Source organism: Halomonas sp. M20 (assembly GCF_020622265.1).
Classification (GTDB): Bacteria; Pseudomonadota; Gammaproteobacteria; order Pseudomonadales; family Halomonadaceae; genus Modicisalibacter.
This window is the reverse complement of sequence record NZ_JACNMQ010000001.1, coordinates 1,033,744-1,149,086: the sequence shown is the minus strand read 5'-3', so window position 1 is coordinate 1,149,086 and position 115,343 is coordinate 1,033,744. Positions and strand designations below refer to the sequence as shown.

At 57.1% G+C, this 115,343-nt stretch carries 100 protein-coding genes and 1 pseudogene (1 of these 101 running past the window's edge); 25 read left to right on the top strand and 76 right to left on the bottom strand.

Annotation, left to right across the window (positions count from 1 at the left end):
- Nucleotides 1-67: 67 nt before the first annotated feature.
- From recO to rpoE, 12 genes are all read right to left on the bottom strand, one after another.
- On the bottom strand, nt 68-772 hold the full coding sequence (gene recO / locus H7850_RS05360) for a DNA repair protein RecO (RefSeq protein WP_227368430.1): 705 nt from the start codon (nt 770-772) through the stop codon (nt 68-70).
- Between the two features lie 70 nt (nt 773-842).
- Entirely contained in the window at nt 843-1,748 is a 906-nt protein-coding gene (gene era, locus H7850_RS05355; protein WP_227368428.1) for a GTPase Era, read from the bottom strand.
- The gene (gene rnc, locus H7850_RS05350; RefSeq protein ID WP_227368426.1) at nt 1,745-2,434 is read right to left on the bottom strand and encodes a ribonuclease III; all 690 of its coding nucleotides are present in this window, start codon (nt 2,432-2,434) and stop codon (nt 1,745-1,747) included. The genes era and rnc overlap by 4 nt, the downstream gene beginning before the upstream one ends.
- A 51-nt stretch (nt 2,435-2,485) precedes the next feature.
- Complete coding sequence (gene lepB / locus H7850_RS05345; RefSeq protein WP_227368425.1) at nt 2,486-3,289, bottom strand: signal peptidase I; 804 nt, start codon at nt 3,287-3,289, stop codon at nt 2,486-2,488.
- An 82-nt stretch (nt 3,290-3,371) separates the two neighbouring features.
- Nucleotides 3,372-5,189 carry a translation elongation factor 4 gene (gene lepA / locus H7850_RS05340; protein WP_227368424.1) on the bottom strand — a complete coding sequence of 606 codons (1,818 nt, stop codon included), beginning with the start codon at nt 5,187-5,189 and terminating at the stop codon, nt 3,372-3,374.
- Nucleotides 5,190-5,295: 106 nt separating this feature from the next.
- Nucleotides 5,296-6,780, bottom strand: coding sequence for a chemotaxis protein CheW (locus H7850_RS05335; RefSeq protein WP_227368423.1), 1,485 nt, complete (start codon nt 6,778-6,780; stop codon nt 5,296-5,298).
- Between the two features lie 28 nt (nt 6,781-6,808).
- Nucleotides 6,809-8,941 carry a methyl-accepting chemotaxis protein gene (locus tag H7850_RS05330; RefSeq protein WP_264477205.1) on the bottom strand — a complete coding sequence of 711 codons (2,133 nt, stop codon included), beginning with the start codon at nt 8,939-8,941 and terminating at the stop codon, nt 6,809-6,811.
- A 233-nt stretch (nt 8,942-9,174) separates the two neighbouring features.
- Complete coding sequence (locus H7850_RS05325; protein WP_227368420.1) at nt 9,175-10,599, bottom strand: DegQ family serine endoprotease; 1,425 nt, start codon at nt 10,597-10,599, stop codon at nt 9,175-9,177.
- A 150-nt stretch (nt 10,600-10,749) separates the two neighbouring features.
- A complete protein-coding gene (locus tag H7850_RS05320) occupies nt 10,750-11,208 on the bottom strand; it encodes a SoxR reducing system RseC family protein (RefSeq protein ID WP_227368419.1) in 459 nt (152 codons plus the stop codon).
- Entirely contained in the window at nt 11,205-12,125 is a 921-nt protein-coding gene (locus tag H7850_RS05315; protein WP_227368418.1) for a MucB/RseB C-terminal domain-containing protein, read from the bottom strand. The genes H7850_RS05320 and H7850_RS05315 overlap by 4 nt, the downstream gene beginning before the upstream one ends.
- A gap of 71 nt (nt 12,126-12,196) precedes the next feature.
- The gene (locus H7850_RS05310; RefSeq protein ID WP_227368416.1) at nt 12,197-12,937 is read right to left on the bottom strand and encodes a sigma-E factor negative regulatory protein; all 741 of its coding nucleotides are present in this window, start codon (nt 12,935-12,937) and stop codon (nt 12,197-12,199) included.
- A gap of 184 nt (nt 12,938-13,121) precedes the next feature.
- On the bottom strand, nt 13,122-13,727 hold the full coding sequence (gene rpoE / locus H7850_RS05305) for an RNA polymerase sigma factor RpoE (protein ID WP_227368414.1): 606 nt from the start codon (nt 13,725-13,727) through the stop codon (nt 13,122-13,124).
- Nucleotides 13,728-13,994: 267 nt separating this feature from the next.
- On the opposite strand from rpoE, the gene H7850_RS05300 reads away from it, so the two are divergent.
- Nucleotides 13,995-15,074 (top strand): 3-deoxy-7-phosphoheptulonate synthase, encoded by a 1,080-nt coding sequence (locus H7850_RS05300; RefSeq protein WP_227368413.1) that lies wholly within the window; start codon nt 13,995-13,997, stop codon nt 15,072-15,074.
- A 353-nt stretch (nt 15,075-15,427) separates the two neighbouring features.
- Here H7850_RS05300 and H7850_RS18230 read toward each other — a convergent pair whose 3' ends face one another.
- The 3 genes from H7850_RS18230 to rhlB form a co-directional block, all read right to left on the bottom strand.
- Entirely contained in the window at nt 15,428-16,180 is a 753-nt protein-coding gene (locus tag H7850_RS18230; protein ID WP_227368412.1) for a 7-cyano-7-deazaguanine synthase, read from the bottom strand.
- Between the two features lie 131 nt (nt 16,181-16,311).
- Nucleotides 16,312-18,450, bottom strand: a complete 2,139-nt coding sequence (gene dinG / locus H7850_RS05290; protein WP_227368410.1) for an ATP-dependent DNA helicase DinG — start codon at nt 18,448-18,450, stop codon at nt 16,312-16,314.
- 3 nt (nt 18,451-18,453) lie between these two features.
- Nucleotides 18,454-19,728: an ATP-dependent RNA helicase RhlB gene (rhlB, locus tag H7850_RS05285; protein WP_227368408.1), complete on the bottom strand. Its 1,275-nt coding sequence runs from the start codon at nt 19,726-19,728 to the stop codon at nt 18,454-18,456.
- Between the two features lie 179 nt (nt 19,729-19,907).
- On the opposite strand from rhlB, the gene H7850_RS05280 reads away from it, so the two are divergent.
- Both H7850_RS05280 and xthA read left to right on the top strand, forming a co-directional pair.
- Nucleotides 19,908-20,171, top strand: a complete 264-nt coding sequence (locus H7850_RS05280; RefSeq protein ID WP_227368406.1) for a hypothetical protein — start codon at nt 19,908-19,910, stop codon at nt 20,169-20,171.
- Entirely contained in the window at nt 20,171-20,986 is an 816-nt protein-coding gene (xthA, locus tag H7850_RS05275; RefSeq protein ID WP_227368404.1) for an exodeoxyribonuclease III, read from the top strand. Before H7850_RS05280 ends, xthA begins: the two co-directional genes overlap by 1 nt.
- Before the next feature lie 70 nt (nt 20,987-21,056).
- Here xthA and H7850_RS05270 read toward each other — a convergent pair whose 3' ends face one another.
- Entirely contained in the window at nt 21,057-21,995 is a 939-nt protein-coding gene (locus H7850_RS05270) for an electron transfer flavoprotein subunit alpha/FixB family protein (RefSeq protein WP_227368402.1), read from the bottom strand.
- Nucleotides 21,996-22,009: 14 nt separating this feature from the next.
- A complete protein-coding gene (locus tag H7850_RS05265; protein WP_227368400.1) occupies nt 22,010-22,759 on the bottom strand; it encodes an electron transfer flavoprotein subunit beta/FixA family protein in 750 nt (249 codons plus the stop codon).
- Between the two features lie 302 nt (nt 22,760-23,061).
- Here H7850_RS05265 and H7850_RS05260 point away from each other — a divergent pair, with 302 nt between their 5' ends.
- Nucleotides 23,062-24,711 carry an electron transfer flavoprotein-ubiquinone oxidoreductase gene (locus H7850_RS05260; RefSeq protein ID WP_227368547.1) on the top strand — a complete coding sequence of 550 codons (1,650 nt, stop codon included), beginning with the start codon at nt 23,062-23,064 and terminating at the stop codon, nt 24,709-24,711.
- Between the two features lie 212 nt (nt 24,712-24,923).
- Here the strand turns inward: H7850_RS05260 and H7850_RS05255 are convergent, their stop codons facing one another.
- The 16 genes from H7850_RS05255 to H7850_RS05180 form a co-directional block, all read right to left on the bottom strand.
- Nucleotides 24,924-25,760 carry a sulfurtransferase gene (locus tag H7850_RS05255; RefSeq protein WP_227368399.1) on the bottom strand — a complete coding sequence of 279 codons (837 nt, stop codon included), beginning with the start codon at nt 25,758-25,760 and terminating at the stop codon, nt 24,924-24,926.
- Nucleotides 25,757-27,940 carry an ATP-dependent helicase gene (locus H7850_RS05250; protein ID WP_227368397.1) on the bottom strand — a complete coding sequence of 728 codons (2,184 nt, stop codon included), beginning with the start codon at nt 27,938-27,940 and terminating at the stop codon, nt 25,757-25,759. Before H7850_RS05250 ends, H7850_RS05255 begins: the two co-directional genes overlap by 4 nt.
- Nucleotides 27,937-28,488: a DUF1285 domain-containing protein gene (locus H7850_RS05245; RefSeq protein ID WP_227368396.1), complete on the bottom strand. Its 552-nt coding sequence runs from the start codon at nt 28,486-28,488 to the stop codon at nt 27,937-27,939. Before H7850_RS05245 ends, H7850_RS05250 begins: the two co-directional genes overlap by 4 nt.
- A 36-nt stretch (nt 28,489-28,524) precedes the next feature.
- Entirely contained in the window at nt 28,525-29,352 is an 828-nt protein-coding gene (locus H7850_RS05240; RefSeq protein WP_227368395.1) for a TatD family hydrolase, read from the bottom strand.
- A gap of 47 nt (nt 29,353-29,399) precedes the next feature.
- Entirely contained in the window at nt 29,400-29,735 is a 336-nt protein-coding gene (locus H7850_RS05235; protein WP_227368393.1) for a PilZ domain-containing protein, read from the bottom strand.
- A 33-nt stretch (nt 29,736-29,768) separates the two neighbouring features.
- Nucleotides 29,769-30,752 carry a DNA polymerase III subunit delta' gene (locus H7850_RS05230; protein WP_227368392.1) on the bottom strand — a complete coding sequence of 328 codons (984 nt, stop codon included), beginning with the start codon at nt 30,750-30,752 and terminating at the stop codon, nt 29,769-29,771.
- Entirely contained in the window at nt 30,746-31,402 is a 657-nt protein-coding gene (tmk, locus tag H7850_RS05225) for a dTMP kinase (protein WP_227368390.1), read from the bottom strand. The genes H7850_RS05230 and tmk overlap by 7 nt, the downstream gene beginning before the upstream one ends.
- Before the next feature lie 12 nt (nt 31,403-31,414).
- The gene (mltG, locus tag H7850_RS05220; protein ID WP_227368388.1) at nt 31,415-32,416 is read right to left on the bottom strand and encodes an endolytic transglycosylase MltG; all 1,002 of its coding nucleotides are present in this window, start codon (nt 32,414-32,416) and stop codon (nt 31,415-31,417) included.
- Nucleotides 32,417-32,430: 14 nt separating this feature from the next.
- On the bottom strand, nt 32,431-33,258 hold the full coding sequence (pabC, locus tag H7850_RS05215) for an aminodeoxychorismate lyase (protein WP_227368387.1): 828 nt from the start codon (nt 33,256-33,258) through the stop codon (nt 32,431-32,433).
- Between the two features lie 6 nt (nt 33,259-33,264).
- Nucleotides 33,265-34,503 (bottom strand): beta-ketoacyl-ACP synthase II, encoded by a 1,239-nt coding sequence (gene fabF, locus H7850_RS05210; RefSeq protein WP_227368386.1) that lies wholly within the window; start codon nt 34,501-34,503, stop codon nt 33,265-33,267.
- A gap of 170 nt (nt 34,504-34,673) precedes the next feature.
- Nucleotides 34,674-34,907, bottom strand: a complete 234-nt coding sequence (acpP, locus tag H7850_RS05205; RefSeq protein WP_048306287.1) for an acyl carrier protein — start codon at nt 34,905-34,907, stop codon at nt 34,674-34,676.
- A gap of 98 nt (nt 34,908-35,005) precedes the next feature.
- Nucleotides 35,006-35,755: a 3-oxoacyl-ACP reductase FabG gene (gene fabG, locus H7850_RS05200; RefSeq protein WP_227368385.1), complete on the bottom strand. Its 750-nt coding sequence runs from the start codon at nt 35,753-35,755 to the stop codon at nt 35,006-35,008.
- Nucleotides 35,756-35,776: 21 nt separating this feature from the next.
- Nucleotides 35,777-36,730, bottom strand: coding sequence for an ACP S-malonyltransferase (fabD, locus tag H7850_RS05195; RefSeq protein ID WP_227368384.1), 954 nt, complete (start codon nt 36,728-36,730; stop codon nt 35,777-35,779).
- A gap of 11 nt (nt 36,731-36,741) precedes the next feature.
- On the bottom strand, nt 36,742-37,830 hold the full coding sequence (gene plsX / locus H7850_RS05190; RefSeq protein ID WP_227368382.1) for a phosphate acyltransferase PlsX: 1,089 nt from the start codon (nt 37,828-37,830) through the stop codon (nt 36,742-36,744).
- Between the two features lie 35 nt (nt 37,831-37,865).
- Nucleotides 37,866-38,036 (bottom strand): 50S ribosomal protein L32, encoded by a 171-nt coding sequence (gene rpmF, locus H7850_RS05185; RefSeq protein WP_227368381.1) that lies wholly within the window; start codon nt 38,034-38,036, stop codon nt 37,866-37,868.
- A gap of 31 nt (nt 38,037-38,067) precedes the next feature.
- Nucleotides 38,068-38,595, bottom strand: coding sequence for a YceD family protein (locus tag H7850_RS05180; protein WP_227368379.1), 528 nt, complete (start codon nt 38,593-38,595; stop codon nt 38,068-38,070).
- 120 nt (nt 38,596-38,715) lie between these two features.
- Between H7850_RS05180 and H7850_RS05175 the strand changes: the two genes are divergently transcribed.
- A complete protein-coding gene (locus tag H7850_RS05175) occupies nt 38,716-39,333 on the top strand; it encodes a Maf family protein (RefSeq protein WP_227368378.1) in 618 nt (205 codons plus the stop codon).
- Here H7850_RS05175 and sppA read toward each other — a convergent pair.
- From sppA to H7850_RS05160, 3 genes are read right to left on the bottom strand one after another with little or no spacing between them, the layout of a single operon-like run.
- Nucleotides 39,318-40,397: a signal peptide peptidase SppA gene (gene sppA / locus H7850_RS05170; protein ID WP_227368376.1), complete on the bottom strand. Its 1,080-nt coding sequence runs from the start codon at nt 40,395-40,397 to the stop codon at nt 39,318-39,320. The two genes, H7850_RS05175 and sppA, sit on opposite strands and share 16 nt — an antisense overlap.
- A gap of 25 nt (nt 40,398-40,422) precedes the next feature.
- On the bottom strand, nt 40,423-41,073 hold the full coding sequence (locus H7850_RS05165) for an HAD-IA family hydrolase (RefSeq protein ID WP_227368374.1): 651 nt from the start codon (nt 41,071-41,073) through the stop codon (nt 40,423-40,425).
- Nucleotides 41,074-41,108: 35 nt separating this feature from the next.
- Entirely contained in the window at nt 41,109-42,050 is a 942-nt protein-coding gene (locus H7850_RS05160; RefSeq protein WP_227368372.1) for an RluA family pseudouridine synthase, read from the bottom strand.
- 700 nt (nt 42,051-42,750) lie between these two features.
- On the opposite strand from H7850_RS05160, the gene rne reads away from it, so the two are divergent.
- A complete protein-coding gene (gene rne / locus H7850_RS05155) occupies nt 42,751-45,939 on the top strand; it encodes a ribonuclease E (protein ID WP_227368370.1) in 3,189 nt (1,062 codons plus the stop codon).
- Between the two features lie 119 nt (nt 45,940-46,058).
- Here the strand turns inward: rne and H7850_RS05150 are convergent, their stop codons facing one another.
- A complete protein-coding gene (locus H7850_RS05150) occupies nt 46,059-47,360 on the bottom strand; it encodes a M18 family aminopeptidase (RefSeq protein ID WP_227368368.1) in 1,302 nt (433 codons plus the stop codon).
- 245 nt (nt 47,361-47,605) lie between these two features.
- On the opposite strand from H7850_RS05150, the gene H7850_RS05145 reads away from it, so the two are divergent.
- From H7850_RS05145 to H7850_RS05135, 3 genes are all read left to right on the top strand, one after another.
- Nucleotides 47,606-49,666 carry a carboxy terminal-processing peptidase gene (locus H7850_RS05145; protein WP_227368366.1) on the top strand — a complete coding sequence of 687 codons (2,061 nt, stop codon included), beginning with the start codon at nt 47,606-47,608 and terminating at the stop codon, nt 49,664-49,666.
- Nucleotides 49,667-49,751: 85 nt separating this feature from the next.
- Nucleotides 49,752-51,512: an NAD-dependent DNA ligase LigB gene (gene ligB / locus H7850_RS05140; protein WP_227368364.1), complete on the top strand. Its 1,761-nt coding sequence runs from the start codon at nt 49,752-49,754 to the stop codon at nt 51,510-51,512.
- 138 nt (nt 51,513-51,650) lie between these two features.
- Nucleotides 51,651-52,310, top strand: a complete 660-nt coding sequence (locus H7850_RS05135) for a L,D-transpeptidase family protein (protein ID WP_227368362.1) — start codon at nt 51,651-51,653, stop codon at nt 52,308-52,310.
- A gap of 217 nt (nt 52,311-52,527) precedes the next feature.
- Here H7850_RS05135 and H7850_RS05130 read toward each other — a convergent pair whose 3' ends face one another.
- On the bottom strand, nt 52,528-53,079 hold the full coding sequence (locus H7850_RS05130; RefSeq protein WP_227368360.1) for a DUF1439 domain-containing protein: 552 nt from the start codon (nt 53,077-53,079) through the stop codon (nt 52,528-52,530).
- 280 nt (nt 53,080-53,359) lie between these two features.
- Nucleotides 53,360-54,100, bottom strand: coding sequence for a GntR family transcriptional regulator (locus H7850_RS05125; RefSeq protein WP_227368358.1), 741 nt, complete (start codon nt 54,098-54,100; stop codon nt 53,360-53,362).
- Nucleotides 54,101-54,217: 117 nt separating this feature from the next.
- Here H7850_RS05125 and H7850_RS05120 point away from each other — a divergent pair, with 117 nt between their 5' ends.
- On the top strand, nt 54,218-54,553 hold the full coding sequence (locus H7850_RS05120; RefSeq protein ID WP_227368357.1) for a hypothetical protein: 336 nt from the start codon (nt 54,218-54,220) through the stop codon (nt 54,551-54,553).
- Here the strand turns inward: H7850_RS05120 and H7850_RS05115 are convergent.
- Nucleotides 54,537-55,217 (bottom strand): TetR/AcrR family transcriptional regulator, encoded by a 681-nt coding sequence (locus H7850_RS05115; protein WP_227368356.1) that lies wholly within the window; start codon nt 55,215-55,217, stop codon nt 54,537-54,539. The genes H7850_RS05120 and H7850_RS05115 overlap by 17 nt on opposite strands.
- A 138-nt stretch (nt 55,218-55,355) precedes the next feature.
- On the opposite strand from H7850_RS05115, the gene xdhA reads away from it, so the two are divergent.
- The 5 genes from xdhA to H7850_RS05090 all read left to right on the top strand — a co-directional run bounded on the left by xdhA (nt 55,356) and on the right by H7850_RS05090 (nt 62,107).
- A complete protein-coding gene (gene xdhA, locus H7850_RS05110; RefSeq protein WP_227368355.1) occupies nt 55,356-56,843 on the top strand; it encodes a xanthine dehydrogenase small subunit in 1,488 nt (495 codons plus the stop codon).
- Nucleotides 56,827-59,295, top strand: coding sequence for a xanthine dehydrogenase molybdopterin binding subunit (xdhB, locus tag H7850_RS05105; protein WP_227368353.1), 2,469 nt, complete (start codon nt 56,827-56,829; stop codon nt 59,293-59,295). Before xdhA ends, xdhB begins: the two co-directional genes overlap by 17 nt.
- Nucleotides 59,282-60,187 (top strand): xanthine dehydrogenase accessory protein XdhC, encoded by a 906-nt coding sequence (xdhC, locus tag H7850_RS05100; RefSeq protein WP_227368352.1) that lies wholly within the window; start codon nt 59,282-59,284, stop codon nt 60,185-60,187. The genes xdhB and xdhC overlap by 14 nt, the downstream gene beginning before the upstream one ends.
- Nucleotides 60,187-61,506 carry a guanine deaminase gene (guaD, locus tag H7850_RS05095; RefSeq protein ID WP_227368351.1) on the top strand — a complete coding sequence of 440 codons (1,320 nt, stop codon included), beginning with the start codon at nt 60,187-60,189 and terminating at the stop codon, nt 61,504-61,506. Before xdhC ends, guaD begins: the two co-directional genes overlap by 1 nt.
- Before the next feature lie 232 nt (nt 61,507-61,738).
- Complete coding sequence (locus tag H7850_RS05090) at nt 61,739-62,107, top strand: cupin domain-containing protein (protein WP_227368350.1); 369 nt, start codon at nt 61,739-61,741, stop codon at nt 62,105-62,107.
- 4 nt (nt 62,108-62,111) lie between these two features.
- On the opposite strand, the gene H7850_RS05085 is transcribed toward H7850_RS05090, so the two are convergent.
- From H7850_RS05085 to H7850_RS05060, 6 genes are all read right to left on the bottom strand, one after another.
- Nucleotides 62,112-63,107 (bottom strand): adenosine deaminase, encoded by a 996-nt coding sequence (locus H7850_RS05085; RefSeq protein ID WP_227368546.1) that lies wholly within the window; start codon nt 63,105-63,107, stop codon nt 62,112-62,114.
- Nucleotides 63,108-63,167: 60 nt separating this feature from the next.
- Nucleotides 63,168-64,928 carry a thiol reductant ABC exporter subunit CydC gene (gene cydC, locus H7850_RS05080; RefSeq protein ID WP_227368349.1) on the bottom strand — a complete coding sequence of 587 codons (1,761 nt, stop codon included), beginning with the start codon at nt 64,926-64,928 and terminating at the stop codon, nt 63,168-63,170.
- The gene (cydD, locus tag H7850_RS05075) at nt 64,915-66,642 is read right to left on the bottom strand and encodes a thiol reductant ABC exporter subunit CydD (RefSeq protein WP_227368347.1); all 1,728 of its coding nucleotides are present in this window, start codon (nt 66,640-66,642) and stop codon (nt 64,915-64,917) included. Before cydD ends, cydC begins: the two co-directional genes overlap by 14 nt.
- Nucleotides 66,643-66,693: 51 nt before the next feature.
- Nucleotides 66,694-67,701 carry a cytochrome d ubiquinol oxidase subunit II gene (gene cydB, locus H7850_RS05070; RefSeq protein ID WP_227368346.1) on the bottom strand — a complete coding sequence of 336 codons (1,008 nt, stop codon included), beginning with the start codon at nt 67,699-67,701 and terminating at the stop codon, nt 66,694-66,696.
- A 3-nt stretch (nt 67,702-67,704) separates the two neighbouring features.
- The gene (locus H7850_RS05065) at nt 67,705-69,111 is read right to left on the bottom strand and encodes a cytochrome ubiquinol oxidase subunit I (protein ID WP_227368345.1); all 1,407 of its coding nucleotides are present in this window, start codon (nt 69,109-69,111) and stop codon (nt 67,705-67,707) included.
- A 161-nt stretch (nt 69,112-69,272) separates the two neighbouring features.
- Nucleotides 69,273-70,253, bottom strand: coding sequence for a calcium/sodium antiporter (locus tag H7850_RS05060; RefSeq protein ID WP_227368343.1), 981 nt, complete (start codon nt 70,251-70,253; stop codon nt 69,273-69,275).
- A 247-nt stretch (nt 70,254-70,500) separates the two neighbouring features.
- On the opposite strand from H7850_RS05060, the gene H7850_RS05055 reads away from it, so the two are divergent.
- The 3 genes from H7850_RS05055 to H7850_RS05045 are packed head-to-tail and all read left to right on the top strand — an operon-like array spanning nt 70,501 to nt 74,082.
- The gene (locus tag H7850_RS05055) at nt 70,501-71,799 is read left to right on the top strand and encodes a paraquat-inducible protein A (RefSeq protein ID WP_227368545.1); all 1,299 of its coding nucleotides are present in this window, start codon (nt 70,501-70,503) and stop codon (nt 71,797-71,799) included.
- Nucleotides 71,792-73,432 (top strand): intermembrane transport protein PqiB, encoded by a 1,641-nt coding sequence (pqiB, locus tag H7850_RS05050; protein ID WP_227368341.1) that lies wholly within the window; start codon nt 71,792-71,794, stop codon nt 73,430-73,432. Before H7850_RS05055 ends, pqiB begins: the two co-directional genes overlap by 8 nt.
- Before the next feature lie 53 nt (nt 73,433-73,485).
- The gene (locus H7850_RS05045) at nt 73,486-74,082 is read left to right on the top strand and encodes a membrane integrity-associated transporter subunit PqiC (RefSeq protein ID WP_227368340.1); all 597 of its coding nucleotides are present in this window, start codon (nt 73,486-73,488) and stop codon (nt 74,080-74,082) included.
- A 155-nt stretch (nt 74,083-74,237) separates the two neighbouring features.
- Here the strand turns inward: H7850_RS05045 and H7850_RS05040 are convergent, their stop codons facing one another.
- The 7 genes and pseudogenes from H7850_RS05040 to H7850_RS05010 all read right to left on the bottom strand — a co-directional run bounded on the left by H7850_RS05040 (nt 74,238) and on the right by H7850_RS05010 (nt 84,064).
- Nucleotides 74,238-75,203, bottom strand: coding sequence for a helix-turn-helix domain-containing protein (locus H7850_RS05040; protein WP_227368339.1), 966 nt, complete (start codon nt 75,201-75,203; stop codon nt 74,238-74,240).
- A 95-nt stretch (nt 75,204-75,298) separates the two neighbouring features.
- Nucleotides 75,299-77,181: pseudogene (locus tag H7850_RS05035) on the bottom strand (hydantoinase B/oxoprolinase family protein).
- An 86-nt stretch (nt 77,182-77,267) separates the two neighbouring features.
- Entirely contained in the window at nt 77,268-79,313 is a 2,046-nt protein-coding gene (locus H7850_RS05030) for a hydantoinase/oxoprolinase family protein (protein WP_227368337.1), read from the bottom strand.
- Between the two features lie 241 nt (nt 79,314-79,554).
- A complete protein-coding gene (locus H7850_RS05025; RefSeq protein WP_227368335.1) occupies nt 79,555-80,904 on the bottom strand; it encodes a purine-cytosine permease family protein in 1,350 nt (449 codons plus the stop codon).
- 319 nt (nt 80,905-81,223) lie between these two features.
- Nucleotides 81,224-82,186: a LysR substrate-binding domain-containing protein gene (locus tag H7850_RS05020; RefSeq protein ID WP_227368333.1), complete on the bottom strand. Its 963-nt coding sequence runs from the start codon at nt 82,184-82,186 to the stop codon at nt 81,224-81,226.
- Between the two features lie 121 nt (nt 82,187-82,307).
- Nucleotides 82,308-82,907, bottom strand: a complete 600-nt coding sequence (locus tag H7850_RS05015) for an HD domain-containing protein (RefSeq protein WP_227368331.1) — start codon at nt 82,905-82,907, stop codon at nt 82,308-82,310.
- On the bottom strand, nt 82,904-84,064 hold the full coding sequence (locus H7850_RS05010; protein WP_227368544.1) for a TauD/TfdA family dioxygenase: 1,161 nt from the start codon (nt 84,062-84,064) through the stop codon (nt 82,904-82,906). Before H7850_RS05010 ends, H7850_RS05015 begins: the two co-directional genes overlap by 4 nt.
- A gap of 318 nt (nt 84,065-84,382) precedes the next feature.
- Between H7850_RS05010 and H7850_RS05005 the strand changes: the two genes are divergently transcribed.
- The gene (locus tag H7850_RS05005; RefSeq protein WP_227368329.1) at nt 84,383-85,708 is read left to right on the top strand and encodes a DEAD/DEAH box helicase; all 1,326 of its coding nucleotides are present in this window, start codon (nt 84,383-84,385) and stop codon (nt 85,706-85,708) included.
- Nucleotides 85,709-85,963: 255 nt separating this feature from the next.
- On the opposite strand, the gene H7850_RS05000 is transcribed toward H7850_RS05005, so the two are convergent.
- The 9 genes from H7850_RS05000 to H7850_RS04960 form a co-directional block, all read right to left on the bottom strand.
- Entirely contained in the window at nt 85,964-86,452 is a 489-nt protein-coding gene (locus H7850_RS05000; protein WP_227368327.1) for a GNAT family N-acetyltransferase, read from the bottom strand.
- A 166-nt stretch (nt 86,453-86,618) separates the two neighbouring features.
- Complete coding sequence (locus tag H7850_RS04995; RefSeq protein ID WP_227368325.1) at nt 86,619-87,038, bottom strand: VOC family protein; 420 nt, start codon at nt 87,036-87,038, stop codon at nt 86,619-86,621.
- On the bottom strand, nt 87,035-88,234 hold the full coding sequence (locus H7850_RS04990; protein ID WP_227368323.1) for an FAD-dependent monooxygenase: 1,200 nt from the start codon (nt 88,232-88,234) through the stop codon (nt 87,035-87,037). Before H7850_RS04990 ends, H7850_RS04995 begins: the two co-directional genes overlap by 4 nt.
- Nucleotides 88,235-88,420: 186 nt before the next feature.
- Nucleotides 88,421-88,723 (bottom strand): type II toxin-antitoxin system RelE/ParE family toxin, encoded by a 303-nt coding sequence (locus H7850_RS04985; protein ID WP_227368321.1) that lies wholly within the window; start codon nt 88,721-88,723, stop codon nt 88,421-88,423.
- Nucleotides 88,711-88,968: a type II toxin-antitoxin system Phd/YefM family antitoxin gene (locus H7850_RS04980; RefSeq protein WP_227368320.1), complete on the bottom strand. Its 258-nt coding sequence runs from the start codon at nt 88,966-88,968 to the stop codon at nt 88,711-88,713. Before H7850_RS04980 ends, H7850_RS04985 begins: the two co-directional genes overlap by 13 nt.
- 145 nt (nt 88,969-89,113) lie before the next feature.
- Entirely contained in the window at nt 89,114-89,824 is a 711-nt protein-coding gene (locus tag H7850_RS04975) for a hypothetical protein (protein WP_227368318.1), read from the bottom strand.
- A 110-nt stretch (nt 89,825-89,934) separates the two neighbouring features.
- On the bottom strand, nt 89,935-90,411 hold the full coding sequence (locus tag H7850_RS04970) for a hypothetical protein (protein ID WP_227368316.1): 477 nt from the start codon (nt 90,409-90,411) through the stop codon (nt 89,935-89,937).
- A 100-nt stretch (nt 90,412-90,511) separates the two neighbouring features.
- On the bottom strand, nt 90,512-91,102 hold the full coding sequence (locus H7850_RS04965) for a hypothetical protein (RefSeq protein WP_227368314.1): 591 nt from the start codon (nt 91,100-91,102) through the stop codon (nt 90,512-90,514).
- Nucleotides 91,103-91,194: 92 nt separating this feature from the next.
- A complete protein-coding gene (locus H7850_RS04960) occupies nt 91,195-92,580 on the bottom strand; it encodes a hypothetical protein (protein ID WP_227368312.1) in 1,386 nt (461 codons plus the stop codon).
- Between the two features lie 244 nt (nt 92,581-92,824).
- On the opposite strand from H7850_RS04960, the gene H7850_RS04955 reads away from it, so the two are divergent.
- The 6 genes from H7850_RS04955 to H7850_RS04930 all read left to right on the top strand — a co-directional run bounded on the left by H7850_RS04955 (nt 92,825) and on the right by H7850_RS04930 (nt 98,226).
- Nucleotides 92,825-93,784, top strand: a complete 960-nt coding sequence (locus H7850_RS04955; RefSeq protein ID WP_227368311.1) for an integron integrase — start codon at nt 92,825-92,827, stop codon at nt 93,782-93,784.
- A gap of 608 nt (nt 93,785-94,392) precedes the next feature.
- A complete protein-coding gene (locus H7850_RS04950) occupies nt 94,393-95,163 on the top strand; it encodes a DUF3450 domain-containing protein (RefSeq protein WP_227368543.1) in 771 nt (256 codons plus the stop codon).
- Nucleotides 95,160-96,548 (top strand): MotA/TolQ/ExbB proton channel family protein, encoded by a 1,389-nt coding sequence (locus tag H7850_RS04945; protein WP_227368310.1) that lies wholly within the window; start codon nt 95,160-95,162, stop codon nt 96,546-96,548. Before H7850_RS04950 ends, H7850_RS04945 begins: the two co-directional genes overlap by 4 nt.
- Nucleotides 96,529-97,086 carry a MotA/TolQ/ExbB proton channel family protein gene (locus tag H7850_RS04940; RefSeq protein WP_227368309.1) on the top strand — a complete coding sequence of 186 codons (558 nt, stop codon included), beginning with the start codon at nt 96,529-96,531 and terminating at the stop codon, nt 97,084-97,086. The genes H7850_RS04945 and H7850_RS04940 overlap by 20 nt, the downstream gene beginning before the upstream one ends.
- Entirely contained in the window at nt 97,079-97,486 is a 408-nt protein-coding gene (locus H7850_RS04935; protein ID WP_227368307.1) for an ExbD/TolR family protein, read from the top strand. Before H7850_RS04940 ends, H7850_RS04935 begins: the two co-directional genes overlap by 8 nt.
- A 20-nt stretch (nt 97,487-97,506) precedes the next feature.
- Nucleotides 97,507-98,226, top strand: coding sequence for an energy transducer TonB (locus H7850_RS04930; protein WP_227368305.1), 720 nt, complete (start codon nt 97,507-97,509; stop codon nt 98,224-98,226).
- Between the two features lie 84 nt (nt 98,227-98,310).
- Here the strand turns inward: H7850_RS04930 and H7850_RS04925 are convergent, their stop codons facing one another.
- The 14 genes from H7850_RS04925 to cheA all read right to left on the bottom strand — a co-directional run.
- Nucleotides 98,311-99,012, bottom strand: coding sequence for an RNA polymerase sigma factor FliA (locus H7850_RS04925; RefSeq protein ID WP_227368304.1), 702 nt, complete (start codon nt 99,010-99,012; stop codon nt 98,311-98,313).
- A gap of 126 nt (nt 99,013-99,138) precedes the next feature.
- Nucleotides 99,139-99,627: a flagellar protein FlhE gene (locus H7850_RS04920; RefSeq protein ID WP_227368303.1), complete on the bottom strand. Its 489-nt coding sequence runs from the start codon at nt 99,625-99,627 to the stop codon at nt 99,139-99,141.
- Between the two features lie 245 nt (nt 99,628-99,872).
- Complete coding sequence (locus H7850_RS04915; RefSeq protein WP_227368302.1) at nt 99,873-100,427, bottom strand: hypothetical protein; 555 nt, start codon at nt 100,425-100,427, stop codon at nt 99,873-99,875.
- On the bottom strand, nt 100,424-102,826 hold the full coding sequence (flhF, locus tag H7850_RS04910; protein WP_227368301.1) for a flagellar biosynthesis protein FlhF: 2,403 nt from the start codon (nt 102,824-102,826) through the stop codon (nt 100,424-100,426). The genes H7850_RS04915 and flhF overlap by 4 nt, the downstream gene beginning before the upstream one ends.
- On the bottom strand, nt 102,826-104,907 hold the full coding sequence (gene flhA, locus H7850_RS04905) for a flagellar biosynthesis protein FlhA (protein ID WP_227368299.1): 2,082 nt from the start codon (nt 104,905-104,907) through the stop codon (nt 102,826-102,828). The genes flhF and flhA overlap by 1 nt, the downstream gene beginning before the upstream one ends.
- Complete coding sequence (gene flhB / locus H7850_RS04900; RefSeq protein WP_227368297.1) at nt 104,904-106,067, bottom strand: flagellar biosynthesis protein FlhB; 1,164 nt, start codon at nt 106,065-106,067, stop codon at nt 104,904-104,906. The genes flhA and flhB overlap by 4 nt, the downstream gene beginning before the upstream one ends.
- 208 nt (nt 106,068-106,275) lie before the next feature.
- On the bottom strand, nt 106,276-106,938 hold the full coding sequence (cheZ, locus tag H7850_RS04895; protein ID WP_227368296.1) for a protein phosphatase CheZ: 663 nt from the start codon (nt 106,936-106,938) through the stop codon (nt 106,276-106,278).
- Nucleotides 106,939-106,972: 34 nt separating this feature from the next.
- Complete coding sequence (cheY, locus tag H7850_RS04890; protein WP_227368295.1) at nt 106,973-107,362, bottom strand: chemotaxis response regulator CheY; 390 nt, start codon at nt 107,360-107,362, stop codon at nt 106,973-106,975.
- Nucleotides 107,363-107,435: 73 nt separating this feature from the next.
- Complete coding sequence (locus tag H7850_RS04885) at nt 107,436-108,497, bottom strand: chemotaxis response regulator protein-glutamate methylesterase (protein WP_319799263.1); 1,062 nt, start codon at nt 108,495-108,497, stop codon at nt 107,436-107,438.
- A 63-nt stretch (nt 108,498-108,560) separates the two neighbouring features.
- Nucleotides 108,561-109,481, bottom strand: coding sequence for a CheR family methyltransferase (locus H7850_RS04880; protein ID WP_413614138.1), 921 nt, complete (start codon nt 109,479-109,481; stop codon nt 108,561-108,563).
- Between the two features lie 2 nt (nt 109,482-109,483).
- Nucleotides 109,484-111,673 carry a PAS domain-containing methyl-accepting chemotaxis protein gene (locus H7850_RS04875; protein ID WP_227368293.1) on the bottom strand — a complete coding sequence of 730 codons (2,190 nt, stop codon included), beginning with the start codon at nt 111,671-111,673 and terminating at the stop codon, nt 109,484-109,486.
- Nucleotides 111,674-111,748: 75 nt separating this feature from the next.
- Nucleotides 111,749-113,434 (bottom strand): methyl-accepting chemotaxis protein, encoded by a 1,686-nt coding sequence (locus H7850_RS04870; RefSeq protein ID WP_227368291.1) that lies wholly within the window; start codon nt 113,432-113,434, stop codon nt 111,749-111,751.
- Between the two features lie 345 nt (nt 113,435-113,779).
- Nucleotides 113,780-114,295, bottom strand: coding sequence for a chemotaxis protein CheW (locus tag H7850_RS04865; RefSeq protein ID WP_227368289.1), 516 nt, complete (start codon nt 114,293-114,295; stop codon nt 113,780-113,782).
- Nucleotides 114,292-115,343 carry the 3' portion of a chemotaxis protein CheA gene (gene cheA, locus H7850_RS04860; RefSeq protein ID WP_227368288.1) on the bottom strand. 1,084 nt of this gene lie beyond the right edge of the window, so the window shows 1,052 of its 2,136 coding nt (coding positions 1,085-2,136); the start codon falls outside the window, past its right edge; it ends in the stop codon at nt 114,292-114,294. The genes H7850_RS04865 and cheA overlap by 4 nt, the downstream gene beginning before the upstream one ends.

Here is a 115,343-nt window from a genome sequence, read left to right as displayed (position 1 = left end):
ACCGGGCTGGCGCACCAGAGCGATTTTAACGCCGTATCGTCGAGTGCAGAAGATCATGGGTAGGATCTCAGGAGGAACGACGACGCGCCGCCAACTGCACCATCAACTCTCGCGAACGCAGTGGTTTAGCCCCTAGCAAAGGGGCAAGCGCGGCCCGGGTCAAGGACTTGGCCACCCGGGCGAGTCCAGGCTGCGACCACTCGCCTTGGGCCAACAAGCGCAGCGTCCGGCCATCGATGCCTTGCTGAGCGTTTCCGGAAGCGGCAAAACGACGCTCTCCGGGGCGATAGATATAGCGCTGCTGCAGATCCAATTCGCAATCGTCGGTGTCACGAAATACCGGCTCCGCGTCCAATGCTTCCAGAAGCGCGTTTTCAAGACGACGCAGCGCAGGCGCTCGCTCTGCAGGAATGGGCAGCGCATCGAACAAGGCGCCATAAAAGGCGAACACATCATGTACCGGCAACAGCGGCGGCAGTGTTCGGATCAGCAACTCATTGGCATAGAGACCGCACAGCAGACCTTCTCCGGCCAATAGTGCCGCCGTGCCGTTGGTCTCCATCAGGCGCAGGCGCTTGAGTTCCGCATCGCCGACCCAGGTTACATGCAAGGGTGCAAAAGGTTGCAAGCGCCCTCGCGCCTTGCTGCCGCCGCGTTGAACACCCTGGGCCACGGCCCGCACCCGTCCATGCTCGAGGGTGATCAATTCGACCAGGGCGCTGGTTTCCCGATAGGGGCGTTTGTGTAGTAAATAAGCGGGTTGTGGTGTCATGGTTACAGCGTCACGAACAGGGTTCTGACATTCGATGAAGCTTCAGCGAAAAGTGATCGAATGCATTGCATCAGCGTTTGTCGTGATCGTAGCCCAGACTCTTTAGCGCACGCTCGTCGTCGGACCAGCCACGTTTGACCTTGACCCACAGGTTGAGCATGACCTTTGCATCGAGCGCCTTCTCCATCTCGAGCCGCGCTTCCCGCCCGACCTTCTTGATTCGATCGCCCTTTTCACCGATCAGGATCTTCTTCTGGCCGGGACGCTCCACCAGCATCAACGCGCTGATGTGCACGATGCGCCCTTCATCGCGGAATTCCTCGATCTCGACGGTCATCTGATAAGGCAGTTCATCCCCTAGCTGACGCATGACCTTCTCACGCACCAGTTCAGCGACCAGAAAACGCTGGCTACGATCGGTGATCTGATCGTCGGGAAAATGGTGCACTCCTTCCGGAAGATACTTGGCGATTTCAGCTTCCAGCTCCGGAACGTTGGTACCGTGCTTGGCGGAAATAGGCAGAATGGCGGCAAACTCGCGCTTTTTCTGCAGCTGTTCCAGCCAGGGCAGCAGCTCCGTCTTGTCCTCGAGCCAATCGACCTTGTTCAGCGCCAGAACCACCGGCGCCTGAACGTGGGTCAGCTTGTCGAGCACCACGTCATCCTCTCGCGTCCAACGCATGCGATCGATGAGGAACACCACGCAATCCACATCGCGCAAGGCCTGGGTCGCCGCCTGATTCATGAAGCGGTTGATGGCCTTGTTACGGTCCTTGGTCTGACGATGTATCCCCGGGGTATCGACATAGATGAACTGAGTCTCGCCCTCGGTCTTGATGCCCGTCACCTGATGGCGTGTGGTTTGCGGCCGGCGCGAGGTGATCGAGATCTTCTGGCCCAGTATGCGATTCATCAATGTCGATTTGCCGACATTGGGCCGGCCAACGATGGCCACGAAACCACAGCGCTGCGTCATGTTCGGGTTCCTTTCGGCTCGATCTGCAATAGTGCCTTACCGGCGGCTTCCTGCTCCGCATGGCGACGGCTGTTGCCAATACCGACGGTATGATCCGCCAGCGCATCGATATGACACTCGATGGTAAAAGTCTGGGCGTGGGCTTCGCCTTCCACGGAGATCACCTCATAGCGAGGTAGCGCCATCTGCCGCGACTGCAGGAACTCCTGTAGCCGTGTCTTGGGATCCTTCTGGGTATCTTGCAGGTCGATCGCTTCGAGACGACTTGCATACCAGGACAGCACCCGTACCTTGATCGTCTGCATGTCGCTATCCAGATAGATGGCGCCGATCAAGGCTTCAAGAGTATCAGCCAGAATCGAATCCCGGCGATAGCCGCCGCTTTTCATTTCACCGGAACCCAGGCGTAGTTGCTCGCCTACCGAAAACTCCCGCGCCACTTCCGCCAGGGTCTTGCCTTTGACGAGCCGGGCTCGCAGCCGTGAAAGCTGACCTTCCCGCGCCTGAGGAAAACGCCGGAATAACGCTTCACCGATCACGAAGTTGACGATGGAATCACCCAGGAATTCCAGCCGCTCGTTGTTATCGCCACCGTAACTGCGGTGGGTCAAGGCCAGTTCTAATAGACTGGCATCGCGAAATGAATAGCCTATTCGGTGGCCAAATGCGGTGAGAGAGTTACTCACGAGACTCCCGGTTCGTACTGTTGTTCAAAGAAATAGGTCGTTTTGGCAGTTTCATTTGATGGCACGCACCGAAGTAAAGCTGGGCAACCCGCCATCCCAGTGCATCCATACGGCGAAGGCCTTGCCTACTATGTTTTCTTCCGGCACGAAGCCCCAGTAACGACTGTCGTTGGAATGGTCCCGGTTGTCGCCCATCATGAAGTAGTGACCATCCGGTACGATCACTTCACGAAGCTGTGGACCAGGGTCCAACGGATTGTTGTAGATATCATGCAGCCGTTCACCGAGTTGCTCATCGAAAAGCTTCTCTCCCGGCGCTTTTTCGGGATTGGCGTCGATCAACTCCTTGGGCACGGGCTCGCCGTTGACGTAGAGCTGCTTGTTTTCGTAGCGAATACGATCGCCGGGCAAGCCGACGACCCGCTTGATGAAGTTGACCGAGGTATCCTGGGGAAAACGAAAGACCATGACATCGCCACGTTCGGGTTCATCAAGGTCGACGATCTCCGTATGGGTCACGGGCAGGCGTAAACCATAGGTGAATTTGTTGACCAGGATGAAATCGCCAATTTCCAGAGTGGGGCGCATGGAGCCCGATGGAATCTGAAAGGGTTCCACCAGAAAGCTGCGCAACAACAGCACGATAAACAATACCGGGAAGAACGAGCGGGCATAATCCACCGGCCAAGGCTCTTTGCCGAGCTTGCGCCGAGTGGCATCATCCAGTGCCGTGCCGTGCTCTGACGTTGCTTTGGCCAGCTTGGCGCGGCGCTTGGGCCGCCACCACAGGATATCCAGCAGCCATACCAATCCAGTGACGGCGACGGCCACCACCAACAACAGCGAAAAGTCCATGAGTTGTCTTGATCCTGATGATTCTTGAAATTAGTTAGGCTTTCTGCGAAAAACCGGCAAACGCGGACATTTTCAGATGAACCTAGTCGTTTACCTTGAGCACGGCCAAAAAAGCATCCTGAGGAATTTCCACGCGACCTACCTGCTTCATGCGCTTCTTCCCCGCCTTCTGCTTTTCCAACAGTTTCTTCTTGCGGCTTACATCGCCCCCGTAACACTTGGCGGTGACGTTCTTGCGTAGCGCCTTGACGGTGGAACGCGCTACTACCTGCCCCCCGATCGCGGCCTGGATAGCCACGTCGAACATCTGACGAGGAATAAGTTCCTTCATTTTCTCGACCAGAGAACGACCGCGCCCATGCGCATGATCACGATGAATGATCGCTGCCAGAGCATCGACCTTGTCGCCGTTTATCATTACGTCCAGACGCACCAGCTTGGCGGCCTCGAAGCGTTCGAAGCCGTAGTCCAGAGACGCATAACCCCGGGAGATCGACTTGAGCCGGTCGAAGAAATCCATGACGACCTCGCTCATGGGCAACTCGTAAACCAGCTGGATCTGATTGCCCAGGAACTGCATGTCGAGCTGAGTGCCGCGACGCTGCTCGCATTCGGCGATGACGTTGCCTACGAACTCCTGGGGCACCAGAATACTGGCCCGCACGATGGGCTCGCGCATTTCGTCGACATTGGCCATGTCCGGTAGTTTGGACGGGTTGGCCACATAGCGTATCTCGCCATCATCCATTGCGAGTTCGTAGACCACCGTGGGCGCCGTGGTCAGCAGATCGAGATCGTATTCACGCTCCAACCGCTCCTGAATGATCTCCATGTGCAGTGTGCCAAGAAAACCAACCCGAAAGCCAAAGCCCAACGCATCGGAATTTTCCGGCTCGTACTGCAGGGAGGCATCGTTCAGGGCGAGTTTTTCCAGCGCGTCACGAAATGCCTCGTAATCGTCCGCACTGACCGGGAACATGCCCGCATAGACCTGGGGTTTGATCTGCTGGAAACCCGGCAAGCGCTCAACGTCCGGCGTCTTGGCATGGGTGATGGTATCCCCCACCGGCGCGCCGTGAATATCCTTGATGCCCGCCACCACGAAGCCGACTTCTCCGGCACGTAGTATCCCGGTCTGATGACGCTTGGGCGTAAAGATGCCCACCTCGTTGGCTTCCCAGTTGCGCCCGGTGGATTTCATGCGAATCTTGTCGCCCTTCTTCAGGGTGCCATCGAAGATTCGCACCAAAGAGACGACCCCCAGATAGTTATCGAACCAGGAATCGACGATCAGCGCCTGCAGCGGTGCGTCGGCGCTTCCTTTTGGATGAGGGATATCGCGCACCAGGCGCTCAAGCAGGCCTTCCATGCCGATTCCAGTCTTGGCGGATACCTGACAGGCATCCATCGCGTCCAGGCCGATGATCTCTTCAATCTCCTGAGCGACGCGATCGGGGTCGGCCTGAGGAAGGTCGATCTTGTTGAGCACCGGTAGCACTTCGAGGTTCTGGGCAATGGCGGTATAGCAGTTGGCTACGGACTGAGCCTCGACGCCCTGGGCGGCATCCACTACCAGCAAAGCACCTTCGCAGGCGTACAACGACCGGGATACTTCGTAGGAGAAATCCACGTGACCTGGGGTATCGATGAAGTTGAGCTGATAAAGCTCGCCATTGTCGGCGCGATAATCCAGCGTCACCGATTGAGCCTTGATGGTGATACCACGCTCGCGCTCGATATCCATCGAATCGAGCACCTGCTCCTTGAGTTCCCGCTCGGTCAGGCCGCCACATAGCTGAATGATGCGATCCGCCAGGGTCGATTTGCCGTGATCGATGTGCGCGATGATCGAGAAGTTACGAATGTGCTTGATTCGATCGGAACTCGCCGTGTCTGCCATTGACTCTCTATCCGCCCTGATAATTGCGCCCTCGATGAAATAGAAGGCGCCAAAAATGTGGAGCTATTGTACCGACAAGGCGAGGTCAAGGACAGTAATGCCCAGACTAGGCTGGCGTCACGGGCGATATTTCCTTGTCAACTTGGACCAGCAAGCGGGCCAGGGTTTGCAGACAAAGAACGGAATGAATCTGTTGTCGCAGGCCCTCACCCACGGCAATAATCCGCTGGGCTTGTTCGATGGGCGCTTTCTCGGGATGTACATCACCTCGCCAGCGTATTATGAAGCTATCCACTGGCGCCTCCATGTACTCGATCCTGCTGACCTGATCCACCAGAAAACCCACCATTCCCTGACCACTATCCGCCACAAGCACATGCTCTGCCGGCTCAGTTGCGTTTTTGCCCAGTAGTGTCCGCAGATCCACCAGAGATACCGTACGATCCCGATGGCGCATGGCAGCACAGAAAGGACCGTCATCTTTCAGCGGTAGCACATTTTCCGGTATGGGTAGCACCGCATCCAGCTGATCGAGCAGCGTGACGTAGCGTCCGCCACTTTCGAAATGCACGAAGGCAAAGCGCTGCCACTCCTGTTGATTGCGCTGATCGCTGACCTCTTCGCCTAAACGAGCATGAATCTGTGCCAACGCACCCAGCGCCTCTCCAGTGAACAGCTGGCGATGATCAAGACATAGTGCATCCCCCTGTTCAGGCCGGTTCAACACCCCCATGACATGATCGGCGGCCTGGTTTCCGCCGGGTAGCGGATGTAGATCGCTGTCATCGAACGTGCCGATGGTATCGATACGGGTGACTGCCAAGCCAACACGTCCACTGTCGGTATTCAATACGACAACATGAGAAGGCGACGACGTTAGCGGTGGGTGGCCGATCAGTATCGCTGGATCGAAGATCGGAATGCACATGTCCCGCAAGGCGACATTGCCCAAATATGCCTTCACGTTCACCACCGGTGTTTCAACCGCGCCGCAGACAGTGATCTCACTGACCACAGCGGTATCAATGGCAAGCGTAGCGCTTTTGATATCGACGAGCAGATAGCGATGCGAATGTCCTCCGTGTCGCTCTGCATCGCTATGCAGAGCCGTTGATGACGACGCCTGTTCGACATTCTCGAAAGCCATCATCATTCCATCCAATGAAAAAAGAGCATCGATATCCAACAGATAGATTGGCTGCCCTGACTCCGGATGAGTGACCAGCCAAGGAGTAAGCTCATGAGGCGTTCCGGCGTCTTTACCTAACGCATTCATCTGGCTTTGCTCGACAGCGATCATGTCGTAGGCATGATCGATGAGTAGGCCAAAGCATCCACCACGATAGCTAACGACAGCGATATGCTGCTCCGCCGATCCTGACGCCTCGCTGGGAGCAAGTTGCAAGAGCCCGCCCAAATCCACACATGGGATAAGTGAATCGCGCAAGCTGAGAGTTCCCAGAGACCATGCTGGCGCCAAAGGACGCGGTACCAAAGGGGTCTCGGGTTTAACTACTTCCAGCAGGTAGCATGCTTCCAAGGCGACAACACTTTCGCCTATCCCAAGAATACCTAATTTACGTAGACTCATGGCTTACCCACCTTGTTGAAGAAACAACTCAAGCGTGATCTGAATGTGCTTCCGGCGAATTCTTGCGTGTCGCCTTGGCCAGTTCCTGAATCAGCTTTTCAACCTTGGCGGCAGTAGTAAGCTGTGACGAAGCAGAGACATCGATCTGCTCGACGGCGGACGTCGTTTGCTCGACACCTTCGGTGATTCGCGAGAAGGCTTCCTTCGCACGGTGGGAAACTTCATTACCGTTGTCGATACACTTCAACGACTCCCCTAGCAGGCGATTGATCTGACGGGTAGCGTCGCCGGACTTCTCGGCAAGCTTGCGCACTTCGTCTGCCACGACAGAGAACCCAAGGCCATGTTCGCCGGCCCGCGCAGCTTCGATAGCGGCATTGAAGGCGAGTAGATTGGTCTGCGCGGCTATTTCACCAATCGTCTTGACGATTTCATCGATATCCTCAGAGGACTTCTGAATCGCCGCCATGGCTTCGCTCGAGTCCTGCAGCGCTCGATTGCCCCGCTCGGCTTCGCTTCGCGTACCTTGTGACAACTCACGGGTGAGCCGGGTATGCTCGGCGATGCCATTGATCGACTTGTTGAGCTCCAGGATAGAAGCACTCATGGCTTCCGACTGCTGCTGAATGCTTTTCTCCAGTTCGACCTGGGCGGTAATGTCGCTTGCAAACTTCACGATCTTGTAAGGCTTGCCATCAGCATCGAAAATCGGATTATAAGTCGCCTGAATCCAAACCTGCCGACCATGCTTGCCTAGACGCATGAAACGCCCATTGAAGAATTCACCGCGGTTCAACGACTGCCAGAAATCACGATACTCCGCGCTAAGAACGTACTCCTGCTCACAGAACATACGATGATGCTGACCGATGATTTCATCGGCGTGATAACCCACGGTATCGAGGAAGTTGTTGTTGGCGGCCAAGATGTTGCCTTTGAGATCGAATTCGATGACCGCCTGAGCGCGATCCATGGCATTGACCTTGCCCTCGAACTCAGCACTATGGCGCTTGCTTTCAGTCACGTCCGTGGCGAACTTGACTACCTTGGTAAGCGTGCCAGCAACATCAAAGATAGGATTATAGGTAGCTTGCAGCCATATATCGCGCTTGTTGTTGCCTACACGCTTGAACTCACCGGCAACGAACTCTCCATTGCGCAACTTCGTCCATAAATTCTGATACTCCTGGCTTTTAACGTGCTCAGGCTCGCAGAAAAGCTTATGGTGCTGGCCCTGAATATCCTTCAGCGAATAGCCTGTCGTTGCCAGGAACTGCTGGTTGGCGTTTAGCACATGGCCTTCCATATCGAATTCGATGACGGCCTGGGCGCGATCGATAGCGTTGACCTTGCCCTCGAATTCGGCGTTGCTCTGTTTTTGCTCGGTAATATCGCTTGCAAACTTGATGACCTTATAGGGGCGCCCGGAAGGATCCAGAATAGGGTTGTAGGTCGCCTGTAGCCAAATGACGTGACCTCTGCGATGCCGACGCTGAAATTCTCCAGCAATGAATTCACCCCGCCCCAGCTGTTCCCAAAAATTTTGGTAGTCTTCACTTTGGGCGTATTTCTCATCGCAGAACATACGATGATGTTGCCCGATTACGGCATCCCGTGAATAACCTACCGTCTTGAGGAAATTATCGTTTGCAGTCGTGACGATGCCATTGAGGTCGAACTCGATGACTGCCTGGGAACGCCCAATGGCGTTAACCTGACTTTCGAACTCGGCCTCCTTGCGTTTTTGGTCTGTAATATTCGCGGCGAACTTGACTACCTTGTAGGGATGACCCTTCGTATCGAAGATCGGGTTATAGGTGGCATTCAGCCAGATTTCGGCATTGTCCTTACCAAAGCGCTTGAATTCGCCGCTGGCAAACTCGCCACGCTTAAGCGCTTGCCAGAATTTGCGATACTCTTCGCTCTTTGAATAGCCATCTTCACAGAAGATTCGGTGGTGCTGTCCGCGAATCTCATCGAGGCTATAGCCCACCACATCCAGAAAATTCTGATTGGCTTCGAGAATCTGGCCATTGGTATCGAATTCGATAATGGCTTGAGAGCGATGCATGGCTCGCCAAAGAGAGGCTGATTGATCGCTGATTTCACCGGGCTCTTCGTGAGATGCTTTAATTGAGCTTGAGTCTGCTTTCTGGGTCATAAAAAAGGTTCCAATCCGTACGATTCGATTGCGGCCAGGGTGGTCGTGAATTTTATTGTTGTCGGCATACAGTTTTTGGCCGGGTTTTACCTGTAGCGCTAGTGTTATATCGCCTCTGGAGAGGAATGCTTTAATCGAGCAAGACGTATCCCATGCTGGATTTGAATAGGTAAGGCAATAAAAAAACGGGGCACATGGCCCCGTCTTCAACTATCGCTTGAATTATCGCACGATCATTTCTCGCCCAGGCGCAAGGCAACGAACAGCGAACGACCATCGCGATAGAGCCGCAGCGGCACCGCGCGATTGCCTTCGATGCTGCTTACCACCTCACTCAAGCGCTTGGCGGAATCGATGTCCTGCTGATCCAGCGAGACGATGACGTCCCCCGGGCGAACGCCAGCGCTGGCGGCCACGCTATCCGGAGCGACTTGTTCGACGCGCACGCCGGAGGACAGGTCAAGGCTTTCAAGTTGCTCTTTGCTAAGTGATGCAACCGTTACTCCCAGGCGCGTACGGGGATCGCCCTTGTCACCCGAAGAGGCCATGGGCATGCCCTCTTCCGGCCAGTCTCCTACCGTCACCGTCTTGGTAATACGCTCGCCATCACGCAGTATCTCGAGCTTGGCATCATTCCCCGGGTCGACACGGCCCACAAGCCGCGGCAACGTGGCGGAACGCTCAACCGTTTCACCGTTGACGGACAGGACGATGTCACCCGCCTTCAGGCCGGCATTGGCCGCCGGCGCATCTGGTGCGACATCGGCAATCAAGGCACCCTCCGGGCCATCCATACCGAAGGATTCTGCCAGATCCTTCGATACCGGTTGAATTACCACACCGAGCCAGCCACGGCTGACGCGGCCGTCATCACGCAACTGATCGGCGATATCCATCGCCACATTGATCGGTATGGCGAAGGACAAGCCCATGAAACCGCCGCTACGGGTGAATATCTGGGAGTTGATGCCTACCACTTGGCCTTCGAGATTGAACAATGGGCCACCAGAGTTACCGGGATTGATGGCGACATCGGTCTGGATGAAAGGCACATAGGCATCGCTTGGAAGGGTTCGGTTGATGGCACTGACGATGCCCGCTGTCACGGAATGATCAAAGCCGAAAGGCGAACCGATTGCCGCGACCCACTCCCCAACCTCGAGTTTTTCCGAATCGCCTAGATCGAGAGTGGGTAGATCGTCACCCTCGATCTTGAGTAGCGCAATGTCCGTCTTGTTGTCGGCACCGATCAATTCCGCATCGAGTTCACGACGATCGTTCAAGCGCACCACGATCGAGTCGGCACCATCGACCACGTGAGCATTGGTCAATACATAGCCGTCCTTGCTGATGACGAACCCCGAACCCAGCGACTGCAATTCCTGGGCACTCCCCGGGCCGCGTTGACCGTGTCCCGGCGGCATTTGATCTTCAAAGAAGCGGCGGAAGAACTCTGGAATTTCCTGACCATGAGAACCGCCAAACGGCATGCTGCGCCGCTCGACTTCCCGTGTACTGGAAATATTGACGACGCCAGGTGCCGCTTGCTTGACCAATTCCGTGAAATCGGGCAACTCACGCGCTTGGGCGGTCTGCATGAAAAATGCTGCTACCAACAGCATTAGCCATAACGATAGATGTCGTGGGATGCGTTGCATCAAGTACTCCTGGTTACCGGCTGTATGCCAAAAGGTTTCTTTTTCCATAAGACGCGGCATCGGGTCAGTCGCGCTTTCTTTCGGAAATATTGGATATCGCTGCAAGCCGAGAGTTCAGTAACCATGCCAAACTATTTAATAGCGACATCGTCACTCGGATTCGACTGCCAGTAGTATAGGTTGGTATCGACGGTGGTGCCGTTGCAACTGATGACGACTCAGCAAACAGCCGCCGAGCAAACCACCAGCAAACATGAACGGCACAGCCAGTGGCCCCGGAGAAAGCAGCGTCTCGGCAAGTCCTCCCGCTAGAACCGCCGTCAGCAGTGGCAATCCGTAAACGATCAGGGCGCCCTGCAAGAAGCTTTTTGGCGATATCCCCATACGCACTCGATTGCCGATACACAGGCCGGCATCCGTATACAGTGCCAATCTCGAGGAGCGACGGCGCGTTAGCAGCCCCGTGCCACAACCGGTTTTTGCACAACCGTTGCAGCCGCTCAAAGATCGAGCCTCGACCCACGCCCCACCTGCAAAGAGTGCTACGACGACACCTCGTTCTTCCAGCCATTGCGCTGCCGGAGGTTTAATCGATCCCTGTTCGTTCATGGTGCAGAATCTTGTTGATCTCGACCAGTGTTTCCCTGGTACTGCATTCGGGAAGCAATTCGATAAAGAACCTTTGGCGGCAACTCGCCCAACACTACCACCTGCAGGGTATGGGCTTTATCGAGGCGCAGATGGCGTACCGCCGCATGAGAGACCCCCAGACGATGAATGCCGGGTAATAGCGTCTCATGGTCATTTTTAAGCGGTTGGACGAAAAGACTGAAACTGGATAGGCCATCGGTGTAAAGTCTGTGGCTCATGACCTTGCCGGAAACTCCGACTGTCGGGAGCAACGGCACGGCAGCATATCCCGCCGGAATCCAACCTGGCTGCCAGGGGCCTGAGGGCATGTCCTGCAGAGGCTCGAGTGGAACCACTTGAGAGTAAAGTCTGGGCTCGATCAATTCGGTCATCTGAAATGTTTCGAGGATATTCCCTTCAGCGTCGACGAGATTCTGCTTCAATGGCAAGCCAGTTGCTGAATCGAGCCATAGTCGGTGGCCATAGCGCAATTCGTCACGGGGCTCGATATCCAAGCGCATGCTGAGGCGCCCTGCCACCCGCTCTTCGTCACCCAGAGTCAGGCGGTAATGACGATCGATGCCTCGTAATGCAAACGCGGGAGAGCTGTTCGTCGAACGCTGCATCAATATGCCATTTCGTCCAAGTCGTCCATAGCGTTCATATATGACTGCGGGGCCGTCAAGATAGCGGGTCACTTCCCGGACTACGCCGTCATGAATCTCATGCGCCAGTGCCAGCGTACGCACTCCGGCAGCGCTGATGCGTATGGCTTGCGCACGAAACATATAGCACTGGCTTGCCATCATGCTACGTTCAAGCCAGTCGAGCGGCGATGCCAGTTTTGTATTGTCGGCTAGCTGTCGGCAATCGAAACTGTTTTCGGACGCTGACATGACCACACCCGACAAACATGACACATAGATCGCCACGATTCCGTACAGAGCCGCTCTCAGCGGCGACAACATCAGCGGATACTCGGATTTTCCTGGGAAGAAGCACGTAACAATGGAATCCAGGCCTCACCGGAGCGCTGCGCTGCCCCTTCGGCGTGGCGCTCCAGATAGTGCTGTAGCAATTGCGACTGCTCTTTCTCGGTGCGCAACGAAGTTGGAGCATAGGGTGCCATGAACATCGGAGCATCGGCATCGAACCCTACCTCTGTCAGACCGTTGCCGTAAGCCATGGAAGGACGAAACGATGGCAGATTCATGACATCAATAGATGGAAGCGAGCGATCTCTGGGCAGGGAAGCGGGCTGCACGCTTGGGCCAAAGCCGGTGTTGGCGTTGACCACTCCGCTATTACCGTTGCCATTGACTACATCCGGCGTGACACCGGGACTGCTGTCACCATTGTAGAATTGCGCGCCCGCGATCACCATGAGAGAAACGGTAGCGGCAACGGCGGCACTGCCGGCAAAGGAAAGACTGCCACCTTGAGGCGAAGCCTTGTCCGTCGAGATGTCGCTTGAAGAGACCTGGGGGGCAGGTTCGTTTTCCAGATCGGCCAGCACGCGTTCGGAGATATCCGTGGACACATCGACGGAGTAATCTCGTTGCATCACGCTTCGTGCAAGATGGTAACGTCGCCAGGCTTGGCTATCGTCCGGTCGATCGGTGAGTGATTTTAGAACGCGACGCAATTCCAGCTCATCGCCTTCATTGTCCATCATCACGGACAGCGATTCGCGACAATTGTCCTTCATTTCAACACCCCCACATCAAATAAGACGCACAGTCGAGCTCGGTGTAGCTCGTTATTTTCACTTGATTCATTGATGGTTCACACATCGCTGCGTGAATCCTCCCCCGGCACTCATAAGGTGCGAACATTCCCTATGACGTCGCTTCACGCGGACAGTTCAGTGTTTTTATAAAAATTTCATTACGTCACTCATACACTACTCCCTCGCTGTCGCCGCGAGACAGCAGTGGCTGAATATGCCTGTCGACGGCTTCTCGGGCACGAAAGATACGCGAGCGCACGGTCCCCACCGGGCATTGCATAATATTGGCAATATCTTCGTAGGAAAGACCATCGAGTTCCCGTAGCGTTATAGCGGTACGCAGATCTTCAGGAAGGGCTTCTATCGCCGCAAAAATGGCGGTTTCCAACTCATCCCGAGCGAGGGAGGCTTCCGGCGTTTCCGAATCCGCCAGACGGCCACTATGGTCGACGATCTCGGCATCGTTGATATCTAGATCGCTACCTGGAGGGCGACGCCCCTTGGAGACGAGGTGGTTCTTCGCGGTGTTGATGGCAATACGGTACATCCAGGTATAAAAAGCGCTTTCGGCACGAAATTTACCTAATGCACGATAGGCCTTGATAAACGCTTCCTGAGCGACATCCTGTACTTCTGCGTGATCGTGCACGTAACGCCCGATCAATCCCAATATCTTGTGCTGATACTTTTTTACCAACAAATCGAAAGCGCGTGTATCCCCCTTTTGAGCCCGCAATACGAGTTGCTGATCGGTTTCCCTATTGCCCATTCACTTCCTCCCCGTAGGGGTAGACAACCTCGAGACAGGCAATACACGCGTTGACACTACTTGGGGCCATGGTGACGGTCCGCGGTCTAAAAATGAAAGAACGACTATACACAAGCATTCCCGTTTTCCCGATACCCGATCAAAGGCATTGCCGTTTGAAGCCTTAAATTGGTAACGAGACATCTCCTTGAATCATTGATTTTTCCACGGACGACAAGCGATAGTAGACAACATTGTTCCTCAGTGCGAATCATCACAGGTATCTGAATGTCCGATCAACAGGTTAACAATCTCAACGTCCTTGCCCAGGACGTTCTCATCACACCGGAAGCCTTGAAAAAGGCAGTGCCGCTTACCGAGGCTGCGGAAAAAACCGTTATTGAAGGCCGGCGCACCATACAGCGTATTCTCGATGGAGAAGACTCACGGTTATTGATGGTCGTTGGCCCTTGCTCCATCCACGATATCGAAGCCGCGAGAGACTATGCCCAGCGCCTGAAACAGCTGGCCGAGAAGGTCAGCGACAGCCTGTATATCGTGATGCGTGTCTACTTTGAAAAGCCACGCACCACCGTGGGCTGGAAAGGACTGATCAACGATCCGCACCTCAACGACTCCTTCGAGATCGAAGAAGGACTGCACATTGCCCGTGGTCTGCTGGTGGAACTCAGCGAGATGGGGCTACCCCTTGCCACCGAGGCCCTCGACCCGATTTCTCCACAATATTTGCAGGATTGCATCAGCTGGTCCGCGGTGGGTGCACGTACCACGGAATCCCAGACTCACCGGGAAATGGCTTCCGGTCTCTCCTGCCCTGTCGGTTTCAAGAATGGCACCGATGGCAGTCTGGACGTCGCCATCAATGCGCTGCAATCCGTCGCCCACCCGCACAATTTCCTGGGGATCGATCAGGCCGGACAGGTAGCGATCATCCGCACCCGAGGCAACGCCTACGGCCATGTGGTGCTGCGCGGCGGTAATGGCAAGCCCAACTACGATAGCGTCAGCGTGACCCTGGCAGAGCAGGAATTAAGCAAAGGCGGCGTCAAGCCCAACATAATGATCGACTGCTCGCACGCCAACTCCAACAAGGATCCGGCGCTACAGCCGCTGGTGATGGAAAATGTCACCAATCAGATTCTCGAGGGTAATCGTTCGATCATGGGACTGATGGTCGAATCGCATCTGGGCTGGGGAAATCAGAAGATGCCCGCGGATCGCAGCCAATTGCAGTATGGCGTCTCGATTACCGATGCCTGCATCGACTGGGACACCACCGTAGAAAGCTTTCACGATATGGCGGAAAAGCTGCGCCCGGTACTCGAAGTGCGTCACGATGCCGCTTGAGGCTACCCGATACCTCTAAACGGACTGTCATCGCCAACAAGTCGTTCGCTCTAGGCGTATTTCATAACGTAAGATGAAAGAAAAGCCCCTGTACTTCTGTATATCCAGACAGTACTGGGGCTATACATTGTCGAAAAAATTTTTGAAGCCTAACTATATCCTAAGCTCCTGGTAGACTATCAGCGAATCCAGGTAAATGAACACCCCAACCTTGAATGCGAAGAATTCTTATTACTATCGCCGCTGTGCGGCGATAGCGAATATTGAAAAAGCCAATGCAAAACGCAGGAAAATAATTGAAGCGCTGCCGCAAATAAGAGTTTGCGGCAGAAATTATAAGAAGACGGAGGGGGTTAGCTTTTAAGCTTAGAGTATACCTTCCTTGATACGCGAACTGGAAGTCTTGCAGCTTTCCGTAAGTATCTGGTCTTGTATCTTAGAATTCCGCTTTTTGTTAAGCGGTATCCCATTCCCTCTTCGACTGCATAGATGCATGGGCTGCAGGTTCCACAAGGGGCATTGCCAACTGGATTAAAACAAAACCACGATTTTTCAAGCGCTTCAATAAAGCCGAGTTCCTTAGCCTTAGCTCGCATCTCAGTTTTTGATATTTGCAATAACGGAAATTCAAAGCATGAAAATATCTGAGTATCACCCGTAACATCGCTTTTTAGCTTCCACCCGCCGTGATCTTTTTGCTCTACCTTCCCCTCCAGAAAGTAATACGCCTTGTCATCTACGTGCACGCTCAGCTCTAGACAATCAATATTCTTCATTCGAGCATACCTAGACAGCCAGTCGTACTGACTCCCTAAATGTGCTTGTTTTTTCAATCTTACATAAGATTGTGTAATATCCTCAAAAGACTCTATCTCAGTGATAGGCGTGATTGTTAGTTCTTTTATTCGCTCGGCTGCGTTTTTATCAATCTTTTCAAGTTCTCTTCTAACATCAGATATTGCCTTGAGTTCTCGAAGAGTCGACTTTCTCGCCAAGTCAGCAATGTAATGCGGCCTGACCTCTTTTTCCTCGATTAAACTGGCATACAATACCCTAAACGTTGAGTCCCAACCGCCCGTCCAAAGCACCTCGATAGTATTTCCCACGCTTTCTCTCCTAGGAAAAAGTCTAATATAGATTAATAACTTAAGTAATCTTACTCAACATAGCTGTATAGTTGTTATGGAGGGCGAATAGCTTGATTATCGCTAAGCTCGTTTACATTCGCTCAATGGTGCTAAGCTTGCGGCTGGCCATCGATTTCACGCCGGAATGGCGGCAGCGAATCGAGCAACGCCCGCCCGTAGCGACGGGTCAGCACGCGCCGATCGAGTAACGTGATGCGCCCCTGATCGGACTCCTTGCGAATCAGCCGGCCACAGGCCTGGACCAGCTTTATCGACGCATCCGGTACCGAAATACGCATGAAGGGGTTACCCCCACGGCTTTCGATCCATTCGGCAAGCGTCGCCCCCACCGGATCGTCCGGCACCGCGAAAGGCAGCCGCGTGACCACCACATGGGTCAAATAGTCGCCGGGAAGATCGATACCCTCGGCGAAACTTGCAAGACCAAAAATAACGCTGCTTTCGCCCGCATCGATACGCTTGCGATGACGCTCGATCAACTCGCGCTTGGGCAACCGGTCCTGGGCTAACACTCTTTCTTTTTGAAGCTTGGGCAGCGCTTTCTCCACTGCCCTCAGCTGGACCCGAGAAGAAAACAGCACCAGAGCCGCTTCCTTGTCGCCAAACGCCGTGACGAACTCGACGATGGCACGCTCATGAGCGTCGCGATCGCTGGGATCTACCGCCTCGTAAGGTACGCTGAGCACCGCCTTGGAATAGTCGAAGGGGCTCGGCAGACACTGATAGCGATAGCGATTGGCAAGCCCCGCGCGCTCTTGCAAGCGTTCGAAACGACCCAGCGCCGTCAGTGTCGCCGAGGTAATCACCGCGCCATAGCAGCTTCCCCATAGATAGCGCGCCAGGGTTTCCGCTGCCGACACCGGGCTTGCCGAGAACGTCAACTCCGCATCGCCGCCCTGCTGGTCGAAGGTCAGCCAGCGCGCCTGAGGGGGTTCGCCCGGGGGGTCGTCCACGGCCATGGCCTGCCACAAGGCATTGGCCTCCAGGGCGCGGCCCTGCAACAAGGCGACCAGGGGTAACCAGGGCTCCGCCTGTTCCCGGGATAATCCCGTGGCTTTGTCCGGATCGAGGCTTTCCCGCAAGATATCCGCCATACTCTCGAGACTGCGCGACAACTCGGTAAAGGGCACGACCAGTGCCGCCGCCATGTCGCGCAAGGATTGTGGTGCACGTCCCATGGCGAAGCGATGATGACGCGTATCGTCACCCGCCCCGCTGGGCAGCTCCGCCAGCTGGTGACCGAGTGAATACGCCTCGCCGAGGCGCGGTTCGATAGCGGCAATCAACTCAGGGAAGCCCGCCAATAAACGAGCCAGCGTCGGCTGAGTTCCCAGGGCCGTGTTGAGCTCGGTCAGCGATTTCTTGAGTGTGCGCAGCCAGCGCAGCGCCGCATTGACCCCGAAGCGATGATAAAAGTGCTCCAGTGCCTTGTCCGGAAGATGGTGCCCTTCATCGAAGATGTAGATGCACTCCTTGGGAGACGGCAGTACCAGGCCACCGCCGAGGGAGAGATCCGCCAGCACCAGATCGTGATTGGTCACGATGATGTCGGCCTGATCGAGATGACGCCGGGCGCGGAAGAACGCACAGGCACCGAAATGACCGCAGCGTCGATTGGTGCACTGGCGATGATCCGTGGTCAACTGCCGCCAGCTGCTGTCGTCGATCGCCACCGGCCAGCTATCCCGGTCGCCTTCCCAGCGTCCGCTGCCATAGGCCTCGGCCATTGCCTGAACCAGCCCGTGGAAATCATCCCCGTCGCGAGATTCAAGCGCCTGCTCGAACAGCGAGTAGGTGGGGTTTTCTTCCACACCATCCAACGCCTGATCGAGCTTTGCCACGCACAGATAGCGACCGCGCCCCTTGGCCAGGGCATAATCGAAATGCAGACCGCTGTGCTGCTTGAGAGACGGCAGGTCCTGATGCAGCACCTGCTCCTGTAAAGCAACCGTGGCGGTGGAAACGATCAGACGCTTGCCTCGCGCACGCGCTACCGGCAAGGCGGCAAGCAGATAGGCCAGGGTCTTGCCGGTACCAGTGCCCGCCTCGAGCACGCAAACATGCTCGTTGGAAACCCGGCGACCGCTTTCATCCGCCTCGATGCCGGACAGGGTGCGCGCGATCTCGGCAATCATCAGCCGCTGGCCGTAGCGCGGTGTCAGGTCGAGCCCTTCGAGCACCTGACGATACGCGCCCTGAATTTCTTCCTTCAACGCCTCATCGAGCATGCCTCAGAGCATTCCTTCCGGCGGATGCTCGCAGGGCAGCTTGTCGTTGATATAACTTTCGATCTCGGGCAGCGAGAAGGCATCTTCTTCGCCGACGAAGCTGATCGATACGCCCTTGGCGCCGGCGCGACCGGTACGTCCAATACGGTGCACATAGTCTTCCGGATCTTCCGGCAACGTATAGTTGATGACATGGCTGACGTCGTCGATATGGATGCCGCGACCGGCCACGTCGGTCGCCACCAGCACCGTCAACTCCCCTTCGCGGAAACGCTCGAGGGTCTTGATTCGCTGATTCTGGGGCACGTCCCCGGACAACATGGCCACATCGACGCCGGCCTTGCGCAGTACGCCATCGAGCTTGCGCACCAGATCGCGACGATTGCCGAAAACCATGACTCGATCGAAACTCTCCTGCTTGAGCAGATTGACCAGCAGACGTTGCTTGTCATCGTCGCTCACCAGATAGACACGCTGATCGATGTCCGCCGCGTTATCGACGGTCACTTCGATCTCGACGTAGGCAGGCTTGTGCGTCCACTGACTGGCCAGATTGAGGATGTCTTCGGTGAACGTCGCCGAGAACAAGAATGTCTGGCGCTCCTCGGTCTTGGGCGTGTAGCGAATGATGCGCTTGACGTCAGGGATGAATCCCATCGACAGCATGCGATCCGCTTCATCCAGCACCAGCACTTCGACCTCGCCCAGATCGACATCGCGCTTCTGATGGAAGTCGAGTAGCCGCCCGGGGGTGGCGACCAGAATGTCCAACTGTTTGCCGAGATTGTCGCGTTGCTTCTGATAGTCCATGCCACCCACGACGCTGGCGACATTCAGCGAGGTGAAGCGCGCCAGTGCCTTGGCATCCTTTTCGATCTGCAGAGCCAGCTCCCGGGTCGGCGCAACGATCAAGGCGCGAGGGGCACCGGTTTTCTGACCTTCCGGCGGCTTCTCTTCCAGGAAGTAAGCCAACATCGAAATCAAAAAGGCGGCGGTCTTGCCGGTACCGGTCTGGGCCTTGCCCACCACATCGCCGCCAAGCAACGTCTGACTCAACGCCTCGGCCTGAATCGGCGTGCAGTATTCGAAGCCCAGGGCATGGATGGCGTGCATCAACGGCAAGGGCAGATCGAAATCGTGAAAGCGCCATTTTCCCGCTACCTGCGGCACCTGGAAATGACGTAGATCCCAGCTTGACTGAGACTTGCGCGGCTTGCGACGCCGACGCTTGGGGCGGCGGTTCTGGGCCGGTGTAGAGGCCTTTTCCAACTCACTCATAGGCGTGGGGTAATGTTCCGTTGTTGAAGGGTTATCGAGCAGAACTCATGGCCATTGTAACAGCCATTGGCGGCTTGGGCGCGTTTGCCGATATTCAGGCGGCATTCCCCGCAGGATGACGGTCGGCAGGTTGTTCAAGGGCTGGTAGAATCGACAGCACTGAATTCAGGATCGCAATCATGACGCGCAGAAAAAAGACCCGCTCACTGGCGGATAAGGTGAGCATCCGTACCGGCAAGCGCAAGGATTATCGTAAATGGCGCCGGGACAATCCGGGTGAAGTGACACCTTCTCGGCGCTATGTCGAGAAGAAACGTCAGCAACGCAAGGGCCAGGCGGCGCGCAAACTCGAGCGTGAGCGTAGCGCTCCCACTCTTGATCTGCACGCAACTGATCCAGGCGAAAAGCCATCTCAGGAAGACGATAACAGCAAGGAGTCGTGATGCGACTGGTCTCATTCAACATCAACGGTCTTCGCGCCCGCCTGCACCAGCTCGAAGCGTTGATCGAGGCTCACGCACCGGACGTCATCGGCTTGCAGGAAACCAAGGTACATGATGACGAATTCCCTCTCAAAGCCGTCAAGGCGCTTGGCTATCACGTTTATTATCATGGCCAGAAAGGCCATTACGGCGTCGCCATGCTCTGCCGCCAGGAACCTCAGGCGGTTTTTTACGGTTTTCCGGATGATACCGAAGAGTCCCAGAGACGCATGATCGGTGTACGTCTAACCTGCACCGATGGGGAGCCTCTGACCGTATGGAACGGTTATTTCCCGCAAGGCGAGAATATCGATCACCCCACCAAGTTCCCTTACAAGCAGCTCTTCTACGCACAGCTTGCACGGCTTCTCGAAGAAGACCACTCCCCCGCCGAGCGCATTGCTATCATGGGGGATTTCAACATCTCACCCGAGGATATCGATATCGGTATCGGTGAGCCCAACCGCAAGCGCTGGCTTCGGGAAGGAAAGACCAGCTTCCAGCCGATCGAACGGGAATGGCTGGGACGTATCAAGCATTGGGGCATGCAGGATTGCTACCGGATTTGCCATCCTGAGAGCAACGATTATTTCAGCTGGTTCGATTATCGTTCCAAGGCCTTCGAACGCGACCCCAAACGCGGCCTGCGCATCGACTACATTCTTGTCAGCCCACCACTGACCGACAAGGTAAGCGGCGCCGGCATCGACTATGAACTGCGCGCCATGCAAAAACCCTCGGATCATGCGCCGGTATGGGCCGACTTCTCTTTTTAGGTTTATCTGAAAATTTTCCATAAAAAACCGGTACCTTTACGGGCACCGGCTTTTTATGGCGTTTTTCAGATTACAGCTTCTGTTCAAGCTCCGGGAGGATTTCGAACAGATCGCCGACGAGTCCATAATCCGCGACCTGGAAGATCGGCGCGTCCTCGTCCTTGTTGATGGCGACGATCACCTTGGAGTCCTTCATCCCCGCCAAGTGCTGGATGGCTCCGCTGATGCCCACGGCGATGTACAACTCCGGGGCGACGATCTTGCCGGTCTGCCCGACTTGATAATCGTTGGGCACGTAGCCGGCATCCACCGCGGCCCGAGACGCACCCAGGGCGGCACCGAGCTTGTCGGCAATGCCTTCGAGCAGCTTGAAGTTCTCGCCGCTACCCATGCCGCGCCCCCCAGAGACCACGACCTTGGCACCGCCGAGTTCCGGGCGTTCGCTCTTGGCCAACTCCTCGTCGACGAAGCTCGACAGGCTGTTATCGACCACCGTGTCGACCGCTTCGATCGTGGCGCTATTGCCCTCGCCTGTTGCATCGAAGGCGGTGGTGCGGATGGTCATGACCTTGAGAGCATCTTCACTTTGCACCGTGGCGATGGCGTTGCCGGCGTAGATCGGGCGCTTGAAGGTATCGGCGCTGTCTATCGCCATCACTTCCGAGAGCTGGGATACGTCCTTGAGGGCCGCCAGGCGCGGTAGCACATTCTTGCCGTTGGTGGAGGCGCTGGTCAGCACATAGGCGTAGTCATCCGCCAGGGCAACGAGTAGATCCGCCAGGGGTTCGGCCAGTTGATGGGCGTAGACGGCGTTGTCCGCCACCCGTACCCGGGTCACGCCCTCGAGCTTGGCTGCGGCTTCGGCAACGCTGTCGATGTTTTCACCGGCCACCAGCAGGTCGATGTCGCCACCGGCGTGCTCGGCAATCTGTCGGGCTGCGGCCACGACGCTGGCGGTGGCATCGTCCAGATGGCCGTCGTGATGATCGGCCAGTACCAATAGGCTCATGAAATCAGCTCCTCTTAAAGCACTTTGGCTTCGTTCTTGAGTTTGTCGACCAGCTCGTCCACGGAACCGACCTTGATGCCACCCTTGCGCTCCGCCGGGGTCTCGACCTTGAGCAGGCTGACCCTGGAGGCTACCTCGACGCCGAGATCCGCCGGGCTCTTGGTCTCGAGCGGCTTCTTCTTGGCCTTCATGATGTCCGGCAATTTGGCATAACGCGGCTCATTGAGGCGCAGGTCCGTGGTGACGATAGCCGGCAGACTGAGTTCGAGACGCTGCAGGCCGCCGTCGATCTCGCGCGTGATCTGGAGCTTGTCGTCCTGCATCTCGAGCTTGGAAGCGAAGGTGCCCTGGGGCTGGCCGGTCAGGGCGGCGAGCATCTGGCCGGTCTGGTTGTTATCCGTGTCGATGGCCTGCTTGCCGAGAATGGTCAGCTGGGGCTGTTCCTCGTCGATGACTTTTTTCAGCAGCTTGGCCACCGCCAGGGACTCGACCCGCTCATCGGTCTCGATATGGATGGCGCGATCGGCGCCCAGCGCCAGGGCGGTGCGCAGCTGTTCCTGGGCGGCCTTGGGACCGATAGAGACGGCCACGACTTCCGTCGCGATGCCCTGCTCCTTGAGACGCACCGCTTCTTCCACGGCGATCTCGCAGAAGGGGTTCATGGCCATCTTGACGTTGGTGAGATCGACGTCGGAGTGATCCGCCTTGACGCGAATCTTGACGTTGTAATCGATGACGCGTTTGACCGCGACGAGTACTTTCATGGCGTCCTCGCTAGATTGTAAGGGCTTACCAGCATACGGGATGCAAGCATGCAAAGATTTTTATCCGATTCAAGTGTGCCATAGCTTTACCAGCATCCCAATAAAGCGCTTAGTCGCATATTGCTCGCTTACATGCCTCGGTAACATGGAACACCCAATCAGGTTTTAATATCGAAAACACCTGTTGTAAATATGAAACACTCGTTGCAAATATAGCAGAGACCAGACACTTTACCTATAAAGTACAAAGACGTGAGAGCAAAACTTCGCAATGAAGGAGATGAGACGTGGAACGTGAATCAATGGATTTCGATGTGGTCATCGTCGGTGCCGGCCCTGCGGGGCTCTCCGCCGCCTGCCGGTTGATGCAGCAGGCGGGTGAGGTCGAACGCGAACTCAGCGTATGCGTGGTCGAGAAAGGCTCCGAAGTCGGTGCGCATGTTCTCTCCGGCGCGGTGTTCGAGCCCCGCGCACTGGCCGAACTCTTCCCGGACTGGGCCGAACGGGGCGCGCCATTGACCGTTCCGGCAACCCGGGACGAGGTCCATCTGCTCAAGAACGCGGAGTCGACCCAGAAGCTGCCCAACGCCCTGGTGCCCAAGACCATGCATAACGCGGGTAGTTCTCCCAACTACGTGATCAGTGCCGGTAACCTGTGCCGCTGGCTGGGTGAGCAGGCCGAGGCTTTGGGGGTGGAGATATTTCCCGGCTTTGCCGCCCAGGAAGCACTGATCGACGACGACGGTATCGTGCGCGGCATCGTGACCGGCGACATGGGTGTGGCCGCAGACGGCAGCGAGAAGAGTGGTTACATGCCGGGCATGGAGCTGCGTGCCAAGTATACCCTGTTCGCCGAGGGGTCTCGCGGCCATATCGGCAAGCGTCTCATCGAACGCTTCAACCTCGATGACGGCAAAGACCCGCAGCACTATGGCATCGGCTTGAAGGAGCTGTGGGATGTGCCCGCCGAGGTGCACGAACCGGGACTGGTACTCCACGGCTCCGGCTGGCCTCTGGACAAGAACGCCCACGGCGGTTTCTTTCTCTATCATGGCGAGGATCAGCAGGTAATGGTCGGGCTGATCATCGACCTGAGTTATACCAACCCGTTTCTATCACCCTTCGATGAATTCCAGCGCTTGAAACACCACCCGCTGCTCAAGCAGTACCTGGAAAGCGGCAAGCGGGTCGCCTATGGCGCCCGAGCAATCACCAAGGGCGGACTCAACTGTCTGCCGAAAATGACCTTTCCCGGCGGCCTGCTGATCGGTTGCGATGCGGGCACCCTGAATTTCGCCAAGATCAAGGGTCTGCACACGGCGATGAAGTCCGGGATGCTGGCGGCGGAGACGGTATTCGAGGCATTGGGCCAGTCGGACGAAGCCGATAGAGGGGGCAAGGAGCTTACGGATTTCACTACGAAATGGGAACAGAGCTGGGCCTATCAGGAACTCGAGCAGACCGCGAGCTTCGGCCCGGCGATTCACAAGTACGGCACGGTTGGGGGCGGCGCCTATAATTTCGTCGATCAGCTTTTCAAGGGCAAGCTACCCTCGCTTCACGACACGACCCCGGATTACGCCAAGCTCACCCCGGCGGATCAGGCCGAGAAGATCGACTACCCCAAGCCCGACGGCAAGCTCTCCTTCGACAAGACCTCCTCGGTGTTCATGTCCAACACCAACCACGATGAGGATCAGCCTTGCCACCTGCGCCTGAGCGATCCGGACATCCCGATTCGCGACAACCTGCCGAAGTACGATGAGCCGGCGCAACGCTACTGTCCGGTCGGAGTCTACGAAGTAGTGGAAGACGACGCTGGCAAGCCTAAGTTCCAGATCAACTTCCAGAACTGCATTCACTGCAAGACCTGCGACATCAAGGACCCGGCGCAGAACATCACCTGGGTGCCGCCGGAGGGGGGGGGTGGGCCGAATTATCCCAATATGTAAGAGCATGCCCACGCTCTGGAAAATCCCTGATTCATGGATGATAGGTGCCGGGGACAAGGCGGAGCGAGGGTCTTTTGCCATGGATGGCAAAAGTAGCGCCCAGGGATGGGTTTACAGCGCCCTCGCGAAGGCTTGCCCGCGGCAAAACCTATCTATCCACCGAACCTGTGAAATGAGTTCTTAACGCTTTAATGAACGCGTGGCCGCCGGCATTAGGCGTCGCCGGTGGCCACGGGCCGCTGTGGATCGCGTATCCAATGGCTCCAGGAGCCGGCATACAGGCGCGGCAGTTCGCGACCGGCAATGGCGAAGGCCAGAATGTTGTGGCAGGCGGTAATGCCGGAGCCGCAATAGCTGATCACACCTTCCTGCTGAGGCAGTTCGGCATCCAGGGTCTCGCCACTCTTGAAGTAGCCCTTCTGCGTCAAATTGGTGCTACAAGGGCGACATAGGGCACCGGGAATATGACCGGCAACCGGGTCGATGGGTTCGACCTCGCCGCGAAACCGTTCCTTGGCGCGAGCATCGATCAAGGTACCGGGCATGGATAGCAGTCCCTCGGCGGATACCAGTTGGCTGTCGTCGAACGCCGGCTGCCAGTCACTCGATGCTACATTTCTCGCTTCCTGAGTTATCTCACCGCCCTCTTGCTGCCAGGCTGGCAGACCGCCGTCGAGCAGGCGCACATCCGAATGGCCCGCCCAACAATGCAGCATCCACCAGGCGCGAGCTGCCGCCATCTGGCCGCCCATATCGTCGTAGAGAATGACCGGGGTTTCCCGGGCAATTCCCAAACGTTGCACCGTGGCAGTAAACGCGGATTCCTTGGGCAGTGGATGACGCCCCTGTTCGCCGGGACTGGACGCCAAGTCCCGATCCAGATCCAGGTGATGGCTGCCAGGAAGATGGCCGGCCTGCCATAAACGACAGCCCGCCTCGGCATCGTCGAGCCGTGCTCGGCAATCCAAAATACACAGCGGCGCATCGGAAGCCAGCATCTCTGCCAGCGTTGATGCATCAATTACCGGGGATGACGGCGAAACGTTCATGACAGCGATTCTCCTTGCAGGTGTTTGAGCGGCGCACGACGCGCAATCAGGCGGCGGCGTCCCGCATTCGCAAAGCGTACCTCGATGACCGGATTGGCTGGATTGCCCTCGACAAGCAGGATTTCGCCGGCACCGAACACCTCGTGCATCACATGCTGGCCAGGCGCATAAAAATCATCGCTTTTTGCTCGGCGAGTCGCGGGCGCGAGTGGCAAGGATGCTCCCAACGCAGCAAGATAGCGCTCGACCAGTTGTGGCGATGCAACCTCCACTGCGCTCGTGCTGCCGTCACGCAGCGCCTGGGCAATGCGATTGCCATCCTGCCAAGCGCTCTCGGCAAGAAAGCGGCTGGGCCGATGCTCCCCCCCGTCATGAAGCATCAAGAGGCGCTCCTTGGCTCGGGTGATGGCGACATAGAACAAGCGGCGCTCCTCTTCGAGCCGTTCGTCGCTCAAGGGGTTATCGCGACTGTAGTGGGGAAAATCCTCCTCATTCGCCCCCCACAGCCCTACCAACGGCCACTCGAGCCCCTTGGCACTGTGTACCGTCGTGATGAGTACGCCCTCGGCTGAATTCTCTTCGGAACGGTGAGACAGATTGATGAAGTTTTCCGGCGCTTGAACGAGTTCGTCTGCCTGCTCGATCAGCACATCGAGCAATCTCACATCTTCTTCGCCCTTCTCGCGCCGCGCCGCTGCCCGCTTGAGCACCTTTTGTGCATCAAGGCGCTCGACGATCAATTCGAGCAGCCGTGCCGGTGGCAAGCGGGCCAGACTGGGTAGCTCGCACAGCAGCTCCCAGCGGCGCTTGAGATTGCGTCGCTGCATGGGCTTGAGCCCCGTCAGCAGGGAATCATGGCGCTCCGGCCAACGCCGGCTTGCGGCCAGGTATTGCGCCAGCGCCTGCAACCGCTCCCGTGCCACGAACGGGGTAGGTTGCGACAGCAGCAACAACAGATGCTCCGGGTTCTGCAGCAGTCGTGGCTCGCGCGCCAGGCGTAGATACCCTGCCAAGGCCTGGACCAACGGTAGCCGAAAGACAAAGCGATCCTCTCTGGAAAGACGGAAGGGAATGCCGGCGCGCAGCAGTTGAAGCTGTAATGACACGGACAGCGTCCAGCTTCTTACCAGAACACAGGCCTGATTCAGAGCGCGCCCGTGTTGTTGCCAGCGAGTCAACTCCTCGATCAGCCGGCCGCACCCCTGTCCGGTATCGATTGTCGTATCGGGATTGTTCGGGGCCGGCACACACAGCTGATCGGGGCGACGGCGGTTGGCGTGAATGGCATGATTGGCGGTCAATGCCAGTGCATGACCGTGGCGAAAGGTCATCGATAGCGGGTAATCCGTGGCGCTGCCGAAGCTCGCAGTAAAACGCTCGAGCATGTAATCCGGCCGCGCCCCTCGCCACTCGTAAATACATTGATTGGCATCGCCCACGACCATCACTTCTGCTCGACTACCGGCAAGCAAGGCTAACAGACGCTGCTGCGCCTCGTTGATATCCTGATACTCATCGACGATGACATGGTCGAGAAAGCCCTGAACTCGCGCTCGCGCCTCCGCATCACACTCAAGACAACGCAGCGGACGGTACAGAAGATCCGCGTAGGTCGCTTTACCGTGCTGCTCGAGCAGCGACTCCAACCGGTCGAAGGCTTCGACGAAGTGACCGGTATCCGCACCAAGATCGAGGCGCTCGTAAAACGCCCCCGGCGCGATCATCTCCGCCTTGACCAGCTCACAGAATTGACTGAGGGTCTCGAGCCGGTCCGGCTCCAGGGCGGCCTCCTGGGAGCCATCGTCACCACTTTCCAATGCCAGCATGACCGCCTGACGCAGCAGCCGCTCTCGCTGCCAGTCCGCCAACAATTCCCGGGGCGCAAGATAGCCCCAGCGGGTAAGACTCTGGGTGAGACGATAACCGATGGAATGAAAGGTACGAACCTCAGGTAGCACCTGACCCGTAGGCGCCAGCGCCGCGAGCTTGGCGGTGAAGTCTTCTCGGGCGGCCCGATTGAACATCAACACCATGATGCGCCGCGCCGGAACCCCCTGAGCCAACAGATGCAGCACCCGGGCCACCATAGTGGTGGTCTTGCCGGCACCGGCCACCGCGGCAACACGAGCATGTCCAGCCCCGTGGGCAACCACCGCCTGCTGTTCAGTGGTCAGCTTCACAATGACTCCGTATCGACCGCTCCCAGGGGTTGCCAGACATCCTGGCTGACTATCCCCAGCTCCGTACGGCCCTGTGAATCCGATCGTTGCTCGGCAAGTTCGATCAGGCGGTAATAGACATTGCGATTCAAGCGGGCGCGAAGTCCAAAGCGCACGGCGACGTCGGGTACCGAATCGCCTTCCTGATTCTCGGCAACGGCTAATTGATGGTCGTTACCCAAATCGAGGCAATCACCCACGTTGGTGGTCAATCGCCAGAGGTCTGACTCCTGTTCCGCATCGACGATCAGAAAGGGACGGTCCTCGACGCTAATGCGCATCTTCTCAACTGGAGTGACCAGGTAATACTCGCCATCCGCTTCCCGACGCAGCACCGTCGACAACAACCTCACCAGGCGCGAACGCGTGATCACCGTCCCTTCGTGAACCCAGCTGCCGTCGGCGCGTATGACCAGATCCATGCTGCCGGACTGCTCGGGATTCCACTGGTCGACCGGCGGTATCGCCCCTTCGGATTCGATCTGTGAGAGTAATGGCTCCAGCGACATGGCGTGTCCTCCCTGACAAACGATTGCGAATGGTCTTTACACCAGATTAGTGTCTGCCAGCATTTGTCGCATCTCCTGAGAGGCCTGAGGTGCAGCGGCACGGAACAGCCGGTAGAAATTGACCGTGGTCTGCATGGCCACCTCCTCGAGGCTGATGCCCCGCTCCCGCGCGATACAGTCAGCCACTTCCACCACCCACTGGGGCTCGTTGGGCTTGCCCCGATGCGGCACCGGCGCAAGATAGGGGCTATCCGTCTCGATCAGCAGGCGATCCAGCGGAATCACCCGGGCCAGTTCGCGGATCGCGTTTGCGTTGCGAAACGTCACGATACCGGACAGCGATATGAAAAAGCCTTGGGCCACCGCCTGGCGCGCCATATCCACATCTTCGGTAAAGCAGTGCAGCACGCCGCCGATTGCCGGGTCTGTATGCTCGCGAATCAACTCGAGCGTCTCTTGTTTAGCGTCCCGGGTGTGTACGATTACCGGCAGTTCGAGTTCGGTGGCCGCCTGCAGGTGGCGCTTGAAGCGCTCGAACTGAGTTTCCCGACTGATGGAATCGTAGTGGTAGTCGAGTCCGGTTTCGCCAATGGCCACCACATCGAAGCGCTCGGCGCAGGCCTTGATCGCCTCGATGTCTGGCTCGGAATCGACGCTGTGCAGCGGATGCACGCCAGCGGAAATGACCACGTCTTCATGACGCCTGGCAATTTTGGCTAGCCCTTCGACATCCTCGAGGGTAACGGCAATGGCCAGAAATTGGTGCACATCCCGAGCCCGGGCAGCGTCGAGCGCCGCGTTGAGGTCTCCCGAGTGATTCGTGAGATCGAGGCGATCGAGATGACAGTGGGAATCGACAAACATTGGCAAGCACTCGGCCGATGAAAAGAAATTATGCGATGCTGAGGTGTTCAGAGAGTGTAGGTGGGCGCATCCCGGTTCAACTTTCCCGCCAGGAGGCTTTCGATATGATCACGAACTGCCTGGTCGTCAGCGCTGAAATGAATACCAATGCCCGGCACACGGTGACCGGTTACCCCGGGCGGTGATACCCAAACGACCTGACCGGTTACGGAAAATCGCTCATTTTCTTCGGGTAGCGTCAAGAAGAGATAGACCTCCTGCCCCAGGCCGTAGCGTTCCTGGGTAGGCACGAAGAGTCCGCCTCGCTCGAGCATGGGCATATACGCCGAAAGCAGCGTTTGTGTATCCTTGATGGTCAAGGACAGGGCTTTTTTTCCAGCCATGTTCAAGCCTCATAATGATCGATAGAAATGCGTTCAGGAACGCAACAGTGCCGACCAGCGAATCAGCCAGGCTTCAAGCACCAGTTGAGGGTTGGGGTTGCCACCCGCTATCAGCAGGCGACGCTGCTCCCGGGCGTAGTCGAGCAGGCGAAACCAGTCCTGAACCCGTGCGTTCTTGACTGCCTGGCGATAAAGCGGCAGAAGGTCGAGATTGCGCACTCGGACTTCTTCACTGGAAAGCCCCAGACGAATCAGGTCCTCGAGCCAGGTAATACCGTACCACAGGATCCGATCGACGGCCTGACGCTCCAGACGCGCCGCTTCGGCAACGGGCTCACCGCCCCTTACCAACGCATCGAATAGCTCTTGCAGCTCTTGACGCAAACCACGCGATTCAGCGCTCGCCAGTTCTTTAGCCAGTAACGGCAGCCCTCCTGAAACCCTTAGCCAGAATTCGCCTTCGCTCCCTTCTCCCAGCGCTTCTTGCAACCAAGGAAGGCACATCGATCTTGTCGGCACACCCAGCGACCAGTGCTGGCAGCGAGATCGAATGGTCGCCAGCATGCGAGACGGAACGTCCGCCAGTAAAATAAACAGGGTCCGCTCCCCGGGCTCTTCCAGGCTCTTGAGCAGCGCATTGGCAGCGGCAACGTTCATTGCTTCCGCCGGCTGCAGGAGGATGACGCGATAACCACCCTGCTGTGGTGTCTGGGCGACGAAGTGATTGACGTCACGAATCGGATCGATACGTATCTGACGGCTTTTCTCCGCAGGCGAGACACGTAGGAGATCCGGATGATAGCCCGCCTTGAGCATGTGGCAACTGTGACATTCACCACAGGCCGTATCGCTCGGCATTCGGCACAGCGTACGCGCCAGCAGTGCCTCGCCCAACTCCTGCTTGCCTACCCCGTGAGGCCCGGATAGTAGCAACGCGTGAGGCAACCGCCCCGCATCCTGCAACCCCGTCAGTCGCTGCCATATGGGCTGTTGCCATGGCAGTGGCTGTATCAGCATGAGGCCCACCAGGACTGCAACACAGTTTGGATATGCTGCTGGACGTCTGTCAGCGGCTTGGCGGCATCGATGATTGCAAAGCGTTCCGGGTCAGCGTCGGCTCGCCTGAGATAAGCCTCTCGCACGGCGCTAAAGAAGTCGACCCGCTCCTGCTCGAAGCGATCGCGTTCGTTACCTCGATCGGTGACGCGCTGCTGGGCGGCACTGACCGGCATGTCCAGCAGCAACGTCAGGTCTGGCTGAAGGTCGCGCTGAACCAAGGTTTCAAGGGTAGCGATACGCGCACTGTCGATGCCGCGTCCTCCACCCTGGTAGGCAAAGGTGGCATCGGTGAAACGATCGCACACGACCCATGTGCCACGCGCGAGCGCCGGTCGGATGAGCTGCTCGAGATGCTGTGCCCGAGCGGCGAAGATCAGCAGCAGTTCCGCATCGTCACTCAGCGGCTCCTGCTCGACCGGATCCAGCAGCAGTTGTCGAATAGCCTCGCCCCGCAGCGTGCCACCCGGCTCCCGAGTACGCAGGACCTCGACCCCTCGGCTCTGTAGAAACTCGCAAACCACACCGAGATTGGTACTCTTGCCGACGCCTTCTCCCCCCTCAAGAGTGATGAAGCGTCCATGTCCGCTTCCAGATCGATCATCCAGCATGACGTTTTGAACTCATCGGTTGAGAATATAGCGGCGCACTGCGGCGTTGTGCTCTTTCAAATTTCGCGAAAAGTGATGGGTGCCATCTCCCTTGGCAACGAAATAGAGCGTATTGCCTTCGGCGGGATGCACCGCCGCATCAAGGGCCGCACGGCCAGGCATGGCGATCGGCGTGGGAGGAAGACCGGAAATCACGTAGGTATTGTAGGGGGTAGCACGGCGCAGGTCCGCACGGGTGATATTGCCCTCATAGTCATCGCCCATGCCATAGATCACCGTGGGATCGGTCTGCAGACGCATGCCCTTCTCCAGCCGGCGCTTGAACACGCCGCCTATCTCGCCACGCTCGCCATCGGCACCGGTCTCGCGCTCGATCAAAGAGGCCATGATCAAGGCTTCATAAGCGCTATTCAGAGGCAAATCCTCATCTCGCCCTTCCCAGGCTGCCTCCAGCTCCGACGCCATGCGTGCATGAGCCTGGCGCAATATATCCAGGTCGCTGCTGCCCTTGTGATAGCGATAGGTATCCGGAAAGAAGCGCCCTTCCGGACGCTGATCCGGGTGATTCAACTCGGCCATGATCTCGGCATCGCTCATCTGCTCGCTACGCTGGGACAGCTTGGGCGCGGCAGCCAGCAGCTTGCGCATCTGATCAAACGTCCATCCTTCCGGGATCGTCAATGGATAGGACACGACTTTGTCGCTGCCCAGCAGAGTAATGGCTTCCTGGGCGCTCATGCCTGGTTTGAGCATGAACTCCCCGGCACGAAGCTGCGGCACGCTATCCGGCGATACTTTGGCCAGCAATCGCAATGACCAATCATCGGCAAGGATATCGCGGTTGGCGAGATCGCCGACCACCGCATTGAAACTGGCCCCGCGAGGCACTTCATAGAGCGTGGGCTCATCGATGGCAATAGGCGACGTCAGCCTCGATTGCCAGTAGGTGAAGCCGGCGAAGCTCAGTGCCGCCCCTATCACCACAACGATCAACAATGCCTTGAACAGGCGCATTAAACATTCATCCTCTAAAGCGTTGAGGGATAACCGAGCAACTCATGTGCTGCCGACTGGAAGGTGCGATGGAGGTCATTTATTGCCCATCGCATGACGGACGAGCCCGATGCGTCTTCAAGACAGGTCACCGGCCATATGCCTTGAACCGAATTGCCGATCCACAGTGCATCGACTGTATTCAACACCTCGACTGGACAAGACACTTCTTTCAGCGGACGTTTCGCTAGCAGCGCCGCTCGCAAGGTACCGGCAACACCACAGCGATCGAGTTGCGGTGTTTCCAGACAGCCATCGCGTAGCCAGAACAGGTTCATGCAGGTGGCTTCCACCAGAGCGCCATCGCTATCGCAGAGCAGACCTTCGGCAATACGGTCGTCACACCACTCCTGGCGAGCAAGCACATTCTCGAGACGATTGAGATGCTTGAGTCCGGCCAAACGAGGCTGCCACCCAAGTTGCAGCGCGCATAGCCGCACCGTCACGCCTTCACGCCAGCGATCTTCTCGCGGTGCAAAGGGTGATAGTTGCCAGCGCATTCGTGGCAAAGGGCTAACAGGAGGAAGGTACCCGCGACCGCCACTACCCCGAGTGACAACGATCTTGAGCACATGCAGCCCGGGACCAGCTTCGGCCGGCAAGGCATCGAGCGCATGCCGTTCAGGCGCGACCATGGCCAACCGCTCGCAACCTTGCGCAAGACGTGCCAGATGCTCCTGCCACAACACCGGCTGGCTGTCTCGGATCAGGACGGTTTCGAACAAGCCATCTCCGTAGACAAAGCCGCGATCATCGATTGGAACGCCGGTATCGCCCGAGACATCGCCCCAGTCAACGCTCATGATAAATCAGAGGCGCCCGAAGATCAGCGAACCATTGGTGCCACCAAACCCAAACGAGTTGGATAGAGCGTAGTCGAGGGCAATCTGCCGAGCGGTGTGCGGTACATAGTCGAGCACGCACCCTTCTTGAGGATTGTCCAGATTGATGGTGGGCGGTGCGACCTGGTCGCGCAGCGCGAGAATACTGAAAATCGCCTCGACCGCACCGGCCGCTCCCAGCAGGTGGCCGATCATCGACTTGGTGGAGCTGACTGCCACGGAAGAGGCCGCCGACCCCATCACTTCCTCGATAGCACGGCTTTCCGCCAGATCACCAGTTTGGGTGGACGTACCATGAGCGTTGATATACCCGATCTGGGAAGGATCAATTGCCGCATCGCGAATGGCATTGCGCATTGCCATCGCCGCCCCTCGACCATTTTCGGGTGGCGCGGTCATATGATGAGCATCATCGCTCATGCCGAACCCCTTGATCTCGGCATAGATGGGAGCACCGCGTTTCTTGGCATGCTCGTACTCTTCCAGAACCAGTACACCTGCGCCGTCGGATAGCACGAACCCGTCCCGATCCCGGTCCCAGGGGCGGCTTGCCTCTTCAGGGGCGTCGTTGCGCGTGGATAGCGCCCGGGCCGCGGAAAACCCGCCCAGCCCCAAGGGGGTAGTCGCCATCTCGGAACCACCACAGATCATTGCGTCCGCATCACCATAGGCGATGGTACGCGCACCATAGCCAATATTGTGCGTACCGCTGGTACACGCCGTGGTGATAGCAATGTTGGGACCCTGGAAACCATGCTGAATTGCCAGATTACCGGCGATCATGTTGATGATCGAACCCGGCACGAAGAAAGGCGAGATGCGGCGTGCACCGCCCTTGTGCAGAGCGTTGTGATTGTGCTCGATCATGGGCAGGCCACCAATACCGGAACCGATGGCAACACCAATACGATGCGCATTGTGCTCGCTGCATTCAAGCCCCGCATCGGCAATCGCCTGACCGCCAGCGGCAATACCGTATTGGATGAAAAGATCCATTTTGCGCGCATCCTTGGGATTCAGATAAGGATCGATGTCAAAATCCTTGATCGAACCGCCAAAGCGCGTATTGAAGCCACTGGTATCGAAGTTCTCGATGGAGGCGATGCCGCTTCTGCCTGACAGAATATTGGTCCAGCTCTCCTTTACGGTGTTCCCGACCGGCGTCACCAGACCCAGCCCGGTCACCACGACCCTTCTACGAGGCATCAGCTTTCCTCCAAACGTCCAAAATAGTGTGCATGTGCATGCCACATCGCTTTGGCGGGCATTATAACCGAAGCATGACGGCTATGGGCCAATGCTACTTAAAACAAAAGCCGCTCTGTTTCCAGAACGGCTTTCGCAGAATTAGCGACTTGGGTCACGCTTACGCCATCTTATTGATGAGCAACGACGTAGTCGATCGCTTCCTGTACGGTCGTAATCTTTTCGGCTTCCTCGTCGGGAATTTCAGTATCGAATTCCTCTTCAAGCGCCATCACCAATTCGACGGTATCCAGGGAGTCGGCACCGAGGTCTTCGGTAAAGGAGGAGGTGTTCTGGATATCATCTTCCTTGACGTTCAGGCGCTCGGCCACGACTTTCTTCACACGCTCTTCGATGGTGCTCATTACGTTACTACTCCTAATGGTACATATCTGCCGGCAAAAACTGCCGGGTAGTTTATAGATGGCCTCTGATTGACGCAACCGAGACACTATCCGACAGCCTAATGCATATTCATGCCACCGTTGACCTGCAATGTCTCTCCGGTAATGTAACCCGCCGCATCACTGGCCAGAAAAGCGACGGCAGCAGCGATTTCTTCGGGTTTACCCAGGCGAGCCAGTGGAATCTGGCCCAACAATGACGCTTTTTGATCCTCGGGCAGCTTTTCCGTCATATCCGTTGCAATGAAACCGGGAGCCACCGCATTGACCGTAATACTACGAGAAGCAACTTCACGAGCCAATGCCCGAGTGAAGCCTTCCATGCCGGCCTTGGCAGCAGCATAGTTGACTTGGCCCAGATTGCCCATCGAAGCGACGACCGAACTGATGCAGATGATACGTCCGAAACGTGCCTTGGTCATTCCGCGAATACAGGCCTTGGTGACACGATAGACGGATTTGAGATTGGTATCAATCACTGAATCCCACTCGTCTTCTTTCATGCGCATCAACAAGTTATCGCGTGTGATACCGGCATTGTTGACAAGAATGGTCGGTGCACCGAAGCGCTCGGCGATTGCCGCGATCACACCATCGACGCTGATCTGATCGGTGACATCGAGCATGTGCCCTGCACCCTCGATACCCTGCGCTTTTAGATCGGCATCGATATTCTGGGCACCCTGCTCGCTGGTCGCGGTACCGACCACGACATGCCCCTGACGGCCAAGCTCATGGGCGATGGCTCGGCCGATGCCGCGGCTGGCGCCGGTGATCAGCACAATTCTGGGTTCGCTATTTGTCGTCATGGCGTTTCCCGGTTGTTGGTATTATTGACTGGTGTTGTCGTGAGCAAGTTCGAGAGCGGCGGCAAGGCTGTCGGGATCGTTGGCTGCCATTCCCCTGGCGCTTCGCGCAATACGCTTGTTGAGTCCTGTAAGCACCTTGCCTGGGCCGCACTCGACGAAAATCTGCGCACCCTGACCCACCAAGGCTTCGACGCAATCGGTCCAGCGTACCGGGCGATAGAGCTGTTCGACGAGTCGTGCTCGTAAGGTTTGGACATCTTCCGGCATCCGGGCATCGACGTTTTGAAACACTTTATAGCGTGGTGACTTAATTTCAACAGTCTCCATTGCCTTGGCCAGCTGTTCTGCCGCCGGTTCCATCAATGCGCAATGCGAGGGAACCGAGACCGGAAGCGGAATGGCACGCTTGGCGCCAGACTCCTGGCAGCAGCCAATGGCACGCTCTACCGCTGCCTTGGTGCCGGCAATAACGATCTGACCCGGCGCATTGTAGTTGACCGGCGCGACTACCTCACCTTGGGCAGCATCGCGACAGGCAAGCTCCACTGCCGCATCGTCAAGGCCCAGGATAGCCGCCATGGCGCCTTCGCCCGCTGGCACCGCCGATTGCATGGCATCGCCACGCAGCTTTACCAGACGCACGCCTTCGGCGAAGCTCAACGCGCCAGCGCATACCAGCGCGCTATATTCACCCAGGCTATGCCCTGCCATGGCCACTGGTCGCGGTCCTTCCATTTCCTGCCAGACACGCCAGATGGCGACACTCGACGTGAGCAGCGCCGGTTGAGTGCATGCAGTGGCATTAAGGGCTTCTTCTGGACCTTCCTGCACCACTTGCCAGAGATTATAGCCAAGCGCATCCGCCGCCTCTTCGAAGGTCGTGCGCACCACACTATAACGTTCCGCCAGCTCACGCAGCATGCCTACATGCTGTGAGCCCTGTCCCGGAAACACCAAGGCCAGGGTTTGGGTCATATAGTCACCTTTCAGATATTAGGGTCATCGGTTCTCGAACCCGATTCGCCGTCAAAACAGCAGGAAATACCCGCCTCTTTCGCCAGAATAGCGCGCTGGCCCAATTCTCGCTCAAGATGCACCGGCAAATTGATACGAACCTCCTGCATGGATCGGAATATGGCAGAGGTAAAACCCAATGCGCTGGCACGCCCATGACTTTTGACGACGATACCCGACAATCCCAATAGACTCGCACCATTGTAACGTACCGGATCGAGCTGACTACGCAGACGCTGCAATGCAGGTCGTGCCAGCAAGCCCACCAGACGGCTCCCCCAATGGGCATGAAACGTCGCCTGCATCCGTCCGATCAGCATTCGCGCCAGGCCTTCGCTGGCCTTGAGCACGACGTTACCCACGAATCCGTCGCAGACCACCACGTCCACTGCACCACTGAACAGGCCGTCGCCCTCGACAAACCCGACATAGTTGATGCCCGGCAGCTCTCTGAGCATCGCATCGGCGGCACGAACGCTGGCTGTGCCCTTGGTTGCCTCAACGCCCACATTCAGCAGGGCCACCCGTGGATGGGACAAGTCATCAACGCGGCGCGCCATGACATCGCCCATCAAGGCAAACTCAACCAAACGCGAAGCAGATGCCTCGATGTTGGCGCCCATGTCGAGCATGTAACAACGCCCACCGTTTCGCGTGGGTATTGCCGTACTTATTGCCGGGCGCGGTATGCCGGCGACAGTGCCTAGCGCGCGTCGCGACAAGGCCATGAGCGCTGCAGTATTGCCGGCACTTACCCCCGCATCCGCCTGACCAGAGGCCAGATCGTCGAGCATCATCGCCAGACTACTGGTAGGCGGCGCGCGTAAAACACGGGTGAGCTTCATGTCCTGCGAAACGATATCCGGCGCATGAACCACGTTCAAACGCGCCCTGACCGCCTGTAGACGCTTCGGCAAGCGCGACAGTTCGTCTTGCAGCACTGCCTGCGGGCCATACAGACGCACCTGAAGCTCTGGATGAGCGCTCAGAGCCTCGCTTGTACCCTGAACGGTAGCGCGGGGACCGAGGTCCCCGCCCATGGCATCGATGGCAATATGCACGCCCAGCTCCGGGTGACGCCTGCGATATTACTTATTTAAACGTCGATGACCTTGCGGCCACGATAAAAACCGTCCGGGGCCATATGATGGCGGCGATGGGTCGTGCCGGTTTCCTTGTCCTGAGACAACGCGGGAGAAGAAAGCGCATCATGACTACGACGCATGCCACGCTTGGAACGAGTTTTACGGTTCTTTTGAACTGCCATGAGAGATCACTCCAGAGTATATCGATTCGAATCAATGTTTGTTCTTCAAGGTACGGAGCACCTCGAAGGGGCTAGCAGCCGGCTGTCCCGAGGTTTCGGGCAAGACACCGCTACTCAGCTGATCCGGCGAAACGGCGCAATCCGCTTCGTCGTGATAGACCACCTGCGGCAAACTGAGGATCAACTCATCCTCGAGCATCAACTGCAGGTTGAGCTGTTCGTTTTCTACCACTACCGGCTCGTAGGCGTTCGGCAAATTCGCCGCCATGGCGTCATCGCTTACCATCCCCAGCAGAAAATGGCTTTCGATGGCGATCGGCATGGGCTCGAGACAACGCTTGCATGCCAGATCCAACGTTGCTTTCACCCAGCCTTCGATGAAGTGACGCCCTTGGGCATCCTGGCCGAATTCCAGGCGAACATCGGCGTCGCCTTGCTGCTTGCCGGCTTCTTCGCGTAAACGCACCATGTCATCGAGAGACATTGCCCCCTCGAGGTGTTCGTCGCCGGCGGCCAAACGGTAAGGTTCGACCTTTATGGGAAGTCTAGTGGTTGACATAAGCGCGCAATGATAGGGATTCCCCCCATGCGTGTCAAAGCAGCTATTGCCAAGGCTATACAAGTATCAGACGGGACCGGCACACTGCATTTACCATGATCATTTCAGGACACGACAATAATGAATGACCGACCACGCTTGATTCTTGCCTCCGGTTCACGCTGGCGTCGCCAGCTTCTAGAACGACTCGGCATACCCTTTACCTGGGCCAGCCCGGATATCGATGAAACGCGCAGACCGGAAGAGTCTCCCGAAACGCTGGTACATCGCCTGGCGCTGGGCAAGGCCTTGCAGCTGGCAGATGCCTATCCTAACCATTTGATCATTGGCTCGGATCAGGTGGCGGTGTTCGACGGTGACGTTCTAGGCAAGCCAGGTAACGCTGCAACCGCCTGCGCCACGCTGTCACGCTTTTCAGGACAAAGGGTGCGTTTTCTCACCGGCTTGGCCTTGATCGATACCGCCCGGAACTGCCAGCGCGTCTGCCACGAACGTTACGACGTGATATTCCGGGATTTGAGCGCTGCCGAGATCGAACGTTATGTCGATCGCGAGCAACCTTTCGACAGCGCCGGCAGCTTTCGCATGGAAGGCTTGGGCATCACACTGTTCGAGCGTCTCGAAGGCGATGATCCCAACACCCTCATAGGCCTGCCATTGATCCGCCTATGCGCCCTGCTGCGTGAAGCGGGCCTGGACCCGCTGCTCGACTCGCTCCCGGATCAGGGCAGCTCATAGCGCAGTGGCGAATTCGCCCGAGGCAACCCCGCCCACTCGGCGGCAACGCGCCCGAACTGACGCGACAAGCGCTCGAAGGGGTCTAGTGCCGGCGTGTAATCCCGGGTACGCACCTCACCCAGTCGCTCCCGAGCCAGCTGATCGAGGCTTTTCAAGCCATCGACAAGGCCAAGATCGGTTGCTTGCTCGCCGGTCCATATCAACCCAGTGAACAGCTTGGGATCGTCACTCAGGCGATTGCCGCGCCCCGTCTTGACGTCATCGATGAACTGTTGATGGGTCGTATTCAGCACCTGCTGCCAGAACTCGCGCTGATCCGGCGCGATCTCACTGAACGGATCGAGAAATGCCTTGTTCTCGCCGGCGGTGAACACGCGTCGCTCGATGCCCAGTCCTTCGATGGCTTCTTGAAGTCCGAACCCGGAGTAGATGACGCCAATGGAGCCTACCAGGCTTGCCGGTGCGGCATAGATATCGTCCGCGCCAGCGGCGATATAATAAGCGCCGCTGGCACCGATATCCTCGATGACGGCCAGAATCGGCTTGTCCCCCGCCTGACCTAGACGACGAATCTCATTGAAGATGCGCTGAGACTGCACCGGACTTCCGCCGGGGCTATTGATCTGCAACACCACTGCCTGAGTCTCCTCATTCTCCCAGGCGTCTTGCAGGCCTTCGGTGATACGCTCGGCATTCGCTTCGCCTTCGCTATCGATCACCCCCTCGACGCGTACTACCCCCAGGTGGGGCCCCATGGGCGTTGGCGTCATGCCGGCAAAGAACAGGCTATAAATGCTGGTGGCCAGCAAGCCCAGCAACAGCGCTGCAAACAGGAAGCGAAAGAACAGCTTCCAGCGTCGGGAACGACGCTGCTCGACGAGCACGCCGCCAACCCAGCGATCCATCATCTCCAACTGCGCCAGACGCTGACGCTCCCGCAGCGTGGCGGCATCCTCGCTTCCTCTCGGCTCCGGGGCCTTATCGTCAGCTTCACCGCGACGGGGATCGTCGCGATCCAGCTCGGGGCCGTCGGTCCACTCGTCATAGCGCTTGTCATCGCTCATGGTTCAATCTCGTCAAGTCCGTCGATCAATCGTGTAGCCAGTCAATCAGTTCGGGAAACGCGCTGGCGGTGAAAACAGGTTGACTCCTGGCAAGGCGCTCCGGAGTGTGAACGCCATAGGTAACCGCCAGACGATCCATGCCCAGGGCACGCGCCATTTCCATATCGTATTCGGTATCGCCCACCATCAGGGCTTCTTTAGCCTCGATGCCCGTTTCGGACAACAGCTCTTCGAGCATTTGTGGGTGCGGCTTGGATAGAGTCTCGTCCGCGGTACGGCTGGCATGAAACCAGTCGGTGCTACCCGTGGATTCAAATGCACGATCCAGCCCACGCCGGCTCTTGCCGGTTGCGACTGCCAGGCGGATGTCCTGATCGTCGCGTAGACGCAGAATACCTGCCTCGACACCTTCAAAAAACGGCATCGGCATCTGATCGGCATTCACAAAGTGGTGACTATAGCGCACTCGCAATGCTTCGGCCTGATCCTCAGGCATACCCGGACACATGCGCTCTATCGCCTCGGGAAGCCCCAGGCCAATGATATCCCGCACACGTTCGGCGCCAAGCGCACCCCAGCCGACATCTTGTGCCGCTGCTTGCATGCAGGCAACGATACGCGCCTCCGAATCCATCAAGGTGCCGTCCCAATCGAAAATCACCAGCCGGTAGCGCATTCTTTCTCCTGCAACGTTCATGAATTTAAGCGTACTCAACCTCGCGCGCGCGTCAGCACGGCCTCCAGCGCCGATCCAAGCGGCGCTTTTATGTGTACCGGCCGTCCGCTGGTGGGCTCGGGGAAAGTCAGCGCTGCTGCATGCAGGAATAACCGATCGAGCCTTAGCCCTGCCGCCAGGCGCTGCCCTTCTCGCGTGCCGTACTTGTCATCGCCGAGCAGTGCATGCCCCGCATGTGCGGCGTGCACACGTATCTGATGGGTGCGACCGGTAATGGGCTCTGCCTCGACCAGGGTGGCATTGGCAAAGGTCTCACGCACCGCAAAGCGGGTCCGCGAGACCTTTCCCTGAGGATCGACTCTTACCCGACGCTCCCCATTCCCCGCATCGAAACGATCGAGCCGGGCACTGACATAATCTCGTCGTGCCGGCCAGCGGCCCTGAACGAGCGCCAGATATTGCTTGTCCATCTGGCGCTGCTTGAGTGCGTCATTGAGGGTCAACAATGCCGGACGCGACTTGGCCAGCAGCAGACAGCCCGAGGTGTCGCGATCCAGGCGATGAACCAGCTCGAGAAAGTCGAGATCCTCGCGTACCTGACGCAGCGCTTCAATCAAGCCAATCTTGACACCGCTGCCACCGTGCACAGCGAGGCCCGATGGCTTGTTGATCACGAGCCAGTCCGGGCCTTCGACCAGCACGCTGCCGGCAAGCAGATTACGCAAGTTGTCGCTGACATCGCGCACCGCCACCTCAGGGGCCAGGCGCAACGGCGGTATACGCACGAGGTCGCCGGATACCAGTCGGTAGTCGACCTTGACCCGCTTCTTGTTCACCCGCACTTCACCCTTGCGCAGGATACGATAGATCAATGCCTTGGGCGCGCCCTTAAGACGCGTCCGCAAGAAATTATCGATGCGCTGTCCGGCCTGGGCCTCACCAATTTCCGCCCATTGCACTTCGCGACCCTCGGCCATTTTCCGTCCTCGCATCCACTTGGCAAAACGCGCATCTTATCCCAGTGCAGCACCCTTCGCGTCAATTGCTGTCAAGAGGCTTAACTGTTATATTCCACGCTCACTCTGGTGAAATGTAAAAACCCATTACAGTGCCTGTACAATGAACATACAGGAGAGGGTTTGCAGAACAGAGTCATGATTACGGCAATCAGGGTTTGAACCCTGCTGCCACTGTAGTACCGATGTTACGCCACGCCCGAGTTCTGGACGACCCATACATGGGATTGCCATAACCAGACGGGATTTATCAATACCGCGCCGGAGGCCGGCGGTGGCGAACCGAACAATGCCAGGTGTCTGACGGTGTCTGTAAGGCCGGAAGGGAAGTCATCAACAGTATCCCACCGAAACATGTCTTGCCACTGTCGCGTACTCAACATGATCTTGTAGCACTCTTCTGCCGATGAGTGTTGATTGCACATTCACGACATGAGCTGAGCACAACACAATGCAGGAAGCGGTTCGTCGCCACCGACACCAAGGAATCGCTGACAGAATCGACGAATGAATGAAGCCAGTTTCGCCGCTTGTCGAAAATGCCATATCGCACCAAATGGCTGTCTTCGGTCGATGTCGAGCATTCGGCTTCATTTATCAGGCATCTAAGCAGCGTCTCTCCAAAAGCCGCCGTCCGGCGCGCCTTTAACAGCGAGACAACATGAAACGAATGCTCATCAATGCGACCCAGCCCGAGGAGCTGCGTGTTGCACTGGTCGATGGACAGCGACTCTACGATCTGGATATCGAATCCGGGGCTCGTGAACAGAAGAAAGCCAATATCTATCGCGGCAAGATCACTCGCGTGGAGCCCTCCCTGGAGGCTGCTTTCGTCGATTTCGGTGCCGAGCGCCATGGCTTTCTGCCCCTTAAGGAGATTTCCCGGGAGTACTTTTCAAAGGAGCCTTCCGGGCGTCCCAACATCAAGGAAGTGATCAAGGAAGGCCAGGAGGTCATCGTCCAGGTCGACAAGGAAGAGCGTGGCAACAAGGGCGCGGCTCTGACCACCTTCGTCAGTCTGGCCGGTCGCTTTCTGGTGCTGATGCCCAACAACCCCCGAGCCGGCGGCATATCCCGTCGTATTGAGGGCGAGGAACGCACTCAGCTCAAGGAAGCCATGGGGCAACTCACCCTGCCGGACAAGATGGGCGTCATCGTCCGCACGGCAGGTATCGGGCGCAGCACCGAAGAGCTGCAGTGGGATCTGGATTATCTCGCCCAGGTATGGGAGGCGATCACCGCTGAAGCGACCAAACGTTCGGCGCCATTTCTCATCTATCGCGAATCCAACGTCATCATCCGCGCCATGCGCGACTACCTGCGTCAGGACATCGGCGAAGTGCTGGTCGACAGCCCCGAGGTCCATCAGGAAGCGCTGGGGTTCATCCGCCAGGTAATGCCCTCCTATCAGCAGAAGATCAAGCTCTACGCGGACGACGTACCGCTGTTTTCCCGCTTTCAGATCGAAAGCCAGATCGAGACCGCTTATCAGCGCGAGGTCAAGCTGCCTTCCGGCGGCTCGGTAGTGATCGATCATACCGAGGCGCTGGTCTCCATCGACATCAACTCCGCCCGAGCGACCCGGGGCAGCGATATCGAAGAGACCGCGCTGCAGACCAATCTCGAAGCGGCGGACGAAATCGCCCGGCAACTGCGCCTGCGGGATATCGGTGGCCTGGTGGTCATCGACTTCATCGATATGTCACCGGCACGCAATCAACGTGAAGTCGAAAATCGCGTGCGCGATGCGCTCAAGATCGATCGCGCCCGGGTACAGGTCGGCCGCATCTCGCGTTTCGGGCTGATGGAGATGTCGCGTCAGCGCTTGCGCCCTTCCCTGGGTGAGACCAGCGGCGTGGTATGCCCGCGCTGCGACGGTCAGGGCACCATCCGAGACGTTCGCTCGATTTCGCTGTCCATCATGCGCCTTATCGAAGAAGAGGCGATGAAAGAGCGCAGCGCGCAGATTCGCGCCATTCTGCCGGTATCGGTAGCCACCTACCTGCTCAACGAAAAACGGGCCATTCTCGCAGATATCGAGCGGCGTCAGGACGTTCGCGTGGTATTGCTCCCCAGCCCCGAGATGTCTACCCCGCACTACGACGTTCAGCGCCTGCGGGACGATCACGTGGGAGAAGATGACGAGGACAAATCCAGTTTCGAACTTTCCACGGATACCGAGATTGGTCAAGAGCCCGACCCTTCTTTCGATAAGCCGGTACAGCGTACCGAAGCGGCGGTCAAAGGCGTCGCTCACACGGCGCCGGCGCCGGACTCCCTTCAGCGCCAGCCCGAGCCCGTACAGGCCGACAATGCTTCAAGCGCCTCGTCTGCGGGATTGCTGAGTCGTCTTTTCAAAGGGTTGAACAAGCTGGTCGGCGGCACCGAGGAGACCGCTCCCCCGGTCAAGACCAACGATCAAGCAGGCGCTTCCGGCAATAATCGTCAAGGAAACCGTAACAGCGACCAGGAACAGCGCAACGAACGTACCAATCGCAACACGAACCAGCGCCGGCGTCGCAGCGCAACGGATGACGAACAGCGCGATGAGCGCAAGACGCCCCGGGGTGAACGTCAGGATACTGACAGTCGGAACACGCGAGACAATCGCTCTAACAGGCAGGAAGACAAGGCTTCCTCCCGGGGTAAATCTCGTCAAAACGACGGCGCAGCGAATAACGCGCGCGGCGCTCAGAAAGCTGACAAGGACGACAAGCCAGAGAACAAGCCACGCCGCGACAATCGCAAAGGTCGTGATGACCAGCGCGACAACAAGCCCCAGGCTCAGCCCGATCAAAGTAGCGACAAGCCGCTGGAGAAAGAGCCACAGCAGAAGAAAACCCGGGACGAAAAGAAGGATGAGAGCAAGTCCGACAGCGGTAGCGATGGCGCCCCCAAGCGCACTCGCAATAATCCCCGCCAGCGCAGCCGCAAGCATGCACTGAACCCCAAGGCAGTGACCGAGCAGGAACGTCTGCAGCAAGAGGCAAACGAGAATACTGACTCACCTCAGTCAGCCACTGCCTCGGAAGAGCCAACTCAGCCGACAGCCATAGCGGAAGAAAAGGTTGAGGAAATAACGGAAGAAAACACGACTTCCGCTGAATCGATTGAACCGGCACAGAATGCACGTTCCGAAGAAGTCGAGCAGGATGCACCCAAAGTTGCCCCCACTGCGGAGCGTGCTGCATTCGCTCGTGGCCAGCAGGCCTCGAATGCACGCAATACCAGATCGCGTAAGCAGTCAGCGATGCAGGCAGAAAAGGGTGCAACCGAGAGCGCAGCCGAGAGCACAGCAGCGGGTGCAGCCGAGAGCGCAGCAACGAGCGAGCCCGAGAGTAAGACTGAAAGTAAGGCAGTGAGCGCGCCACAGACGGATACTCAAACGTCATCGGCCACCACCGCCGAACTGGAAAACACGGCTGACGCCACCTCTCAGCAGGATGTGGAAACGCGGCTCAGTGCGGCGGATGCAGCTTCCGATACTCCTGCTGCCATCCCAGAGGCATCGGCGCCCGCAAGCGATGCCGATACATCGCAAGCCGACGACAGGACGGAGGCGGACGCCTTTGCACCCGCCTCACCTGATTTCAGCGAGACACAGGCGGCGCCGGAGGATCACCCGGTAACGCAGATTGCCGACAGCGGCCAAGATGAGGTTGCAGCTGAAGAAACCGCTACAGGGCCGGCCAACGGTGCAATGGATACGGCGACAAGCGACGCCGAGACCACTGATACGACCGAAAAATCGATGTCAGACAGCGATCGGTCTGCACGCCGTCGTCGTGCCCATAACGATCCGCGGGAAAAGCGCCGCAATCAGCAAGGCCACGCAAACGACAATCACTGATGCAACGCCGGCGTAAATAGCCGCACACCCTGTTTCATATGTGCGGCAATTCCGTATCAGAAGCGCCTGAAAACGTACGTTTTCGGGCGCTTTTTTTATTGGCGCTGTTCAAGCATGAATTAAAATAGCGTCCGGCGATCAAGGAAGGTCGTCAGAGCATGAATAAGATGAACGACGTCCTGACTGCCCGCGGTTTCGCGAATCGAGTGCATGGCCCACTGGGCAACCCCTACGTCCAGAGTCGGCACTCCCAGCTCCGTGGCGGTAATGGGGCCGATAGTACTGCCGCAAGCCATGTCGGCCCGGGTAACGAACGTCTGGGTGGGCACCTGGGCATTGCGGCATATATCGCGAAAGAGCGCCGCAGTGACACTGGTAGTGGCATAGCGCTGATTGGCATTGACCTTGATCACCGGCCCGCCGTTGAGCAAGGGACCATGAGCGGCATCGTGCTTGTCGCTGAAGTTGGGATGCAACCCGTGGGCATTGTCGCAGGAAATCATGCAAGAGGATTGAATCAGACGGCTCCACCCCTGTTCGCTGTTATCGCCTAACTGTTCGACGAGGCGACGCAGTACATCCTGCAGGAAAGGCCCCTGGGCGCCAATGGCACTGGCGCTACCCACCTCTTCATGATCGTTTGCCACCAGCACGGCGCCCTGAGCCCCATCGCTTTCAAGCAGGGCCTCCATGCCGATGAAACAGGACAACAGATTGTCCAGGCGGGCGCTGGCAATGAGTTCGTCATTTATACCCACAAGCGCCGGTGGCTGGGTGTCGTAGAGGCATAGCTCGAAACCGAGAATGCTTGACTGATCCAGCGCGTGCTGCTTTTTCAGCCATGTTTGCAGCAAGGTCTCGAGAGCTTCGGGTTTACCGCTGCCCTGACACAGTACGGGAGCCATCTGTGTCTGTGGGTTGATGGGACGCCCACTATTCACGTCGCGATCAAGATGGATGGCCAGGCTGGGTATCATGGCAACGGCGCGCTCCGTATCGAGCAACAGGCTTTTCAGCCGCCCTTCGTCATCACGCACTTGAACGCGACCCGCCAGAGCCAGGTCACGATCGAACCATGGAGCCAGCAGCGCGCCACCATAAACCTCCACACCCAATTGCAGCCAATCGCTGGTATTGATGGCGGCGTTGGGTTTGAGCCGCAGCCCCGGGCTATCCGTATGCGCGCCTATCATCCGCAGCGCCGAAAGAGGCTCTTCAGGCAATTGCACCGCGATAATGGAGGAGTCGTCTCGCGTCACCACGACGCGCTCGCCAGCCTTGACATTCCAGGCCTCGCTTTCGTGCAGACGGCGAAAACCGGCCTGCTCGAGGCGCTCGAGCATGTTCCGGGTAGCGTGCCAGGGCGTGGGAGAATGCTTCAGAAATGTCAAAAGCCGTTTCAGAATAGGTTCATGGGACATGCTAATCCTCACCAAGAGACTATTTATCGCATAACAGGCTGCTACAATGGCACGCCAGCGTAAACCAAGGTCACGTTGGACCCTTGGGCCCGACACAATGTCGATGGCCGAAAATTGGAACTCTCGCCCGTCTTAGGTATCTTTTTGTAGAGATTGGACGCTACTATTTTTGTGTATTTTGTACGTTTCCACAAAAGAACAGAATCAAGGTTGTAAGTTTACATGAATCCTGGAGTGCTTGATTAATGAGTCTGATTGCAGCTACTCGGTGCTGCGCCACAGTCGCCTCGATACTGGTCGCGTTGAGTACCTCGGCTCTTGCCGAACCCAAGCCCACGGATACCCAACGGCAGGCCGCCACTGAGGTTGCCGAGTCGCTGCGTTATGGCCACTACGCCGACATCACATTGAACGATGAGTGGTCTGAGCAGGCTTTTACACAGTTTCTCGACGTGCTGGACTCTCAGCACGTCTATCTTTTGCAGCGCGACATAGACGCATTCGGTGATTTACGCACCACTCTGGACGATGCGCTCTCCGAAGGTGAGCTCGAACGGGTTTACGAATTCTACGAGCAGTATCAGACCCGTCTCGAGACACGCCTTGAATGGCTGATCGAGAAGATCGATGCGGGGCTAGATTTCGATTATTCAAGCAATGAGCGCCTCATCATCGAGCGCGGCGACGCTCCCTGGGAAAAGAGCCAAAAGGCACTGGACTCGCTGTGGCTGAAACGCTTGAAAAATGCGGCGCTTTCTCTTTCGTTGAGCGATCAAGATCCACAAGAGATTCAAAAGACGCTGCGTGAACGCTATTCAGGGCAGCTATCCCGCCTTCGCCAGACCAACGCAGAAGACGTGTTCGGTCTGTTCATGGCGGCAGCGACCAGCACCGCTGATCCTCATACCGAGTATCTATCGCCGCGCCAGGGGGAGTCTTTCGATATACAGATGAAGCTTTCCCTGGAAGGCATTGGCGCCCTGCTTCAATCCGAGGGAGAGTACGTCAAGGTCTCGAGCCTGGTGGCAGGAGGCCCGGCGGACAAGAGCGGTGTGTTGCAGCCCGCGGACCGCATCGTTGGAGTGGGACAGGGCGAAACAGGTGAAACTACCAATGTCGTGGGCATGCGGCTGGATGAAGTCGTCGATCTGATCCGCGGCCCAAAGGGCTCCACTGTGCGTCTGGATGTCATTCCAGCCAAGGCCGTGGATGTGACCCGCTCCCGCATCGTCAAGATCGTGAGAGACACGGTCAAGCTCGAGGACCAGGCGGCCCATAGCGAGGTCATCACCCTTGAGCGCGAAGGCAAGGAGCACCGCATCGGCATCATCAACATTCCCACGTTCTATGTGGATTTCGATGCCTGGCAAGCCGGTGAAAAAGATTATCGCAGCACGACTCGGGACGTGACCAAGGAGATCGAGAAGCTCAAGGCGCAAAACATCGAGGGTATCGTTCTGGACTTGCGTAACGACGGCGGCGGCGCCCTGCAGGAAGCCAATTCGCTGATCGGTCTATTCATTGACCGCGGCCCGACGGTGCAGGTTCAGGACGCTCAAGGGCGAATCAGCCTTTATGGCGACACCGACAGCGGCAGCGCCTACGAAGGGCCGCTGGCGGTTCTTGCCAATCGGCTATCTGCCTCCGCTTCCGAGATCGTAGCTGGGGCCATTCAGGATTATGGCCGCGGCCTGGTCCTGGGTAATCGCACCTTCGGCAAGGGCACCGTACAGACGCTCAGCGATCTGAATCATGGCCAGATCAAGTTGACCCGGGCAAAGTTCTATCGTATTTCCGGAGAAAGCACGCAGCACCGAGGTGTCTATCCTGACCTGGAATTTCCCAACCTGGTCGATCCGGAACTGATCGGCGAAAGCGCTCTCGACAATGCATTGCCCTGGGATACGGTACGGCCAGTGCAATACCGACAGTATGGCAAGCCGGATCAGTATCTTTCCTTGCTCAAGCAAAAGCATGAGCAACGCACCAACAACGATGCCAACTTCACCTATCTCGCGCGTCAGGCGAAGCTTACCAAGCAGCTGCGCGAACAGCAGACCACCATCAGTCTGAACAAAGAACAGCGCCAGCGTGAAATGAAGGCACAGGAGAGCGAGCAACTTGCGCTCGAGAATCAACGTCGTCGGGCGCTGGGTCTGGAGACGCTCGATACCTGGGCCGACGATGTCAGCGAAGAGCCACTGGGCAGCGAAAAAGAAAAAGACGAGCCCATCGACCGCGCTCAGATCGTTGAAGCAGGACAAATTCTGCTCGATTACGCTCAGCTGACTCAGAACAACGAGTAAGGGTAGTCAACTACCGATAGCCGCAGCCAGCTACAGCGCTTCGTCTTCTTTATCGAAGACGAAGCGCTTTTTCGAGCCATACGCCGTGATATATCTCCGTTTCTCGCTTTCCCTTGTCGTTTTCCTGCTGTCTTTAACCGGGACGTCTCTTTTTCCGCAGCTAGGTGCTGCCAGTGAAACGGCCTCCTGCCCTGACTGGTCACCCTCTGATGCCCGGCATGCGCTTGCGCGGTTACAGGATCAGCTCGATGACTGGGATGAGGCCTATTACTCTCAGGGCAAACGCCTGGTAGAAGATGGCGCATACGACGCCGCCAAGCGTCGCCAAAACCACTGGCGGCGGTGCTTCGATAGTGTTTCTGAAAATACCGCCCAGCATCCCGACGAAACCGTCGACTCCCATTCTCGCCTCATTGCTCACCCCATCGTGCAAACCGGACTTGCCAAGGCGGATTCACAGCAGGCTCTTTCACGCTGGCTTGCCGACCGACAGGATGAGGCACTATGGGTTCAACCCAAGGTCGATGGTGTCGCCGTCACGTTGATCTATAAAAATGGCAACCTAATTCGCGCAATCAGTCGTGGCAGCGGGCGTGAGGGACAGGACTGGACCCGCCAGGCCAGCGTAATTGCAGCCATCCCTCCTCGACTACGTGGAGCGCCTGCCCAGGTAATATTGCAAGGGGAGTTGTATCTACGCCGCCCAGGGCATGTTCAGAAGAGAGACGGCACTGCCGGCGCTCGAGCCGACGTGATTGGGCTCATGGCGCGCCAAGGGTTGACGAAAGAGAACGGCGACCGCATCGGGCTGTTCGTCTGGGATTGGCCGAGCGCATCTGACAATGAGACGTTCTCGAAGCGGCTCGAGCGCCTTGCGGGCTGGGGTTTCGATACTCAGGACTACACCCTGCCGGTGGTGGATATCGCCGCCGTGACCAGCCAGCGCCAACGCTGGTATCACGACCCTCTCCCTTTCGCCACGGACGGTATCGTGGTGCGCCAGGCCAGACGGCCGCCGCCTGCCTCCTGGCAGGCCAAGCCTCCGGATTGGGCGATCGCCTGGAAACACCCAGCAACCCAGAGCCTGGCCTTGGTCACTGGCATCGATTTCAGTATCGGCCGTACCGGTCGTATCACGCCGGTGGCGCAACTTTCACCCGTGGAGCTGGATGACCGTATCGTTCGCCGCGTCAGTCTGGGTTCCCTGGATCGCTGGCAGGAGCTGGATGTGCGCCCTGGCGATCAGGTCATGATCGAGTTGGCAGGCCTGACCATCCCTCATCTGACGAGCGTTGTGCTGCCTGCCGAACCTCGCGTGAACGTTGACGTACCTCGATCCCAGAATTATCACGAACTGAGCTGTCTGGAACTCCTCGACGGCTGTCAACAGCAATTCTTGGTGCGACTGGTATGGCTATCCAAGACACTGGGCATGAACGGCATTGGTGAAGGCGCCTGGCGCACGCTGATCGAATCGAATCAACTGAACGCCCTGCTCGATTGGCTCGCTCTCGATCAGACTGAGTTGCGCACACTTCCCGGGGTCGGGAAACGGCGCGCTGGGCAATGGCAGGCCGCTTTCCAGGCTAGCCTTAAGCAACCCCCTTCGTTATGGCTAAGAGCGCTTGGCATGCCTAAAGTCCCACAAGAAGTGCTATTTGAGAATGACCGTTTCGTGGGTATCACGGCACTGGAACAGCGCAGCAAGATACGCTGGCAAGCCTGGGATGGAATAGGCCCGAGCAAGACTGCCGAGCTGGCGAGATTCTTCAAGGATTCCACCGTTCAAGCATTGCTACAGCGATTGAACGATGACGCATGGGCTTCAGGTGAACCATCGCCTTAGCCTTGTCCAGCACTTTCGAATGCCACAGCGATCAGGCCGATAGACGGCAATTGCGTATAAAAAGCTTCTCTTTCTTGCCCTTTGGAATTTCGAGTTTTCGACAGACTAGCACCATCACACTCTTGTCGGAAATTAACCATGACGAAATGGCTCACCCATGCACTTCTGGTCGGCCTTCTCTATTGGGTACCCGGAATATCGCTTGCAGCGGTCGCCGCCCCAGACGTGGCGATGAAAGACGCGACGCTGTCGTCCCTGGAAACGCTATGGGACTTTCTCGACGCACCGGCACGCCCGGATGGCGTCGGAGCGAATGAACCCTGGGTACACATCGACCTGCTCAAGCGCGAACTTGTGGTGTATCAAGGCGGCATCCGTCTCGAGAGCATTCCCTATCTTGCGTATGGTGCCGCAGGTTCTCAGGCAGTGCGACTGCAGGGCAGCAAGCAGACACCGACGGGTATATTCACCATTCGGCGCGTCAATAGAAACAGCAAGTTTCGCCTCTTCTTCGGCATCGACTATCCCACGCCTCAGATCGCTCAGGATGCGTGGAAAGAAGGCATCCTGTCGGACAAGGATTATCGATACTACTTGAGCTACCGGAAGCGTCATGGCATTGCGCCGGCGGACACTCCTCTTGGCGGCTATATCGGCATTCACGGTCTGGGGCGCAGCCCGCTGTGGATTCACCGGAAGCGCGACTGGACCGCTGGCTGTGTCGCCGTGACCAACGCCGAAATACTTGCTCTAAACAAGTGGCTTGATGTGGGTACGAAGGTAGTGATCAGAGGATAAACAAGACCCATGCTATAAAAAAACCACCATTGACAGAATGATGTCGAATGGTGGTTTTGCTGGTTCACTATGCTAGCCAGCCAGCGCGCGAGCACTCTTGATGTAACGTAGTCATTCTAACCCTATGATATTTAAATCAATTGCCCAAACAAGCGGCGATACCGGCTGTTTATCGTCGTTATAAACATTTTCTGCTAATACAGCTGAAGCCAATTAACTATCGTGCTGGCTCGAATACCAGACGCCCGGGCTCAGTCCGCAGCGTCATATGTTTTGATAGCGTACGCGCGCCCCAACCTGCCTCTTCGAATCGATAGACCGGCACACTTTCCAGACGCTGTGCCACGAGTCGCGCGGCCATTTGAGTGAAGGGGGCCAAATCGATAGGCAACCAGGGCGCATTGACGTGGCTATCCAGCAATTGCAAGCGGCGAATGTAGATGGCGCCTTCCTGGGCATCGAAGTATGGGGTCCCTTCCAGGCTCAACTCGATGTCCGCAGGCAGGTGTGATGCCAGAAAGCTGAAGGTAGCCTGCCCGGCCACGTCCAGTAGAACGGTATCGCGACCCTGTGGGCCGACAGTGACATTCGAGGAGTCGAGCGTCAGGGATAACGGCGAGCCCGCGCGCAACTGCTCCCGATCGAAATTCGCGACAGCTCTTGTCAGATGGCGCTCCAGCGTTGCCTCGCTCACCGACGAAGACATCATGCTGGCACAACCGGTCAACATCACTAGACTGCTTGATACCATTATTTTCAGCCAGTGCATGTCACATGTCCTCAACTAAATAAAGCGATTGTGTCAAGCATCTTGCCCTGGACGCTAACGTAAACCAATAGTGTGTTGTCGATGCTGGGCATTGCCATGACGGGCTCTTCGAAAACATCACAACCATATGTTATGTGTCTTGTTTGTTGTATAAAAAAAAGAACCGGTCTCGGGGGGAGTGAGACCGGTTAAACAGTGAGATGTTCAAACGGGAAAATCATCGAACACCTACAAGGTAGAGCATAAATCAAATCGATACAATACTTGTACAATGTTTTTCTTAGATCGATGTACTTGCATTGTTGGGCACCCCAAGAATTGAAGCCAGATCGATATGCGCTTCCTGGGCTCTAAGGTCAAGCAACGCTTCCAGCGCACTCAAGTGCGCTCGCATCCGCTCACAGGCTTCATCCGCAGGCCCCTGTTCCAGCAACAGCAGTAAATTCGCATGATCGTGATCCAGGTAGCAAGCCTGCATCCCCGCTCGCTTGTAGAGGGCAATGACAATAGACGTGCGTAGAATCAAATCCGTCAACATGATGCCGAGTACACGGTTGGGCGACTGATCCGCCAGATAGCGGTGTACTGCCAGGGAACACTCTACCCGCTTGGCTTCATTACCTTGCCGATGAGCTAGCTGTTCTTCATCGATGATCTCGGCCAGCTTCTGACGCTGCGCCTGTGTCAACTTGCCAGCCATCAGCGATGCGATCTCGCCTTCCACCAGCCGTCGGGCGGCAAATATTTCTCGGGTTTCAACAATGTCAGGTGCCGCGATTCGCGCCACCTGATTGGGGTGCTGCACGATGATGTGATCCGCGGCCAAACGTGTCAGCGCCTTTCTGACCACTGAACGGCTGACGCCGAATATCTCCCCCAGCGAGACCTCTGGTAGACGCGTGCCCGGCGGCAGGCGCTGGGTCAGAACCGCCTGGCGAATCATGTCGACGATATGCTGATCAGCATTGCGCAGCTTGCCCGCCCCTTCTACCACTATGTGTTTTGTCCAATCCTCGTTCACGTTTTTTATCATCTCCAGTAGCCATCAAGTCACCATCGCATGTGTCATCGATGAAAACCATGCGTATTCGACAAATGGCAGTATTGCCGCCTGTACGGCGTAGGCTTCGATCTCGCCGTGCCCCTCATGGACTACTTCCAGTTCAACGTCTATGCCCGAGATGATCTGGACAAGCCCGGTGACACCTGGCAAACCACCTTGGTATGGGGATCGAAATTCGATATTGCCGAGACAAAGTGGTTCTTCAAGGGCCATTTCGATTACGCCGGCTCCGAAGGGGAAACCGATTACAATATCAATGCCGCACCCCAGCTGTTGCTGGATGTGGGCAATTTCTGGGGCGCCGAGGATCGTCTCTATGCAGGCGTGGAATATCAGGTCTGGCGCAACAAGTTCGGCATCAAGGGGGCGGACGAGGATAATCCGCAGCTGATCGTTACCTGGAAGCTTTAACCCCCTCTCGCTCGATCAAGGCAGCTTCAGGGCGGCGGGTAACCCCGCAGCCCTGAAGAATGACGCGGCACAAGAATGCCGTGATGCGACCATAATCCGCTTCATTTAGCGCCTCTCTATCGGTTATTCCCAATATCTGCGCTTCGAAGTCCGCGTAGTGCTGAGTCGACGACCAGATAAGAAAGATTAGCCATACCGGATCAACCGGGTCCATCAAGCCCTGATCGGCCCATTGCCTGAACACCTCGGCCCTGACCTGGACCCATTCTCGTAGCTCGCCGCGCAAATAGTCCTGAAGAAAAGGCGCGCCTTGGAGTATCTCTGCGGCAAACAGCCGTGAGCCTTGTGGATGGGTGCGGGTGAGCTCCATCTTGCTGTGAATGAAGGCTTCCAGAACTTCAGCTGGATCATCTTCCACGCTTATATCGTCGAGCATGGCGTTCCAGCGCGCCATCATGCGTTCCAGCAAGGCGACATAAAGCCGACGCTTGCTGCCCACGTAATACAGCACGTTGGACTTGGGTAGCCCTGCCTCCTCGGCAATGGCTTGAACGCTGGCGCCACGGTAGCCGTGGCTGGCAAAAATGCACTCCGCCGCTTCGAAAATCCTCTGCTCGTTACGCTGCCTCGTTTGGGTCGCCTCCGTCGGGGTCAGAATCGTCATCGTCATTACTCTTGTCGGTCTTGCACTTGTTCGGGCTTTGCGCCACGCTAAACACATCTTGACCATTTGGTCAGGTTATCCTAAATCATGGAATCGATAACAGCGACTCCCTTTTCAAAAACAACGAGCGTTCTCCTGATGATCGACTTCTATTTGAATGGTCAGCGCCAGCAATGCGCCGATATTCCCCCCGATACCAGCGTACTGGAACTCTTGCGCCTTCAGTTGGGCAAGAATGGCACCAAGGAGGGCTGCGCCTCGGGTGATTGTGGCGCCTGCACCGTCAGCATTGGCCAGCCCAACGATCAGGGCGGCCTTTCCTATCACAACGCCAACGCCTGCATCATACCGGCGCATCAAATCAAAGACTGCCACCTTGTGACCGTTGAAGGTCTGGCCCGAGGCGATGCACTGCACCCGGCCCAGGCCGCCATGGTCGATTGCCACGCCAGCCAGTGCGGTTTCTGCACGCCTGGCATCGTCATGTCGCTGTTCACCCTGCACCACTCCCAGCAAACACAACCCGCGCCGCTGACCCAACAACGCCTGGAAGCAGCGCTGGGTGGCAATCTATGTCGCTGCACCGGTTATCGCCCGATTCGCGATGCCGCCCTGACCATGCAGGACCATCCGGATACCCACCCAATCTGGGCCGACGATCCAGATCTGGCGAGTAATGTCCAGTCGCTTTATAGCGATGCGACGAAAAAAGGCACCAGCTCCCGGATAAACGAGTCGCCTGGTCGTTTCGATTCACCCAAAGATATCGCGACCCTTCGAGAGCTGCGTCGTCAGCGTCCAGAGGCGCGGCTCGTAGCGGGTGCCACGGACCTGTGGCTGGAAGTTACCCAGCAGCTCAAGCCCCTGGATGACCTCATCGATCTCCGCCGGGTCGTCGAACTCAACATCATCGATGAGACACCCGAAGGCTGGTGGGTCGGTGCGGCGGTCACCTACAGCCGACTCGAGCCCTTGTTAGCGGAGCATTTCGCGGCCTTTGGGCATCTCATGCACCGCTTCGCTTCCAGCCAGATTCGTAATCGCGCAACCCTGGGGGGTAACATTGCCAACGCCTCCCCCATCGGCGACTGCCCGCCGGTGCTGCTGGCGCTCGATGCCAGGTTGATGCTGGATGGGCCGAACGGCGCGCGCGAAATGCCTGTTGCCGACTTCTTTCTCGACTATCGCAAGACGGCCTTGAACGCAGAGGAAGGAGAATTCATTCGCGCGATCTTCTTGCCACGTCCCGAGACCGATCAGCACCTCAAGGTGTGGAAGCTCTCCAAGCGCCGGGAAGACGACATCTCCGTAGTACTCGGCGCGTTCGCCTGGCGTATGGAAAATGGCGTAATGCGCGATGTCCACCTCGCCTTCGGAGGAATGGCCGCCATTCCCAGACGGGCCCCCGGTGCCGAGGCTGCCCTGGAAGGCCAAGCGCCTACGGAAGCGGCTTTCGGCGCCGCGAGATCCGCCTTACGCAACGAGTTCCAGCCCTTGAGCGATGTTCGGGGTTCCAGTGAATATCGTCTAGTGGCTGCAAGCAATTTGCTCGAACGCCTGCGGCTGTCCTTGGATGCCGACTTCAACACTAACGCGGAGGTGTGTCTCGATGCGTACGCTCACTGATGTTTCATTGGACTCCGCCAAGGCGCGTCGCGAACAGAAAAACCACAACAAGGGCGACGGTCCTCTGGCTCGGGATACGATGGATGCCGCTCACGAGCACAGCAGCCGGCATGCCCGTACTCATGCCTATGCCCACGAAAGCGCCATCAAGCACGTGACTGGCCGCGCCGCCTATATCGACGATATGCCGGCCCCCGCCGATGCCCTGCATATCGCGCTCGGCCTGTCACCGGTGGCTCATGGACGACTGACCCGGCTGGATCTGGAAAAGGTCAAGCGCGCCCCGGGAGTGGTGGACGTGATCACCGTCGTGGATGTGCCCGGTCATACGGACGTCGGCCCGGTGTTTCCCGGCGATCCATTATTCGTGGATGACGAGATCAGTTACGTCGGCCAGACCCTGTTCGCCGTCGCTGCTACCAGTTACAAGGCCGCGCGCCTGGCAGTGAAGGAAGCGGTGATCGAGATCGATGAACATTCGGCGAGTCTCGATGCGGTGGCTGCCGCCGAAGCAAACGACGTCGTGCGCCCTACCCATGTGCAGCAGCGCGGGGATTGGCAGCAGGCGTTGGAAGATGCACCTCATGTACTCGAAGCCGAGCAGTTCGTCGGCGGTCAGGAGCACTTCTATCTCGAAGGTCAGGCCTGCCTGGTCACCCCGAGCGAAGACGAGGGCGTGGTGGTCTACACCTCCAACCAGCATCCCAGCGAGACCCAGAAACTGGTCGCCGAGGTGCTTGACGTGCCCTTCCATGCGGTGGTCGTGGAAACCCGGCGCATGGGCGGCGGCTTCGGCGGCAAGGAGACCCAGGCCTCGCCCTGGGCCTGCATTGCGGCCCTGATTGCAAGGCGTACCGGTCGCGCGGCGCGATTGCGTTTGCCCCGGGCCGAAGACACTCGCGCCACCGGCAAGCGTCATCCTTTTCATAATCGCTATCGCTTGGGATTCGATGACCAAGGCGTAATCCAGGGCGGCGATATTATCGTCATCGGCGACTGCGGCTACTCACCGGATCTCTCCGAGGCCATCGTCGACCGCGCCATGTTCCATGCGGACAACGCCTACTCTCTGGGTGATGCCCGGGTGACCGGCATTCGCGCCCGTACGCATACCGCCTCGAACACCGCCTTTCGCGGCTTCGGGGGCCCCCAGGGCATGATGATCATCGAGGCGGCCATGGACGATATCGCCCGCCAGGTCGGGGAAGATCCGCTGACGGTGCGCAAGCGCAATCTCTATCGTGCAGGTCGGGACGTCACCCACTACGGCCAGACCGTGAATCAGCATGGACTGATCGCGGAGATCGTCGAGCGTGTGGAAAGGAGCAGCGACTATTGGCAGCGCCGCCGCGCCATCAGCGAGTACAATGCCAAGAGCCCGATCATCAAGAAGGGGCTTTCCCTGACGCCGGTGAAGTTCGGTATCTCCTTCACCGCCAAGCATCTCAACCAGGCCGGCGCCCTGCTGCACGTCTATACCGATGGCAGCGTGATGATCAATCATGGCGGCACCGAAATGGGCCAGGGCTTGCATACCAAGATCTGTCAGGTAGCGGCCCGGGAGCTGGGGCTCGATCTCGAACAGGTGCGCATCAGCGCCACCCGCACGGACAAGGTGCCCAACACCTCCCCGACGGCTGCTTCGAGTGGCGCGGATCTCAACGGCATGGCGGCTCGGGATGCGGCAAGCAAGCTGCGGGAGCGGCTATTCGACTTCGCCGCGAACCACTATGAACTCGACCGGGAAGACATGCGCCTGGAAAACGGCGAGCTGATCGCCGGCCACGGCGAGGGCGAGCGCCGTATTGCCTGGGGCGAGCTGGTTCAAGCCGCCTATCTGGAGCGTATTTCGCTCTCCGCCAAGGGCTTCTACGCCACCCCGCTGATCCATTACGACCGCGCCACCGGCTCGGGTCGCCCCTTCTATTATTTCGCTCATGGCGCCGCGGTATCCGAGGTGGAGGTGGATACCCTCTCCGGGGAGTACCGGATCACCCGGGTGGACATCCTGCACGACGTGGGCGACTCCCTGAATCCGGCCATCGACATGGGCCAGGTCGAAGGCGGCTTCATTCAGGGCATGGGCTGGCTGACCAGCGAGGAACTCAAGTGGAACGACAAGGGCCGACTCATCAGCGATGGCCCTTCGACCTACAAGATCCCCGCCTTCGGTGATCTGCCGCCGGTATTCAACGTCGAACTGCTGCAGGGCCATCCGAATTCGCAAGCTAGCATCTATCGCTCCAAGGCGGTGGGTGAACCGCCGCTCATGCTGGGCATCTCGGTATGGTCGGCGCTGCGCGATGCCCTGGCCAGCCTGGTCGATTACCGCTATTGCCCACGCCTGGACACGCCGGCCACGCCGGAGCGGGTGTTGATGGCGACGGAAGCGCTGCGCAACCCCGCCCCATCCGAGACGTCTGCAGTGGAGGCAAGCGATGAATCGGTCTAGCGAGCCTCTCTCTCGCGAGCTTTCGACTGAAGCAACCTGGCATGAGGCGCTGCATCGTCTTCAGGAAGCGGCCCTGCCTCATGCCCTGGCCAGCGTGGTCGGCACGGCAGGTTCCGTACCTCGAGAGCCCGGCACAAAGATGGTGATCACCCCGGAGGGCATCTACGACACCCTCGGCGGCGGCACTTTCGAATATCAGGTGATCGAGGCTGCGCGCCAGGCGTTGAACCATGAAGAGAGCGGGCCGCGCCTGGAGGCCTTCGCCCTGGGCGCTCGCTCGGGTCAGTGCTGCGGCGGCTACGTGCATGTACTGATCGAACTCTTTTCCAGTGCCGAGATGAATATCGCCCTGTTCGGCGCCGGCCACGTAGGACAGGAATTGACGAAGCTCATGGCACCGTTGCCCTGGCGCGTGCTCTGGTTCGACAGCCGTGAAGACGCCTTTCCCGACTGGGCTCAGAATCAGGCACGGCTGCAGTGTCGTTTCAACCAGGATTCGGAATCAGCCGTGAGGAGTTTACCGGCGAACACTCATGCACTGATCATGACTCACGATCACGCCGAGGATCGCGAACTGATCGATGCCCTGCTCCAGCGTGGCGACTGCGCCACCATCGGCTTGATCGGCTCGGTCAGCAAGTGGGCCAGCTTCCAGCGCCCGCTGCGGGAAGCCGGCCATACACAGGACGTACTGGACCGGGTACGCTGCCCCATCGGCATCGCCGGGGCCAAGGGTAAGCGGCCTTACGAAATCGCCCTGGCGGTCTGTGCCGAACTACTGACCTTCAAACCCGGTATCGAACGGCCCGATCAACGCGGGATCGAGCCGCAGGCGCTGCGTCAGGTATTTACCCACGATCACCGAATGAATACCCCGGCAGGAGAAGATTGATGACTGACCCTCGTGTGCTGCGTGGCCCGCTGCTCAGCTTTCTCGAGGATCCTGGCGATCAGGATCAACCGGCACCCGGCAGCCTACTGTATCTGGAGGATGGCGCTATTTGGCTCGATCACGGCCATATCCGCGCCATCGGCGATTACACCCAGATGGCACCGAACCTTCCCTCAGGCATCGAAACGGTCGACTACACCGGCAAGCTGATGATGCCGGGCTTCATCGACAGTCATGTGCACTATGTTCAGCTCGACATCATGGCTTCCTACGGGCGCCAACTGCTCGACTGGCTGAACGACTACACCTTCCCCGAGGAGTGCCGCTTCGCCGAACGCGAACACGCAGAGCAAGTTGCCGAGATATTCCTGGACGAACTGATGCGGGTCGGCACCACCACCGCTCAGGTATTTTGCACCTCGCACCCGGTCTCGGTGGAATCGTTCTTTGTCGCCGCTCATCGACGCGGGCTGCGCATGCTGGCGGGCAAGGTATTGATGGACCGTAACGCCCCGGAGGCGTTGACGGACACCGCCCTGGGTGGCATCCGCGACAGCGAAGCGCTGATCGCCGACTGGCATGGCAAGGATCGACTCGGCTACAGCCTGACGCCGCGTTTCGCCCCGACTTCCACCCGGCAACAACTGGATGCAGCGGGAAGCCTGCTGCGCAGCGCGCCGGATCTGCATCTACAGACCCATCTGTCCGAGAATCGTGGCGAGATAGAGTGGGTCGCGGAACTGTTTCCCGAAGCTCACGACTACCTGAATGTCTATGAACGCTTTGGGCTGGTCGGTCCCCGCAGCACCTTTGCTCACAGCATTCATCTGACGCCGGAGGCCCGTACTCGCCTGGCGGAGGCCGGGGCCAATGCCGCCTTCTGCCCTACCTCGAACCTGTTTCTAGGCAGCGGTTTGTTCGATCGGCTTGCCTGTAACAACGCGGGACTCACGTTTTCCCTGGCCAGCGATATCGGTGGCGGCACCGACCTGTGTGGCCTAGGTACTCTCAAGGCTGCCTATCAGGTCGGACAACTGCTCGGTCAGCCATTGACCGCCTGGCAAGGCTTCTATCATTTGACCCTGGGCAATGCGCGAGCACTGCATCTGGACGCCCATATCGGATGCCTGCGGGAAGGCGCCGAGGCGGATATCGTGGTGCTCGACCCTGAGGCAACGCCGCTACTGGCGCGACGCACCGCCCGCACGAAAACCCTGGGTGAACTGCTGTTTGCATTGATGATGCTGGGAGACGATCGCACGATTTTTGAAACCTGGGCGGGAGGCAAGCGCCAGCACCGGCGCGATGCAAGCCTTTGATCAGCTCATTGGATTGCCTACTATTGTCACTTAGGATTTATTTTAAATCTTTTTGCAATAGCGGGCACCGGTGGCAAGGCAAAGCGAGGGTCTTTTGCCATGGATGGCAAAAGTAGCGCCCAGGGACGGGTTTACAGCGCCCTCGCAACGTCTTGCCGCTGGAAACGCCCCCTTGTTTATCGAGTTTTAAAAAGTACTCTTATTCATATAACGCCTTATCAGGAGCTTTTTCATGTCGCAACATGATGTCGTGAACTTTGCCGATGCCCCGCTCAAAACCTCGGAGCGCCGGTTGGCGGATCTACCCGATAGGGTCGTCGAGGGCGATCCTCAGCACGAAACGAAGCTGCGTTTCGAAAGCCCCGACGGCGCAATGATCGCCGGCACCTGGACCAGCACGCCAGGTAAATGGCACGCCTTCACCCAACGCGACGAGTTCTGCTACATCCTCTCCGGGCACTGCAAGCTGATCGGCGAGGATGGCAAGGTCCAGACATTTCGTACCGGCGACGCCTTCCTGATTCCCAATGGCTTTCGCGGCTACTGGGAAATCATCGAGACCACCGTCAAGCATTTCGTGATTCGCCAACACGACGAGTAAGGCCTTAAAAACTGGCCGCCAGACGCTCGCGTAATGCCTGGCGGCGGTCGTTTTCCATAAAGGCAATCTGAAGCGCGTTATCCGCCAGGCTGACGAACGTATCCTTCGACCAGCCAAAGGCTTCATGGCAAGCCAGGTAGTTGTCCAGCACGCCGCCACCGAAATAGGCCGGATCGTCGGAGTTGAGCGTCACCAGAAGCCCGGCGTCGAGCAGACGCGGCAAGGGATGATCCTCCATGCGCTCGACTACCTTGAGATGCAGATTGGATAGCGGGCAGACCGTCAGCGGTATGCGCTCATCCCTAAGTCGTGCGACCAGTTCGGGATCTTCCAGGCAGCGCACCCCATGATCGATACGGCACACCTCGAGCAGATCCAGCGCTTCTCGAATATAGGCTGGCGGCCCCTCCTCACCCGCATGGGCCACCCGCGGCAATCCCAGCAATTTGGCGCGTGCAAACACCTCGGCAAACTTGCCCGGTGGATTGCCTTGCTCGGCGCTATCCAGCCCTACCGCATCGAGCAATTCCAGATAGGGCCCGGCCCGCTCGAGCACCTCCATGGCTTCTGCCGCCGATCGATCCCGCAGGAAGCTCATGATCAGCGCCGAAGAAAGATCCCACTCCCGCTCGGCTTGGCGCATGGCCCGAGTCAAGCCTTCGAACTGGACGTCCAGCCCAACGCCCCGCGCCAGATGCGCCTGCGGATCGAAGGAAAGCTCCACATGCACGACGCCATCGTCGTGAGCGCGGCGAAAATAGTCCATGGCCAGGTCGAAGAAATCATCCACGCTGCGCAACACCGACATGCCCTGATAGTAAAGATCGAGAAAGGACTGCAGATCGCTGAAGTCGTAGGCGGCGCGCACCTCTTCCACGGAGGCATAGGGCAGGTCGATAGCGTTACGCTCTGCCAGGGCAAACATCAGCTCCGGCTCCAAGGTGCCCTCGATGTGGAGATGCAATTCTGCCTTGGGCAAGGCTTTGAGCCACTCTTTCATTCCGCCCCCTGTATCCATCATTTTCTTCCTGCAACATCATTGCGTTACTGAAACAGCACTCTACTCTGCCCCGGAAACGATACGACCCAAACGCAACGACAAGGTTCGCGACACCCCGGGCAGATAGCGATTGTCGTGATTCAGATAGAGCACCGTACGATCCTCGAGCCAGGTATCGAGGCGTTCAGCAATACGCAGTACCGTGGCTTCGTCCAGGCCCGTGAAGGGCTCGTCGAGTATCATCATATCGGCCTGAGTCAACAGTACCCGGGCAAGCGCGACCCGGCGCGCCTGACCGCCGGATAGTTGACGCCCGGACTCGCCTACCCAGGTGTCCAACCCCAAGGGCAGCTCCTGGGCCCAGCCTTTTAAATCGACCACGTCGAGCACCTCCCAGAGCATGTCGTCACCAGCTTTAAGATTCCCAATGCGAAGATTCGTCGCCAGGCTGGCATGAAACAGCTCCGTGTGCTGAGTGAGATAGCCGATACCCTGGCGTAGACTCGAAATCGATAGTTCACGCGCATCCCGACCATTCAGACACACTCGCCCAGCACTCGGATCGATCAGACGTACCAGCAGCTGGGCAACACTCGACTTGCCTGATCCCGAGGCACCCACCAGCGCTATGCGCTCCCCAGGTTCAATGGAAAACGATACGTCATCCAATGCAGGTGCCAAAGGGTTTTCCATAGCGAATGCTTCATGATCATTCTCGAAACGACTGGCGTTGGGATAACGAAGCGATAGGCCCTCAAGTGCCACTCTAGGCGCGCCCTTGGCCAAGATAATGGGGTTTTCCACTTCTTGAATGTCGCTACGAGAAGCCACAAGAGCATTAAGGCGCTGGGCCGCCGCGCGGGTCGCGCCCAGCTGAGTGAAGGCCGGGGGCAACAAGGCCATTGCCTCGTTGGCGGCCAGCACCGCTAGCGGCATCAATACCAATAGCGGCCCGCTCAATGTATTCGCGGCATACAGACTGGCCCCCAACCAGAGCGTCAGCGCCGCCGTCATGCTCACTCCAAGTCCCACTAGGGCATTACCCAATGCCTGCAGTCGTCCCAGGCGGCGTTGATCGCGATAGAGATCCTGCTCCTGGCCGGATAAGGTCTGGCGATGCATGCCCAGGGTGCGGTAACAGCGTAGCTCCGCCAGCCCTTGCAGCTGCTCGATGGTCAACGAGCGCAGGCGGTCCAGAGCTGCCACTCGATGCCTGCTTGCTGCCATTCCCAGACACGCCTGACCCAGCACCAGCCACAGCCATGTAAGCAGTAGCGCCATCAACGTCGGGGCGGCTATGGAGGGCGTGAAAAACCACAGCAGCAAGGCGATACCGCAAACCGCCAGCAACGATGCCAGCGGAGGCGCCAGCAAGCGCAGGTAAAGGCTATCCAGGGTGTCGATATCCGCCGTGAGTCGATTGAGCCATTCGGCGGCCCGCAGACGGCCCAGACTGCGGCCATCAAGCCGGGTAAGCACCGCAAACAGCCCGGCCCTGAGATCCGCCAGCAATCGCAGTACCGTATCGTGGTTGTAAAGACGCTCGCCGTAGCGTGCGGCGGTGCGAGTAATGGCGAAAAAGCGAATGCCGCCACCAGGACGATAGATATCGATACTCACGGCGGCACCCGCAGCCAAGAGCGATCCGGCAATGGCGGTAGTGGTAATGAACCAGCCAGAAAGCGCCAGCAGACCAATGGCGGCGGCCAGGGTCAGCAGCATCAATAGCGCCCCCAGCCACAAGCGCCCCTGGCGCTGCCGAAGCTGACGCAGCCAGGGCGCAAAATCGCTGAGAAAAGAGCCTTCGCTATCGGGTTTCATTGCTCAAGGTACCATGCTGCTGAAGAGTGCCATCCTCGAAACGCAACGTTCGATTTGCCAGGGCCATCAACGCCGGATGATGAGTCGCTATCACCACCGTTCGGCCTTGGTTTACCAGCCGCCTCAAGGCGATAACGACCTGGGCTTCACTATCTGCATCGAGGCTGGCGGTGGGCTCGTCGAGCAACACCAGGGGCGCCTCGGAGAGAAACACCCGGGCCAGGGCAAGCCGCTGCCCCTGACCGCCGGAAAGCCCCAGGCCGCGCTCCCCCAGATACGTACTCAACCCCTCCGGTAAGTTGGCAACTAGATCCGCAAGACCGGCCTGCGTCACCGCCTCTACTAGCTGCGCATTGCTGGCCTCGGGCGCTGCCAGGCGCAGATTCTCCGCAAGGCTGCCTTGCACCAGCCAGGGTCGTTGATCCATCCAGGCAATCTGTGCGTTTGGAATGATTTCGACGCGCCCCTGCTCGATCTGAACAAAACCGGCAAGCAGTTGCAGCAGTGTGGACTTGCCGGAACCGGAAGGCCCCACCAGGGCGACACACTCCCCGGATGCAATCGATAGCGTGATCGGTCCCAGCACCCGCCCCCGCTGTGGATAGGAAACGCAGGCCTCCCAGAGGCGAATGCAAGTACCCGAACTTGAGTTTTTTGCGCTGAACTCCTGAGTGGGGTCCAGATTGAAAACAGAAGTGGAAACAGGAGTGGACACCGGCAGTTCAAGCATTTTCATCAGACCATCCGCGGCACCCAAGGCAGCGGCTCGATCATGATAGTGCTGGGCCAGGGTTCGCAGCGGCTGAAAGAATTCCGGGGCCAGCAACAGGATGAGCAAGCCGCTGAACAGCGTCAGCTCCTCCGCCGGGCCATAGCGAATGTATCCCAACAGGCCAAACCCGATATAGATCGCAATCACCGCGATGGCCACAGAGGCGAAGAATTCCAGCACCGCGGAGGATAGAAATGCGAGCTTCAGGGTGCGCATACTGCGTCGGCGATAGTCATCCGCCGCGACAAACACTTCATCGATACTGGCATCGGCGCGATTGAATAGTTGCAGCGTTGTCAGACCGCGCACGCGATCGAGAAAGTGCCCAGCCAAGCGCGTCACGGCGACAAACTGCTGTTGATTGAGCCGTTCGGCCCCCATGCCCACCAATGCCATGAACAGTGGAATCAAGGGAGCGGATAGCAGCAGGAATATCGCCGCCAGCCAGTCGAGCCACAGCACCAGCGCCAGAATCACCAGCGGCAGTACCAGCACCAGCCGCATTTGCGGCAAAAAGCGGGCGTAGTAACCGTCCAGCGCCTCGACCTGCTCGACCAGCTGCCCCCCGAGCCCGGCGGTATGCCGGCTAGAAAGACCCACTGGCCCCACCGCCGCCAGATGATCAAGTAGATGTGTGCGAACCTTGCTGCGCACGCGAAGACTGGCCTCCACACCCGCACTCTCCTGGCCCCACTGGGCCAGTGCGCGTACCGCGATCACCACCAGCAATAAAACGAAGGCACTGCTCAGTTGTTCCAGAGACGTTTCAGTACCGATCAGCTGAGCAATGATCCAGGCCAGCGCTCCCATTTGGAGCATGGTCATCAGACCCGCCAGAATGCCCAGCCCAGCGGCCAGCGCCAGCCAGCCTTTGACGTCCTGTGCCTGAGCGTTCAGCCACCCCCGAGGGGTCGAGATATCGGCGCTGCGAGTTGCCCTCATGGATACTCTTCAAAGCACAACCTCGAGCATGTTTTCCGAGGAAACACAGGCTCAGTGATACCCTTCGCCGGGACGCACCTTGCCCCGGAACACCCAGTAGGCCCAGCTGGTATAGCCCAGAATGACGGGGATGACGATCAAGGTACCGACCAGCAGAAAAAGCTGCGAACCCGGTGCGGAGGCCGCATCCCACAAGGTGTAGTCCGGCGGCACCACATAGGGCCAACGGCTCACTAAGAGGCCAAGATAGGTAAAAATGAACATACTCATGGTAGCGAAGAACGGCAGCTTCCCGCGCCCGCGCTTGAGCGAGAAGAACAGGGCCGCCGCGCTCGCCATGGCAAGGGCCGGCAGTATCCAGATCACCTGTATATGCCCGAACCAGCGCTCCGCGACGCTCGCATCGATATAGGGCGTCCACAAACTCACGATCGCAAATACGCCCAGCACTAGCCACAGCAGCTTGGAGGCTATTTGATAAGCCCACTCCTGTACGTGCCCTTCTGTCTTCAAAATGACCCAGGTAGCGCCCAACAAGGCGAATCCCGCCATCATACCCAGGCCGGTCATCACGCTGAAGGGCGTCAGCCAATCGAAGGCACCGCCGGTAAAGGCCCGATCCTGAGTCTCGAAACCCTCAATGTAAGCGCCCACCACAGCGCCCTGAGCGAAGGCCACCACCATCGAGCCTCCGGCAAAGGCAATATTCCACCGCTTGCGCGAACTCTTGCTCTTGGCCTTGAAGCGAAACTCGAACGAGATACCCCGGAAGACCAGCCCGGCCAGCATCAGAAAAACGCCAATATAAAGCGCCGGCAGCAGAATCGAATAGACCAGCGGAAAGGCACCCAGCAAGCTGGTACCGGCGAGCACCAGCCAGGTCTCGTTACCGTCCCAGATCGGCGCGCCGGTATTCATCATCGTATCCCGCGTCTCTTCGTTCGGGGCGAAGGGAAACAGAACGCCCATGCCGAGGATGAAGCCATCCATCAACACATACATGATGATGCTGAACGCTACAACGATCGCCCAGACGACGGATAGATCGAAGGTTTCCATGCCTCAGCTCCTTGCCTGTGTAGTGCTGTCATCGAAAGAAACATGCGAAGCGGACATTGGACGCATGGCGCTTTGAGTTTCGTCGGTATCGCTCTCCTCTTTTTCCATACCCATGCGAATCACCTGGGTGAGGTAGTAGATACCGGAGAAAAACACCACCGCATAGACCGCCATGTACCCGAGCAGCGTAAATAGCGCTATACCGCCGGTCAGGGACGGTGTCAGACCCTCGGCGTGGCTCATCACGCCGTAGACGAGCCAGGGAGCACGTCCGGTTTCAGTAACGATCCAACCCGCCAACAAGGCGATAAAGGGTGCCACGCTCATCAACCGTAATCCCTGCAGGAAGTAGCGATTGGTATAGATGCGTCCGTTCTTGCGCAGCACCAGCCCTGCAATGGCAAAGGCAATCATCAAGAAGCCAAGCCCCACCATGATGCGAAAACCGAAGAAGGCGAACCACACCGGCGGCTGTTCATCCCGCGGCCAGTCACTAAGTCCCTTGATCTCGCCGCTCGGATCATGGGTCAGGATCAGGCTTCCCAGTTTGGGAACGCTGAGTTCGTAATGGTTGGTCTGATTTTCCTGATCCGGAATGGCGAAAAGCGCCAATGGCACCGAGGATTCGGTATCCCAGATAGCCTCGATTGCGGCGAGTTTGGCCGGCTGATGTTCCAGGGTATTGAGACCGTGGAAATCCCCTACCACTGCCTGAGCGGGGGCGGCAATCAGCAGCAGCCACAGCGACATGGATAGCGCCTTGCGGTTGGCCTCGATTTCATGGCCGCGGAGCAGGAACCAGGCGCTGACACCGGCCACCACGAAACCGCCGGCCAGGAAGGATGCCAATCCCATGTGCAGAAAACGATACGGGAAAGAGGGATTGAAGATCGCCTCGAACCAGGAGGTGACGTAGAAAGTACCCTCTCGTATTTCGTAACCGGCAGGCGTGTGCATCCAACTGTTGGTCGAGAGAATCCAGAAGGTGGAGATGAGGGTACCCACCGCCACCATGATGGCGGCGAACAGATGCATTCCCGGGGAAACGCGACCACGCCCGAACAACAATACGCCTAGAAACCCTGCCTCGAGGAAGAACGCCGTCAACACCTCGTAACTCAGCATGGGCCCGATGAAGTTGGCGGTCGCCTGGGCGAAATTGCTCCAGTTGGTGCCGAACTGGAAGGACATGACGATGCCGGATACCACCCCCATGCCGAATACCACGGCAAAGACCTTGGTCCAGAACTGCGCGAGCTTCTCCCAGGCCTTGTTACGGGTCTTGACGTACAGCCCGTAAAGCAGTGCCAGGTAAGATGCCAGGCCAATGGTAAATGCCGGGAATATGGCATGAAATGAAATCACGAAAGCAAATTGCAGTCGCGAAATGATCAGCGGATCAAGTTCCATGACGACTCCTTGAAAAATATTCGTGGCACCAAGGCACATGAAAGGCCGTGCTAACGGTATGACAGCGGCAATCTCGGATTGCGCCATGTCACCGTGTGTCCCGTTGCCGCAGGCACTCCCTGCCCTATCAGCATCATATCATGCTAGGGTCCGACACGAGATCAACCCGCGCTGGTCTGCACTATTGTATAGACGAGATACCCCGTATAGGCGATATACACACTCAAAAGCGCTCCACCCTCGAAACGATTGATACGCCCCGGCCCGCGCCAGCCGATGGCAAAAATGGCCATGGCTAGGGTCAGGCCCGCCATGACTACCCAATCCCGGGAAAGCACTTCGCTCCCCGCATCGATGGGCATGATCGCCCCGGCCAGGCCGACGACGCCTAGGGTATTGAACAGGTTTGAACCGATGACATTGCCCAGCACCAGATCGTGCTCTTTCTTGCGCAAGGCGCTGATAGACGAAGCTAGCTCCGGCAGAGAAGTGCCGATGGCAACCACCGTCAAGCCAATGATCAGATCACTGACCCCGAAGGCCTCGGCCACGTAGACAGCGCCCCATACCAGCAGGCGAGAACTCGCGATCAGCAACACCAGACCGACCAAGGTCCAGATCAGCCCGGTTTTGAGCGTCATGGCTTCGGCGGAAGGAGGCTCTCCATCGGCCATTGCCAACGCATCGCCACTGCTACGATTCGCTCGCCAGATGCTCAAAGCGAGTACTGCCGCCAGCAGCAGCAGCAGCAGTGCGGCATCCAGACGGGATACCTCACCATCGAGCAGCAGCCAGGCGGATATGAGTGTTACTAGACAGAGCAGAGGCAATTCCTGTCGAATCACCTGGGAATGCACTGACAATGGACTGATCAGCGCCACAGCCCCCAGAATGAGACCGATATTGGCAATGTTCGAGCCATAGCCATTACCCAGTGCAAGACCGGGGTTACCCTGTCCAGAGGCAAGAGCCGACACCATCAGCTCCGGTGCCGAGGTACCAAAACCAATTACCAGCATGCCGATGAGCAGGGTCGAAACCCCCAGATGACGAGCCGTGACAGCGGCGCCCTCAACGAATTTGTCAGCACTCCAGACCAGCAGAATCAAGCCTGCCACGATCGCGGCGGTGGCTAATAGCACGTAGGCATCCTCTTATATAGTGACGTAGTATCGGTTTTTGGCTCGGGAATCATGCCCGACTCATTGCTTTCATACCAGCCATCGTCGTTCGCGTCCTTTGTTGTGCGTGTTTTCGCATCGATGACTTCAGAGTTCTAACCACGCCACGATGAAGGTTACACTACTCATCCCATCATTATTCGATGACCACCTTGATACTAGGATACGTTTGTAGGTGAACGATCATTTGTCGTCCGACGCCTTTGAGCTGACACCCTCAACTCATGAGCAGGACCAGGCCACTCATGGCACGCGGCGCCGTCTACGGGCATGCCCAGAATGTGACTGGGTGTCAGCGCTTCCTCCGCTGTCTCCCGGGGACAAGGCCTGCTGCCCTCGCTGCGGCCACACTCTGGCGCAGCGTCATTTTCGGCCTGCGGAGCGCAGCCTTGCGCTGGCCTTGAGTTCGCTGATGGCTCTGGCCATTGCGCTATCTTTCGATTTCGTCAGATTCGAATTCAGCGGTATCGGCAACAGTATCGATTTGATCGAAACCGTCACCACCATGATCAGCTTCGATCATTCGCTCGTGGCCATCTGTGTGGTACTGGCTATCATCGTACTGCCCACGCTCTATCTATGCGGCGTGATATGGCTACAGATTGGCCTGCTACAACGTAACCCGCTGCCCGCCAGCCGCCAGATTGCGCGTAGCCTGGTGCATCTACACCCTTGGATGATGGCGGACGTATTCGTCATCGGCGCTCTGGTCGCGTTGATCAAGGTGGGGGGCCTGGCGGATATTACGATAGGCATCTCCTTCTGGGCATTCTGCTTTTATGCAGCGTTGCTATTACTGACCATGCAATCCATCGACAGCGATTGGCTCTGGTTTTCTCTGGCCCCCGAGCCCCTAGCGCCAGCGGATACCCAAACCGGCACCACCGCCGCGCCTCAGGGTCTGGGAGGCTGCACCACTTGCGGCCTGATCAACCGTCTCGATTCTCGCGGTCATGGCCGCTGTCGACGCTGCAGCGAACCTCTGCACGATCGCCTTCCGAACAGCCTGCAGCGCACCTGGGCGCTGGTGTTCGCTGCCACCGTGTTGTACATACCCGCCAATGTCTATCCGATCATGACCACCACCTATCTGGGCAACAGCGACTCGTCCAACATCATCGGTGGCGTGGTGGAACTCTGGCATGGCGGCTCCATACCGGTGGCAGTCATCATCTTCATTGCCAGCATCCTGGTACCTGTGGGCAAGCTCATTGCTCTTGTCTGGCTGTGCCTTGCAGCACGGCGTGGTAACACCAATCACTCCTTCGTCCGCACACGTCTCTATCGCGTGGTGGAATTCATCGGACGCTGGTCCATGGTCGACATCTTCGTCGTCTCGATTCTGGTAGCGCTGATCCGTGCCGGTGCGCTGATGTCTATCACGCCCGGCCCTGCAGCCCTCGCTTTCGCCAGCGTGGTCATCGTGACCATGCTGGCCGCTTTTACCTTCGATCCACGCCTGCTATGGCAAGAATCTCCTGCTCTCGAGGAACCGTCCCATGCCTGACGCGCATCGCGCTCAACGCCAACGCAAATCGCGCCTGTCGCCGATCTGGATAATACCGCTGGTCGCGATACTGATCGGGCTATGGCTGGTGTACGATAACTATGCCAGTCGAGGACCGGAGGTGGTGCTCGAAATGCCCAACGCAGAAGGCATCGAGGCCGGCAAGACGCTGATCAAGACCCGCAACGTTCAGGTCGGTCGCGTCGAAAACGTTCAACTCTCCGAGGACCTGTCCCACACCCTGGTCACCGCGCGCATGAGCACCGACGCGGAGAGCATGCTCAACGAGGAAACCCGGTTCTGGGTGGTCAAGCCGCGCATCGGTCGTGAAGGTATCAGCGGGCTGAATACAGTGCTTTCCGGCGCCTATATTCAACTGCAGCCGGGCAATAGCGAAGTGCTCCAGTATCGTTTCAAGATTCTTGAACACCCACCCGTGGCGCCGCCCGGCGCCAAGGGCATTCGTATCCAGCTGGTGAGTCAGGTAGGCAGTGCGCTACAGGTGGGCGATCCGGTCACCTATCAAGGCTTGACCGTCGGTCGGGTCGAGAACACGGAGTTCGATCTAGAGAACCGGCAGATGGATCATCGCCTGTTCATTGAGTCACCCTACGATGGCCTGGTGACCGAGAATACGCGTTTCTGGTCCGCCTCCGGCGTCGATCTGCGTTTGAATTCAGAAGGTTTTCGAGTCAACGTCGAGTCCGTTGAAACCCTACTCGGCGGCGGGGTCACCTTTGCCGTGCCCGAGGATATACCCATGGGTAAAAAAGCCAGCGGCGATGAAACCTACGAACTTTTTTCCGATGAGGACAGTGCCATCCAAGGCACCTACAATCGCTATCTGGAATATGTTCTGCTGATTGAAGATACGGTACGCGGCCTATCGAAAGGCTCCCCGGTGGAATATCGCGGTGTGCGCGTAGGCACCGTCGCCGCCGTGCCCTGGAATTTCAGCGCGCCGCAGCCGGATACCCGCCAGCGCTTTGCCATTCCGGTGCTGATACGCATCGAGCCCCAACGGCTCAGTACTAAGGAAGAGCCTGTCAAGCTCGACGAATGGCGCGAGCGCTTTGACCGTATGTTCAACTACGGCCTGCGCGCCACGCTGAAAGCCGGCAATCTACTGACCGGCGCCCTGTTCGTCGATCTCAACTTCGTGAAAGAGGCGCCAGATTACGAAGCCGAAAATTTCGACGGCAAGACCGTCTTCCCCACGACCCCAGGCGGCTTCGCCCAGATCGAACAGAAGGTGTCCAATCTGCTCGACAAGCTCAACGATCTCGAAGTCGAGCCCGTTCTTGGCAAGCTGGAACAGAATCTGAGCGCCTCCGAGAAAACACTGAAAGAAGTACGCTCGGCCACCGAGTCCTTCAAGTCCCTGCTGGAAGATCCCCAGACCCGGGAAATACCATCCAATCTCAATGCATCGTTGCGGGAACTGCGCCAGACTCTCAAGGGCCTATCACCGGACTCCAGCGTTTACAAGGAGTTGACCCGAACCCTGCAAAGCGTGGAGAAACTCGTGCGCGATCTGCAGCCCGTCGCCGAAACCCTTCGCGAGAAGCCCAATGCGCTGATTTTCGATCGCAGCGATGGCCCGGACCCAGTACCCCAGGCGCCAAGACGATGATGACAGGACGCAATTGCCGGTTTTCCCGCGCTTATCTCAAACAAGGAGAAACGATGAAAACGCCATACCTCCCTTTCATGCTGCTGATCTCTTTTTTGTCACTGGCAGGATGCGCCACCGGTGGCGTCTCGACGGAACGCTATACTCTGCCGAGCGGTAGCGATACCAAGGTTTCGGCCAAGGGCGAAACCCGCAGTAACGTATCCCAGCGCACGCTTATCATGGGCAATCTGGAACTGGCAAGCTATCTGGAGAGCCAAGGCATCATCCTGCAAAGCGACGATATTCGCGTACGCGAGGCAAGTTCGCATCTGTGGGCAGAATCGCTCAAGCGCCAGCTTGATCGCGGCCTGCGTCAACGTCTGGCCGCCCGCTTGCCGAACACGCGCGTACTTGAAAGTGGCAACAGTGCAGACGCCTTGCATCTGCAGGTCAACGTCGATCAGTTTCAGGGACGCTACGACGGATTGGCGGTAGTCAGCGGACACTGGCAGCTGTACGACGACACAGGCAAACTGTTGGTACTCGAACCTTTCAACGAGACTCAGGCGCTCAAGAGTGATGGCTACCCGGCTCTGGTGCGGGCGCTAGGCCGCGCCTGGGATCAAGTGGCTGGCGACATCGCAAAAGGAATAAAATCCAAGCGTTAGAATGGGTCTAAGCCGCAGGGCAGCCGCATGATCTGAACCGTTCACATCGGAATTGTGTCGCGGGTCGGAAGCTATTCAATAGTACTCTGCTTTGATCATGAGTCTGCCAACCCTCATTTAATCTCACTACCACAAACGAAAAGAACCTATCGCTGTCAGTGGAACTTTGGCTGCCACGCTGAGCTGTTGCGCAGTTCACTCGCGGAATAACCGAACTGCTGCCGAAACACACGACAGAACTGGGCCTGATCCGAAAATCCCCAGCGATAGACGATTTCCCCAATATTAATGCCATCCGGTGAAGCCTCGAGATCGCGATGCGCGGCCTCCAGTCGCTGCATACGCACCCACTCGCATACCGTATACCCAGACCCGGAAAATAGTTTATGAAGATAGCGCAAAGAAATACCGCAGAACTCGGCGATTCGGCCAGGTGTCAGGCCGGGATCACCAAGATTGGCAGAAATATAACGCTCGACACGCATCAAGTGAGCGGTTTTCATATGCGACTGGTCGCTGTTTAGCACTCGTTCATCCTGCTCAAGCACCAAAGAAAGCATGCTAAGTGCTTGCTCGAACAGACGATTCTGATCATCAATACTGCACTCATGGACACGCTGCGAGCAGATCATTAGAAACTCGACAAAAGCGCAACCAACTCCCTTGCCCGCAGAAAAGCAGTGCTGAGAGTAACGCTCTGGGCGGCGAATGCGGCTTTTCATCGATTGACCCGGAATCTTGAAGACCCACATATCGTTCGGTGCTTCATAACCAAAACGGTACGGAGCATCACCCTGCTCAACGATAAAGTGCCCTGGTGGACAGTTCAGGCTCTTGCCATGCTGAGAGAAAAAAACATTGGTTCGAAGGGGAATCGTGACCAGAAAAGAGGCGTGATCATCCTGAGCAATCTGCGCATGACTGCGTGAATACTGAGCCTTATCAGAGCACAGGCGAGACAAGGAATAGTCACTGCCCTCTGTCTTCCATACTTTCAAAGAGCCCTGAAATCTAGCTTGATGATTACCATAACTCAACGTCAGCGGAAAATATGTCTGGGATACAAGTTGGGTCCAGCGGTCCTGTGAGCTTGACGTTAACATCGAGTCGATATTGTTCATGTTGTTTTCCTCACTCGCATCGCATCATGCTGGTAGCGAGCCCCCTGAAAAACATAGTGTTTCCAGGGGACATCGCGATCAGATTAACCGAACCATCATGACCAGTAATCCGATGAGCGCTTGCGCATGGATTCACGGTATTGCTCGGTGGACTTTTTCAACAGATCCCCCGTTCCCCAGTCAAGCACCACCCCGTAGCGGCGAATGACATCCAGCACGTCCAGCTTGCCGTCACGGTACTGCGTGGCGATATCTTCGGGCGCCGTTTCCAGCCACTCACGACGATGAGCGCGGATCCACTCACGGGCCTTCGCGGTGCGCTCGCTGTCTATTTCGTAATCATCCAGGTCCGGATCATTCATTTTGATGACGACGCCATAGTCACGCTCGGCACGACCGACCGAGACATAGCCATCAATCACGTCTTCCAGCACGGCTTCCGCACTACGCTCAAGCGGATCACCGAAGCCGCCACCACCGGCCGAAGGACGGGTAAAGGTATCACCCGAGCGTACAGGAACATTCGAGAAAGTGGCACCCAGATACTTTTCATCCGAAGTACCCTTGTTGATCCACACACCATGGGGCACGGAGGGTAACCCGCCGTTGACGCCCCAGGTGACCGAACGACCACGATCGCAGCAGTAGCTCATCACGGTCTTGTCGACCTGGGTGAGTACCCCGCCTTTCTCGACACCGCACCCTCCACGGAAGCGTCCCGGGCCGCCGGAATCCATGCTGATCTCGTGGCTCATCGTCAGCACGGGGTTCAAACGCTCCTGACCCTCCACCGGCTGAACTGCCAGGCCGGTGCCAAACACAGGAGAAGTCGCCGACGAGCCATCCTTAGTCTGGCGCCCCCCCAGCCACCGGCCATCCAGTCATACCACATGAAATAGGTCGTGTTCTCGGTGCGCCCATCGTTGCCGCCGATCAACAGGTACTCCAGGTTGAAGGCGCAGGCCATGGCGCGCTCCGGCATGATGCCGCTCCAGAGCTCGAAGATGCCGTTCATGATCTTCTCGTAAGGGCCGGAGCAGAAACCGGTTACCGCGTGGGGCCATCCGGCGTTCACCACGCTGCCCTCTTCGCCGATATTCGCCGTCACGGCGCGATAAAAACCGGAGTTCAGTGGCACGTCAGGGAAGAACGTCTTGGTGCCGGCATAGATGGCCGAATGGGTGGTGCCGTATCCTGAGTTGAGGAAGGTGGAGACAGCCGATGCCGAGCCCGAGAGGTCGTAGTGAATGCCGTTGCCATCCAGCTTGAGCTTGATGCGAATGGGCACCATGCCCTCGCCCAGGGCAGGGTCGGCATCGAGGTAATCGACGGTTTCCCATTCCCCTTGCGGCATGCCGGCCAGGCTCTTCAGCACAATCCGCTCGACATAATCCTGCGTTTCCTGCATGGCCGCCACAACGGTCTCTTTCGAATACTTGTCGACCAACCGCAGAACTTCACGCTCACAGACTGCCGTTGCCTCAGCCTGAGCCTTCAGGTCACCCATGGCCTGGCTGGGTGCCCGCGTGTTGGAAACCAGCAGCTGTGCGACATCATGCAGGAAGACACCCGAACGCCAGACACGGACCGGCGTGATGCGCAGCCCTTCACTGAAATGGGTGCTGGCATTTACATCGAAAGAGCCGGGTACATTGCCGCCAATATCGGCCCAGTGGCCTTTGTTCTGCGCAAAGCCGATGATGTCATTATCGACAAAGATGGGGCGAATGAAGCTGACGTCGTTCAGGTGCGTGCCTCCCCGGTACGGATCATTGATGGCAAACACGTCGCCCGGCTGAATATCTCCCTGAAACTCCTCCAATACGGCTTTACACTGAAAATGCAGGGTACCGACATGCACCGCAATATCACCGCTGCCCTGCATCACCGTGTTTCCCTGCGCATCACACAACGCAGAAGAGAAATCACGGGAGTAGATGACGAACGAATAGCAGGTACGCAGTATCTGCTCGCTCATCAGATCCACGCTGGTGGCGAAGGCATTCTTCAAGACTTCGAAGGTGACCGGATCGAGCGTGCCGTCTTTTTTGTCATGTCCCATTTTCATGCCTCCTCTCCAGCTTGAGCAATCTGAATTCTGATATTCTTCCACTCATCGATAGAGGCCACCGCACCTGGCGGTACCACGGTGGTTGAATCGAGCTGATCGATGATGGCTGGCCCCGTCAGTTCGAAGCCGACCGGCAAGGTATCCCGGTCGAAGATCGGCGTGTCGTGCCATTTATCGTCAAAGAAAACGTCGCGACGAGCATGAGGCTCTGCCAGCAGATTCGCCGCCCTTTCATACGGCGCAAACGTGGGCTTGGGGGTTTTGCCTACGGCGCGTAGATGCAGCTGATAGATTTCCACAGGCTGAGTATCCTGACGGAAGGAGAACTGCCTCTCATGCTCCTGGTGGAACAGCTCAATCGCCTCTTTCAGTGGCTCATCACCGCTACCCATCGACACCTGCAGGGAGCGCCACTGGCCCTGGTAGCGCATCGATATGCCACGCTGAAGCACCACATCTTCGTCGGCAACACCTTCGTGACGAAGTCGGTCGGCGGCTTCATCTTCCAGGGAGCGGAATTGACCGTTGAGGTCATCGATGTCGGCATCCGCGGCACCGGCGGTGTACATCATCGATAAATCATGCTGAATATCGACAAGCAGGCAACCCATTGCCGAGGTCACCCCCGGGCTGGGCGGCACAATGACCGCCGGAATGCCAAGCTCCCTGGCCACTTCTGCGCCGTGCAACGCCCCCGCGCCACCGAAGGCAATCAGGGCGAAATCCCGTGGATCGAGCCCGCGGCGGATCGACACCAGCCGCACGGCATCGGCCATGTTGGCGTTAGCCACCTTGAGGATGGCTTGCGCGGCTTCCGCTGTGCTTAACGCCAGACCCTGCCCCACCTTTTCGTCAATCGCCTGGATGGATTTTTCCCTGTTCAAGGTCAGTGCGCCGCCTGCCAAACTGGTTCCCAAACGGTTGAGCGCCAGATTCGCATCGGTATTAGTCGGTTCGGTGCCTCCTCGTTCGTAACATGCCGGCCCCGGATCCGCACCCGCCGATTGCGGCCCGTTGCGCAACGCACCGGCAATATCAATATGGGCAAGGGAGCCACCACCGGCACCAATGGTCAATACTTCAATGCTCGGGAAAACAATGGGATGACCGTATTCCACGCCCCACTGCTTCGTCACACGCAGCTCGCCATCGTGGATCAGAGATATATCGGTGGACGTACCCCCCATATCCAGACCCACTGCATTCTTATAGCCGCACTGCTCGGCAATATGCTTGGCCGCAATCGCCCCCGCCGCGATACCGGACGCCGCCAGGCGCACGGGGAAGTGCTTGGCCATGGCGGGAGTCATCGAGCCCCCACCGGAATGCAGGAGCAGCAGATCGTTGGCATAGCCCCCCGCACTCAGCTCATCGTCGAGCTGCTTGACGTAGTCCGACACCAGGGGCCCGAGCACCGTATTGGCCACCGCTGTATTGAACCGGTCATGCTCGAAGATTTCCGGCAGGATTTCCGATGAAGTCGATACATTGGCGCCCGGAATCTCCTCCTCGAGGATTTCACGCATGCGCTGCTCGTTATGCACGTTGGCATAGGAGTTTATGAAGCACACCGCGATCGTCGTGGCTCCCCGACGCTTCAGCTTGCGCGCAAGCTCTCGGGCCTCCTGCTCGTCAAGGGGTGTCACTATATGACCGGCATAATCCACGCGCTCCGTCACTTCGAAACGATCACGGCGACGAATATAGGGGCCGCTGACATCCGCGTAGGCATCCCAGAGGTTATCCTTGGTGCCATCGCGGATTTCGATCACATCGCGGAAGCCTTTCGTGGTGACCAGCGCCGCCTTGGGAAAGCGACGCGTAATCAGCGCATTGGTAGCGACGGTGGTGCCGTGGAAAAAAAGTTCGACATCCGCTAGCTCAATTTCTCCACGCTTGACGCCATTCAGCACGGCTTGCATTGGGTTGTTGGGTGTTGAAGGCACCTTGGTGACGCGGAAATCCTGAGTGGATGAGTTGTAAATACAAACATCTGTGAAGGTTCCGCCGGCATCAACGGCGACTCTAAGATCAGGCATAATCATTCCTCTATATTGTTTTTACTGCGGTTTTACCCACTCTCGCGGAATCGGCATGGTGGTTGAAATAACGGTACTTCTCCCGCCCTTTACTCATCTTTTATAATTGTGTTTTTAATACACATAGCGTGGGCGACAACTTTTTACCTTTTATCCATAAAGTAAAAGTTGGCATGGATACCGATTTACCTACTTGTTACCCACGCTAAGCTACCACTACATCCAGTTTAGTCAGGTGCCTTTATTTAAGGCTGGCGATATACCACTCGTCCTTGGCAACCCTGAGGCCAATCTCATAAACCACATAAGCACTCAGGAAAGTGGCAGGTGCCGAGAACCCAGAAATCGAGGAAATGTTCATAATCACGATGCCCGTCAATGCGGCACCACACCATGCAATTAGGCCACAGGGATTGAAGGCAGGAATATAGGTATTATCCAACTCGACATGGCCATTGAAGCGGTCCTGATAAGTCCTGGATAGAATATGGGCAAGTGCAACACCAACCCAAGCTACGACAAAGACGCCCTGGTAAGCCAGCGCCTGCAGGATGTAAAAGAACACATCGGCCATCATTAGCACATAAGCGAACACGCCAATCACACAGCCGGCCACTATCTTGGACAACTTCACCCCCGTCACCTTGCGGATGAACGACTCGAAGTTGATGGTGGCAAGATAGAAATTGGCCGTATTGATGCGGCTTTGAGTCACCCAAACCAACAGCAGGCCACCCACACCCATCAACTCGAGAAGGCCCAGCACGATGGAAGCTTCCGACAGACCATCGGTCGGAATCATGGAATCCAACAAGATGCCTACGACAGCGCTGAACAGAAAGGTCATGGCATAGAACGGTATGCCGAAGGTGATGCGAGCATGAAAAGTAGCATCCTTTTCACGGCCAAACCGGGCGTAGTCGAAGGTAAACATCATCAATACCCAAACCCCCATATAGTAGGCAAAGGTATGTAACCAGCCCCAGGGTGACGCACCACCTTCAGGCACACGCGTCAACCAGCCCGAAGGGTAGCCAAACTCGGCAACTGCCATCCCCACCGCGATCAGCATCCCGATCACATACACCGGCAGAAGCACGCCGTTAAACTTGTCCAGCCAATGCTGCACACTGCCAAAGATCAATGCGACGCCAAAGATCACCACTATGGCCGTGGCCATCGCCATGGACAGGTTGCCACTCCACTCCGAAAGAACCAATGCCATCACATAGCCTTCAAAAACGGCATAGTAAAGCGCCGTCGCGAAGAAAATCAGCGTGGCGACAATGGCGCCGACATGGCCAAACAGCACCTTGGAGAAAAGTGCGACAGTTAATCCCGTTTTCATGGAGTAGCGACTAATAACACCGTTAATAATGCCATAGACAACAACGGTTAAAGCAATACCTGCCAATGCATTGGCAGTGCCGTAGGCACGCGCCATGGCGGCGGCAACCACCATATAGAATATTGCACTACAGACGGCCCACCAGGCCATCATCAGGTTAACTCGTGGCATTCGCCCTTCTGCTGGCACAGGGCGTTCGGAAAAATCGAGGTCTGACACTTCATTTTGATTACTATCTTTCATTTTATTCTCCTTTATTATTGTTTTACTTCTACTTTTAGTCACATGGACAACTCGCTAGAACACACCCGATAAATGCGTTCTCATGTGGACCTACCATTTATTGGTTTTTATCCGATCGGAAAAAGCACCGATACCCACACAATAGGCAGTATGTGTGGTAAGCGTTTGGCATAGAGTGCACTGTCAATTTGCGCTACGTGCACTGCCTGCCCTTTGTTGCCGGATCGCCCGATCCAGCACAACATTTGACCCAGTTGCTTTAGAAGCTATTGAAAGCGAGGCGCGTACTCTCTTAGAGCAATTGGATGATCTGAATCGTTCACATTCGAATCGTGTCGCGGGTCTGTCCCGCGAATTCTCGAGCCAACCAGTCGACGATGGGAGCGATTACTGCACTGTGGGGATACCGCACACTCAATCGATAGCCGTGGCTCTTGCGTGTCACCTGCGGCTCCAAAGCGACAAGTTGGCCGCTGTCGAGCATGTCCTGAATCACATGGCTCCAACCCAGCGCAACGCCCTGATGATTGATGACAGCATTGAGCAGCAGAGGAAAGTTGTTGTAGGGAAAAGCTTGTTCGAGAGGAGGGAGCGGCAGGTCGGCGAGCCGACACCAGTTGGCCCAATCCAGCCAACGCGGGTCACGCACATCCAGATGTAGCAGGGTAATGCGCTTTAGTGCCTTTGCGTCAAGCCTGGTGCCCAGACCATGTCGGCGAGCATATTCGGGGCTGCAGACAGGAAACGCTTTCTCCGGGACCACTAGGGTGTCGGCAAGATCGCCTTGATGGGGCGGACCGAAGCGCAGCGCGATATCGGCCTTCTGCATTTCCGGGGCTTCATCCCGGTCAATGGGCAACAGTCGAAAGGAATGGTCGGGAAAGGTCTGTTCAAGGCGTTCCAGGCGCGGGCGCAACCACATATGGGTAAAGCCGGCGCCGGCGGCGATACTGACGACGGGAGAGGCCTTTCGGGCTCGGCGACGGATGACTCCAATGGCCCCGCAGAGGCGCGACAGTCCCGGCGCCAACTCCCCATAGAAGGACTCACCGCTGGCATTGAGCAATAAGCGACCGCCCTGGCGGTCGAACAGTGGACAACCCAGGCTCTCCTCCAGCGCACGAATACGCTGGGAGATGGTGGGTTGAGTCGTGTGCAGTTCGCGTGCGGCAGCCGTCATCGAACCGAGCCTGACTGTGGCTTCGAATGCGATCAGACCACGCAGCGACGGAGGCGCCTCCAGATCAAAGGGCGATAAGGCTGTATCTTGTTGGGCAGGCACGCAGATCCTCGTCACTGGTCCGGCCCGGCGGCTGAGGCCCGGGAACACAAGAGCCGCTTCTATTGACGGTTTTTATACGCCAATGGCCAGGCGACATCAATCGCCCGACACGCTTCTGACGTCAGGCCAGGCCAGCAACGCTGCCTTCAGGCTCCTCACCGACCACTTCGGGATCGAAAGGAGTGCGCGAGAACACTCTGCGCAGAGCCGGTTCGAAGTGCTCAAGCGGTGGCGTCGGATAATCCGGATCGAAGGCGGCCTGATCGTAGCGCTCACAAAAATCGACGCACTTCTGATACCAGGGGTGGTCACGGTAGCGCTCGCGTTCGTTCGGGTCTTCACCAAAGAAATGCGCATAGTAGACTTTCTGGAACAACCCATGATGATGCACCACCCAACTGACCTCGGCACGCACGTAGGGCCGAATGATGGCGGCAGCCAGCTGAGAGTGGTTGTAGGGCGCCAGTTCATCTCCCAGATCATGCAACAGTGCGGCAACCACCAGGTCATCATCACCGCCGTCTGCCTCGGCACGCGCCGCCGACTGCAGTGAGTGTTCCAGACGACTGACCTGATAGCCGCTCAGACCATGTTCGAGATTGCGCAAGGCCTGCATCAGGCGGTCGACCAGCCCGGCATTGAACTGATCCTCGAGACGCTCCAGGAACTGGTAATCCTCGGCGGTGCCGTCCTTCATCTGAGTGAATGTCACTTGCTTCATCCGTTACTTTCCTCCGCTTGTTTGGTCCATGTACCTTCGCTGGCCAGTTTGCGCGCCTTGATCAGGGTAGTGGCATAGCGCTCCCGTGGCCCATCGCTGTCCAGATAGCACCCCTGTAGATGACGACGCCCCTCTCCAGTATCGAAAGCTGTCCGACCATGCAGGACACGGCTGTTGTCAAAAAGCATCAACTCACCCGCGTTGAGCTGAAAGCGGATTTCATGGACAGGGTCCGCGAACAATTCACCCAGGCGCTGACGGGTCCGATGGAACAGCCGCGTGGCTTCCGGCGACAGGTGCGGCAGCTGGTCGAGACGAGGACTGTAGTGGACGCCGACGGGAGTACCGTCGGCGTCGGTACGAATCATGCTGCGACGGGTGGTCAGTTCCGTGCCAGCATCGATAAAGCGAAAGCGGACCGGCGTGGTACGCAGCAGCTCGTAGCCTTCGGGCATCTCGTGGCGCAGCGCCTCGAGCACCTTGAGGCTGTCCGCCAGCGTTGACAGGCCACCGCTGGTTTCGTTGATCAGACAATGCAACATCTGAATACCGGGTACCGGGCTTCGATAGGGATTATCGGTATGCGGGCCCAACGCCACGCTGCGATAGGCAAGGTCATTGCCGGCAGGACGGGAATAGACCTCGAAGTAACGCCCGAAGTTGGTTTCCTTCACATAGCCGAAATGGCTGCCGACCTCGAGGATGCGCTCGGGATCGGTCGGCACCCCCTCAAGAATGATGTAGCCGCGCTGTAGGTAGGCGGTCAACGCCTGCTGGAAAGCCTGGTTGTCCCCCATCTGCAGCCAGTCGAAACGCTGGGCAGCCTGATCAATACTGCTGTCCCAGGCGATAGTGTCGGGAAAGGGAGTATCACCTTCAATCTCCCGAGCCAGAGCCGCCAGATCGTAGACCTCGACATGGCCATCGCTGAACGAGAGCTCGGCGCGCGTCTCGTCCACGGGGCGTGCCGCGGTCAGCGACAGGCCCGGATCGATCCTGTGCGAGTCGAAGAGCCGCTGGCAGGTCAATCCATCCAACTGATCCGGGTCCTGGGTACGTTCGCGCAGCCATAGTGGACTGACCGGCTCAAGTCCGGAGCGCGTGACCCGATTCAGGGTGAGCGGTGACTCGTTGAGTATCAGCGACATCACTTGCATTTCCACGTTCTCTCTTTGGTGGTGTCTCATACAACATTTCTAACGCATCACCAAGATGGCCAGTAGAGGCATAGTGTTATCGCCAGCATGCATTTTTCTTATAGGAGGATGATAGGGAGCGCATCGGCACCTCGGCCAACCCTCAAACACTGGCGACGTCAGCCGGATGCGCTCATTCGCGTTTTCTGTTATCTTACTCACGCGGCTTTTTCGTCCCTTCGCCGCGCAATCATCTTGTTTCCTATCTATTTTACGCATTGGCCCGGGACGCACGCCTTTTGAATGGTGAGCGGCAGGTGCGTTTGACCCGGAGTTTGCATGAGCTTTTCCGAACTCGGCCTGCGTGCCGAACTGTTACGTGCGGTCGAAGAGCAAGGCTATACCACCCCTACCCCGATCCAGCTCAAGGCCATTCCCGCCGTGCTCAAGGGCGGTGATCTACTGGCCAGCGCCCAGACCGGTACCGGCAAGACCGCTGGTTTTACCTTGCCGCTGCTGCAACGCCTGGCGGATGGCCCCCGCCCGCAACCGCGTCAGATTCGCGCCTTGGTATTGACCCCGACTCGCGAACTGGCGGCTCAGGTCGGCGAGAACGTCGCCGATTACGGTCGTCACTTGAAGCTACGCTCCCACGTAATCTTCGGCGGTGTGGGCCAGCAGCCCCAGGTAGATGCCATTCGTCCCGGGCTTGATGTCCTCGTTGCCACCCCGGGACGATTGCTCGACCTGCACCAGCAGCGCCATGTGGATCTTTCCAAGGTCGAAACCCTGGTGCTCGACGAAGCCGACCGCATGCTCGACATGGGCTTCATCCATGACATCAAGAAGCTGCTGCGCCTGCTGCCCGCCAAGCGTCAAAACCTGCTGTTCTCCGCCACCTTTTCCAACGAGATTCAGCAGTTGGCCAACGGCCTACTGGACAGCCCCACCTTCATCGAGGTCGCCCGGCGCAACACCGCCGCGGAAAGCATCGACCAAGCCATCTATCGTGTCGATCGTGAGAAGAAGCGGGACCTGCTGGCGCATCTGATCAAGCAGCATCAGTGGTATCAGGTGCTGGTCTTCACCCGCACCAAGCACGGCGCCAACCGCCTTGCGGAACAGCTTGGCAAGCAGGACATTCCATCCATGGCGATTCATGGCAACAAGAGCCAATCGGCCCGTACTCGCGCCCTGGCGGCCTTCAAGGATGGCAGCCTCCAGGTGCTGGTGGCGACGGATATCGCAGCCCGCGGCCTGGATATCAGCGAATTGCCCCACGTGGTCAATTTCGAACTGCCCAATGTGGCGGAAGATTACGTTCATCGCATTGGTCGCACCGGACGTGCCGGCAGCGAAGGCCAGGCGGTTTCACTGGTATGTGTCGATGAGCACGGCCTGCTGCGGGGCATCGAGCGTCTGATCAAGCGCGACCTGCCCAAGCATATCGAACCCGGTTTCGAGCCTGACCCCAATGCCAAGCCCGAGCCCATCGAGAATGGTCGTCGCGGTGGTCGCAACAATAATCGCGGCAACGGTGGCAATGGAGGTAACAACGGCGCAAAAAATCGCAACGCTAACAACCCGCGTAACGGCGAGAACCGCGGCAATAATGAGAACAAGACGGCCCGCCGTCGGCGTCCGCAGCGCAGCCGTCAGGCCTGATAGTCATCGCGGTAGCGATTGTCCGGGTTGAAATGGAAAGCGTGACCCTTGGGGGGCGCGCTTTTTTCATACGGATGTTGTTTGGACTTTCTCACTCCATTTGCCCGAAACTCTGCTGGATCGGATCAAAATCAAGGCCTGGCTTGCTGACGACGTGGACGACAACCGTCGTCCCTGAGGCGCTGACGGCCGCTTTTGGGGCGGATGAAGCGAAGTGTGAGCCGTTCCAGCCCGTAGGGTGGCAGCATGAGATTGTTATGTTTGCAGCCACTTATACATGACCAGTGCATCTACAAGCCCTTTGACTGGATGATTAAAAGCCGTTGGGAGCCTGCCAACGATTTCGAATCCGAGCTTACTCCACAAACGAACGCCTCCTTCATTACTTGAGGCTACAAAATTGAATTGCATAGCCTTGTAACCAAGCTCTGATGCAACTTTTTGCGAATGCTCGCACATGGTAGTTGCAAGACCCCGCCCTCTTGCTTTCGAAGCGACCATATACCCACAGTTGCAGACATGACTGCCCGGCCCGGCTTGATTTGTTTTCACGTAATATGTGCCAAGAACCTCCCCATTCTCTTCGAATACAAACGTTTTACGCGGAGCATCTAGCCAGATTTTCTCTGCCTGATCGATCGTTGTGGCAGGATCATAAGCATAGGTTTCGCCAGCTTTGACTATTTCATGGAAGATTGGCCAGATAGATTCCCAGTCTTCTCTATGTGCTTCTCTAATATTCATGCGAAAAACTCTTCAAAAAACATGACGCTCAGGCGTCGGCAGTCTCGATGACCAAGGACAGCATCTCCTCCACCAGCCGAAATGCCAGAAAGCGATCATCACCGACGTGAGATAAACCCTGCTCCACGTAGGTGTTCGCCGTGACGCCTAACGCCTGAGTTATGCCTCAAACCTCGGCCAACAACGCTGGGTTCCATACGACCTCCGACAGGTGCTGATCGGGGTCTTGAAAATAGCCGGCGTACCCGCCCCAGAAAGTGTCGTGCGCCGCCTTTACGATTACAGCTCCGGCGCTTTTGGCTTGCTCCATAACCTCATCCACTTCTGCTTTGGACAAGACATTGTGCCCGATGCTTAGCTCGGTAGGTGCGGGTGGCCCTGCACTTAGACCAGAATCATGAGCGATGCTTTTGCGAGGCCAAATTGCGAGATTCAGCCCAGCCTGGAGTTTGAAAAATGCTACAGCTCCATACTCGAACTCTTTTCCAATAATGCCTTCAGTCTCCAACTCCAAGTCGCGATAGAACTGTAGCGACCTTTCTAGGTCGTCCACGCCGAGGGTAATGACTGTGATTCGAGCTTTCATGGATTACTCCCTTTCCTTGTTTTTTTATCTTTAGAGCGATTTTCGAGTTCGGCGATAGTCCGGCCCAGGTTTTGAGTGAATGACGGGATGTGTCCGGCGAAACTGATTGCAACATTGCGCAATCTCTGCCCGACCGATGAACGCAGAGTCGCCACCTTTGTCGCGCGGTCAGTCAACGCGACGACGCGTTCCGCAATTTTGTGCCGGTCGACGGCCCATGTATCGAGCCGCGCTGCGTCGGAGCCGCTAACAACGTCGGCGAGGACTTCGGCGAGCGCGACTGCGTCCTGGATGCCGGTATTCATCCCCTGGCCACCTGCCGGGCTATGTACATGGGCGGCATCACCGCACAGGAGCACCCGCCCCTTACGCAAGTTCTGCGCCACACGATGGTGCACCTTGAAATGACCACTCCAAACACTATCAAGAATTCGGGCAGGCTTCGCCTTCGGGCCGCGCGCGTCAAGCAACGCCTGCATGTAGGGGACGGATGGTTTCTCGGATGCGTCCTCCGCCGTTGCCACAATGCGATATCGATTTTGCGGCAGTGGCGCCACAACGACCAAGCCATCGGGAGAGAAAAACAGACTTACCTCTTCGTGATCGAGCGGCCAGTCCATGTGGACATCAGCGAGCACAAAACCCTCGTTGTAGGTTGCACCCTTGAAGTCGATTCCTGCCGCTTCGCGAATCTTGCTGTGCATGCCGTCACAGCCGATCACCCAGCGGGCGGAAATTTCATGGATTGAATCATAGGCCTTGATCTGCACATGCGCGCCGTTTTCGTTTATGTCCGCGCCGGTTACTTCCGCCGGTCGCAGAATGTTGCCTCCCAACGCTTGTAGACGGCTGAGAAGGATGGCCTCCGTCCGGTCCTGGGGGCACATCAACGCGAAAGCGTATTCGCTGGGGATCTCCCGGAAATCGACGGTGATTAAAACTTTATCTCGATCTCGAATACGGAAAATTGGGACCTTGACGCCTTCCTCCAGCATTTGAGATACGACGCCCAAGGGTTCCAGCACCTCCAACGTACGTGCGTGCACGACCGCGGCGCGCGAGGTGTTGGCGCCTTCCGCGGCCTTATCGACTGTCACGGCGTCGATACCACGGCGGCCCAGTTCAGCGGCGAGCGTCAAGCCCGTTGGTCCTGCGCCGACAATGAGGATTTCAGTTTCAGATGGGACAGTCATCATTGAAATTCTCCTTCCAGGTGCTCGGCACCCTATGGGAGCAACGACTACCGCAGAAGCGATTCCACAGCAACGTAAAGCTCTCTAAAATCGCTCAACTTCATAACCGCTCTTATCTGATGCTCAACGCTGAAGCGCACCATTAATTTTGACGTAGCGAAGGCAAAGGCATCCGTGCAACGCGCCTGGTTAGCTGTTTTCGAGCATGTAGGCACGAAGCTGCTGCTCCTCACGCATGACATAAAGAACGAGAACTCGCCCCTCATCCTCACGATAAAAAATGCGACACGGTGGAACCACTACTTCCCTGTATACCGAATTAGGGAGCTCTGGAGGAATCCGTCCGGATTGGGGAAAATCTTCCAAACGCTCGGTCTTATCGAAAACTTCTTGGACCAAATGACTTGCGGCAACAGGATTATCCAGAGCAATGTATTCAGCGATGGCGTCCAGTTCTTGAAGGGCGGGCTCCGTCCATATTACTTCAGCCATTTACTCATTTTTTCCCTGGCCCCACTTTGGCTGTACGTTCTTCCCTCAAGTACAGCACGCTCTCCCCGTGAGAGCCCCTCAAGCAGCTTAAGTCGACGCTGCATGAACTCGTAATCCTCCACATCGACAAGGTATGCGGATGGCTGACCATGCTCCGTGATCAGTATCGGCTCTTTAGACAAGTGCAGGTCTGCCAGAATCTTTGTGGCTTGGCGTTTGAGGTTCGTAACAAGCTCAACTTTCATGGGTTCACCGTGAATCAGACTTATAGTGATACTATAGTGTCACTTTGTAGATGGTGCAATCACAGCTAACGCCGCCAGCAGCGGCCAAGTGAAACGAGGCCCAGCGACCGCAGGGAGCGATGCTGGCTGGCCTGGTTAAACGAGATCAACGAAGTAACCCACTTGGGTCGTTAAATGGGACTTTCTTTTCAACACAGATTTTTCCAAGCTCTGTAATGGACGCTATACAGTCATCATATATCTCTTCAATGTAGTCCATGCCAAGATCAAACTTTTTGTTCTCATGAATAATCTCATTACGCTTGTCGTAAAGAGCGATAGTTTTATCTTTAATTTTTGTTTGAATCGTATGTTTGGTGAGCGCTTCAATTCTCGCGAAAACCTTTTTCTTTGATTTACCCGACGCGGCATTATGTGCAGCTCTAGAAGCTAATGATTCTTTCAGCTCTTCAATAGTATTATATTTTAAGATATCACCGATTTTCACAAACCCTTTTATGTTATCTTGATCCGGTGGATTAACGTAATCTCCCATACAGTTTTCATATTTTACAAAGTAAGCTGTTAAGAATGTAACAATTGCATCTTCAAGGTAACTAGCAAAAATAACCGGCATTTGAAGCTCGAAAGTATCGAACGCAGTTATTATGGTATCAGTTTTTGGAGTAAGCCATTTCTCTAGCTCAAGCTTATCAGTACTTTTGAAGTACTCACCATTCTGAAAGCCTTCGACATACTTATTTTCTGTTACGTGTGCATATAATGCATCAGTATCTAAACAAAAGGCCCGTAACTCCTTGTATCTACAATACAGGAACAAAAGTTCAGAATGGTACTTTCCCAAGTCAAAATACAATTCAATTCTCCATTATGTTTAACGCCAATGATAAGCGGCGCCCGACTAGGGCGTCCGGTGGAGGCCGCAGGCCGGAACGAACTTGATTGACTGGTTAAATGGTACAGGTGTCAATGAACGTTGATCCCGTGCTTTTCCATTAGTTCGGAAAGATCCGTAGCTTCTTGCGTGATTTCATTTAGGGTGCTTTGAATCTCATCAATGGCGAGTGCTATTCGTTGCCGGTGGCGTTTGTTGCGGTGAGATTCAACAACCACAACTGGATCTCCAGGAGCAGATGCGAAAACTCCGTGGATCAATCGGTTTCGTTTATTGATAGCACCGTTCTTGCCTTCGATTCGATTCTTCATCGTTTTGATGTGAGCAGAAATCTCGTCAAGAACACCGTAATGGCTTGCCAAAGTAACTGCCATGTCCAGTTTCGGACGAATATCCAAGCTTCCGGTGACAATCTTCCCAGCTTCGACATCCAGTTTTAAAATGTGCCATATGACGTTCGACACAAGATAATCAAGGAATGAGTACTGAAAGCAAATATGTCCAATCAGCTCGGCTCGTTTTTGGATCTTATGAATATCTGGTTGCATCAGGCTTTCTCTGGAACCATTTAACGCTGAGCTTTGCGGCAATTTTGGAGCCGCAAAGCGGCGGAAAAATTGTCCGACAACAGCGACTTGTTAACCGGATTCAGTACGGCGCTGCGTCATGAACTTCTTGGCCCAAGTCTTTTAGTTTGTCTGAAATCTCAGTAAAACGACCTTGTACCTTCAGCCAAGATCCAGATGAGCCGACACGTTTCTGATTTATTGCATTCAAAGCTGAACGCTTCGACTGAATGCTTTCATGCGCAGCAAAGTTGCGGAGCGCCGTTAACTTTTCAAGCGCGTCCCTGTACTTTTGTTTTTTGATTATGGTGACCAAATAGTGATTGCTTGGGACATATTTTTTTAGCTCTTTGATCAACCCATCTCGCCCTTTGAAGTCAAAATACCCGCCTCCGAGTACCAGATATTCGCAAACTTCGTCTGTTAGATGTTTCGGAAAATCTACGCCAGTAGAGTCAGAAATTGTCTTGGTGTCGTTATTAATTGCGCAAACGAGAGCAAACAGCATTAGCTGCTCAAACTCTCGATAGAGCCTGATTATCGCGTAGTCATAGCACCAACTCTGCTCTTTATCAGAGAGGCCTAATACGGAAGAGTCGGTGAACGTCTCAAGTTCGACAACTTTTTCCCGAAATTCAGTAGCTGACTTTTTGAGACTCTTCTTCCTGGGCATGAACTCCTCCAATCTGGTTAACGCTGTGCTCTGCGGAAATTTGGGAGCAACAGCGAGCAAATTTTCCGTAGCAGCACCTTGTTATACGCTCTTCACAGGCCAATTTGATTTTCAATATATGACTGAAGAACACCTGTTGTCACATCACCAATTTTACTACCAGCCGACACAAGAAATCCTTTCAGCCTGTGCTTTGCTGTTATTCGGTCTTCAGTTTTGGCGCTTTCATCAGAAAGCTCATGTACTGACGAGGCAAGAATAGCCTTATCTTTTCCAGCATATTGGTCAATAAGTTCCAGTAATTTCTTTGCATCAGTTCCTAGGTGCTGATCACCTATTATTTGTTGCGCAACTAAGCCATTTACAGACTCAATTACTTGCGGGTTTATGTTAACCGTTAAGCTATTGTTTAGCGCTGGTTGAATTTTCCTATCAATTGTTAGCGCGGAAGAAATACCATTTGCAGAAGGTACGCTCGCTTCAACTACTCTTCCAATAACTTCCCAGTCATGATCAGTTCTCACATGCTCTGAAAGTTCGCTTTCTAAACCATGCCTAATAGCAAGAATTTTTCTTTCCCTTTCTTGTTTAATGTCTATGTGTAATCTTCTGGCTTCTTTGCTATACCGTTCGACAAGGTTAAATATCTCACTCTTATTTAGGTCTTTCGATTCTAATAGTGCCTGCGCAGTTTCTGGATTAGAAACACATGACTCCATGAAGCTGGAAAATTCATCGAATTTTTGCGGGAGTGAATTTGGTTCTACACCATCACCGCCAAAGAATTCGTACACAACCCCCTGATTGGTTCTATATTGATCTTGCCTAACATTTAATCCAGATACTTTGTGTAGATACTCTCTAAATAACTGCAATAACTTTTCAGCCTCATTTGCCCACATTCTTTCTGAGGGAACATAGATCCTAAAAATTAAGTTGCTTTCATTTTTGTCTATGAATGAAGATACTATCAGGGTCATCTCAACATTCTTTTTATAAGGAATTATTGATATTTCATGGCGTTCAAAAAGCGAAAGCACCTCACCAACAATTTCCGAGTTTGGAGGTTGAAACACATCGCCATAATGAAACCTCAAAAACTGATAGTCTTCTTCAAGCTCTGGGTCATAGTCATTTGATTTTGCAATACACTCCCCATAATCATTACCTTTTTCTCCAGTAAGGAGCGATTCATGAGACAAAAATAAATTGGGCTTTGTCGATATAAGACCTAATAGATCCTCTCTCAAACCCTTATATTCCTCTTCGCATAGAATATCAAAGGACGAATTGGTTAATTTAACGACTACTGAGGTGACCTCGTACTCATTAAAAATACCTATAATTTTTTGCCAATTTTCAGGGCTCGATTCAAGCATCTTTCTTTTGTAAAGTGTCCCCACCGCTTTTAGCTTGGCAGTAACCCCCTCGCTATCTGCATTCCCTAAAAAAAGAACAATCTTTTCCTTTTCTAACATCTCGTTCCCAATTATTGATGTACTGGATTTTGCGTATAACAGCAATTAGATAGAGCGCTTCGATATTGCGGAAATCTGACCGCTTCATGATTACGGTTTTTAATTCCCAAGAACGCCTACCTAAAAATCTATAAAACAACAGCTTAGCCGACCATCCTGCTGGCTGCCACGTAATCATTTGACTTCTGTGATTTGCTTACATAATAATACTGTATAAAAATATAGTATTCATAGGAATCTAGCCATGCATGGGAAACCGCTTCGGTTACGCGATCAGGTTCATGCTGTCATTCGCGTCAATCATTACAGCATCCGCACAGAAAAAACCTACTGGTACTGGATTCGCTATTTTATTCGCTTTCAGCAGATGAAACACCCACGCGATATGGGGCCACGAGAGGTTAACGAGTTTCTGACGTGGCTGGCTGTTCACCGGAATGTCGCGGCGGCTACTCAGGCCCAGGCCCTGAATGCGCTAGTGTTTTTGTACAGCAAGGTACTCGACAAACCTCTCGGGGAGATCGGCGAGGTTATCTGCTCAAAAAAGCCACGAAGACTGCCGGTGGTGCTCACTCACGAAGAAGCTATGCGCATCATCGGTGAGCTACGCCACCCCGATCACTTGATCGCTTCACTAATGTACGGTTCTGGGCTACGGGTTACAGAGGCGTGCAGGCTTCGCATTAAAGATTTGGATTTTAGCCAGCAAATTGTGACCGTTCGCGATGGCAAAGGTGCCAAAGACCGTACAACGCTGATGCCGGGAGCACTCATTAGTGCATTACAGGATCATACCGATAGCATCTATAAAACTTGGAAACAAAAAGATCCCGAGTATCAACACCCTGTCAGTCTGCCCTATGCGCTATCTCGAAAATACCCCAACGCTGGCCACTCCCTGGAATGGCAATGGCTCTTCTCCTCACCTTCGTTGAGTACCGATAATCTCGGTAATGTCGCCCGCCATCACCGCCATATTACGTCGGTGCAGCGAGCTGTGCGCAATGCCGTAAAAGCAGCCGGTATCAGTAAGCCCGCAGGCTGTCACACCTTCCGGCACTCTTTCGCCACGGAACTGCTAAAACGCGGTAACGATATCCGTACGGTCCAGGAGCTGCTCGGTCACGCAGACCTGCGAACCACCCAAATCTATACCCACGTCCTAGGGCAAGGCTTCGCCGGGGTTCGCAGTCCGCTGGGCTAAAAATCAGTCAGTGACTACCACTCCAACTGGACCTCGCCTGATACTCAATCACCCGTGCATCAAAGACGTTTTCTCTTTAGACATAGTCTCCTGCTCACCCAGCCAGGTCGATACGTTTTCACCCCTGTGGAGGTACCTCCAAGCCTACGACGCGTGCGCGGCGGTTAGTTACGGAACGGTTCGACGCGTAGTATTCAGCGAGGTCACCTAGGTTCCCAGGTGTCGAACAGGAGTCGTATCGCGTTTTGTACGTCAGCGAGAAGGATACTGGGTGCGCTACGGCAGGCGATGCTTCACCGCTCGACCTCTTTGGCCGCCGTTGCTCGATCATGCAGCATCACAAGGGTGAGAACGTCACGCTTAGATCGACGATCAGTCCCGGCTGGTAAACAGCCTTATCCGGACGCACCTTTAGCCTTTTCGCCCAGCCCTTTGAGGTTGACCCTTTCAAGAACAGGGCCAATCAGCTCGGCCAACGTTACCGATGTCGCCATGACCGGCCTACAGCAAGGCAATGATATGGGCTTATGACGCCATTGATAATTGTTTGCATTGGTGGCATGGTCAACTCCCATTTCCAACAACCTAACGGGAGACTCGCCGTGAGGATGATTCGCTCGCGTGGCTTTTACAGCGCCGTGATTTGGCTGTTGTTGAGTAGCGGTGCTCAAGCTGAAGCAACATCACGCGACGCATCCAGACAAGCTCCACTCAGCCAGGCGGAGCAGCAGGCGAAGATCGATGCCGCAGACGACGAAACACACAAGTTGCTGACCGAGTTACGTCGCTTGGAAGGTAACACGCGCCGGCTAACGGCCTACAACGACGAGCTCGAACAGGTGGTAACACATCAGGCCGGCATTCTGGAGCAACGCTCTGAAGCCCTGGAGTCAGCCAAGGTAATCGACGAATCGCTACCGCCACTGCTGCGCACGCTGGTGCAACGCCTGGATGGCTGGATTGCCCGCGACATGCCGTTCCTGCGCCAGGAACGATCGGCGCGGGTCGCCAACCTCGAGCAGATGCTGGTCGATCCCGACCTCGACGACGCCGAACGCCTGGACAGGGTGCTCTCCGCCTGGCGCACCGAGTTGAACTATGGTCGGGAAATGGGCGCCTGGCGGGGCATGCTCGATGAACAACGCGAAGTCGACTTCCTGCGCCTAGGCCGAGCCGGGTTGTATTACTTGACCCCGGATGGCCGCGAAGGGGGCGTATGGGATTCCTCACAGGATAAATGGCAACCCTTGAGCGACGATGCCCGCCAGGAAGTGCGTAACGGGCTGCGTATCGCCCGGGACCAGCGCGCCCCGGAACTACTGAACCTGCCCGTCTCTCATCCGGTGAAGAGCGCCAGCGATCAAGGGGCAGACACATGATCCGAAGAAGCATGCTCCGTAGCAGTGTCGCTTTGCTGTTGCTCGTGCCGTCGTTTGCCGGGGCACAACAGAACGATCCCGAGCGCTCCTTCAGCGCCCAACGAGACGCCGCTGAAGCCCAGGATACGGCTCGCCTGGCTGCACTGGTCGACGATCGCGAGGCCTTGCAAGAAGCGCTAGACGCAGCTCGGGAACGCCAAGCAGCCGAGAATGAGCGTCGCGATGAGCTGGAAACCCGACAGGCTGAACAGCGCAAGCGCCTGGACGAACTCGCGGCGCGGCGTGATGAGCTTGGCAGCGACGATCAGAAAGGCGTTGATGTACAGGCTGTGGCCGATGTTCTCGATCGCCATGTCGGCGAGCTGCGTGATGAACTGGCGAACAGCTGGCTGACCCTGGGTGAACTCGCACTGCCTGCAAGAGGTTCCACGGAGACGCTATTGACTCCACAACGCCTCGAAACGGTGGCCGATGCCCTCATGGAGCTGACCAGGGAATCCGGAGGCATTACGCGCCTTACCGTCCCCATAGCCAGTGTTGAAGGCCAAGTGACGGATCAGAAAGTCGTGCGTCTGGGTGACATGGCAGCGTTCAGCAATGGACATTGGCTCCGCCAAGGAGAAGACGATATGCCTCCGGCGATCGTTGAACACACTCCAACCGCTGCACAAGAGACTCTACAGGCCTTCGCCAATGGTGAAGACAAGGGTTTGATGCTCGATCCGACCCGCGGAAAAGTACTTGATGCCCTAGCCCAGCACCCGTCCCTGCTCGAGCGCTTCCATCAGGGCGGCGCGGTAGGCTACGTGGTAGTGGCACTCGGCGCTCTGGGCCTGCTGGTGGCATTAGTCCAGTACGGCTATTTGCTTATCGTCACCACTCGCTTGCGCCGCCAACTCAAGAACCTGGATCGGTTGCACCACAACAATCCTCTGGGCCGCATACTCCACAAGTTCGGGGCGGTGCGCCAAGGGCTTGCCCCGGAAGCTTTGGAGGCGCGTCTCGACGAGGCGCTACTTGCCGAACAACCCCGCATCGAACGGGGCCAGGCCCTGGTCAAGTTGCTGGCCGCCATTGCACCGCTACTTGGGCTTTTGGGCACAGTGACCGGCATGATCGTCACCTTTCAGGCCATTACGGTGTTTGGCACCGGCGATCCGCAGCTCATGGCCGGCGGCATCAGCCAGGCACTGGTGACAACGGTACTGGGCCTGATCACTGCGGTGCCACTGCTGTTCGCCCATACCGCTCTGGCCAGCCGCAGCCGGCAAATCGTCATGGTACTCGAAGGTCAGGCAAGTGCCGTGCTGGCAGAACACCTCGAAGCGCAGCCGACGAGCGTCGATAACCGTCACGGGGTTGAGCATGCCTCCCCTCTGGCTTGAGATTTTTACCACGCCATTCGAATCCTTCACTCGGCTGATCGAGGCGGGGGGTACGGTGCTGGTGGCCATTCTCGGCGTGGCGATCGTGCTGTTCTCCTTGGGCCTGGAGCGCTGGTGGTATTTTCGTTTCGCGTGGCATCGCGAACGACGCGCCCTGATAAGTCGGTGGAGGGCCCGGCACGATCATGTCAGCTGGAGCGCCCTGACCTTGCGCGAGGTATGGACCCGCGACCTGATCGCGCGGCTGCGCCGCCCCCTGCCCTGGCTCAAGCTGCTGGTCATGCTTTGCCCGCTTCTGGGTTTGCTGGGCACTGTGACCGGCATGATTGCCGTCTTCGATGGGCTGGCCATCCAGGACACCGGCCAGGCCCGGGCAATGGCCGATGGCGTAGCCCGCGCGACGCTTCCCACCCTGGCCGGCATGGCCGTGGCGGTCATGGGGCTACTGTTCACGACCCGACTGGAATTCATCATTCGGCGCGAGGACCAACGGTTGCATGACCGCATGGCTCGCGCCGCGGAGAACGCCCATGCGTAGACGCCGCCTGCAAGCCGATAATAGCGAAGCCAGCGAGATCAACCTGACTCCCATGCTGGATGTCGTCTTCATCATGCTCATCTTCTTCATCGTCACCACCAGCTTCATCAAGGAGAGCGGCGTGGAGATCGAACGGCCCGAGTCGAGCGATGCTAGCCCGCGACCGGATGCCCAGGTAATGGTGGCGCTGACCTCCGAAGGCGCCGTCTGGGTCGATGGCCAGCCCGTGGATGCCCATCGTGTCGGCACGGAAGTAGCCGCACTGGTCAGCGAGGAAGGCAGCGTGGTGATCCAGGCGGATCGGGCATCGACCACCGGGCTGTTGATGGAAGTAATGGATCGTCTAAGCGACGCAGGTGTCGGGGATGTCGCTGTCGCGGCGACACGTAGCGGCTCATGATCAGGGCGCTATTATCAGCCATGGGCGGAGTAACCCTGGCGCTGGCGCTGTTCTGGCTACTGGCTCTGCTAGTCGCACCGCCGGAAGCCCCGGTGGAGGTAAAAGAACAGACCATGTCTCTGAGCATGACCGATGCTCCCCAAGCTCAGACCCAGACAGCGTCAAGCGCGGGCTCCCAGACGGCGTCACCGCCGCTACCCCAACCACCTACCCAGATACCGCCGTCAATATCGCCTCCGGAACCCACGCCGGCTCCCGAATCGGATGGCGATATAGCGGTTCCGGAACCAGAGCCGACGCCGGAGCCCATCCCGGAACCAAAGCCAGCGCCAAAACCTGAACCCAAGCCTCAGCCAGCTCCAGCACCATCGCCTCAGCCTTCTCAAACCCCGAGTGCCGGAAGTTTTTCCGGTACAGCACCCGACGCTAACCAGTCACAGGTAGCCGGTGGCGGCAATGCGGATTCGGCACCCAAGGATGTCGGGCAGGCGTCACCGATCAGTCGGGTACCCCCGGAATATCCAGTCCGCGCCCAGCGACGCAACCTGGAAGGCCATGTGGTACTGACCTTCCTGATCCGCCCGGATGGTAGCGTGGATCTGTCTTCCATTAAGGTGACCGACGCTCGGCCACGCAGCGTCTTTGAAAGGGCCGCTCAGCAAGCGGTGGCACAGTGGCGGTTCGAGCCGAGCAGCGAATTGAGGCGTGCTCGGCAGCGGCTGGAATTCAGGCTACAGTGATCGTGTCATTTCCAATGACGATTCATATGTGTTTTATTGTTCCGACACATTTCTACAGCGCTTTAGTTGCGTCGATTGTTCCTCTCAAGCATCCGCGAGCTTGACCCGTAACCGAGCAACGGCCTGGCTATGCAGCTGACAGACGCGAGATTCGCTGACCCCCAATACGGCGCCGATCTCCTTGAGATTGAGTTCTTCCTGATAGTAAAGCCCCAGCAGCAACTTTTCCCGCTCCGGAAGCTGGTCGATCGCACCCACCAGGCGTTCCCTCTGTTCGCCGCTGACCAGCGCATCGAAGGGTGACTTGGGCCCGCCGATGCCCGCATCCGGCTCATCGCCTTCGGCAAACACATCGTCGTAACCCAGCAGCTGCCCGTTATTAGTATCCGCCAGACGCTGGCGATACTCTTCCATGCTCAGAGACATCGCCTCGGCGACTTCGCGCTCTTCTGCCGGACGACCTAGCTCTTGCTCCAGGCGGCGAAGGGTCTCATCCACTTCCCGGGCGTTGCGCCGAACGCTTCGCGGCACCCAGTCGCGGCTGCGCAACTCATCGATCATCGCCCCGCGGATACGCTGGCTGGCATAGGTGGTAAAACTTGCCCCCTGGCCCGAATCGTAGCGATTCAGACAGTCCAGCAGCCCCACCATTCCTGCCTGTATGAGATCGTCGAGTTCGACGCTGGCTGGAAGCTTGACCTGTAGCGACAGCGCCTGACGTCGCACGATAGGTAAGTACTGATCGAGTATTGCGCGCTGATCGATTTTGCCTTGTGCCGTATACATCCCACATGCCTCGTGCTGTCGAAGGACGACAGCACCTTGTCTTTATCGGGGTGCTGTCCATGAGGGTAGTATTGCGCCAAATGCGTCGCAACCAAGCGACAAATACCTATGAAAGCCGATAGCTATTCAACCTTTAGGAAAATCGGAGGAAATTGAACGGTAGTTCACGATGACCTGCAGCCCCTGAACCAGAAAAGGTTTGATAGCGTGAGCATCGTGGGGAAGACGAAAAACGAAGAATAGTGCCTGGTTGGCGTCTAGGCCCGATAATGCTCGGCTAGTGCCTCGGGCCATGGACAACGCAAAGCAGCGCTTGCTCTGGCAAAGCCAGGCCTCGAGCGAAGACTGACCGGGCGGCGGCTCAAAACGCCAGCTTATGCTGTCAATGCGAGTATCGGAAGATAGCGGAGAAGAAGAGGTAATCGGCGCGGATTGCGCCGGGCGTCCCGGGGTAAACACACGTACGCCAGGCGCGCTGCCTACCCAACTGCCTGATGCTGCCTGAGCGTCAGGCGCCAATGTCGCCACAACCAACAACAGATATAAGAACCCTGTTGCCCAGCCCACGCGTATCGAAAGAAGTAATGCCGCGGCTAGGGTCTGTTGACGTTTCATCGCGAACCGCGTTGCTGCATCAAAATGTGCCAGTCAAGGCGCGGAACGCAGAGAAGGGTTATTCCCTTTTCAAGTTTCGCAACGCAGGATGGCGCTTTTTGATGCGCAACCCGAAGGGCTGGGTCAGTTTTTATCCGCTGCGGCGTTAGTCGTCGTTCATTTGGAATAACCAAATTTCTCTCCTCCTGCCTTGCCCCGAATAAAAACTGGCACCAGCGCGAACGTGAATGAAACGTCAACAGACCCTAGTCTTTGCGTATTCGCGGCGGTGTAATCACCAGCAGCTGCATATCCAGAAACCGCGCCGCCACCTGCTGGAGGTTGTTGAGCAGCCCCGCCCGGGAAGGCAAGGGAGAATGCACCAGCAACAAGCGCCGGGGGCCTCCTTGTTGCGCCAGCCGCTTGAGCATGCCATAAGCGCGGCGAAAACCATCCAGATCATCCCCCACCCAGAGCGCCCAACGAGACTGCTGGGTCATCAACGCCGAAAAATGCGGACTGCTCATGGATAAGGGCAGAATGCGCCAGCTGTCGGGATCTTCTATCCAGCGTTGCCCTTGAGCGTGCCAACGTATCAACGCTTCGGTAACCGGCGTCACATCTGCCTCAACGCCTCCAGGAAGCCCCAGAGTCACCAGCACTTTCATTGCGTGGTTCGTGTCAGCCTGGTTCGCATCGAACTGGCTGACCGCAGCGAGCGATGACACTACGGCGGATGACGATTCAATGGCGGGTGATGAAGAAGGCGCCTGAGATTCGGCCCAGCGCCGCAGCCCTGCCGCCTGGTCGACCTGGCTCACGCAGCCACCTCATCGACCAGCCCCACGCCGCCCAGCCCCGCATCACCCAGCATGAGAAAAACATCGCGGGCGGTCAGCAGATGCAGTAGAGCATCCATCAACACCTGGGTCGAACGCCCCCGATGTTTGCCGAGCGACCCCATCAATTGTGCTCTGACATCCATTGCCCAATCGCTTCGCTCCTGATCGAGCCGACTCACGACTGCCGCCAGTCCGGTTGCCACCAGCAGGCGCAGTTCCGGGTCGATCTTTTCGCCGGCATCCGTGAGACGCTGCCATGCGCGGCGGGTAAGCAGCGGTAAATCGTCGTGTACCAGCTGTGCCATCAGTGCCTGGGCAAAGGCGTGGTCCGCCGAGCCTTTTCCAGCAGCTCTATCTGCCGCAGCATCGCCTCTCCCCGCTATTTCTTGCGGCGCCAACCAATAACGCTGAGCCAACTGGCGCTTGCTTTCAGGATCGCTCAAGAGACCGAACCAAGCCGTCAAAGAGGTGCCATCCGCAAGCGTGACCACCAGACGAGACAGCCTGAGATGGGCATCGCGTCCACGATAGCGACAGCTCAGCTCGGTCCAGGTATCCGCCAGACTCGCCAGCTCCTTCAAACGCTGGCGTCTTCCTTCGACGATGACCTGGGAACCCGCCTGGGCCGTGGCCAACCAGGTCGAGCCGCTTTCTGCCATGCGTTGACGCGTCGCTGTACCAGGGCAACGCGGCAATAGCTGCCAGCGAATACCAAGCTGTTCCCGGGCCCAATCCACACGCCCCTCCTCCCCGGCAGGCAAGCGATGCAGCAACCAGGGGAGCGCCTGTATCTGGCCCGAGGGGTTCAAGGACAGCCCCGGCATCGTCCAGTCCACACCGCTGACGGATTTGGCCTGGGCCCACAGCATGGCCTGGGCGGGCTCGACGCTCTCGAGATGGCGCCGCCTTTTTGCACCGTCGAGCAGCCCTTCAAGATGAGCCTGCTGCTGCTCCAAGGAATAGCCGAGCAGTGGCCAGGCCCGTTCGAGCAGCGCGAAACCGGCGACCTCGTTTCTCAGCGTATTCAACGTCGAGACCAGCGCCCTGCCCTGGCCCAGCAGCCCTCGGGTCAGCTGTTTGCGGGATTGAGTCTGCTTGCGCTGGGAGGCAGCGCCAGACGTTTGCGGCATTTCGGCGGCAAAGGAGGAGTCGCCGGGGGCATTCAAGGCTTGATCCAGCAATGTATCCCCGTCCGCCAGACTCAAATCCTCCGGCACCTGCTGACCGTGAGAAACATAGTGCAACCGCAGACCATGGCGAATGGCGATATCCAGCACCGCGCCCAGACGCGGTGCTTCATCTACTTTGGTCAGAATTGCGCCGAACAGGGGCGCGCCTGCGGCCTTGGATGCGCGCTGATAGGTCTCGACGACCTCCTCGAGGGTATCGCCGTGACTGGCGGCATTGAGCAGCAGCAACCGCCGGATGGGACGTGACACTTGATGCCCCTGGGACTGCCCGGTCGAATCGCCAAGCATCGCGACCTGACCCGCCAGACGCTGATCCCGCTGACTCATGCCGACGGTATCGATGATGACTAGACGCTTGTGAGCAAGTCTCGTCAGCAAATCTCCTAAGGGCGCATCCGCCTCCAGGGCATGTACGTCCACCCCAAGCAGCCGGGCGTAGATACGCAGCTGCTCGTGGGCGCCAATACGGTAGCTGTCCGTGGTCACCAGGGCCACACCCGCCGCACCGTGGCGCATCACGTAGCGGGCGGCGAGCTTGGCGGTGGTGGTGGTCTTGCCGATACCGGTCGGGCCGATCAGGGCAAACACCCCGCCCTGGTCGAGCAGTGCCGCTTCATCATCGAGAATCGGTAAGCGCGACGTGAGCTGGCGTTTGGCCCAGGCCAGCGCCAGTTCATCAGAGGCGTGCACCAGCTCCACCGGTGGCGTCTCGAGCAGTTCTTCCACCAGCCGCGCACCGAATCCGGCTCCCAGAAGTCGGCGCTGCAACCGCTCCAGCGTACTTTCCGCCGCCATCCGCGACGGATCCGCCGAACGCTGGGCCTGGCCGGTCAAGAGGGTACGCAGATCCTGCATTTCCCCCAGCACCCGCTCGCTGAAGGCAGCGAAATCCGCCTGGGGCGCTGAAGGCGCTGAAGGTACATGAGCGCGCTCTGTAACCTGGGGCGCTGGAGAAGCGCTCGCCCTCATCGGATTCCTGGAAACTGCCTGCGGCATGGCGCTTGGTTTCGGCTGCGTCGCTGCTGGTGAGCCCACCATCTGCCCATGCGCCTCATCAGCCATGGCCAGAATTTCAACCCCCTCCGCCACGTTGCGATTGGAGAGAATCAACGCATCGTTCCCCAGGGCGGCGCGCAGCTGGCGCATGGCATCGCGGCTAGTGGCCCCGACAAATCGTTTGACGCTCATCATTGACCTCCAATCAGAGTGGTAACACGTAGAGTTCTATCATCGGGAATCTCGGCCTGGGACAGCACCGTCAAGTGGGTTAGACGACGGCGCAGAAAGCGCGAAAGCAGCGCTCGCAGACCGTGCTGAACCACCAGCACCAAAGGCTCGCCGCTGGCTTCTTGACGAGCCACACCGGCTTCCGCCTCCCGCATCAGGGTATCGGCCAGCCCGGGCTCCAGGGCACCGCCGCCGTTCATGGCCTGGCTCAGCACCTGCTCTAGGTTGGCATCGAGACCGATCACGTGCAGTTCATTCTGCCCCGGGAAGCAGTGCTGGGTAATGGCTCTGCCCAATGCCACCCGCACGACGGCGGTAAGCTCATAGGCATCGCTCTGGGCGGTGGCGTGCTCCGCCAACGTATCCAGGATGGTGCGCAGATCGCGGATCGAGACGTCTTCTTCCAACAGGTTGTGCAGCAGTCGTTGCAGTGTGGTAAGCGATATCAACTTGGGCACCACGTCCTCGACCAGGGCCTTGCTCTCATCGCCCATCTTGTCGAGCAGCTGTTGCACTTCATTGCGCCCCAGCATTTCACCGGCGTGGTGATGCAGCAAATGATTGAGATGGGTGGCCGCCACGGTGCCCGCATCCACCACGGTGTAGCCGTAGACTTGCGCATGCTCGCGTTGCGAGGCGTCGATCCATACCGCCGGGAGTCCAAAGGCCGGGTCGGTGGTGGTAGTGCCTTCGAGATGACCCGAGACCTGCCCGGGATCGATGGCCAGCCATTTGCCGGGATAGGCCTCGGCACGCCCGACCTCAACGCCTTTGAGGGTGATCACATAGGTGTTGGGGCCCAACTCCAGGTTGTCGCGGATGTGCACCACCGGCGGCAGGAAGCCGACCTCCTGGGCGAACTTCTTGCGCACGCTCTTGATGCGGCCGAGCAATTCGCCATCCTGACGATGATCCACTAGCGGGATCAACCGATGCCCCACTTCCAGACCCAGGGTATCGACCAGCTGCACATCGTCCCAGCTCGCCTCGGGCGTTCCCTGGGCCGGCGGCGGCGCTTCGGCGTTGATGGTCTCTTCGGCGAGCTTGTCTTGGTTACGACGCATCAACCACCAGGCCAGGCTGCCCAGCATGACGCTGAACAGCAGGAATACCAGGTTGGGCATGCCCGGCACCAGACCAAGCAATCCCATGACACAGGCCGCGAGGATCAGCACCTGGGGATTGGTGAACAGCTGCCCCATCATCTGCTGGCCCACGTCCTGATCGGTGTTGACCCGAGACACGGTGACACCCGCGGCGGTGGAGATCACCAGCGCCGGAATCTGAGCGACGAGACCGTCGCCGATGGTCAGCAAGGTATAGGTGCGCCCGGCGCTTGCGAAACTCATGTCGTGCTGCAGAACGCCGATCAACAGGCCGCCGATGAGGTTGACCACCATGATGATCAGACCCGCCACCGCATCGCCCCGTACGAACTTGCTGGCACCGTCCATGGAACCGTAGAAATCGGACTCCTGGGATATTTCGCTACGGCGCTTCTTGGCATCTTCCTCACCGATCAGACCCGCGTTCAAATCCGCGTCGATGGCCATCTGCTTGCCCGGCATAGAGTCCAGCATGAAGCGGGCGCCCACCTCGGCAATACGCCCGGCGCCCTTGGTGATGACCATGAAGTTAATGATGACCAGAATCAGGAACACCACCAGACCCACGGCAAAATTGCCCCCGATCAGGAACTCGCCGAAGGCCTGAATGACCTTGCCCGCCGCGTCGCCGCCTTCGTTGCCGTTCATCAACACGACCCGGGTAGAGGCGACGTTGAGGGACAGCCTGAGCAGCGTGGTAAACAGCAGCACCGCGGGGAAGGCGGCGAAATCCAGGGGCTTCTGGGTGAACATGCTCACCAGCAGCACCATGATCCCCAGGGCGATGTTGAAGGTGAAGAACAGATCCAGTGCAAACGGTGGCAGCGGCAGGATCATCATGGACAGAATCATGATGATCAGGATGGGCCCCGCCAGAATCTTCAGACGGGCATCGCCCAGAAAGTTCTGGCGCCCCAGGGTGGCAAACAGGTTCATCGAGAATCCTCAGAGGATGAAGCGGGCCGGTTGGCATCGTCCAGCTCGGCGGGTACTGGCAGATCGCTGGGTTTGTCGGGCATGTCGCCCCCTTCCCGGCGTACCTGCTTGAGTCGAAACGCCCAGGCCAGCACTTCGGCCACGGCGGTATAAAGGGTTGCGGGTATTTCGCGATCCAGATCTACATGGCGATACAGCGCCCGAGCCAGGGGCGGCGCTTCGAGTCGGGGAATGGCGTGCTCCTCGCCGATCTCACGAATGCGTGCAGCCACGGCATCAGCGCCCTTGGCCACCACACGCGGTGCACCCATGTCATCGCTGTAACGCAAGGCGACCGCATAGTGGGTCGGATTGGTAACGATGACATCCGCCTCGGGCACCTTGCTCATCATGCGTCCCCGGGCCATGGCCTGCTGCTGCTGACGAATACGGCCCTTGACCTGAGGATCGCCTTCGGACTCCTTGTGCTCTTTCTTGATCTCATCCTTGGTCATACGCAATTTCTTGTTGTGACTCCAAAGCTGATAAGGCACATCAATGAGGATCACCACTACCAGGGAAAACACGATCAAGCCGCAGCACAGCGCAGCGAGCTTCAAGGCGTGAAACAGGGCCATTTGCAGCGGCTGATCCATCAGGGCCAGGAGCTCCCCCCGCTTGGCCCATAAAAACATCACTGCCACACTACCGGTAAGAATCGACTTGGATATCGCCTTGGCCAACTCCGCCAGGGCCTGGCTGGAGAACATGCGCTTCAGGCCCTTGAGCGGGTTGAGCTTGGAGACCTGGGGCTTGAGGGATTTGGCGGAGATCAGCCAACCGCCCAGCAGTGCCGGCGCCACCAGCGCCATCACCGTAAGCAGAATGAAAAGCGGCGCCAGCGCGATGAGAGTATTCGTACCCAAGGTCCAGAGGGAGGCCAGCATTAGAGTACTATCGAAGGCGATGCTGCGATCGAACACGAACGTCTGTTCCATCACCGTTCCCAGCTGATCGTAAAGAAGCGAGCCGGTACTCCATAGCCCAGCCACGCCGGCCATCAACATCATGAAGGTGGAAAGCTCTCGAGAACGAGCTACCTGGCCTTCTTCCCGCGCCTTTTCCAGGCGTCGCGGCGTCGGCTCTTCGGTTTTATCGTCATCGCTGCTGTCGTCGGACATGGTCACCACTCAGAAATGGCGTTTAAAGATAGGTAAACGCTGGCTATTCTGAGCGGCAAAGAGGAAAAACGATCACGCAAAAAGCGCGACGAATCGGGCGTTAATCCACGATTGTCGCGCGTAAAGAGGTGCGCATGAGGATGGGAGGCGAGCGCTAAGAGGAGCGGTGTCTAAATCATTGAGCCACGAGATACGAATCGAGCGACACTTAAAAGCCCAGAGAATCCAGCAGATCGTCCACCTGATCCTGGTCGTTGACCACGTCCGGGGCATCTGGATTGACCTGTGGGCCGTTGACCAGGGAGTTCTCGCGCTCGTTGTCCATGGCCTTGCGTAGCTCCTTGCGATCCTGATCGCTGGGGACGCTGTCGAGCAGTACCTGCACCAGCTGATTCTCGATCTGCTTGATCACGTCCATCATTTTCTTGATGACCTGACCGGTCAGATCCTGGAAATCCTGAGCCATCATGATTTCCAGCAGCTCACCGTTGGTCGCCTGGGTCTGGGACGGTATAGAAGCCAGATACTCACGGGTATCGACAACCAGCATCTTGGCTTCGTCCAACTCCTTGGGCTCGGCAAACCACTCGGCCCAGCGCCCATCGAGCTCATTGGCCCGAGCTTCCAACCCTTCCTGAATCGGCTGCGCCCGGTCGATGGCATTGAGCGCTCGCTCCGCGGCCTGCTCCGTCATCGTTGCCACGTAGCTCAAGCGGTCCCGTGCATCCGGAATGGCTTCCGCGGCTTTCTCGACCTCCTTATCCAGGCCCAGCTCCCGCATGTTCTCTCTGAGCATGCGGGTTAATTGCCCGATTCTTAGAACGAGATCATCGGACTGGAACTGTACGGGTTGTTGCGTATCACCGCTCATGGTTACCCTCCTCGCTGCCTGTTATTTTCGAGGCTCACTTACCCAATTTCTCGAAGATCTTGTTGAGTTTTTCTTCAAGAGTCGCCGCCGTGAAAGGCTTGACCACATAGCCGTTGGCTCCGGCTTGCGCTGCCGCGATGATGTTCTCTTTCTTGGCTTCCGCGGTAACCATCAATACCGGTAATTCTTTCAAGGCATCGTCGGCGCGAATCTGCTTGAGCATCTCCAGGCCATCAAGATTAGGCATATTCCAGTCCGAAACGACGAACTCGAAGCCACCGCCCCGGAGCTTGCTCAAGCCCTCCTGCCCGTCCTCGGCTTCTTCTACATTGGTGTAGCCCAACTCCTTGAGTAGACTGCGGACGATGCGTCGCATAGTGGGAAAATCGTCTACCACCAGGATACTCATGTTCTTATCGGCCATTTTCAAACCTCGTTATTCATTCAATTGTTTATTGCTGCACTATTGACTGGTTATTCACCTGATTGGTGATTCATCAAACCCGTTGGGCACGACCCGAGGCGGCCACGCGCTGCATGATCTGGCTCGCCATCTGGTCGAGATCGACACTTTCCATCGCCCCACCCAAGGCCACCGCTTCCCGAGGCATACCATAAACCACGCAGCTGGCTTCGCTTTGTGCAAGCGTCTGTGCGCCGGCCTGATGCATTTCGAGCAAACCCGCCGCGCCATCCTTGCCCATACCGGTGAGAATGACGCCTATGGCGTTACGCCCGGCATACTGCGCTGCGGAATGAAACAGCACGTCCACGGAAGGACGATGCCGATTCACCGGAGGCCCGTCGTCCAGTCGCGCCACATAGTTGGCGCCACTGCGAGCCAATTTCAGATGAGCATCTCCCGGGGCGATGTAGGCATGACCCGGTAGAATACGTTCGCCCTCTTCCGCCTCCTTGACGGTAATCCGGCATAAACGATTAAGACGCTCGGCAAAAGAACGGGTAAAACCGCCGGGCATGTGCTGAGTGATGAGAATCGCTGGGCTGTTGGCAGGCAGCGGTTCGAGCACGGTACGAATGGCTTCGGTGCCACCGGTCGACGCCCCGATGATGATCAGTTTTTCACTTGAGATCAGTGGCGCCTTGAGCGCCGCCGGGGGTGTTTCATCCTTGCGCCGGGCGGTACGCGGTCGCGATCTGGCGGCAGCGCGTAGCTTGTCCGCGATCATGTTGGCGTAATCAAGCATGCCGCTACGAATACCCATCTGCGGTTTGGCGATAAAGTCCACCGCGCCGAGCTCCAGTGCACGCAGAGTGATCTCGGAACCGGCCTGAGTCAGTGACGACACCATCAGTACCGGCATGGGACGAAGGCGCATCAGTCGGTCAAGAAAATCCAGCCCGTCCATTCGCGGCATTTCTACATCCAGCGTCAGGACATCAGGATTAGTGCGTTTGATGAGATCCCGCGCAACCAGTGGATCCGGAGCCGTAGCCACCACTTCCATATCCGGCTGCGAATTGATTATTTCAGTCATCAAATCACGAATCAGTGCTGAATCGTCTACGCAAAGCACCTTGATCTTGGGTGAGCTCAAGAGCCCTCTCCTTTCCATCACTCTATCTGCAAGAGGCAGGTATAGTTTCTGTTATTAATTTGTTTATCGGCCGGAGGACGACTGACTTAAGGATGAATTAGCCAGCTCATACACCGTCTGCCCACGCAGACGAAACGCCTGACTAATAAAAGAAAAGTTCTCGGAATGACCCGCAAACAAAAGTCCATTTGGTTTGAGAAATGGCACGAAACTTTCGAGTATTTTTGCCTGAGTCGACTTATCGAAATAGATCATGACATTACGACAGAAAATCGCATCGAAGCGCCCCTCTATTGGCCATTTGGGTGCCAGTAGATTGAGCGGCTTGAATTCGACCATTGCCGATATTTCCGGTCTTATTCTGGCCTGGCCGGAACGAGCGCCACTTCCCCTCAGAAAGAATTGCTTGCGCCTGGCCTCAGCCAGCTTGGCTACCTGATCGATCGGGTAGACCGCCTCTCGGGCCTTGGCCAAGGCATCGGTATCGATATCCGTGGCAATGACCTTGGCGTCCCGCGCTTTTGCGCCGAGGGTCTCGCTCAACTGCATGGCAATGGAATAAGGCTCCTCACCGGTAGAGGCTGCTGCACACCATATGCGTATGGGGCCACTCTGTTTGAGCACATGGCTTGCAAGTAGCGGAAAGTGGTGCGCTTCACGAAAAAAGGCGGTGAGGTTGGTAGTCAATGCATTGGTGAAGGATTCCCATTCAGAGGAATCCGGCTTGCTCTCCAGACGCGCCAGGTAATCGGCAAAACGGGTCAATTTATGCTGGCGCAAACGACGCGCCAGCCGACTGTAGACCATTTCCCGCTTATGCTCCGCCAGCACGATACCGGCACGCTGATAGATCAACTTACGCACACGTTCGAAATCCGCATCGGTCATTTCCAGATCACGCTCGAGGCTGCTTACCCAGCCGCCTTGACGAACCGGTTCAATCGAGGCAACGGCACTCCCGGTGATGGACCGATGGATTGTCATGTTCAGAAAGTCTCCCATTCACTATTCGAAGGCACCTGACGTTCATCCCGGGCTATTGCAGAGGTTTGAGCGGCGGCTTGAAAATCACTCTGTGCGTTGCTTTTTTGACTCTCGCGTCTAGCCGTAGCCGCTTTGAAGCGAGTTTCCCGAGCTACCGTCTCTTGACCACTACCGCTCAGACGCAGCACCGCAATGGCATTGGCCAGCAGCGACACCTGCTCATTCAGGCTGTTGGACGCGCGAGCAGTGGACTGCACCCGCTCGGCATTCTGCTGGGTAACCTCATCCATCTGTGTGATCGCCTGATTGACCTGCTCGATACCCTGGGTCTGTTCATCCGAGGCCATGGAAATTTCCTTCATGATGTCGTTGACCTTGAGTACCGCTGTCACGACCTCCTCGATGGATGCCTCGGCTTGTTTAACTAATTCGGCCCCGCCGTTGATTTCTTTAGCGGAATCATCGATCAATGTACGAATTTCACTGGCGGCGTTCGCCGAGCGCCCGGCCAGATTGCGTACTTCCCCAGCGACTACGGCGAACCCTCGGCCTTGCTCCCCTGCCCGAGCGGCTTCGACGGACGCATTGAGCGCCAGGATATTGGTCTGGAAGGCAATGGAATCGATGACACCGATGATCTCGGCCATCTTTTTCGAACTGGCGGTGATGTTTTCCATGGTGCCGACCATCTGCTGCATGACCGCACCACTTTCGCTCACCGCATCGCTGGCGCTACCTGCCAAATCACTGGCCTGGCCTGCATTACCTGCGTTCTGGCGTACCGTGGCGGTCATCTCATCCATGCTCGACGCAGTCTCTTCCAACGAGGCGGCCTGCTGTTCGGTGCGGGTCGAAAGGTCCTCATTGCCCTGGGCGATTTCCCTGGAAGCAGGTCGTACCACCTCAACGCTACGATTGACGTCCGTGACGATGCTGCTCAGGCTCTTGCGCATGGCATCGAGGGCTTGCATCAATCGACCGAGTTCATCATCGCGCTGGCTGGGGAGAGTGGCACCCAGGTTGCCAGTGGCAATCTGCTGGGCAAAGCGCATCGACTCGCGGATTGGCCGACGAATGGCCCGAATGGTGACTATTCCCATGACACATAAAAAAAACACCCCTAGCGTCAGAAGCCCTGCTTGAAAGAACAGCATGTTGCGCTGTTGAACCTGAGCCTGCTGCGCCATGATCTGCGCCGAGGCCCGTTTGCTCTCGACCAGGGTCGAAATCGCCTGGGAAAGCTCGCCACCACTGGCCTGCAGCCTGGGCACGAACTCCTTGATCGCGGTAAATGCCTTGAACTGATCTTCGCCACCTAGAATTTCGGATGCAGCCGACAATCCTTCATGCGTATAGCCTTCGAGACGTTTCCCGAACTCGGCCGCCAGCGTCGTCTGATTGACGGCGCGAGCAACATAGTCGACCCATAGACCATCCAGCTGACTGGCCAGGCTTTTGAGCTCTTCGGCATGCTGTTGGCGTGCGTTCAGGAGATCCAGGGCGGAGGGTTGGGACAAGCTCTGATGACCCTGGGCTACCAGTTGATCCATACGTTGCAGGCGGGCTATATCCTCCAGGCCATCCTGAGTAAGCGCCTCTAGTCGCTGACTTGCAGTTTCCAGCGACACCATGCCCAACCCGCTGCTGCCCAGCAACAAGACCAGCGCCAGACCAATCATGGTTACCAGACGACCCTGCAATGAACGCAGCTGTATGCGCTTCAACCATCCCACCAGGCCGGTACGCTCGATACGGCCATTATTCAAGCGCACGCCACGGGTGCGACCATCGCGTATATCTGCGTAGATGCGATCGGCATATTCACACTCGTCAGGGGCTGGCTTTATTCTTAGCGAGGCATAGCCTCGCACCTTGCCGTTTTCCATGATGGGCGAAGCACTGGCATGTACCCAGTAATGGTCGCCATTCTTGCGCCGGTTCTTGACCAAGCCGCTCCAGGTTTTTCCCGCTTCAAGGGTCTGCCAGAGATTGGCGAAGGCGGCTTCAGGCATGTCCGGATGACGCACGATACTGTGGGGTGCGCCGATCAATTCCTCGTGGTCATAGCCACTGACCTCGATGAACGCCGGATTAGCGTAGGTGATACGACCTTTCATATCGGTGCGCGTGATCAGATAATGCTCCTCCGAGAGCACATACTCGCGCTGAGTCACTGATGAGTTATTGTGCATATAATTTTCCCTACTCTTTGCAAGGCCCCTACGTGAGGCAATCGGTATAATTTTTTTATTGGCTTTTCTTGTTGCTTAGAACTCTCCCCACTCCTCTTCCACCTTCTGCGCTCGAGCAGGCTCTCGCTCCGGCACTGAAGCGCCGGCACGCGGCAAAGTTCTTGTCGATTCTTCGGGATTTGGATCAGCTGCCGGCGGCGCTGTATGGCGCTCGTCTTGACCATCGGTGAGACGAAATAGCATGACGGCCTCACTCAGCGCTTCGGCCTCTCCCGCCAATGCCTGGGCCGAGGAGGCAGCCTGCTGCACCAGGCCGGCATTCTGTTGAGTAACCTGATCCATCTGACTGACGGCCTCGTTGACCTGACCGATGCCATTGCTTTGCTCCTGAGAGGCAGCCGCAATCTCATCCATGATGTCGTTGACTCGCTGTACCGCAGCGACGATCTCGCCCATGGTGCTACCTGCCTGATCGACCAGCTTCGAGCCGTTGTCCACTCGGCTGACCGATGCCTCGATCAGACTACGGATCTCCTTCGAGGCATCCGAAGAGCGTCCTGCCAGGTTGCGGACTTCCTCGGCCACCACGGCGAAACCACGCCCCTGCTCGCCAGCCCGGGCCGCCTCAACCGAGGCATTGAGGGCGAGGATATTGGTCTGAAAGGCAATGGAATCGATGACATCGATGATGTTCACAACCTCATGCGAACTGGTACTGATGCCATGCATCGTTTCCACCACCTGGTCGACCACCTCTCCGCCCTGAGTCGCGGTGCGTGACGCCTCTTGGGCCAGCTTGCTTGCTTGACGTGCGTTCTCGGTATTCTGGGAAACCGTGGAGGTCAGCTCTTCCATGCTCGAGGCGGTCTCCTCCAGGGAGGCTGCCTGCTGTTCGGTGCGCGAGGAGAGATCGCCATTGCCTTGCGCAATGCTTTGAGCGTCCAGATGAATGCGCTGACTGCCATGGCGCACCTTGCCCACGGTGTGGGACAGACTCTCCTGCATCTTTGCCATCGCTGCGAACAGTTTGCCGATCTCATTGTTGCCATGTCGCTCGATACGTCCCGAGAGATCCCCTTCGGCAATGCGCTCGAAATGGCTGACAATTCGCTTCAATGGCTGGATGACATTGACGGTGATGCCTCGCAATATGACGAGAATCATGATCAGGGAAACGCCAAGGGCCACCCCGATAGCGACTTTCAACATCGTCGCGATGGCGCTAAAGTCGGTATAAAGCACATCCCCTTTGACGCTGACGGCGTCAAGAAAGCTATCGACACTACTCTGAAATGCATCATTGAGTGGCTGGGTCGAAGCGATATTTTCTCTGTATGTCGCTAGATCCAGATCCAGTAGCGCAGCAATCTGAGGCGCCAGGGATTCGTCAACCAGTCGCTGATAGTTCTCTTCGACCTCGGCAACCAATTCGGCATGTTCAGGGAGTACCGGAATGTCGCTAAACCGATCGAATGTCTGATGTATATCCTCGAGAACATTCGGGAGATTATCTATCTGAGGCTCCTGATTTCCCCATGTTGTGCCGTTGAAACGTCCGTACTCTTCCACGATCGACAGGCGCAGATTCAACAGCTGACTGTTGGCCCGATTGAGCGCGGACTGCTGCTCGACATTGACCTGATTGAGTGTCCTCAATGACTGTTCGCTATACTGCACCGCATAGCCACCCAAGGCGCTCAATCCCACTATCACCCCGGTAAATACCACCAGGACAAGTATCCAGCTGGTTCTTACCGTCATATTCCTGAGTCGATTCATATCCCCCCCTATCGGATTGGCCATTTCGCCCACCACGTTGCTTTTTATTCACTTCGCCAAAAACACTAAAAAACCAAAAATTGATTTTTCTAAGACAAGGAACCTCCAGAAATATGATTTGTAAAATTTATCGGCGTGATAGAGATCATTCTTGATAGCTTGTTGTTAAACGAAGGGATAAAAACAAAATTTTTTATTTTAATTTTCACAAAAAACGCATTATTTAAATAAATATTTTCAAATTAAATAAGAAAAAAACCCGACAAAATAGAATAAAAAAGGGCGAAGGTATTTACCTTCGCCCTATTACTACCAGTAACGTTATCGTCAGTGTGTCGTTTTATCGACCAGCGCCATTTCCTCACTGGTAAGCAACTTGTCGATATCCACCAGTACCAGCATACGATCCTCCAGACTCCCCAAACCGCTGAGATAATCCGAGGACATGGTAACGCCGAACTCCGGAGCCGGCTTGATCTGATCCGGGCTCAATGTCATGACATCGGAGACGCCATCGACGACGATACCCACCACACGCTCACCGACATTGACCACTATCACGACGGTCTGACCGCCATACTCGATGTTATCGAGATGAAACTTGATACGCAGATCGACGATCGGCACGATGACGCCGCGTAGGTTGGTCACCCCCTTGATGAAATCCGGTGCGTTGGCAATGCGGGTGACATTTTCGTAGCCACGAATTTCCTGCACCTTGAGAATATCGACGGCATACTCTTCTTCGCCCAGAGAGAACACTAGGAACTCGCTGCTATGAGCATCGAGGTTGGCAGCATTGGCTTGTTGCAATTGAGCATTGGCTTGAGATACGGCGGTCATGACGTAAGCACCTCCTGAGTGGGCTTGGTTGAGTTGTGGCTAGCTTGTCCGGTTTTACGCCGGCTGAGGCGATGCAGATCGGCAATATCCAGGATGAGCGCGACGCTGCCATCGCCAAGAATGGTGGCGGCGGAAATACCCGGCACCTTGCGATAGTTGGTTTCCAGGTTCTTGACCACCACCTGCTGCTGACCGATCAGATCATCGACCATCAAGGCATAGCGGCGCCCCTCTCCCTGCACGATGACCACGATGCATTCCGTGAGCTCGGTGCGTGCACCATCAATGTCGAGCACCTGATGCAGTGCGATCACCGGTAGATACTCATCCCGCACCTTGAGCAACTGATCGCTGCCCGCCATGGTGTAGAGATCGTCTCGGCTCGGCTGCAGTGATTCGAGCACTGTCCCCAGAGGCAGAATGAAGACTTCCTGACCGACCTTGATCGACATGCCGTCGAGAATCGCCAGGGTCAATGGCAACACGATGCGAGTCGTGGTGCCCTGACCTTCCCGAGAAAGAATCTCGACATGACCGCCCATGGCCTGAATGTTTCGCTTGACCACGTCCATGCCAACACCGCGACCGGACACATCGCTGACCTGCTCAGCAGTGGAGAATCCAGGCGCGAAGATCAGCTGCCACACCTCGTCGTCGCTCATGCTGTCCGAGACCGCCAAGCCGTTCGATTCCGCCTTGGCCAGCAGCTTGGCGCGATTGAGACCGGCGCCGTCATCGATCACTTCGATGAGAATGTTGCCGCCCTGATGCTGGGCGGAGAGCGTGAGCTTGCCGCCTCGAGGCTTACCCTTTGCTTCGCGAACATCCGGGGATTCGATGCCGTGATCGAGACTGTTACGCACCAGGTGGGTCAATGGATCGATGATGCGTTCGATCAAGCTCTTGTCGAGCTCCGTGGACTTGCCTTCAGTGACGAGTTCCACGTCTTTTTCCAGCTTGTCCGCTAGATCCCGCACCAGCCGGGGGAAACGACTGAATACGTAATCCATGGGCATCATGCGGATCGACATCACCGCTTCCTGGAGAT

What these genes read in the sequence shown, in the direction of transcription:
- recO (WP_227368430.1), bottom strand. Translation starts at nt 772, where the DNA reads ATGACACCACAACCCGCTTATTTACTACACAAACGCCCCTATCGGGAA.
- era (WP_227368428.1), bottom strand. Translation starts at nt 1,748, where the DNA reads ATGACGCAGCGCTGTGGTTTCGTGGCCATCGTTGGCCGGCCCAATGTC.
- lepB (WP_227368425.1), bottom strand. Translation starts at nt 3,289, where the DNA reads ATGGACTTTTCGCTGTTGTTGGTGGTGGCCGTCGCCGTCACTGGATTG.
- lepA (WP_227368424.1), bottom strand. Translation starts at nt 5,189, where the DNA reads ATGGCAGACACGGCGAGTTCCGATCGAATCAAGCACATTCGTAACTTC.
- H7850_RS05335 (WP_227368423.1), bottom strand. Translation starts at nt 6,780, where the DNA reads ATGAGTCTACGTAAATTAGGTATTCTTGGGATAGGCGAAAGTGTTGTC.
- H7850_RS05330 (WP_264477205.1), bottom strand. Translation starts at nt 8,941, where the DNA reads ATGACCCAGAAAGCAGACTCAAGCTCAATTAAAGCATCTCACGAAGAG.
- H7850_RS05325 (WP_227368420.1), bottom strand. Translation starts at nt 10,599, where the DNA reads ATGCAACGCATCCCACGACATCTATCGTTATGGCTAATGCTGTTGGTA.
- H7850_RS05320 (WP_227368419.1), bottom strand. Translation starts at nt 11,208, where the DNA reads ATGAACGAACAGGGATCGATTAAACCTCCGGCAGCGCAATGGCTGGAA.
- H7850_RS05315 (WP_227368418.1), bottom strand. Translation starts at nt 12,125, where the DNA reads ATGTCAGCGTCCGAAAACAGTTTCGATTGCCGACAGCTAGCCGACAAT.
- H7850_RS05310 (WP_227368416.1), bottom strand. Translation starts at nt 12,937, where the DNA reads ATGAAGGACAATTGTCGCGAATCGCTGTCCGTGATGATGGACAATGAA.
- rpoE (WP_227368414.1), bottom strand. Translation starts at nt 13,727, where the DNA reads ATGGGCAATAGGGAAACCGATCAGCAACTCGTATTGCGGGCTCAAAAG.
- H7850_RS05300 (WP_227368413.1), top strand. Translation starts at nt 13,995, where the DNA reads ATGTCCGATCAACAGGTTAACAATCTCAACGTCCTTGCCCAGGACGTT.
- dinG (WP_227368410.1), bottom strand. Translation starts at nt 18,450, where the DNA reads ATGCTCGATGAGGCGTTGAAGGAAGAAATTCAGGGCGCGTATCGTCAG.
- rhlB (WP_227368408.1), bottom strand. Translation starts at nt 19,728, where the DNA reads ATGAGTGAGTTGGAAAAGGCCTCTACACCGGCCCAGAACCGCCGCCCC.
- H7850_RS05280 (WP_227368406.1), top strand. Translation starts at nt 19,908, where the DNA reads ATGACGCGCAGAAAAAAGACCCGCTCACTGGCGGATAAGGTGAGCATC.
- xthA (WP_227368404.1), top strand. Translation starts at nt 20,171, where the DNA reads ATGCGACTGGTCTCATTCAACATCAACGGTCTTCGCGCCCGCCTGCAC.
- H7850_RS05270 (WP_227368402.1), bottom strand. Translation starts at nt 21,995, where the DNA reads ATGAGCCTATTGGTACTGGCCGATCATCACGACGGCCATCTGGACGAT.
- H7850_RS05265 (WP_227368400.1), bottom strand. Translation starts at nt 22,759, where the DNA reads ATGAAAGTACTCGTCGCGGTCAAACGCGTCATCGATTACAACGTCAAG.
- H7850_RS05260 (WP_227368547.1), top strand. Translation starts at nt 23,062, where the DNA reads ATGGATTTCGATGTGGTCATCGTCGGTGCCGGCCCTGCGGGGCTCTCC.
- H7850_RS05255 (WP_227368399.1), bottom strand. Translation starts at nt 25,760, where the DNA reads ATGAACGTTTCGCCGTCATCCCCGGTAATTGATGCATCAACGCTGGCA.
- H7850_RS05245 (WP_227368396.1), bottom strand. Translation starts at nt 28,488, where the DNA reads ATGTCGCTGGAGCCATTACTCTCACAGATCGAATCCGAAGGGGCGATA.
- H7850_RS05240 (WP_227368395.1), bottom strand. Translation starts at nt 29,352, where the DNA reads ATGTTTGTCGATTCCCACTGTCATCTCGATCGCCTCGATCTCACGAAT.
- H7850_RS05235 (WP_227368393.1), bottom strand. Translation starts at nt 29,735, where the DNA reads ATGGCTGGAAAAAAAGCCCTGTCCTTGACCATCAAGGATACACAAACG.
- H7850_RS05230 (WP_227368392.1), bottom strand. Translation starts at nt 30,752, where the DNA reads ATGCTGATACAGCCACTGCCATGGCAACAGCCCATATGGCAGCGACTG.
- tmk (WP_227368390.1), bottom strand. Translation starts at nt 31,402, where the DNA reads ATGCTGGATGATCGATCTGGAAGCGGACATGGACGCTTCATCACTCTT.
- mltG (WP_227368388.1), bottom strand. Translation starts at nt 32,416, where the DNA reads ATGCGCCTGTTCAAGGCATTGTTGATCGTTGTGGTGATAGGGGCGGCA.
- pabC (WP_227368387.1), bottom strand. Translation starts at nt 33,258, where the DNA reads ATGAGCGTTGACTGGGGCGATGTCTCGGGCGATACCGGCGTTCCAATC.
- fabF (WP_227368386.1), bottom strand. Translation starts at nt 34,503, where the DNA reads ATGCCTCGTAGAAGGGTCGTGGTGACCGGGCTGGGTCTGGTGACGCCG.
- acpP (WP_048306287.1), bottom strand. Translation starts at nt 34,907, where the DNA reads ATGAGCACCATCGAAGAGCGTGTGAAGAAAGTCGTGGCCGAGCGCCTG.
- fabG (WP_227368385.1), bottom strand. Translation starts at nt 35,755, where the DNA reads ATGACGACAAATAGCGAACCCAGAATTGTGCTGATCACCGGCGCCAGC.
- fabD (WP_227368384.1), bottom strand. Translation starts at nt 36,730, where the DNA reads ATGACCCAAACCCTGGCCTTGGTGTTTCCGGGACAGGGCTCACAGCAT.
- rpmF (WP_227368381.1), bottom strand. Translation starts at nt 38,036, where the DNA reads ATGGCAGTTCAAAAGAACCGTAAAACTCGTTCCAAGCGTGGCATGCGT.
- H7850_RS05180 (WP_227368379.1), bottom strand. Translation starts at nt 38,595, where the DNA reads ATGTCAACCACTAGACTTCCCATAAAGGTCGAACCTTACCGTTTGGCC.
- H7850_RS05175 (WP_227368378.1), top strand. Translation starts at nt 38,716, where the DNA reads ATGAATGACCGACCACGCTTGATTCTTGCCTCCGGTTCACGCTGGCGT.
- sppA (WP_227368376.1), bottom strand. Translation starts at nt 40,397, where the DNA reads ATGAGCGATGACAAGCGCTATGACGAGTGGACCGACGGCCCCGAGCTG.
- H7850_RS05165 (WP_227368374.1), bottom strand. Translation starts at nt 41,073, where the DNA reads ATGCGCTACCGGCTGGTGATTTTCGATTGGGACGGCACCTTGATGGAT.
- H7850_RS05160 (WP_227368372.1), bottom strand. Translation starts at nt 42,050, where the DNA reads ATGGCCGAGGGTCGCGAAGTGCAATGGGCGGAAATTGGTGAGGCCCAG.
- rne (WP_227368370.1), top strand. Translation starts at nt 42,751, where the DNA reads ATGAAACGAATGCTCATCAATGCGACCCAGCCCGAGGAGCTGCGTGTT.
- H7850_RS05150 (WP_227368368.1), bottom strand. Translation starts at nt 47,360, where the DNA reads ATGTCCCATGAACCTATTCTGAAACGGCTTTTGACATTTCTGAAGCAT.
- H7850_RS05145 (WP_227368366.1), top strand. Translation starts at nt 47,606, where the DNA reads ATGAGTCTGATTGCAGCTACTCGGTGCTGCGCCACAGTCGCCTCGATA.
- H7850_RS05135 (WP_227368362.1), top strand. Translation starts at nt 51,651, where the DNA reads ATGACGAAATGGCTCACCCATGCACTTCTGGTCGGCCTTCTCTATTGG.
- H7850_RS05130 (WP_227368360.1), bottom strand. Translation starts at nt 53,079, where the DNA reads ATGCACTGGCTGAAAATAATGGTATCAAGCAGTCTAGTGATGTTGACC.
- H7850_RS05115 (WP_227368356.1), bottom strand. Translation starts at nt 55,217, where the DNA reads ATGACGATTCTGACCCCGACGGAGGCGACCCAAACGAGGCAGCGTAAC.
- xdhA (WP_227368355.1), top strand. Translation starts at nt 55,356, where the DNA reads ATGATCGACTTCTATTTGAATGGTCAGCGCCAGCAATGCGCCGATATT.
- xdhB (WP_227368353.1), top strand. Translation starts at nt 56,827, where the DNA reads ATGCGTACGCTCACTGATGTTTCATTGGACTCCGCCAAGGCGCGTCGC.
- xdhC (WP_227368352.1), top strand. Translation starts at nt 59,282, where the DNA reads ATGAATCGGTCTAGCGAGCCTCTCTCTCGCGAGCTTTCGACTGAAGCA.
- guaD (WP_227368351.1), top strand. Translation starts at nt 60,187, where the DNA reads ATGACTGACCCTCGTGTGCTGCGTGGCCCGCTGCTCAGCTTTCTCGAG.
- H7850_RS05090 (WP_227368350.1), top strand. Translation starts at nt 61,739, where the DNA reads ATGTCGCAACATGATGTCGTGAACTTTGCCGATGCCCCGCTCAAAACC.
- H7850_RS05085 (WP_227368546.1), bottom strand. Translation starts at nt 63,107, where the DNA reads ATGAAAGAGTGGCTCAAAGCCTTGCCCAAGGCAGAATTGCATCTCCAC.
- cydC (WP_227368349.1), bottom strand. Translation starts at nt 64,928, where the DNA reads ATGAAACCCGATAGCGAAGGCTCTTTTCTCAGCGATTTTGCGCCCTGG.
- cydD (WP_227368347.1), bottom strand. Translation starts at nt 66,642, where the DNA reads ATGAGGGCAACTCGCAGCGCCGATATCTCGACCCCTCGGGGGTGGCTG.
- cydB (WP_227368346.1), bottom strand. Translation starts at nt 67,701, where the DNA reads ATGGAAACCTTCGATCTATCCGTCGTCTGGGCGATCGTTGTAGCGTTC.
- H7850_RS05065 (WP_227368345.1), bottom strand. Translation starts at nt 69,111, where the DNA reads ATGGAACTTGATCCGCTGATCATTTCGCGACTGCAATTTGCTTTCGTG.
- pqiB (WP_227368341.1), top strand. Translation starts at nt 71,792, where the DNA reads ATGCCTGACGCGCATCGCGCTCAACGCCAACGCAAATCGCGCCTGTCG.
- H7850_RS05045 (WP_227368340.1), top strand. Translation starts at nt 73,486, where the DNA reads ATGAAAACGCCATACCTCCCTTTCATGCTGCTGATCTCTTTTTTGTCA.
- H7850_RS05040 (WP_227368339.1), bottom strand. Translation starts at nt 75,203, where the DNA reads ATGAACAATATCGACTCGATGTTAACGTCAAGCTCACAGGACCGCTGG.
- H7850_RS05030 (WP_227368337.1), bottom strand. Translation starts at nt 79,313, where the DNA reads ATGCCTGATCTTAGAGTCGCCGTTGATGCCGGCGGAACCTTCACAGAT.
- H7850_RS05025 (WP_227368335.1), bottom strand. Translation starts at nt 80,904, where the DNA reads ATGAAAGATAGTAATCAAAATGAAGTGTCAGACCTCGATTTTTCCGAA.
- H7850_RS05015 (WP_227368331.1), bottom strand. Translation starts at nt 82,907, where the DNA reads ATGAAGCAAGTGACATTCACTCAGATGAAGGACGGCACCGCCGAGGAT.
- H7850_RS05010 (WP_227368544.1), bottom strand. Translation starts at nt 84,064, where the DNA reads ATGCAAGTGATGTCGCTGATACTCAACGAGTCACCGCTCACCCTGAAT.
- H7850_RS05005 (WP_227368329.1), top strand. Translation starts at nt 84,383, where the DNA reads ATGAGCTTTTCCGAACTCGGCCTGCGTGCCGAACTGTTACGTGCGGTC.
- H7850_RS05000 (WP_227368327.1), bottom strand. Translation starts at nt 86,452, where the DNA reads ATGAATATTAGAGAAGCACATAGAGAAGACTGGGAATCTATCTGGCCA.
- H7850_RS04995 (WP_227368325.1), bottom strand. Translation starts at nt 87,038, where the DNA reads ATGAAAGCTCGAATCACAGTCATTACCCTCGGCGTGGACGACCTAGAA.
- H7850_RS04990 (WP_227368323.1), bottom strand. Translation starts at nt 88,234, where the DNA reads ATGATGACTGTCCCATCTGAAACTGAAATCCTCATTGTCGGCGCAGGA.
- H7850_RS04985 (WP_227368321.1), bottom strand. Translation starts at nt 88,723, where the DNA reads ATGGCTGAAGTAATATGGACGGAGCCCGCCCTTCAAGAACTGGACGCC.
- H7850_RS04980 (WP_227368320.1), bottom strand. Translation starts at nt 88,968, where the DNA reads ATGAAAGTTGAGCTTGTTACGAACCTCAAACGCCAAGCCACAAAGATT.
- H7850_RS04970 (WP_227368316.1), bottom strand. Translation starts at nt 90,411, where the DNA reads ATGCAACCAGATATTCATAAGATCCAAAAACGAGCCGAGCTGATTGGA.
- H7850_RS04965 (WP_227368314.1), bottom strand. Translation starts at nt 91,102, where the DNA reads ATGCCCAGGAAGAAGAGTCTCAAAAAGTCAGCTACTGAATTTCGGGAA.
- H7850_RS04960 (WP_227368312.1), bottom strand. Translation starts at nt 92,580, where the DNA reads ATGTTAGAAAAGGAAAAGATTGTTCTTTTTTTAGGGAATGCAGATAGC.
- H7850_RS04955 (WP_227368311.1), top strand. Translation starts at nt 92,825, where the DNA reads ATGCATGGGAAACCGCTTCGGTTACGCGATCAGGTTCATGCTGTCATT.
- H7850_RS04950 (WP_227368543.1), top strand. Translation starts at nt 94,393, where the DNA reads ATGATTCGCTCGCGTGGCTTTTACAGCGCCGTGATTTGGCTGTTGTTG.
- H7850_RS04945 (WP_227368310.1), top strand. Translation starts at nt 95,160, where the DNA reads ATGATCCGAAGAAGCATGCTCCGTAGCAGTGTCGCTTTGCTGTTGCTC.
- H7850_RS04940 (WP_227368309.1), top strand. Translation starts at nt 96,529, where the DNA reads ATGCCTCCCCTCTGGCTTGAGATTTTTACCACGCCATTCGAATCCTTC.
- H7850_RS04935 (WP_227368307.1), top strand. Translation starts at nt 97,079, where the DNA reads ATGCGTAGACGCCGCCTGCAAGCCGATAATAGCGAAGCCAGCGAGATC.
- H7850_RS04930 (WP_227368305.1), top strand. Translation starts at nt 97,507, where the DNA reads ATGGGCGGAGTAACCCTGGCGCTGGCGCTGTTCTGGCTACTGGCTCTG.
- H7850_RS04925 (WP_227368304.1), bottom strand. Translation starts at nt 99,012, where the DNA reads ATGTATACGGCACAAGGCAAAATCGATCAGCGCGCAATACTCGATCAG.
- H7850_RS04920 (WP_227368303.1), bottom strand. Translation starts at nt 99,627, where the DNA reads ATGAAACGTCAACAGACCCTAGCCGCGGCATTACTTCTTTCGATACGC.
- flhF (WP_227368301.1), bottom strand. Translation starts at nt 102,826, where the DNA reads ATGAGCGTCAAACGATTTGTCGGGGCCACTAGCCGCGATGCCATGCGC.
- flhA (WP_227368299.1), bottom strand. Translation starts at nt 104,907, where the DNA reads ATGAACCTGTTTGCCACCCTGGGGCGCCAGAACTTTCTGGGCGATGCC.
- flhB (WP_227368297.1), bottom strand. Translation starts at nt 106,067, where the DNA reads ATGTCCGACGACAGCAGCGATGACGATAAAACCGAAGAGCCGACGCCG.
- cheZ (WP_227368296.1), bottom strand. Translation starts at nt 106,938, where the DNA reads ATGAGCGGTGATACGCAACAACCCGTACAGTTCCAGTCCGATGATCTC.
- cheY (WP_227368295.1), bottom strand. Translation starts at nt 107,362, where the DNA reads ATGGCCGATAAGAACATGAGTATCCTGGTGGTAGACGATTTTCCCACT.
- H7850_RS04880 (WP_413614138.1), bottom strand. Translation starts at nt 109,481, where the DNA reads ATGACAATCCATCGGTCCATCACCGGGAGTGCCGTTGCCTCGATTGAA.
- H7850_RS04875 (WP_227368293.1), bottom strand. Translation starts at nt 111,673, where the DNA reads ATGCACAATAACTCATCAGTGACTCAGCGCGAGTATGTGCTCTCGGAG.
- H7850_RS04870 (WP_227368291.1), bottom strand. Translation starts at nt 113,434, where the DNA reads ATGACGGTAAGAACCAGCTGGATACTTGTCCTGGTGGTATTTACCGGG.
- H7850_RS04865 (WP_227368289.1), bottom strand. Translation starts at nt 114,295, where the DNA reads ATGACCGCCGTATCTCAAGCCAATGCTCAATTGCAACAAGCCAATGCT.